This window comes from Pseudomonas moorei (genome assembly GCF_042846945.1).
GTDB lineage: Bacteria > Pseudomonadota > Gammaproteobacteria > Pseudomonadales > Pseudomonadaceae > Aquipseudomonas > Aquipseudomonas moorei.
This window is the reverse complement of record NZ_AP035776.1, coordinates 4955027-5068108: the sequence shown is the minus strand read 5'-3', so window position 1 is coordinate 5068108 and position 113082 is coordinate 4955027. Positions and strand designations below refer to the sequence as shown.

The window sequence follows — 113082 nt, the reverse complement described above, 5'->3', positions numbered from 1 at the left end:
ACGTCGCCTTCGACAACTTCCAGGCCCAGGCGGGTTTTCGCCAGTTCGATCAGCGACAGACGGGTGATGCCCGGCAGCACGGAGGGCGAGTTCGGGGTCACGAACTTGTTGTCGTGGGTGATCCCGAAGAAGTTGGCCGAACCGACTTCCTCGATCTTCTTGTGGGTCATTGGGTCCAGATAGATCGCGTCGGCGAAATGCGCCTTCTTGGCCTGGGAGCCCGGCATCAGGCTGGCCGCGTAGTTGCCACCGACCTTGGCCGCACCGGTACCTTGCGGGGCGGCGCGGTCGTAGCTGGAGATCAGGAAGTTATGCGGGGTCAGGCCACCCTTGAAGTAGGCGCCTACCGGGATGCAGAAGATCGAGAAGATGAACTCGGGTGCGGTACGCACGCCGATGTTGTCGCCGACGCCGATCACGAACGGACGCAGGTACAGCGCGCCGCCGGTGCCGTAAGGCGGAATGAAACGCTCGTTGGCGCGAACCACTTCCTTGCACGCTTCGATGAACTGCTCGGTGGACACGTGCGGCATCAGCAGGCGGGCGCAACTGCGTTGCATGCGCGCGGCGTTCTGGTCCGGACGGAACAGGTTGATCGAGCCGTCCTTGCAACGATAGGCCTTCAGGCCTTCGAAGCATTGCTGGCCATAGTGAAGGGCCGTGGAGCCTTCGCTGATGTGCAGCACGTTGTCTTCGGTCAGGGTGCCTTTGTCCCACTCGCCATTACGCCAGTGCGACAGATAGCGCTTGTCGGTCTTGATGTAGTCAAAACCCAGCTTGTCCCAATTGATGCTCTCGTTACCCATGACACCCTCTATCACTTAACAACCGCCGAAACGGTTCAAGGCTTCTGACGTTTTTCCGGATGGGCACAACAATACTTCATTCCGGGCCGGTTTCGCAGCCCGGACGATGGGGGGATAGGCAAAAATCGTAGCTTGCTTATTAAACTCCCATTGTTCTCGCATGTTTCACCCCCTTTTTGTGGCGAGGGAGCTTGCTCCCGCTTCAGTGCGCAGCACTGGTAAAACTTGCCACTGTGGTGCATCGGATGTTCCGCAGTGGCAGGTTTGGGGCCGCTTCGCAGCCCAGCGGGAGCAAGCTCCCTCGCCAGGGGGCGCATTTACAGATGCAACGCGTGCCCCAGCGCCCGCAATGCCGCTTCCTGCACTGCCTCGCCCAACGTCGGGTGCGCATGAATCGTGCCGCCGATGTCCTCCAGTTGCGCGCCCATCTCCAGGCTTTGCGCAAAGGCCGTGGACAACTCGGACACCCCGACGCCTACCGCCTGCCAACCGACAATCACATGATTGTCGCGACGGGCGACCACGCGCACGAAGCCGCTTTTCGACTCCAGGGTCATTGCCCGGCCATTGGCAGCGAACGGGAAGCTGGAAACGATGCAGTCCAGTCCGGCAGCCTTGGCTTCATCCGGCGTCTGGCCGACCACCACCAATTCCGGGTCGGTGAAGCACACCGCAGCGATGGCCGTCGGGTTGAACTCACGGGATTTGCCGCTGATCAGTTCGGCGACCATCTCGCCCTGGGCCATGGCCCGGTGCGCGAGCATCGGTTCGCCGCTGAGGTCGCCGATGGCGTAGACGTTACGCATGCTGGTCTGGCAGCGGTTGTCGATCTTGATCGACGAGCCGTTCATCGCCAGGTCCAGCGCTTCAAGGTTCCAGCCCTGGGTGTTCGGCTTGCGGCCGACGGCCACCAGTACCTGATCGGTTTCCAGGTTCAGGGTGTCGCCGTTGGGGGCCAGAACTTGCAGGGTATTTGCTTTTGAATCAAAGCCTTGAACGCTGTGCTTCAAGTAAAGCTTCACGCCGAGCTTTTTCAGTTCTTCGTGCACCGGCTGGGTCAGTTCGGCGTCGTAGGCCGGCAGAATCCGCTCCTGCGCCTCGACCACGCTGACCTCGGCACCGAGCTTGCGATAAGCGATGCCCAGTTCCAGGCCGATGTAACCGCCACCGACCACAATCAGCCGTTTCGGTATCGATTTCGGTGCCAGGGCTTCGGTGGACGAAATGATCGGCCCGCCAATCGGCAGCATCGGCAGGTTAACGCTCTTCGAACCCGTGGCCAGCACCAGGTGCTCACATTGAATGCGGGTGTCGCCGACTTCGACGGTCTTGCCGTCGATGACCTTGGCCCAGCCTTGAATGACCTGGACCTTGTTCTTTTTCAGCAGCGCGGCGACGCCGGTGGTCAGGCGATCAACGATGCCGTCTTTCCACTCGACGCTCTTGCCGATGTCCAGGGTCGGCGCCGACACGCTGATGCCCAGGGCCGAATGCTGGCTGTGCTGTTGCGTCTGGTGAAACTGCTCGGCGACGTGGATCAGTGCCTTGGATGGAATGCAGCCGATGTTCAGGCAGGTGCCGCCCAGGGACTGGCCTTCTACCAGAATGGTGGCAATGCCCAACTGGCCGGCACGGATCGCCGTCACGTAACCGCCGGGACCGCCGCCGATGATCAGCAGCGTGGTGTTCAGAGTTTGCATGACTTACTCCACAAACAGGGTGGCGGGTTGTTCGAGCAGGCCACGCACGGCCTGGATGAATTGCGCCGCGTCCATGCCGTCGACCACGCGGTGATCGAAGGAGCTGGAGAGGTTCATCATCTTGCGAATCACGATCTGGCCTTTGATCACCATTGGCCGTTCGACGATTTTGTTCACGCCGACAATCGCCACTTCCGGCAGGTTCAGCACCGGCGTACTGACGATGCCGCCCAACGCGCCGAGGCTGGTCAGGGTGATGCTCGAACCGGACAGTTCATCGCGGCTGGCCTTGCCATTGCGTGCGGCCGTGGCCAGACGGGCGATTTCTGCCGCGCTGTCCCACAGACTGCGGGCTTCGGCGTGGCGCACCACCGGCACCATCAAGCCGATGTCGGCCTGGGTGGCGATCCCCACATGCACCGCGCCGAGGCGGGTGATGACCTGGGCTTCGTCGTCGTAACGGGCGTTGATCTGCGGGAAGTCGCGCAGGGCGACGACCAGGGCGCGGACCAGGAAGGGCAGCAAGGTCAGCTTGCCGCGAGTGGCGCCGTGTTTTTCGTTGAGGTGCGCGCGCAGCTCTTCCACGGCGGTGACGTCGATTTCTTCGACGTAGCTGAAATGCGCGGCGCGCTGCGTGGCGTCCTGCATGCGCTGGGCGATCTTGCGGCGCATGCCGATCACCGGGATCTGCTCTTCATCGTTGCGCTGGGCGTAAGCGCTGCTGACGCTCGACGCATTCGACTGGCCCTGGGCCAGGTAGGTCTCGAGGTCTTCGTGCAACACCCGACCGGCCGGGCCGGTGCCGCGTACCAGACGCAACTGGATGCCCAGGTCCAGCGCATGCTTGCGCACGGCCGGGGACGCCAACGGACGCTCATTCGCTTCACGGGCCACCATCGGGCCCTGGCACACGGCCGGGCGTGGCGCAGCGGCTGCGACTGGTTTGCTTTCGACCACGGCTTCCACTTTCGGGGCTGCAACCGCTGCTTCTTTGACAGGGGCCGCTGGCTGAGCCGACTCTTTAACGTTGCCCGCACCTTCGACTTCAATGCTGATCAGCACACTGCCGACCGCCATGACTTCGCCTGGCTGACCGCCAAGGGCGATGACTTTGCCATGCACCGGCGACGGGATATCGACCATCGCCTTGTCGGTCATGACATCGGCCAGCACCTGATCTTCGACGACCATGTCGCCGACCTTGACGTGCCATACCGACAATTCAACTTCTGCAATGCCTTCGCCAATGTCCGGCATTTTAATGACGTGCGTGCCCATTCAGACCTCCATGACCCGTTTCAAAGCCGCGCCCACTCGGGACGGACCAGGGAAATACGCCCACTCCTGCGCGTGCGGGTAGGGGGTGTCCCAACCGGTGACGCGTTCGATCGGCGCTTCCAGGTGGTGGAAGCAGTGCTCTTGCACCAGCGCTGTCAGTTCGGCACCGAAACCGCAAGTACGGGTGGCTTCGTGAACGATCACGCAGCGCCCGGTTTTCTTCACCGACTTGACGATGGTTTCCAGGTCCAGCGGCCACAGGCTGCGCAGGTCGATGACTTCGGCATCGACGCCGCTTTCTTCGGCGGCGACCAGCGACACGTACACCGTGGTGCCGTAGGTCAGAACGGTGACATCCTTGCCCGGACGGGCGATGGCGGCCACGTCGAGTGGCACGGTGTAGTAGCCGTCCGGAACCTGAGCGGCGGGGTGTTTTGACCAAGGGGTCACCGGACGGTCGTGGTGGCCGTCGAACGGGCCGTTGTACAGGCGCTTGGGCTCAAGGAAGATCACCGGGTCATCGTTTTCGATGGAGGCGATCAACAGGCCCTTGGCATCGTAGGGGTTGGATGGCATGACGGTGCGCAGGCCGCACACTTGAGTGAACAGTGCTTCGATGCTCTGGCTGTGGGTCTGGCCGCCGTAGATGCCGCCGCCGCAGGGCATGCGCAGGGTCAGCGGCGCGGTGAACTCGCCGGCCGAGCGATAACGCAGGCGGGCGGCTTCGGAAATGATCTGGTCGTAGGCCGGGTAGACGTAGTCGGCGAACTGGATCTCCACCACCGGACGCAGTCCGTAGGCGCCCATGCCCACGGCAGTACCGACGATGCCGCTCTCGGAGATCGGCGCATCGAACACCCGCGAGGTGCCGTACTTGGCCTGCAGGCCTTCGGTGCAACGGAACACGCCACCGAAGTAGCCGACGTCCTGGCCGAACACCACAACATTGTCGTCACGCTCAAGCATCACATCCATGGCCGAGCGCAGGGCCTGGATCATGGTCATGGTGGTCGTGGTCATGGCGGTGTCCAACTGAATATTGTTGTTGTGATCGTTCATGTCAGATCCCCAGTTGCTGACGCTGGCGCTTCAAGTGCTCCGGCATCTCTTTGTAGACGTCTTCGAACATGGTCGCGGCGCTCGGAATCTGGCCACCGGCGAGGGTGCCGTACTGTTCGGCTTCCTTCTGCGCGGCGATCACTTCGGCTTCCAGTTCGGCGCTGACCGCGGCGTGTTCCTCTTCGGACCAGTGGCCGACCTTGATCAGGTGCTGCTTGAGGCGCGCGATCGGGTCGCCCAACGGGAAGTGGCTCCAGTCGTCGGCAGGGCGGTATTTGGACGGATCGTCGGAGGTCGAGTGCGGGCCGGCACGGTAGGTGACCCATTCGATCATGGTCGGGCCGAGGTTGCGGCGGGCGCGTTCGGCAGCCCAGGCAGAGGCAGCGTAGACCGCATAGAAATCGTTGCCATCGACCCGCAGCGAGGCGATGCCGCAACCGACGCCACGACCGGCGAAGGTGGTCGCTTCGCCACCGGCGATGGCCTGGAAGGTGGAGATCGCCCACTGGTTGTTGACCACGTTGAGGATCACCGGCGCGCGGTACACATGGGCGAAGGTCAGGGCAGTGTGGAAGTCCGATTCGGCGGTGGCGCCGTCGCCGATCCACGCCGAGGCGATTTTGGTGTCGCCCTTGATCGCCGAGGCCATGCCCCAGCCCACCGCTTGCACGAACTGGGTGGCGAGGTTGCCGGAGATGGTGAAGAAACCCGCGTCCTTGACCGAGTACATGATCGGCAACTGACGGCCCTTGAGCGGATCGCGTTCGTTGGACAGCAGTTGGCAGATCAGGCCCACCAGCGGCACTTCGCGGGCCATCAGGATGCTTTGCTGACGGTAGGTCGGGAAGCACATGTCGTCGATGTTCAACGCCAGGGCCTGGCCGCTGCCGATGGCTTCTTCGCCGAGGCTCTGCATGTAGAACGACATTTTCTTCTGGCGCTGGGCGACCACCATGCGGTTGTCATAGATCCGCGTCTTGAGCATGGCGCGCATGCCTTTGCGCAGGATCTCGACCGGCACGCCTTCAGCCCATGGGCCGAGGGCATTGCCCTGGTCGTCGAGCACGCGAATCAGGCCCTTGGCCAGATCGGCGGTATCGGCGGGTTCAACGTCAATGGAGGGTTTGCGCACCGTGCCGGCGTCGGTCAGACGCAGGTAGGAGAAGTCGGTTTTGCAGCCGGGACGGCCCGAAGGTTCGGGAACGTGCAGACGCAGCGGTTCGTACGCTTGGTTCATGGCTTCTACGCTCGATCTTGTGAATTTCTTGTAGTGAGCTGACAGATTTCGGTCTTGTAGAAGAAATCTTGTCCTACAAACATCATAGGCCCGGCCAAGAAGAATATTTCTCTCTGTTTCGTTGCGCTCAAGATCATTTACAGATAAAAAATCTGCATAAACATAAAAAACAGGTGGTTTTGTCTCATGCGCAAACTGGACCGTACCGATATCGGCATTCTCAACAGCCTTCAGGAGAACGCGCGGATCACCAATGCCGACCTCGCACGCTCGGTGAACCTCTCGCCGACCCCCTGTTTCAACCGGGTCAAGGCGATGGAGGAACTGGGTCTGATTCGCGAGCAAGTGACCCTGCTCGATGCCGACCTGCTGGGGCTGCACGTGAACGTGTTCATCCATGTCAGCCTGGAAAAGCAGGTGGAGGAGGCGTTGCAGCATTTCGAAGAGGCGATTTCCGATCGCCCGGAAGTCATGGAGTGCTACCTGATGGCGGGCGACCCGGATTATCTGATCCGCGTTCTGGTACCGACGATCCAGTCCCTGGAGCGCTTCATGATGGACTTTCTGACCAAAGTGCCGGGGGTGGCGAATATCCGTTCGAGCTTTGCGCTCAAGCAGGTGCGCTACAAGACCGCGCTGCCGTTGCCGGCCAACGGGTTGACCCTGGGCACCTGAACAACCGAAAGCCCCGCAGGAGCGAGCCTGCTCGCGATGGGCGTGAACGATAACACTGGTACCTGGATGAACGCGGTGCTCTTACGTCCATCGCGAGCAGGCTCGCTCCTACAGTGTTTTTGGTCGCCCTAAGATTCCGCAGACACCCACAACCCCTGTGGGAGCGTGGCTTGCCGGCGATGGCGTCTGCACAGTCAACATCAACGTCGCCTGACACACCGCCATCGCCGGAAAGCCATGCACCCGCAATCAGAGTTTATTCAGCGGGATTTTCAGATAGACCACGCCATTGTCTTCTGCCGGCGGCATGTTCCCCGCCCGCACATTCACCTGGATCGCCGGCAGCAACAGCGTCGGCATGCCCAACCCGGCGTCGCGGTGGGTGCGCATGGTGACGAAGGTGCCTTCGTCGATGCCGTCATGCACATGGATATTGCTTTTTCGTTGTTCGCCGACGGTGGTCTGGCATTGCGCTTGCCGACCTTCGGGCGGGTAGTCGTGGCAGACGTAAAGTTTCACATCGGCCGGGAAGGCCAGCAGTCTCTGGATCGAAGCGTAAAGATGATGAGCATTGCCGCCGGGGAAGTCGCAACGTGCGGTGCCCACGTCCGGCATGAACAGGGTGTCGCCCACCAGGATCTGCTCGCCGTCGATGAGATAGGCCATGTCCGCCGGGGTGTGGCCAGGGACATGCAGCGCGGTGGCCTTGAGGTTGCCGATGCTGAAGGACTCGTCCGGGGCGAACAGATGGTCGAACTGCGAACCGTCCACGCAGAACTCCGGCTCAAGATTGAACAGTGCCTTGAACACGTTCTGGACCTTGCTGATTGACGCGCCGATGGCAATCTTGCCGCCCAGTTCCCGACGCAAATAGGGCGCGGCCGACAGGTGGTCGGCATGGGCGTGGGTTTCCAGCAGCCATTGCACCTGCAACTGATGTTGGCGAACGAAAGCGATGATCCGGTCGGCCTGGGTGGTGGCGGTGCGCCCGGCGGCCGGGTCGTAGTCGAGCACCGGGTCGACGATTGCGCACTGGCTGCCATCGGCTTCGTAGATCACGTAACTGTAGGTCGACGAGGCAGGGTCGAGGAAGGCTTCAATCAAGGCGGGCATGGGGGCGGTTTCTGTTTGGTAGAGCATTGAGGGTAGTTTCATTCTCACCGGGTTGACCAGCCCCGAGTCGAATCCATGCGGTAAAAAAGCCGTGCGGGCTCTATCCTGTCACTCAATCGATACCGGGCGTTCCCGGCTTTTTCCGTGGATCATGAGCGTTTTATGGGGCTGGCGAGTTTTTTTGGGGTGGTGATGGGATTGGTGCTCGGCTTGACCGGTGCCGGCGGCGGGATTCTTGCGGTTCCCGCGCTGGTACTGGGGCTGGGCTGGAGCATGACCCAGGCCGCGCCCGTCGCGCTGTTTGCGGTGGGCAGCGCGGCAGCGGTCGGGGCGCTTGATGGTTTGCGCCATGGCCTGGTGCGTTACCGCGCGGCCCTGCTGATTGCCCTGCTGGGGGCGGTCTTTTCGCCGGTCGGGATCTACTTCGCCCATCAGATGCCGGAAAAAATCCTGATGATCCTGTTCAGCCTGCTGATGGTCATGGTGGCCGGGCGGATGTTGCGTCGTGAGCGCCAGGAAGAGGGCCCGAGCGATCACGGTCACGCCAACTGGGGCCAGAAAAACTGCATGCTCGACCAGCACACCGGGCGGTTTTCCTGGACCGCCAAGTGCACCGCGACCCTCGCGGCCCTCGGCGCAGTGACCGGTGTGGTCTCGGGTCTGTTGGGTGTGGGGGGCGGATTCCTGATTGTCCCGGCCTTCAAGCAACTGACCGATGTGCAGATGCGCGGAATCATCGCCACCTCTTTGATGGTGATCAGCCTGATCTCGGCCATTGGCGTGATCGGCGCCTTGCATGCCGGGGTTCGCATCGATGGTCTGGGCTACGCGTTCATTGCCTCGAGCATCGTCGGCATGATCATCGGCCGAAAACTCAGCGCACGGGTGCCCGCCCGGGCATTGCAGGTGGGCTTTGCCAGCATCTGCCTGGTGGTCGCGGCCTACATGCTTTTGAAGGCGGCCATGTAGCCGGGGCCTGTGGCGTGCAGCGAAGAAGCGCTCCCGAGCCTGATGACTGTGCTCGTCACGGCCCGCTCCGTCTCCCTCTCATCCCATTGAAGCGACTACCCGCTACCCAAGTAGCATAGGTCGCTTCCCGCTGGCTTCGTACACTCGTACCTCATACACACGCACCTGCGGGGGGGCGACGATGCAGGAGGTCCAGAACGAAGGTATCGTCAGCGCGATGTCCCAGGCCACCGATGCCCTGCAAGTGGCGCAGGAGCTGGCGCGGCAGTTGTTGCACCCGCACCTGGGCTTCGTGCTGTTCTTCTGTTCCGCCGAGTACGATTTGCAGGCGCTGGGGCAGGCCCTGGAACAAAGCTTCGGCGGCATTCGTTTGGCGGGCTGCACCAGCGCCGGTGAAATCACTCCCCTGGGGTATGGGCGCAATTGCGTGACGGCGGTCGGTTTCGATCACCGGCACTTCTCCATCGCCCTCGAACTGATCGACGAGATGGAACGCTTCAGCCTGATCGACGCCCAGCAAATGGTCGAGCGCCTGGTCGGCGGCTGTCGCAGCAACACCCTGGCACCGATCAAGGGCAACAGCTTTGCCCTGACCTTGCTCGACGGCCTGTCCAGCCGCGAAGAAATGGTCCTGGCGGCCTTGAGCGCCGCGCTGGGCGACATTCCGCATTTCGGCGGTTCGGCCGGCGACGACAACTACCTGACCCACACCCATGTCTACTTCGACGGTGAGTTTCACAGCGGCGCGGCGGTGGTGGTGCTGGTCAATACCTGGCTGGACTTCGAAGTGTTCACCACCCATCACATCCTGCCCCGGGCGGAAAAACTTGTGGTCACCGGGGCCGACAGCGCTTCGCGGCGGGTCTTCGAACTCAATGCCGAGCCGGCCGCCGCCGAGTACGCCCGACACATCGGGGTGCCAGTGGCCGAACTCGATCACCGGATCTTCGCCGCGCATCCCTTGGCGGTGCGGATCAACGAGCAGTATTACGTGCGCGCCATTCAGCAGGTTCATGCCGATTTGAGCCTGAGTTTCTATTGCGCCGTGGAGAACGGCATCGTCCTCACCGCCATGACCCCCGGCCCAATGCTGCCGAACCTGCAGAGCCTGTTCGACGGCTTGCAGGAACGCCTCGGCGATTTGCTGCTGACCATTGGCTGCGACTGTTTTCTGCGGCGTCTGGAACTGGAAGACGACGGTAGCCTGGAACGGATCGGCGCCTTTTTGCGCGAGCAGCGGGTGATGGGGTTCAACACCTACGGAGAACAGTTCAATGGCATGCACATCAACCAAACGTTCACCGGGGTCGCCATTGCCCGAGGGCGTTCCCTCGGACTGCGCTGAGCTACGGGCGCAAATTGCCGGCCTGCAACACGACAACCAGAAACTGCAACGCATCAACGCCGCGTTGATTGAACGCATCGAGTCCGGCATCACCCGGGGCAATGATCCCTACGCCGCGTTCCAGCATTCGGTGGTGCTGGCCGAGCAGGTGCGGGAACGCACCGACGCGTTGAACCAGGCCATGGCCGAGCTCAAGGCGGGCAACCATTTGCTCAGCGAAGCACGCTTGCGCGCGGAAACGGCTCATCGACACCTAATCGACGCGATCGAGAGTATCTCCGACGCCTTTGTGCTGTTCGATGCCCAGCAATGCATCGTCCTGTTCAACAGTCGCTTCAAGGCCTTTTGGAGCAACAGCCGGGTACGGATCAACGCCGGTATGCGCCTGACCGAGGTCAAGCGCCTGATGATGAACAACGGCCTGTTCAGCGAAGAGCCGCGCGGGCATGCCGACGAAAACCTGTTGTATCGCCTGCAGGATGGTCGCTGGTTGCAAGTCAGCGAGCGGCCGACCCAGGAAGGCGGGCGGGTGATCCTGTTCACCGACATCACCGACGTCAAACTCAGCGAAACCGTGCGCCGCGAGCAAGCAGTGGCGCAGAAGTCGCATCTGTTGCAACGGGCGGTGGACAACCTTTCCCAAGGGGTGGCGATGGTCAACGCCGACGGCATCCTGGAACTGTGGAATCGCCGGTTTCTCGAACTCAGTGGCCTGGCACCGGTAGCGGCGCATAGATCTTTTGCCGAAGTGATCGCCGACAGCGAATTGACCCTGCTGACCCCGGCCAGCCGCGACGCCAACGGGCGGCCCATGCAGGAATGCGAGCAACGCCTTTACGATGGCCGGGTCCTGGAGATTCGCACCCATCCGCTGCCCATGGGCGGATTCGTCAACACCTTCACCGACATCACCGAACGCTACCAGCACGCCGAAGCCCTGAGCGAAAGCGAGCGCTGGATTCGCCTGATCACCGACCATGTGCCGGCATTGATCGCCTATCTGAATGCCGATCTGGTCTACGAATTCACCAACAAGGTCTACGAGGAGTGGTACTGCTGGCCACGGGGCGTGATGCTCGGCCAACGCTTGCGCGAAGTGCACAGCGAACAACATTACCAGCGCCTGGAGTCCTACGTGGCCAGGGCGTTGGCGGGCGAGAGCGTGACCTTCGAGGTCGCCGAAACCAACGTCAATAACCAGGAACGCTACATGTTGCGTTCCTACGTGCCCAATCGGCTGGCCAGCGGTGAGGTGGTGGGGATTTTCGTATTGATCCGCGACATCACCGAACGCCGCCGTACCGCCGAGGCCTTGCACCAGGCCTATCAGAATCTGGAGCTGCGGGTGCGCGAACGCACCGCTGAACTGACCACCCTCAACGACCAGTTGCTGCGTGAGATCGAGGAGCGTCGCCGGGTCGAATCACGCTTGCGCGAGGCCAAGCAGGAGGCCGAGCAAGCCAATCTGTCGAAGACCAAGTTTCTCGCGGCCGTCAGTCATGACCTGCTGCAACCCTTGAACGCGGCGCGGTTGTTCACCAGCGCCTTGCTGGAACGCCGGGAAGCGGTCAGCAACGAGGTGCTGGTGCGCAATGTCAGCAACTCCCTGGAGGACGTGGAAAACCTGTTGGGCACCCTGGTGGATATTTCCAAGCTCGATGCCGGGGTGATCAAGGCTGACATCGCGCCGTTCGCCCTGAGCGAGCTGTTGGACACCCTGGCGGCGGAATACACCCAGGTCGCCCGCAGTGAAGGTCTGGAGCTGCATTTCATCGCCTGTTCGGCACTGGTGCGCAGCGATATCCAGTTGTTGGCGCGCATCCTGCGCAACCTGCTGAGCAATGCCATTCGCTACACCTACAGCGGTCGCGTGGTACTGGGTTGCAGGCGCCATCACCAGCGCCTGTCGATTCAGGTCTGGGACAGCGGCATGGGCATTGCCGAAAACCGTCTGGAGGAGATTTTCCAGGAGTTCAAGCGTGGCGATGTGCAACGCCCGGATCAGGATCGCGGACTCGGGCTGGGCCTGGCGATCGTCGAAAAAATCGCCGGCATTCTCGGGCATAGGGTCCAGGTGCGCTCATGGCCGGGCAAGGGCTCGATGTTCTGCGTCGAAGTGCCATTGAGCGCCACCGCCCCGCAAGCAGCCCCCGGTTTACCGATGAGCGAGCCGATGCTCGAGCGGCTGCGCGGGGCACGGGTCTGGGTGCTGGACAACGATGCGACCATCTGCGCCGGCATGCGCACGCTGCTGGAAGGCTGGGGCTGCCGGGTGGTCACGGCGCTGTCGGAAGAGGACCTGGCACGGCAAGTGGACAACTACCACGCCGACGCGGACCTGCTGATCGCCGACTATCACCTGGACAACGAACAGAACGGTGTGGACGCCGTGGCGCGGATCAATGCCCGGCGCGGCAAACCGATCCCGGCGATGATGATCACCGCCAACTACAGCAACGAGCTCAAGCAGCAGATCCGCGAACTGGGGCACACCCTGATGCACAAGCCGGTACGGCCGATGAAGCTCAAGACAGCCATGAGCCATTTGCTCGCACGGCCCTGACTTCCCCGGTGTGGGCGCCCCCCCTGTAGGAGCGAGCGTGCTCGCGATGGTCGTCAACGATGACGCGGGCTGTCTGAATGCCCGCGTTGCCCGGACGTTCATCGTCGGAACGCCGCCCGGAGCAGGCTCGCTCCTACAGTGGATGGGGGGCACCTGCGGGTGATTGGTTGCTCCGGGCGGCGTTCCGACGATAGCCGCGATGCGGTCTTCAGGCAGACTCACCGCCGCAAATACGACCCGAAATCAATGTCCCCGGCACTCAGGATTGCCTGCACCCGGTTGTGCACGTTGAGCTTGCGCAGGATCGCCGAGACGTGGGCCTTGACCGTGGTTTCGGCGATTTCCAGGGTGTAGGCGATCTGTTTGTTGGACTCGCCCTTGGTCATGCGTTCCAGCACCTGCAATTGCTTGCGGGTCAGGGCCTGGAGCAGCTCCGGCGGGAAGCTCGGGGTGTCGTTCATCCGCCGGTGGGTGCCGGCTCTGGCCGAGCGGATAATGTCCGGGGGCAAGTAGACATTGCCGTTGAGAATCTGTTGGATCGCGTCGGTCATCTGGCTGCGGGGCGAGGATTTGGTGATGAAGCCCACCGCGCCGTAAGTGATGGCCTGCAGGACGATTTGCTTGTCTTGCTCGGCAGACACGATCACCACCGGAATGGTCGGCGCTTCGTTGCGCAGGTTGATCAAGCCATTGAGCCCATGCATGCCGGGCATGTTCAGGTCGAGCAGGATCAGGTCCAGGTCATCGTGCTCCCGGGTCAGGGCCAGGGCGCTGTCCAGGTCGGCGGTTTCCATCACTTCGCTGCCGGCAAAGCCGTCGCTGATGACGTTGTGGATGGCTTCGCGAAACAGCGGGTGATCATCGGCAATCAGAATTTTGTACATAGCCTTTCACCTCATTATTTTGATTATGGTGTGGCAACAACACGCACGCGTAAAGCTCAGGGAAAGGGTTCGGGCCGGGCCGGCGTCACCGGCAGGTTGGCCGCCTGCCAGGCGTCCACTCCGTCACGGTACCAATACAGTGTCTTATAGCCCAGGGTGGCCGCGCGTTTGACCGCGTTCCAGCTCAACCAACAGTCGGAGCGGCAGTAAAAGACCAGCGGTTGCATCGGATCTCCGGCGGTCAGCTTTTTCAGGTTGTCAGCGAAATAGTCCTGCCACTGTGGCGTCAGCTCACCGTCACCGGTGTTGGCCAGCCAATGGCTGCCGGGCAGGTTTTCGTGGGGCGTGTCTTCGATGAAGCGGCCTTGCAGCCATTGCCGGCGGTAGACGTCGATCAGCAGCGGGCGCGGGGTCTGTTCAAGCAGGCTTTGCAGGGCCGGGGTGTCGACGAGTGTCGCGCCCTGCAGCTGGCCTGGCGTCGGGCTGCGGTACAGGTCGATGCGATAGCCCTCTGCGGAAAACAGCGGGGCTTGAGCGTGGGCGTTGCCCAGCCACAGGCTCAGCGACAACGCAGCAAGAGAGAGACGCAGCAGGCGATGTCGGGCATGCGGCATGGGTTCAGTCCTTATCGTTATGAGCCCATTACATGCCAGTCGCGCTGCGTTTGGAATGCGACCATAGACAGGAAAACCAGTACTAAAGTAGTAAATTTGGTCCGGCAGAAGGTCTGTCAGCCGGATTTGCGCAGGGCGGCGTGTTGCGGGTTGAACGTCAGCACAGCCAGCAGCGAAAACAGCAGGGTCAGCCCCACGCACACCGCCAGCGCCAGGGCATTGAAGCGTTCATACAAGGCAAACCGCACCAGTTCCACGGCATGGGTGAACGGGTTCAGGGCACACAACCAGTACAACCACTCACTGGACTCGCGCATCTTCCACAGCGGGTACAGGGCCGACGACAGGAAAAACAGCGGGAAGATCACGAAATTCATCACCCCGGCAAAGTTCTCCAGCTGGCGGATCGCGTTCGACAGCAAAAGGCCCAGGGCACTGAGCATCAACGCCACCAGCAACAACGCCGGCAGGGCCAACAGCAGGCCCATGGCCGGCGGTTGCACGCCGTAGACCCAGGCAATGGCCAGAAACGCGTACACCTGCAACAACGAAATCAGCGCCGTGGCCAACAGCTTGCTGCACAGCAGAAAGGTCCGGGGCAGGGGGCTGGTCAACAGCACGCGCATGCTGCCCATCTCGCGGTCGTAAACCATCGACAGCGAACCCTGCATGCCGTTGAACAGCAGGATCATGCAGGCCAGGCCCGGAATGATGTACACCTCATAGGGAATGTAGGTGTCGTAGGGCTCGATGATCGCGATGCCAAGGGCGGCGCGAAAACCCGCGGCGAACACCAACAGCCATAACAGGGGCCGCACCAGCGCGCTGAGAAACCGCGTGCGTTGCAGGACGAAACGCAGCCATTCGCGCAGCACGATGCCGCTGAAACATTGCCAGTACGCATTCATCGGGCAGCTCCGGATGTGGTCAGACGGGTGAAGACCGAACCCAGATCGCCGCCGTGTGCCAGGCTCAGCGCATCGGCCTGCCCGCTGGCGACCAGCCGGCCTTGATGGAGGATCAGCAAGTCATCGCTGGGCTGCACTTCGTCGAGCAAGTGGGTGGTCCAGAGCACACTGATGCCCTGCTCGCGGCACAGGTTGCGAATGTGCTGGTTGAGCGCCAGGCGGCTGGCGGGATCGAGTCCGACACTGGCTTCGTCGAGCAGCAGAAGACGCGGTTCATGCAGCAGGGCGCGGGCAATTTCCACCCGCCGGCGATGGCCGCCATTGAGCTCGCGTACCCGATCGCGCCGGCGTTCGGTCAGGGCCTGCCGGGCCAGTTCCGCCTCGACCCGGAGGGCGCTCTGGCGCCTGGACAGGCCATGCAGCGCCGCGTGATAACGCAGGTTCTGCTCGACGCTGAGGTCCAGGTCGAGGGTGCTTTGTTGAAACACCACGCCCAACTGCCTGAGCGCTGGCCGTGGTGTCTTCGACAACGAACAGCCACCGACGCGGATGTCACCGCGCTGCACGTCATAGAGCCGGGTCAGCAAGGCGATCAGGGTCGATTTGCCGGCACCGTTTGGCCCCAGCAGCGCCGCGAAGCGCCCCGGCGCCAGACTGAAACTCACTTGGCGCAAGGCCTCTCGGGCTCCGTAGGCGAAGCTCAGGTCGACGACCTCCAGGGCGTTCATGGGGTCACCACCACGCCCCAGGGATAGCGTCCGACCTTCACGGATTTGGTGACCTTGAGGCTATCGACATCAATCACCGAAACGTCACCGCTGACGCCATTGGTGGCCAGCAACTGCTTTTGATCCGGGGTAAACGCCATCTGCCAGACCCGTCGCCCCACCAGTAGGTAGTCGAGAATCTCGAAGGTCCTGGCATCGATCACCGCCACATGGTTGGCCGGGCCCAGCGCAACGAAGCCGTACTTGCCATCGGCGCTGAGCTTGACACCCACCGGCTGGACCTTGTCCGGGTGCACGCCCTTGATCTGGAAGTTCAGGGTCTTGAGGATCTTGCGGCTGGCCACATCGAGAATGGTCACGGTGCCGCCGATTTCCGCCGACGCCCACAGCTGCGAACCATCCGCCGAAAACTCGACAAAACGCGGGCGTTGATCCACCAGGGTGCTGTCAGTCAGGGTCTGGGTGCCGGTATCGATCCAGTGCAGCATGTTGGTGGTTTCGCTGGTGTTCACCGCCCACTTGCCATCGGGGCTGACGGCCATGCCTTCGGGTTCGACGCCGACGTTGATCTGGCTGAGGACCTTGGACGTTTCGGTGTCGATCACCGTGACCAGCGCATCGTCCTCGTTGGACACATACAACCAGCGATTGTTGGGGTGCAGGGCGAACTGCTCGGGATCCTTGCCCGAAGGCAACTCCTTGATGATCTTGCGCGTGGCCACGTCCATCACCTGCACCCGGTCCGAGTCGCTGGCGCAGATGTACAGCAGCTTGTTGTCATGGGACAGCAGCAGACCGCGCGGGCGCTGGCCGACGGGCAGGGTGTCGGTGACTTGCAGGGTCTGCATGTCGATCAGGCTCAGGCTGTTGTCCTTTTCGTTGGAGACCCAGGCGGTGCTGGCCGTGGCGTGCCCGGCGGCGAGCAGCAGGGCGCATGAAAGCAGGGTGCGGCGCATGGCGGATTCCTTGTTGTTGTTGTCGTTGTTGTGCTCAGGGAAAGCGGCAGCTGACCTCGGGCTTGTCGTAACCCAGGCTGTCCATCTCGTTGAAGGGGTGCAGAAAGCCGTCCTGGGGCGAGGTGCTGACCAGTGCCCGGGGCTGGACGATGGGAATCGGTTGCCGCAACTGGCCGTTCCACGGCCGATAACTGAGCTTGCGGCCCTTGAAGCCGTCCAGCGGCAGTTGATCGCTGATTTCCAGGTCACGGATCGCCATGGGCTCGGTCTGGCGCAGTTTGCTCACGGCACTGGCGATGCTGCGCACGGCCATCCACGCGGCGAAGTCACGGTCGTTCATCCAGCGTCCGGCCAGGGCTTCGAAGCGTTTTTGCAACTGCGCGGCGCCGTAGGTTTCCACGGTTTTGTGCCAGCCCACCGGGGTCAAGCCTTGGGTGCCCGCCACCGGGCGCGGGTACCAGGTCTGGTACGGCACGTATTCGCCAAAATCGCCGCGTTCATCGGCCACCAACACCACGTCATATTCAGCGGTCTGGGTGAACAGTGGCATGTCGGCCTGGGCGCTGCGTCGTTGATCGTTGTCGAAACTCCAGGCCTTTTCCGCCACCAGTTGCAGGCCGAAGCGTTTCGCCGCGCGGCGCAGGGCGGCGGCGTAGGCTTGATCGTCCGCGGTCGGGCCGACGATCAGCAGCGCCCGCTGCCATTTGCGCACCACCAGAAATTGCCCCAGGGCATCGGCGAGCATCGCCCGGCTGGGCAGGCTGTGCAGCACGTTCGGCAGGCAATCGGTGGTGCGCAGGCTGTCGTCCGGGCTGCCGGCGTTGAACAACAGACTGTCGGGAAGCACCGCGCTGAGCCGGCGCAGGGTCTCTGCCGGCGCGTTCACCACAAACAGCCGCAGGCCTTCTGCGTGCTGGGCCTTGGCGGCTTCGATCAACGCATCCGCATTGTCGGCGCTGGCACTCACCAGGCTGTAGCTGTGGTTGAGAAAGCGCCCGGTGCTGTTGCTGTCGGTGATCGCCAGTTCGGCGCCACGCAACCCGGAATCGCTCGGTTCGGGAATGACGTTCGACAGCAGTGGTCCGGGGGCGGGGCGATAACCCAGGTAGCCAACCCGTACCTGCAATGAAGCGTCCGCTGCCTGGCTCTGAGTCGCCAGGCCGGCAGCGCAGGCAATCGCCAGCAGATAGAACAAGGCGTAAGGGGCAAGCTGGCGCATAGGGCACTCCTTAACAGGTAGCGCCAGCATAGGAAGGCCGTGGAACCGTGGAAATATGCAGAAAGTACCGATGAGGCAGTACCAAGGTCGTAACCCGCGGCAAACGGCGCGGTTCTAGCATGGGCAGCAACGACCGTCATTCTGGATGGGACTGACCATGCGTATTCTCAAGGCACTGCTCTTGCCGTTTCTGCTGATTCTTACCCTGATCGGCGTTGACAGGCTTCACGCCCCGCGTCCCGTGCCGCCCCAGGTCCTGCCCCTGACACCGGGTCGCTAGCACCGCCGAGGTGCGAGTGCGCCACAAGCTCTACGACCAAGGGAGGAGGTCGCGACCACCAAAGCAGCATGGGGCCGGCGCGGCGGGGTTCCTAAGATGATCGCCATAGCCTCTGCCAAGAGGTTTTGCGTGCAATCTTGAGGGCATAACAATGACAACAAAACGCAACGCCTTGCTCGCTGCCGGACTGCTGGCCGGCTTTATCAGTGCAGGTTCCGTATGGGCCCACGGCAACGTGGTGCCTCAGGCCGTCGAAACCAAAGGCCTGACGCCGATCAAGGATGCCGGCGTGAAGGTGGATGGCGATGGCTGGGCCGCCGAGAACCCGTACCGCAACTCCCCGGAGCACGACAAGGCCCTGGAAATCGGCTCGTCGGCCTACACCCAGAACTGCGCGGCCTGCCACGGTCTGGAGGCCATATCAGGCGGAATCGCACCGGATTTGCGCAAGCTTGATGTCGGCGATGCCGGCGACGAGTGGTTCGTCGAACGGGTGCGCAACGGGGCGGTGCGAGACGGTCGGGTCTACATGCCGAAGATGGCCGACTACCTGAGCCAGGAAGCCCTGTGGGCGGTCCGCACTTATCTGGATAGCGTCCACATCGAGGAGTAACCCATGCGCCTGCTCGCGGTGTTGATCAGCGCTGTGTGGCTGTGCTGCCAGTCGGTGCAGGCGCAGGTCCGCAACTATGACGAAATGATCGCCGCCGGGGAACTGAAGGTAGCGGTCTACAAGGACTTCGCGCCCTACAGTTTCGAAGACGCCGGTCAGCCTCGCGGCGTCGACGTCGAACTCGCCCAGGCGCTGGCCAAGGCACTGGGCGTGCGCCTGACGCTGATCTGGGCACCGGCCGGAGAAAAGCTCGACGACGACCTGCGTGACTACATCTGGCGTGCCAGCCCGCTGCACAAGCAGCAACTGGCCGACCTGATGATGCGCGTGCCTTACGACCGCGACTACGCGCAGAAACGCAACGAATTCGGCGAGATGGAAAACGGTCATGTGGTGATGTTCGGTCCTTACCAGAACGAGCAATGGCAAGTGGCGTACGACCGTCGGCGACTGGACAAGGTCGGCAGTGTCGCGGTGTTCGAGCAGCACCCGATCGGAGTCGAGGTCGACAGCGTGCCGTCGTTCTACCTGACCTCGGTGTTCAACGGCATGCTCGCCGGCAAGACCCACCATTACCCGGGCGTACCTCAGGCGTTTGCAGCGATGAAGGCCGGTGAGGTCGACGCGGTGATGGCCATGCGCGGCGAGATCGACTGGCAGGTGCACGAGGCCGCCGACCCGCAAGTGGCGCTGGCGGAAAACGCTTATCCGAACATGGGCAAACAGCTTTGGGAAATCGGCATGGCTGTGCACGAAAGCAACCGGCAACTGGCCTATGCCGTGGAAGAGGCACTGGAAGGCCTGATCCGTGAGGGCTCGGTGAAAACCATCTATGGCCATTACGGCCTGCGGTATGACGTACCCGAGATGTATCAATAGGAGCGGGCGATGAACTGGCAAGCGAGTTGTCTGTTGGCCTGCTGGTTGAGCCTGGGCCAGGCCGCACAGGCCGCCGACATCGATCCGGGCAAGGACCCGGTGCCGTCGGTCATGTGGTCGTTCTATCACAAGCAAATGCTCGGCGATGCGCCGTTCGTGTTCGATGAGCGCGTCAAGCTGCTGGCCCCGCCGTTTGCCGAGGACGCCCGACAAGTGCCGGTGGAAATCGACGCCCGGGCGTTCAAGGGTGAGGTGGTGAGAATACTGGCCTGGGCCGAGCTGAACCCGTTGCCGAAAATCGTCGACTTCGAACCCTTGAGTGGTGTGCTGCCGTGGCTGTCGGTGCGTATTCGCGTCGAACAGGCAACGCCGTTGCGCGCGGCGGTACTGACCCGCGATGGCTTGTGGCATGTCGGTTCGGTCCTGATCGATGCGGCGGGCGGCGGCTGTACCGCGCCCAGTGTGGTGCGTACCCAGCCGGGCTGGGAGGAACACATCGGCGAAGTGCTGGGCGGGCGCTATCCACGCGGTGAGTTCAGCCGTTTGCGCCTGCAGGTGGCGCACCCGATGGACAACGGCATGGTCAGCGGCATTCCGGAGTTTTTCATCAATCACGCCGAGCTACGGGACTCGAACAATCACGTATTGGCGCGCCTGGAACTGTTTCCCGCGGTCAGTGAAAACCCCAACCTGGCCTTTGACATTGAAGGGGCAGCGCAGACGCGCCTGGTGTTGCGCGACAACAGCGGCAATCAATTCGATGCGTCGATCCCCTGACCCCAAGGAGTGTGTCATGCGCTGGATGCTGTTGTTGTTCATGGGCCTGAGCCTGGCGGCCATGGCCGATCTTGACTACGTACTCAAACCCCGGCAGATCGCCGAAGACACCTGGCTGCTCGAAGGCAGCACCGATAATTTCGCCACGGCCAACGGCGGCAACATCGTCAATACCGCGTTCATCGTCACCGAGCGCGGCGTGGTGGTGATCGATACCGGGCCATCGAAGCGCTACGGTGAAGCCATGCGCCGGGCGATTGCCGCCACCACGGATAAACCAGTGATCGAAGTGCTGTTGACGCACCATCACCCGGACCATGTGCTGGGTAACCAGGCCTTCACCGATGTGCCGATCGGTGCGCTGGCCGGCACCACCGAGCTGTTGCATCAACAGGGTGATGCGATGGCGCAAAACATGTATCGGCTGGTGGGCGACTGGATGCGGGGCACCGAAGTGGTGTTGCCGACCCGGACCCTGACCGCCGGCATGCAACGTTTTGGGAACCACGATCTGCAGCTGCTGAGCCTGGGTGGGCATACGGGTGCGGATCTGGCTATTCTCGACCAGAAAACCGGCGTGCTGTTCGCCGGGGATCTGGTGTTTTATCAACGGGCGCTGACCACGCCCAACAGTCCGGGGTTATCGGTGTGGCTGGCGGACATCGCCACCTTGCAAGCGTTGCCCTGGACGCTGGTCGTGCCCGGCCACGGGCCGGTGGCCAGCGATGCAAAGCCGTTCGAGCAAATGCGCGACCACCTGAGCTGGCTCGACCAGCTGATGCGCGACGGCGCCGCCCAGGGCAGTGAAATGGCCGAGATGATCCGCAGCCCCATTCCCGAACGCTTCGCCGGCATCAACCTGAGCCGCTATGAGCTGATCCGCAGCGTCAGCCACCTGTACCCGCGCTACGAACGCACGCAAATGAAACGAGTGGACTCCGCTGCGCAGCAATGATCAACACCCCTTTGTAGGAGCGAGCCTGCTCGCGATGAACCTGAGAGCGCCGCGGGGTGTCAGGTTTCCCAACGTTATCGTTCACCACCATCGCGAGCGGGCTCGCTCCTAAAGGGGAGCGCGCCCTATCCACACCCAACCCCCTACCAAGGAACTAGAAAACTCCACACAGCGGGTCATTGTTGCAAGGGCGGCGGCGCCCAAGAATCTGCATCACACCGGGAAGATTTCCCGCGAATAACAAAAACCGCAGAGGTAGCCGTCATGACTCAACCCGCACGTCGCCAGCCCTTCGTCTTGAGCCTGTTGCTCAGTGCCATGCTGTTGTCCGGCCAGGCACTGGCCGGGGTCACCGACCAGGACATTCTCCAGGACCCCAAGAACCCGGAGCAGATCGTCACCAACGGCCTGGGCGTCCAGGGTCAGCGCTACAGCCCGCTGGACATTCTCAATGTCGGCAACGTCAAGGAGTTGCGGCCGGTCTGGGCCTTCTCCTTCGGCGGTGAAAAGCAGCGCGGTCAGCAAGCCCAGCCGATGATCAAGGACGGCGTGATGTACATGACCGGCTCCTACTCGCGGGTGTTCGCCGTGGATGCGCGCACCGGCAAGAAACTCTGGCAATACGATGCGCGCCTGCCGGATGACATCCGTCCCTGCTGCGACGTGATCAACCGTGGGGTGGCGTTGTATGGCGACCTGGTGATCTTCGGCACCCTCGACGCCAAGCTCGTGGCGTTGAACAAGGACACCGGCAAGGTGGTCTGGAGCAAAAAGGTCGCCGACCACAAGGAAGGCTACTCAATCAGTGCCGCGCCGCTGGTGATCAACGGCAAGCTGATTACCGGCGTGGCCGGTGGCGAGTTCGGCGTGGTGGGCAAGATCGAAGCCTATGACCCGAAAAACGGTGACCTGCTGTGGACCCGGCCGACCGTGGAAGGCCACATGGGCTACGTCTACAAGGACGGCAAAGCGGTGGAGAACGGTATCTCCGGCGGCGAGGCTGGCAAGACCTGGCCCGGCGACCTCTGGAAAACCGGTGGCGCGGCGCCCTGGCTGGGCGGCTACTACGACCCTGAAACCAATCTGCTGCTGTTCGGCACCGGCAACCCGGCGCCGTGGAACTCGCATTTGCGCCCTGGCGACAACCTCTACTCGTCCTCGCGCCTGGCGCTCAACCCGGACGACGGCACCATCAAATGGCACTTCCAGAGCACCCCTCACGACGGTTGGGACTTTGACGGCGTGAACGAACTGATCTCGTTCAACTACAACGAGGGTGGCAAGGAAATCAAGGCGGCGGCGACCGCCGACCGTAACGGTTTCTTCTACGTGCTGGATCGCACCAACGGTAAATTCATTCGCGGTTTTCCGTTCGTGGACAAGATCACCTGGGCCACCGGGCTCGATAAGGACGGCCGGCCGATCTACAACGAAGCCAGTCGTCCTGGCGCACCGGGCACCGAAGCCAAGGGCAGTTCAGTGTTCGTAGCTCCGGCATTCCTCGGCGCGAAAAACTGGATGCCGATGGCGTACAACCGCGACACCGGGCTGTTCTATGTGCCGTCCAACGAATGGGGCATGGACATCTGGAACGAGGGCATCGCCTACAAGAAAGGCGCGGCCTTCCTCGGCGCCGGTTTCACCATCAAGCCATTGAATGAAGACTACATCGGCGTGCTGCGGGCGATCGACCCGAAAACCGGCAAGGAAGTCTGGCGCCACAAGAACTACGCGCCGCTGTGGGGCGGGGTACTGACCACCAAGGGCAACCTGGTGTTCACCGGGACGCCGGAAGGATTCCTGCAAGCGTTCAATGCCAAGACCGGCGAGAAAGTCTGGGAGTTCCAGACCGGTTCCGGCGTGCTGGGCTCGCCCGTGACCTGGGAAATGGACGGCGAACAGTACGTCTCGGTTCTTTCGGGTTGGGGCGGCGCCGTACCACTGTGGGGCGGTGAGGTGGCCAAGCGCGTCAAGGACTTCAACCAGGGCGGCATGCTCTGGACCTTCAAACTGCCGAAGGATCTGGTGGCCAAGCACTGACGCCAGGACCACCGCATAACCCCTGTAGGAGCGAGCCTGCTCGCGATGAACCCGAGAACACCGAGGCGTGTCAGGTGCCCAGCGTTATCGTTCACGACCATCGCGAGCAGGCTCGCTCCTACGACCAAATAACGAGAGTCCCCCTGCCAACGGCGCATTCGTCTGGCGCGCGGGGCTCTCTAGTATCGGTTCATCGCCTGTTGGTTCGACAGGCACCGACCCAGACAGAGGCCCACCATGATCTACGCACAACCCGGAACACCAGGCTCAGTCGTATCCTTCAAGCCACGCTACGGCAACTTCATCGGCGGCGAGTTCGTCGCGCCGGTCAATGGCGAGTACTTCACCAATACCTCGCCGGTCAACGGTGAAGTGATCGCCGAGTTCCCGCGCTCCAGCGCCGCCGACATCGACAAGGCCCTCGACGCGGCCCATGCCGCCGCCGATGCCTGGGGCAAGACCTCGGCCCAGGATCGCTCCCTGGTGCTGTTGAAAATCGCCGATCGCATCGAGCAAAACCTGGAAATTCTCGCCGTCACCGAAACCTGGGACAACGGCAAGGCCGTGCGTGAAACCCTCAATGCCGACGTGCCGCTGGCCGCCGACCACTTCCGTTATTTCGCCGGCTGCATCCGCGCCCAGGAAGGCGGCGCCGCCGAGATCAACGAGCTGACCACCGCCTATCACTTCCACGAGCCTCTGGGCGTGGTCGGGCAAATCATTCCGTGGAACTTCCCGCTGCTGATGGCGGCCTGGAAACTCGCCCCGGCCCTGGCTGCCGGCAACTGCATCGTGCTCAAACCGGCTGAACAGACACCGCTGTCAATCATGGTGTTTGCCGAACTGATCGCCGACCTGCTGCCGGCGGGCGTGCTGAACATCGTCCAGGGTTTCGGCCGTGAAGCCGGCGAGGCCCTGGCCACCAGCAAGCGCATCGCCAAGATTGCGTTTACCGGTTCAACCCCGGTCGGCGCGCACATCATGCATTGCGCTGCGGAAAACATCATTCCAAGCACCGTGGAACTGGGCGGCAAGTCGCCGAACATTTTCTTTGAAGACATCATGAACGCCGAGCCCGCGTTCATCGAAAAAGCCGCCGAAGGGCTGGTGCTGGCGTTCTTCAACCAGGGCGAAGTGTGCACCTGTCCGTCGCGGGCGCTGGTGCAGGAGTCGATCTACGAACCGTTCATGGCCGAAGTCATGAAGAAAATCGTCAAGATCAAGCGCGGCAATCCGCTGGACACCGACACCATGGTCGGCGCCCAGGCGTCGGAGCAGCAATACGACAAGATCCTCTCGTACCTGACCATCGCCCAGGAGGAGGGCGCCGAGCTGCTCACCGGTGGCGCGGCCGAGCGTCTTGAGGGTGACTTGTCCAGCGGCTATTACATCCAGCCGACGCTGCTCAAGGGCACCAACAACATGCGCGTGTTCCAGGAAGAAATCTTCGGTCCGGTGGTGGGCGTCACCACCTTCAAGGACGAAGCCGAAGCCCTGGCCATCGCCAACGACACCGAGTTCGGCCTCGGTGCCGGGCTCTGGACCCGCGACATCAACCGCGCTTACCGCATGGGCCGGGCGATCAAGGCCGGACGTGTCTGGACCAACTGCTACCACCTGTACCCGGCGCATGCCGCGTTCGGTGGCTACAAAAAATCCGGTGTCGGCCGCGAGAACCACAAGATGATGCTCGACCATTATCAGCAGACCAAAAACCTGCTGGTGAGCTACGACATCAACCCGCTGGGGTTCTTCTAACCTCGCACTAACGACACCTAACCTGTAGGAGCGAGCCTGCTCGCGATGGACGTCAACGATGACGCGTTCAGTCTGTATGTACGCGGTGTCTTTACGTCCATCGCGAGCGGGCTCGCTCCTACAACGTTTGTGCGTGCATGACGATCATGCACCCCCTACCAACGCACCCTGCCACCTCCTTCGAAAGTAGCATTCGACCCCCCGGCGCCCCGTGCATTAATAGTTCTACCGGAATCGCCCGGCACAACAAGAGGATTGACCCATGTGGACTAAACCCGCGTTTACCGACCTGCGCATTGGCTTCGAAGTGACGATGTATTTCGCCAACCGTTGATGGTTCACCCGGCCAGCCAGGGTGTTGGCCGGGCCTGCCTTTTGGGAGCATTGCCCATGCACATCCGCGTTCTCGGTTCCGCCGCCGGCGGTGGTTTTCCGCAATGGAACTGCAACTGTCGGCAATGCGCCGGCCTGCGCAATGGCAGCCTGCGCGCGCAACGGCGCACCCAGTCGTCGATTGCCCTGAGCGACGACGGCGTGGCGTGGGTGCTGTGCAATGCTTCACCGGACATCCGTGCGCAACTCGAGAGTTTTGCACCGCTGCAACCGGCCCGCCGTCTGCGGGATACCGCCATCGCGGGCGTGGTGCTGATGGACAGCCAGATCGACCACTGCACCGGCCTGCTGAGCCTGCGTGAAGGCTGCCCGCATGACGTCTGGTGCACCGAACGGGTCCATCAGGACCTGAGCACGGGCTTCCCGTTGTTCAACATGCTCGCCCACTGGAACGGCGGGTTGCGCTGGCAACCACTGGGTCTGGATCGCCAGCCCTTCAGCATCAAGGCCTGCGGGCATTTGCAGTTTCGGGCGATTCCTTTGGTAAGCAACGCACCGCCGTATTCGCCCAATCGCGGCAACCCGCAGCCAGGCGACACCATTGGCCTGTTCATTGAAGACCTGCGCAGTGGCGCGTCGTTGTTCTACGCGCCAGGCCTGGGGCAAATCGATGACGAAGTATTGGGCTGGATGCAACGCGCCGATTGCCTGCTGCTCGACGGCACCCTGTGGCGCGACGATGAAATGCGCGTGTGTGAAGTCGGCCAGAGCCTGGGCAGCGAGATGGGGCATCTGCCGCAAAGCGGGCCCGGCGGCATGCTCGAAGTGCTGGAAGGTTTCCCCCGTCAGCGCAAGGTGCTGATCCACATTAACAACACCAATCCGATCCTCGATGAAGACTCGGCCGAACGGGCGCTGCTGGAACGGCGGGGCATCGAAGTGGCGTATGACGGCATGAGTATCGAGCTGTAGCCGACGGCCCCTTCGTCGGAACGCCGCCCGGAGCAAGCTCGCTCTCACATTTGGAATGCGAACTCCTGTGGGAGCGAGCCTGCTCGCGATGAGGGCGGTCCGGGCACCGCAGAACGCCAAGGATAATAAAATGACAGACAGACCGCTGACCCCCACCGAATTCGAAACCGCCCTGCGTGCCAAGGGCGCCTACTACCACATCCACCACCCATTCCACCAAGCCATGTACGCCGGGCGTGCCAGTCGCGAGCAGATCCAGGGTTGGGTCGCCAATCGCTTTTACTACCAGGTGAACATCCCGCTCAAGGACGCGGCAATTCTGGCCAACTGCCCGGACCGCGAGGTGCGTCGGGAATGGCTGCAACGGATTCTCGATCATGACGGCGCACCCGGCAGCGAGGGCGGCATCGAAGCCTGGTTGCGCCTGGGTGAGGCCGTGGGGCTTGAGCGTGAGCGGATTCTGTCCCAGGAGCTGGTGTTGCCCGGGGTGCGATTTGCCGTGGACGCCTACGTCAATTTCGCCCGCCGTGCCTGCTGGCAGGAGGCGGCGAGCAGCTCGCTGACCGAACTGTTCGCACCACAGATCCATCAATCGCGGCTCGACGCCTGGCCCACGCATTACCCGTGGATCGACGTCGCCGGCTACGACTATTTCCGCACCCGCCTGAGTCAGGCCCGACGCGATGTCGAGCACGGGTTGCGCATCACCCTGGCGTATTACACCACCGCCGAGGCGCAGCGGCGCATGCTGGACATCCTGCAGTTCAAGCTCGATGTGCTGTGGAGCATGCTCGATGCCATGAGCATGGCTTACGAGCTGGAACGCCCGCCGTACCACACGGTGACCCGCGACAACGTCTGGCACCGGGGGATTGCCCTGTGAGCCCGATCGGTCGCGACCAGGCACTGACCCTGCGCCGGGGTTTCCGCCTGCAATGGGAGCCCCGCCAAGGCTGTCACGTGCTGCTGTACCCCGAAGGCATGATCAAGCTCAACGCCAGTGCCGGGCTCATCCTTGAACGGGTGGACGGCCAGCGCAGCGTGGCGGCGATCATTGATCACTTGACCGAGAGTTTCCCCGGTGTGCCGGGGATCGATGAGGATGTGTTGGCGTTTCTGGAGGTGGCCCATGCGCAATTCTGGATCGAGTGACGCGCTGCCGGGGCCGCCGCTGTGGCTGCTGGCGGAGCTGACGTATCGCTGTCCCTTGCAATGCCCCTATTGCTCCAATCCACTGGATTTTGCCGGGCAGGGCGAAGAGTTGAGCACCGACGAATGGATTCGGGTGTTCCGCGAGGCGCGCGAGATGGGCGCTGCGCAATTGGGTTTTTCCGGTGGCGAGCCCCTGGTTCGCCAGGACCTGGCCGAGCTGATCAAGGCCGCCCGGGACATGGGGTACTACACCAACCTGATCACCTCGGGCATTGGCCTGACCGAGCAGAAAGTGCGCGACTTCAAGGTCGCCGGGCTCGATCACATCCAGATCAGCTTCCAGGCCGCCGACGAAGCGGTGAACAACCTGCTCGCCGGTTCACGCAAGGCCTTCGCGCAGAAACTGGCCATGGCCCGTGCGGTGAAAGCCCAGGGCTATCCGATGGTGCTGAACTTCGTCACCCATCGGCACAACATCGACCGCATCGAGCAAATCATCGACCTGTGCCTGGAACTGGAAGCAGATTTCGTCGAATTGGCCACGTGCCAGTTCTATGGCTGGGCCGAGCTCAACCGCGTCGGGCTGTTGCCGACGCGCGCGCAATTGCAGCGAGCCGAGCGTATTACCATCGAGTATCGCGAACGTCTTGAGGCCCAGGGGCACCCGTGCAAACTGATCTTCGTCACCCCGGACTATTACGAAGAACGGCCCAAGACCTGCATGAACGGCTGGGCCAACCTGTTTCTCGACATCACCCCGGACGGCACGGCCTTGCCTTGTCACAGCGCCCGGCAATTGCCGGTGCCGTTTCCCAACGTGCGCGAACACAGCATCGAGCACATCTGGAACCACTCGTTCGGCTTCAACCGTTTTCGCGGCGATGACTGGATGAAGGAGCCATGCCGCTCCTGCGATGAAAAGCACAAGGACATGGGCGGCTGTCGTTGTCAGGCCTTCATGCTCACCGGCGACGCCGCCAATGCCGACCCGGTGTGCAGCAAGTCGCCCCACCATGGTGTCATCCTCAAGGCTCGTGAAGAAGCAGAAGCGCCGGGGCTGGGCATGGAACACCTGACGTTGCGCAACGAAAAAGCGTCGAGGCTGATCTACCGCGGCTGATTGAACACACACACACATCCCCTGTAGGAGCGAGCCTGCTCGCGATGGTGCATCAGCAAAAGGCGCGGCGACTGACACTCCATCGCGAGCAGGCTCGCTCCTACAGGGGGCATTGGTTGACGCGACAATCCAGGTACACACCGACCCCCCTTCAGGATCTGTAGTGAACCCAGCCATTGGTCTGATTGCATTCGCAGCCGGATGCTTTAGTGTGATCGCTACCTTCCAAAACAATAAAAACAGGCTTTCCAATGAGCCAGAGTCTCAGCCAGCTGCGTAAATTCGTTTCGCCTGAAATCATCTTCGGTGCCGGTTGCCGGCACAACGTCGGCAACTACGCCAAGACCTTTGGCGCGCGCAAGGTCCTGGTGGTCAGCGATCCCGGGGTGATTGCCGCCGGTTGGGTGGCCGATGTCGAGGCCAGCCTGCAAGCCCTGGGCATCGAATACTGCCTGTACAGCGCCGTATCGCCCAACCCGCGCGTCGAAGAAGTGATGCTCGGTGCCGAGCTGTACCGGGAAAACCATTGCGATGTGATCGTTGCCGTCGGCGGTGGCAGCCCGATGGACTGTGGCAAGGGCATCGGCATTGTCGTCGCCCACGGTCGCAGCATTCTCGAGTTCGAGGGCGTGGACATGATCCGCGTGCCCAGCCCGCCGCTGATCCTGATTCCGACCACCGCCGGCACCTCGGCGGACGTTTCGCAATTCGTGATCATTTCCAATCAACAGGAGCGCATGAAGTTCTCCATCGTCAGCAAGGCCGTGGTGCCGGACGTTTCGCTGATCGACCCGGAAACCACCCTGAGCATGGACCCGTTCCTGTCGGCCTGTACCGGCATCGACGCGCTGGTGCATGCCATCGAAGCCTTCGTGTCCACCGGGCACGGGCCCTTGACCGATCCCCATGCGCTGGAGGCCATGCGCCTGATCAATGGCAACCTGGTGCAAATGATCGCCAATCCGACGGACATCGCGCTGCGCGAGAAAATCATGCTGGGCAGCATGCAGGCCGGGCTGGCGTTTTCCAATGCGATCCTGGGCGCGGTGCATGCCATGTCCCACAGCCTGGGCGGTTTTCTCGATCTGCCTCACGGCTTGTGCAACGCGGTGCTGGTGGAGCACGTGGTCGCCTTCAACTACAGCTCGGCGCCGGACCGTTTCAAGGTGATTGCCGAGACCTTTGGCATCGACTGCCGTGGCCTCAACCACCGGCAGATCTGTGGGCGGCTGGTGGAGCACCTGATCGCGCTGAAACACGCCATCGGTTTCCACGAAACCCTCGGTTTGCATGGGGTCAGCACCGCGGACATTCCGTTCCTGTCGCAACACGCGATGGACGACCCGTGCATCCTGACCAACCCGCGCGAATCCAGTCAGCGTGATGTCGAGGTCGTGTATGGCGAAGCCCTCTGACGAGCAACAACGGGCGCTGGCCGGGCTGCTGGGGTTAGGCAACCATTCGGCGCGCAAGAGCCATTACCCGGAGCTGGCCGCGCGTCTGGACGAGCTGGAGGCCGAGCGCAACCGCTACAAATGGTTGTTCGAAAACGCGGTCCACGGGATTTTCCAGGCCAGCCTGCAAGACGGCATGCGCGCGGCCAACCCGGCACTGGCGCACATGCTCGGTTATGAGGACCCCCAGGAGGTGCTGTTTTCCCTGACCGATCTGGCCAGCCACCTGTTTGCCGGCGGCGTGTCGGAGCTGGAAACCATCGGTGAAATCCTCAGGCAACAACGCAGCCTGCACGGTTACGAAACACGCTTGCGGCGCAAGGACGGCAGCCATCTCGATGTGCTCATGAACCTGCTGCTCAAGCCCGATCAGGAAGGGCTGGTGGAAGGTTTTGTCGCCGACATCACCGAGCGCAAACTGGCCCAGCAGCGCCTGCAACAACTCAATGACGAACTGGAACAACGGGTTACCACGCGCACCGATGAACTGCTGGAAGCCAACCGCAACCTGCAGCAGCAGATCACCCAGCGTCAGCAGATCGCCCAGGCCTTGCGCGATGCCCGTGATGCCGCCGAGGCGGCCAATCGCAGCAAGGACAAATACCTCGCCGCCGCCAGTCACGACTTGCTGCAACCGTTGAACGCCGCGCGCTTGCTGATCTCGACCCTGCGCGAGCGCAAGCTGCCGGCCGTCGAGCAGGTGCTGGTCGAACGCACGCACCAGGCACTGGAAGGCGCCGAAGACCTGCTGACGGATTTGCTCGACATTTCCCGGCTCGATCAGGCGGCGGTCAAGCCCGACGTCGCCGTCTACCGCCTCGACGAATTGCTCGGGCCGCTGGTGTCGGAGTTTCAGTCGGTCGCCGAGGCGGCGGGATTGAATCTGCGCGTGCACATGGGCCAGTACGCCGTCAGTACCGACTTGCGCCTGATGACGCGGATCCTGCGCAACTTCCTCAGCAACGCCTGCCGCTATACCGATGAAGGCAGCATCCTGCTGGGGGCCAGGCGCCGGGGTGAGATGTTGCGCCTGGAGGTCTGGGACACCGGGCGCGGTATCGCCGCGGATCGGCTCGATTCGATTTTCCTCGAGTTCAACCAGTTGGACGTCGGACGCGCCGCCGACCGCAAGGGGGTGGGTCTGGGGCTGGCCATCGTCGAGCGCATCGCCAAGATCCTCGGCTACAAAATCGGCGTGCATTCGCTGCCGGGGCGCGGCTCGATGTTCAGCATCGATGTGCCGATCTGCGCCGAGATGCCGTTGCCCGTCAGCCTGGCCGCGCCACAGCCCGGGACAGGCAATCCGCTGCCGGGACGGCGTTTGCTGGTGCTGGACAATGAAGTGAGCATTCTGCAAAGCATGAGCGCGTTGCTCGGGCAGTGGGGCTGCGATGTGGTCACCGCCACCGACGAAGCCTCGGCCCTCTCGGCCTTGCGCGGGCAGGCACCGGAACTGATCCTGGCGGACTATCACCTCGATCACGCGGTGGTCGGTTGTGATGTGGTCCGGCATCTGCGCGAACATTTTCATCAAACCATCCCCGCGGTGATCATCACGGCCGACCGCACCGATCAGTGTCGGCGTGCGTTGCAACGCCTGGACGCGCCGCTGCTCAACAAACCGGTGAAACCCGGCAAGCTGCGTGCGGTGTTGAGTCAACTGCTGGGTCAGAGCGCTCGATAGTGCAGGGTGAAACCGAGTTCGGTGGATTGTCCCTGTTCGAGTAAACGCAGGCCCGGTCGACCGGGCAAATGGTGGGCGTTGACCGGGTGGCTGACCGGTTCGATACAGAAAAAATCCAGGCCCACGGGGCAGTAGAGCAGGTAGTAATCGCTGCCGCTGGCCTGGCATCGCAATTCATAGCCCAGGTCCGGTTGCTGAATCAGGCAATGGCCGTCCCATTCGCAGAAGCCGTTGTCGACCAGGGTTTCCGGCAACGCCCTGGGGTGCTGGAAATCCCATTCGACCGGCAGTTCGCCAAGCTGCGTCGGCAGTTTTGTCGCGTCGCAAAACCACACCTGGCGAGCTGGCGCCTGCAATTGGGTCTTCACGGTTCGCGGCAAGTACGGGTGTAACCCCAGGCCATGCCAGGCCGCGCGTTCGGCCAGGTGGGTGACGCTCAGTTCGATGCTCAGCTTGCCTTCGCTCAAATGGAAACGCTGGCGCGCGCGATAGGCGAAGGGTGTGCTGCTGTCGAGTTGCAGGACCGCTTCATTGGGCGTGTGAACGATGACTTGCCACGGCTGCTGCCAGGCGCTGCCATGAATCGGCAGGGGATCGGTGAGGCTGTTGGGTGACAGCGACTGCCAGCCATCCGGGCAATCGAAACCGCCCTCGGCGATGCGGTTTGACCATGGCACCAATGGAAAGCAGCCGAGTTTGCCGGGCAGACCGGTGTTCAGAGCGTGGGCGTCGGCATGGCGCAGCAAGGACTGGCCAGTATCGCGCACGGTCCAGTTGACGATGCTCCCGCCCAGTTCAGGGGCGAGGGTGAGGCGGGTGAACTCGTCTTCGAGTTCGAGGGTTGCTAACGTCATGGCCTTCTCTGCAGGTTGATGAGCTGATGTGGCGAAGGAGCAAGCTCCCTCGCCACAACGCGTTTGCGAGTCCTGGTTACAACACCAGATGCGGCAACCACAGTGACAGCGCGGGAATGTACGTCACGGCGATCAGCACCAGGAACAGCACGCCGTAGAACGGCAACAGGGCTTTGACGGTTGATTCGATACTGACCTTGCCCACGGCCGACCCCACAAAGAGTACCGCGCCCACGGGCGGCGTGATCAAGCCGATGCCCAGGTTGACCAGCATGATCATGCCGAACTGCACCGGGTCCACGCCAATGCCCACAATCACCGGCATCAGGATCGGCGTGAGGATCAGGATCAGCGGCGCCATGTCCATCACGGTGCCCAGCAACAGCAGCATGACGTTGATGCACATCAGGATCACGTAACGGTTGTCCGAAAGCGTGAGGAACATCGTGGTGATCTTCGCCGGGATTTGCATCAGCGTCATGATGTAGCCGAAGCTGGCGGCGAAGCCGATCAGGATCATCACGATCGAAATCGTCCGCACCGTGCGGTGCATCAGTTTCGGCAGTTCGCTCCACTTGTAGTCGCGGTAGATGAACATGGTCACGAAGAATGACCACAGCACCGCAATCGCCGCCGACTCGGTGGCGGTGAAAATCCCCGAAAGAATCCCGCCGAGAATGATCACCATGGCCATCAGGCCCCACAGCGCTTCACCGCAGATCTTCAGCGCTTCGCGCATCGGAATGACTTCACCCTTGGGGTAGTCGCGCTTCTTGGCGAAAATCAGGCACAGCACCATCAGGCACGCGCTCATCAGCAGGCCGGGCACCACGCCGGCCATGAACAGCGAGGCAATCGATACGGTGCCGCCCGCGGCCAGCGAATAGAGCACCGAGTTGTGGCTCGGCGGGGTCAACAGTGCTTGCACCGAACCGCTGACGGTCACTGCCGTGGCGAACTCCCGTGGATAGCCGCGACGCTCCATCTCCGGGATCAACACCGAGCCGACCGAGGCGGTGTCCGCGACCGAAGAACCGGAGATCGCGCCGAAGAAGGTCGAGGCCATGATGTTGACCAGCGACAGGCCGCCACGGACAAACCCCACCAGCACCCCGGCAAACGCCACCAGCCGCCGGGACATGCCACCCTCGGCCATGATCGCGCCCGCCAGGACGAAGAACGGAATCGCCAGTAGGGAAAATTTGTTCACGCCGCCGGCGACCTGAATCATCAATGCCTGGAACGGAATGTCGATCCACCATGCGCCGATCAGGGCCGAAAGCCCCAGGGCGTAGGCGACCGGCATGCCGATCAGGATCAAGGCGATAAAACTGCCCAGCAGAATCAATGCGTCCATTCAGGCAGCCCCTTCGTTTTCTTCAACCAGGTCGAAGCGCACGACCCGCCGGTTGCTCTGGTCACCGAGCAGGAGTTTTTCCAGCACAAAGATCAACGTCAGCAAACCGCCAATCGGGATCGGCATGTAAGTGATGCCGACGCGCAGGGTCGGCAAGGCGCTCATGAACTGGTTCCAGGTCGACAGGCACAGCCTGGTCCCCCAGATCGCCATGAACAGGCTGATGGTCGCCATCAGCAATTGGGCGAACACGCTCATGGCTTTGCGCAGGTTCGGTGGTATGCGATCAGTGAGCATCGCCACCGCCATGTGTGAGCCGGAACGATAGCTGGCGGCGGCGCCAATGAAGGTGAACACCATCATCAGCAAAATGGCGCTGGGCTCCGGCCAGCTGGAACCGGTGCCAAGGACGTAGCGGGCGAACACGCCCCAGGGAATGATCAGGGCGATGGCCAGCACGGACAGGCCTGCGACCCAGATACAGGTCATGTAGATCCTGTCGTTGATGCGCAGCAGTAGATTCTTCATCGGGTTTCACCGTAACCGGGCGCGCACTGACAGACAGCCACTGTCAGTGGCGCCGGGCCTTTCTTGAATGCAGGGAGGGATTACTGAACGGCTTCGATGCGCTTGATCAGGTCGGCATAGGGCGCGCCGTATTTCTCGCGGATCGAGGCGGTGGCCTCATAGAAAGGTTTCTTGTCGACGGTGATGAACTCGACGCCCGCAGCCTTGAGCTTCTCTTCGCTGCTGGCCGATTTGGCGTCCCACAGGATGCGTTCCTGTGCCTGCGCGGCCTTGGCGGTTTTCTTCACCAGTGCCTGTTGCTCGGGCGTCAGTTTTTCCCAGGTGATCTTCGACATCACGATCGGTTCTGGCAGGATCAGGTGCCCGGTCAGGCTGTAGAACCTGGCGTTCTGGTAGTGGTTGTGTTCAAGCAGGGTCGGCGGGTTGTTTTCCGCGCCGTCGATCACCCCGGTCTGCAATGCACTGAAGATTTCACCGGTGTCCATGGCAATGCCGTTTCCGCCCATGGCATTGATGGTGTCGATGAACATCGGGTTGCCTTGCACGCGGATCTTCATGCCCTTGAGGTCTGCCAGGCTGCGCACCGGTTTCTTGGTGTAGAGGTTGCGCGTGCCGCCGTCCATCCAGGCCAGGGCGACCAGTCCGAATTCGGAGTCGGTGATTTTGGCGAGGATCTCGTCGCCGACTTCGCCGTCGATCACCTTGCGCATGTGCGCCTGGTCGCGGAACACGAACGGCATGTTGAACACGTTCACGTCCGGCACCACCGGACCGACAATACCGAGGCTGACCCGGGCCATCTGGATGGCACCGACCTGGGCTTGTTCGATCACTTCCTTTTCCGAGCCGAGCACACCGCCGGAAAACATCTTGAAGGTCAGTTTGCCGTCGCTGTCGGCCACCAGGGTTTTACCCAGTTGCTCCTCGGCCACTACGGTCGGGTAGCCGGCGGGGTGAATGTCGGCGAATTTGATTTCCAGCGCATGGGCGGCGCTGCTGAGGGAGAAGGTGAGGGCTGCGGTGAAGGGGAGTGCAGCGGCGAGCAAGGTGCGTTTGAAGTCCATTGGGGGTGTCTCCTGTTTTATTGTTTTTGTGTTCAAGGCACAGCGTTGCAGCACGAGCAGTTGCGGTCAGACGTTGAAAAGTGGCTCCGGCAAACCCTTTACGCCGGGGTTGAGGGCGAACACGCCACCGGCCAGTGACCGTTCGTCGTGGTCGTCTGCGGGGCGGATCGAAGTGACGAACAAGGTGTCCAGGCGGCTGCCACCGAAGGCACACATGCTCGGTTTTTTCACCGGTACGGCGAGGGAACGGTCCAGGCGCCCATCCGGGGTAAAGCGGTGAATCAGCCCGGCATCGTTGGCACAGATCCAGTAGCCACCCTCGGCATCGACCGCGGCGCCATCGGGGCGGCCGGCGTGGTGATTCATGTCGACAAACAGCCGGCGATTGCTCGGCGTGCCGCTGTCGATGTCGTAGTCGAAGGCCCAGATCTGCTGGACGGCGGGATGGGAGTCGGACAGGTACATCGTGCGCCCGTCCGGGCTGAAGCCCAGGCCGTTGGGCACGATGAAGCCGCTGAGTTGGGCGTCGAGCGGTCCGCGTTGTCCGGCGCTGTAGCGGTACAGCCGGCCCTCGGCGGCGTTGGCACCCATGTCGAGCACCATGCTGCCGGCCCAGAACCGCCCCTGACGGTCACAGCGACCATCGTTGAGGCGCATGTCGGGGCGGCTGTGATCGATGCCCGCCAGGGGGTCGCTGTCGAGGCTGCCGTCGTTGTGCGGGCGCAACTGGAAGAAGCCGCTCTCCATGCCGGCGACCCAGCCGCCGTCAGGGTGACGGGCAATGCACGCGAGCATTTCCGGGGTTTTCCACGCCGACACATGGCCGGTGTCGGCGCTCCAGCGTTGCAGGCCACCGGCCGGGATATCGACCCAGTACAGGGCGTTTTCGGCGCCGACCCACACCGGGCATTCGCCCACGGCGTTGCGCGCATCGACAATCAATTCAGCTGGCATGGCCACTCATTCCCTTGGTTTTTGTTGTGGGGATCACGCAGTAAGCACTGGCGGTTCAGTCGCCGAACGGGCCGGCCACGCAGAACGCGCCGCCCTGGTAGATCCGCGTCGGGTCATCGGCCGCTGGCATCGGCAGGGCTTCGACCTTTTCGCGGAACACTTCGGAGCTGTCGTTCGGCGCATAGCCCAGGACCGTGGCGTAACGGTTGTCCCACCAGACGTCCTTGTTGTCGGACGCGCCATAGACCACGGTGTGGCCGACATTCGGCGTGTACAACGCCCGTTCGAGCAGTTGGGTCAGGTCGCCGAAGCTCAGCCAGGTGCTCATCATCCGGCGGTTTTGCGGTTCCGGGAACGAGGAGCCAATGCGCACGCTGACGGTCTCGATGCCATAGCGATCGAAGTAGAAAGTGGCCATGTCTTCGCCGTAGGACTTGGACAAGCCGTAGTAACTGTCCGGGCGGCGAGGGGAGTGGGCGTCGATGACTTCGTCTTGCTTGTAGAAGCCGATCACGTGGTTGGAACTGGCGAAGATCACGCGCTTCACGCCGTGACGGCGCGCAGCTTCGTAGATGTGGAACACGCCGCAGATATTGGCGCCGAGGATCTCTTCGAACGAGCGCTCGGTGGACACGCCGCCAAAGTGCAGGATCGCGTCCACGCCTTCGACCAGTTGATGCACGGCTTGCTTGTCGGCCAGATCGCATGGCACGACTTCTTCACGGTCATCGATGGCCGGCGCAATGTCGGCGATGTCCGACAGGCGAATGACATTGGCGTAGGGGCGCAGGCTTTCGCGCAGGACCTTGCCCAGGCCACCGGCGGCACCGGTCAGCAGCAGGCGATTGAAAGGGGCGCGGGCAGGGGGTGTGGTGGTCATGGAGAGTCCTGGACAAGCAGTGGTGGTTATTGAATTTGTTGTAAGTTGTCGTACGACTAATGGCAGTATCGTAAGGCTTTCCGTTTCTTGTCAACGCGTCTTGTGTCGAATTTGACGAAGGGTTGGGTTCTCCGGGCGGCCTGTGGCGAGTGAGCAAGCTCCCCCGCCACAAGAGCGATGTCAGCCGAACCGGCTTACAACAACGAAATCGGATAGCTGATGAAGAGGCGGTTTTCGTCGAACTCGTTGGTGCTGAAGTTTTTGCGGATGCTCGCGTTACGCCATTTGACGTTGAGGTTTTTCAGCGGACCGCTTTGCACCGTGTAGGCCAGTTCCGATTCACGGCCCCACTCCTTGCCGTCGGTGATGGCCCCGGTATGTACGTTATCGCCACTGATGTAGCGGTTCATCATCGTCAGGCCCGGCACGCCCAGGGCCACGAAGTTGTAGTCATGACGCACTTGCCAGGATTTTTCCCTGGCATTGTCATAACTGGAGTTGTAACTGTCGTTGGCCAGGGTGCCGCCGCTGGTGCCGTTGACGCGCATCCAGACATCGTCGCCCGTGAGCTTCTGCAGGCCGACATAGAAGGTGTTGCCACCGTACTTGGCCGAGAGCAGGGCGAACGCGGTTTTGTTATCGAGGTCGCCGGCCAGGGCGCTGCTGTCTTCCTTGCCGATGAAGTAGCCGAGGTTGGCACCGAGGGTCCAGTCGCCAATGGGCTGGCTGTGGCTCAGGTTGAAGTACTGTTGTTGATAGATGTCGGTGAGTTCCGCGTACCACGCGCCGACCTGGGTGCGTTTGTCGTTGAAGGTGTATTCGCCGCCACCGAAGTTGAAACGGTCCGAGGTGAACGCCGCTTTGCCGTTCATGAACATGTTTTCCATGCTCGAATCATTACGCGGGCTGTTCTGGCGGAACTGCCCGCCGTAGAGCGTCAGGCCGCTGATTTCAGTGGAGGTGACCTGACCACCACGGAAGGTTTGCGGCAGCGAACGGCCGTCGTCCGAGCGCAGGATCGGCAGCACCGGCATCCATTCACCGACCTTGACTTCGGTCTTCGAGATCTTGCCTTTGAGCGCCACGCCCAGGCGACCGAAGTTGTCGGCCGGGCGACCGTCGTGGTCCAGTGGCAGCAACTGTGTACCGCCGGTGCCCTTGCCGCCATCGAGCTTCTGCGAAAACGTTCCCAGCACGTCCGCACCGAAGCCGACCGTGCCTTGGGTGAAGCCGGATTTGGCGTCGAGGATGAAGTTCTGGGTCCATTCCTCGGCCTTGCCCTGGGGGTAGGCCGGGTTGGTGTAGTTGCGGTTGAAGTAGGCGTTGCGCAGGTTCAGCGTGGCTTTGGCGTCATCGGTGAAACCTTCGGCGTGACTGGTCATGGGCAGGGCGATGGCCAGGCTGCTGTAACCGATCAGGCTCAGGGCATGACGGCGGGCGAAGTGTGGACGTGGGGCACGGGGGGACGAATTGCGGGCGGGCTTGCTCACTGTAACGCTCCAGTTCTTTTTTGTTTTTATAATTGTTATACGTTGTCGTACAACATTGGAGGCGATTATTTACGCGGCGTTTCAGTGTTGTCAATCGGAAGTTGTACGATGACGTGGGGTGCGGAAATTTTATGTGGGAGCGAGCCTGCTCGCGAAAGCGGAGTGTCTGTTACATCAATGCTGACTGTGCCGACGCCTTCGCGAGCAGGATCCCACAGGGCGGCGGGTCTTAACGCGAAATCATCGGCGGCAGGGTACCCAGCAGCGAAACCGCCGCCACCGCGCCAATGCCCAGCAACCATTCGGCAATCACGCTTTTACGCAAAGCCGACAGGCGCTGTTCGCAGTCCTTGATCCGCAGACGGTTGAACAACGCCAGACCGATCATCGCGGTGATCAGGGTGACCTTGATCAACAGGATCAGGGCAAACCCGGACAGCAACGGCGTCGGCCAGAAGGCGCCGGTCAGGACCCGTACGTTGATCAGCCCGGTGATCAGCAATCCCGCCACCACGACGTATCCCACACCACTGAATCGCTGCAACAGCGTCCGGATGTCATGCCCGGCAGGGCGGCGCAGGATCATGACCAAGAGCATCAGGCCGCCGAGCCAGATGCCGACGCAGGCCAGGTGCACCAGTTGATTGAGCATCAGCCATCGGCCTTCGGCGCCATCAAGCATGGCGCCGTGGCCGACCGGCGCGAGGGTCGCCAGCAGCGAAGCGCCGAGGGCCAGGCGCGAGGGAAGGTGGCTGCGTAGCGGGCTCAGCAGCAACGCCAGCAACACGCCGTTGAGCAGCAAGTGCCAGCTCCAGACCTGGCCAAAGAACGTGCTGCCCAGTACCAGGCGCAAGGTCGAGGGCTCGAACGCGGCGTCCCAGGCACCGGCCATGCTGGCGGTGATCAGCAGCAGCCAACAGACGCCGCTGACCAGCGCCAATCCCGCCAGCCAACGGCTGATGTGCGTCAGCGCTCGATCCAGTGTGGTCTCACGGCCCAGCAACAAAGGCTTGTAAACCCAGGCTCCGAACAGCATCAGTACCACGGTGAAATGCAGGAAGCGGCACAGCACCAGCGCGCTCGCCATGTATTACTGGCCAACCTTGAAGCTGTAGGTGCCTTCGCTTTTATGGGTATCGACCGACACGGCATGCCATTCGACTGTATAGGCACCAGCGCTCAACGGCGCAGCGGGTGTGACCACCAGGGTCTTCTTGTCGCTGCCCTCGGTGGCCAGGCTTTTCACCGCAACAGAGGCCCCGTCCTTGCTGATCGTGACTTTGGTGAAGGCCGCTTCAACGCCTTCGGAAAACATCAGGCGCAGTTCCGTCGGTGCGCTCACGGTGCTGTTGGCGGCCGGTGTCTCACTTTTCAGATGGGCGTGGGCAAATACCGAGGAGGCGGCCAGCAGCGAGCCGAGCAGGGCGGCGGTGGTGAGGGCTTTTTTGAGCAGCATTGTCGGGTTCCTGTCAGTCAGTTGCGAAATGGGCGTCAGTTTAGCCGCCAGAGGCCTGATGTACGAAGTTTGGTTTTACCCTGTCGCCGCGAGGTAGAGCGGATGCTAGTCTTGTTTAACGCTGTTGTCAGGGAGCCCTCATGGGCAATCACAAGATCGAGATTCGTCGCAGTAACGTCGAGAAAATTCTGCTGGGGGCCGAGAAGGTCTTCGCCGAGAAAGGCTTCGGCAGCACCGCCATGGCCGACATCGCCGCCGAGGTGCAACTGCCGCGCTCCAACCTGCATTACTACTTCAGCACCAAGACCGAGTTGTACAGCGCCGTGCTGTTCGACTTGCTGGAAGTCTGGAAGCAGGATGCGCTGTGCTTCGAGATGTTCGATGACCCGCGCGTGGTGCTCAGCAGCTACATCCGCGCCAAGATGAACCACTCCCGCAGCCGTCCGTACGGTTCGAAAGTCTGGGCCAACGAGATCATCCACGGCGCCCCGACCCTGGGCGTGGCACTGGATGCGAGCCTGTACGACTGGGCCAAGATGAAAGAAGCGAAAATCCGCCAGTGGGTGGACGACAAGCGCATCCTGCCGGTGGAGCCTTCGAGCCTGCTGTACATGATCTGGGCCTCGACCCAGCATTACGCCGACTTCGACCACCAGGTGAACATTCTCAACGACCATCAGCCGCTGTCGGACATGCAGTTCGAACGAGCGATACAGACCGTGACCAGTGTGATTTTGCGCGGGATCGGGTTGGAGCCGTAAGTTTTGTGGCGAAGCTGGTGGCCTCATCGTCGGAACGCCGCCCGGAGCAAGTTCGCTCCCACAGTAGATCTTCAGTCGACACAAAATTTGTGAACACCAGAGACCCTGTGGGAGCGGGCTTGCCCGCGAAGGCGTCTTTTCAGGCGCGGCCCATCTCAAGGACTGACGTGATACGGATTCCTCGGATCATGGTTCCAGTCCAGAAACGGCTTGCCGTTTTCCACCGGCACCATCTCGATGCAGTCCTGCACCGGGCAGGTGATCTGGCACAGGTTGCAGCCCACGCATTCATCCTCGATCACTTGATACTTGTGCGTGCCGTCGGCCTGCTTGAGGCTGGCCACCGCCTGGTGCGAGGTGTCTTCGCACGCGATGTGGCAGCGACCGCAACCGATGCAGGCGTCCTGGTCGATTTTGGCGATCACCTGATAGTTGATGTCCAGGTACTTCCAGTCCGTGGTATTGCCCACCGCGCGCCCGGAGAATTCTGAAATGCTCGCGTAACCCTGATTGTCCATCCAGCGCGACAAGCCGTCCTTCATCTCCTCGACGATCCGGAAGCCATGCAGCATGGCCGCCGTGCACACCTGCACCGAACCGCTGCCCAGGGCCATGAATTCCGCCGCATCGCGCCAGTTGCCAATGCCGCCGATGCCGCTGATGGGCAGGTCGCGGGTCTGTGGATCGCGGGCGATTTCGGCGACCATGTTCAAGGCAATCGGCTTGACCGCCGAGCCGCAATAGCCGCCGTGGGTGCTCTGGTTGCCGACCATGGGGTTGGCGACCATGCGCTCCAGGTTGACGCTGGTGATTGAGTTGATGGTGTTGATCAGCGACACCGCATCCGCGCCGCCACGGTGCGCCGCGCGGGCCGCGACGCGGATGTCGGTGATGTTTGGCGTCAGCTTGACGATCACTGGCAGCGAGCAATAGGTCTTGCACCAGCGGGTGACCTGTTCGACGTATTCCGGCACCTGGCCGACCGCCGCGCCCATGCCGCGTTCCGGCATGCCATGGGGGCAACCGAAGTTCAGTTCGATGCCGTCGGCGCCGGTGGCTTCCACCAGGGGCAGGATGTGTTTCCACGACTCTTCGACGCAGGGCACCATCAACGACACGATGAGCGCGCGGTCCGGCCAGTCCTTTTTGACCTGGGTGATTTCCCGCAGGTTGATCTCCAGGGAGCGATCGGTGATCAGTTCGATGTTGTTGAAGCCCAGCACTTCGCGGTTCGCTCCGAAGTGCGCCGAGTAGCGCGACGATACGTTGACCGCCGCCGGGTCTTCACCCAGGGTTTTCCAGACCACGCCACCCCAGCCGGCCTCGAAGGCGCGGACCACGTTGTAGGCCTTGTCGGTGGGCGGCGCGGAGGCCAGCCAGAACGGGTTGGGGCTTTTGATGCCGGCGAAGACAATCGAGAGATCGGCCATTTACGCAGCCTCCACGTTGAGCATCAGTTGAGCGTTGATGGCCTCGGCGGCCCGTTTGCCGTGCTGCACCGCCTGCACGGTGAGGTCCTGGTCGAGGCTGGTGCAATCGCCGCCGGCATATATGCCGGGGACGCTGGTACGCAGCTGTTCATCGACCTCGATGCGATCCCCCTGGCGCTTGAGTTCACGGGCCAGCGGGTCGACGAGGGCGCTGCTGTCGAAGGCCTGGCCGATGGCTTTGAAGATGGCGTCGGCGGCCAGTTCAAAGGTTTCGCCGGTGGTTTGCAGACGATCTTCGACCAGATGCGTGCGCGCGAATCGCATGCCGCGCACACGGCCCTGAGCATCGAGCAGGACCTCTTCGGGTTGTGCCCAGGTCATCAGGCGCACCTGATTGGCCTTGGCGATGTCCTGTTCGTGGTGGGTGGCGCCCATGTCCTCGGCACCACGGCGGTACACCAGATTGACGTCATGGGCGCCCAGGCGTGCCATCTGCACGGCCATGTCGATGGCGGTATTGCCGGCGCCGAGCACGATGCAGCGGTCGGCCAGTGGCAGTTGGCTCAGGTCATCGCTCTGACGCAGTTCGCGGATGTAGTCGGTGGCGGCCAGCAGGCCTGGCGCGTCCTCATGGGCCAACCCCAATTGCTTGCTCACCGCCAGGCCCAGGCCGAGGAACACCGCATCGAATTGCTGATGCAGTTCAGTCAGGCTCAGGTTCTCGCCGAGTTTTTGCCCGTGGCGGATCTCGATGCCGCCGATCTGCAGCAGGAACTCCAGTTCCTTCTGCGCGTAGTCGTCCACCAGTTTGTACTTGGCGATCCCGTATTCATTGAGACCGCCGGCCTTTTCCCGGGCTTCGAAAATCACCACGTCATGGCCGTGCATGGCGCTGCGATGGGCGCAGGACAAACCGGCCGGCCCGGCACCGACCACGGCGATGCGTTTGCCGGTGGCGGCGGCGCGGGGAAAGGGGTGTTCGCTGAAGTGCGCGTTGTCCACGGCGTAGCGCTGCAGCAGGCCGATCAGCACCGGTGCGCACTCCTGAGCGTTGTTGCGCACGCAGGCTTGCTGGCACAGGATCTCGGTGGGGCAGACCCGGGCGCAACTGCCGCCGAGGATGTTGGCCGAGAGGATTTTCTGCGCCGCGCCCTGCACGTTGTCCTGATGGATATTGCGGATGAACGACGGAATATCGATTTCGCTCGGGCAGGCATTCACGCACGGCGCGTCGTAGCAATACAGACAGCGCGAGGCTTCGAGGTGAGCCTGGCGGGCGTTGAGCGGGGGCGCCAGATCGGTGAAGTGGCTGGCGAGGACGGCCGCATGCTCAACGGGATGCGGGAGGTGGGTCAGGGTCTTGATCACGGTATTGGCCTCACGGTGATGGAGGTGCTGCCTCTAAATGGGCATTGTTTTTGTGCATTGCCCTGTGGCGAGGGAGCTTGCTCCCGCTGGCCTGCGCAGCAGGCCTGAAACCCAGTCGAACCGGAGTGTCAGGAGTTCCGGGGCGGCAGGGTTGGGGCGGCTTCGCCACCCAGCGGGAGCAAGCTCCCTCGCCACGGGGGTGGTCAGCGTTTCACGGCAACCGGTTGATTCAACTCAGCCCGCTTGCTCAGCAAGTCAAACACCGCTGGATACGCCGGCCGTTCGATATACCGCCCGGCGCCGCGCTCGGCCCGCAGATCGCCGTCGGCCCAGACCACCCGGCCCTGGCTGATGGTGTGGCTGGGCACGCCGCGAACGGTCTTGCCTTCGAAGATGTTGAAGTCGACTTGCTGATGGTGGGTCTTCGCCGAAATCGTGCGCGTGCCTTGCGGGTCCCACAGCACCAGGTCGGCATCGGCGCCGACGCGGATCGCACCTTTGCGTGGGTAGAGGTTGAAGATTTTCGCGGTGTTGGTGGAGGTCAGCGCGACGAAGTGCTGCATCGACAAACGCCCAGTGTTAACGCCTTCGTCCCAGAGCACGGCCATGCGGTCTTCGATGCCGGCGGTGCCATTGGGGATCTTGCTGAAATCGTCCTTGCCGGCGGCTTTCTGCTCGGCGCAGAAACAGCAGTGATCAGTGGCGGTGGTGTGCAGGTTGCCGGCTTGCAGGCCATGCCAGAGCGCTTCTTGATGGCCGACAGGGCGGAACGGCGGGCTCATCACGTAACCGGCGGCGGTCTGCCAGTCCGGGTGTCGATAGACGCTGTCGTCCAGCAACAGGTGCCCGGCCAGAACCTCGCCGTAAACCGGTTGGCCCTTGGCCCGGGCGTAGGTGATTTCGTCGAGGGCTTCCTTGGTCGAAACGTGCACCAGGTACAACGGTGTGCCGAGGGTTTCGGCGATCCGGATCGCCCGACTCGCCGCTTCGCCTTCCACTTGCGACGGGCGCGACAGGGGGTGCGCCTCCGGCCCGGTCATGCCCTGGGCCATCAGCTTGCGTTGCAGGTGATAGACCAGCTCACCGTTTTCCGCGTGCACGGTGGGCACCGCGCCGAGCTCCAGGCAGCGTTCGAAACTCGCCACCAGGGTGTCGTCGGCGGCCATGATCGCATTCTTGTAGGCCATGAAGTGCTTGAAGCTGTTGACCCCGTGATGCATCACCAGCTCGGCCATTTCTTCGCGCACCTGCTCGCTCCACCAGGTGATGGCGACGTGGAAGCCGTAATCGGAAGCTGATTTCTCGGCCCAGCCACGCCACTGATGGAACGCTTCCATCAGCGACTGCTGGGGATTGGGAATCACGAAGTCGATGATCGACGTGGTGCCGCCGGCCAGACCGGCCGCGGTGCCGCTGTAAAAATCTTCGCTGGCCACGGTGCCCATGAACGGCAGTTGCATGTGGGTGTGCGGATCGATGCCGCCCGGCATCAGGTACTGGCCGCTGCCGTCGAGTATTTCGGCACCTGTGGGCGCCTCGAGGTCTTCGCCGATGGCCTTGATCACGCCGTCTGCGCAATACACATCGGCGCGATAACTTTCATCATGGGTAATAACAGTGGCGCCACGGATCAACAGAGACATTCCGAGTTCCTCGCAGGCATGACCGGCTGGTGCCGGCTCTAAATGTTTTTATATGAAGCGAGTTGCAACAGGTGTATTCCTGTCATCGCTGTCAGGAATAAACGCTAGCTGGTGTTATGGGAATCGGCAAGAATATTTTTTATAAGCTTATAACTGTTTTAAGTTTTTGATATATAACGATAAAAAATGAAAATCACCAAAATGGTGAGGCCTCTCACCATTTTGACGCACTTGACAGGATAGAAATATGGTCAAGATTTCCTATGTGAAATCAGCTGTTTGACGATGGTCTATGGTTGACGCTCAACGTTTAAAAAAAGATTCGCGCACCAGATTGAGTCCTGACTGTTTGGACAACTTGCTTGGCATTTGCCTTGAATGGTCCGGCACGTCAGCGAAGACCGAAGGGTTGGATAAATAAAACTGATAAACATCAGTTGCTTACAAAATGTTTATGGAACTGCCCGATGCGCAAGCGGGGTACGCGGCACGTTTATTGAAGCCGCCAGCCCCGATGAGCAAAACAAAACAACAATGGAGCGGCCATGCAACAGATCAGATCGCAAGTGACCGAGCGCGACGGCTTGTTTGAGTTGGAGGCCGGCAGCGATGTCCTCGACAGTCCCCGATACAACCACGACATGGCACCGACCAAGGTGCGCGAACGAACCTGGAACCAATGGCACATCACGGCCTTGTGGGTCGGCATGTCGATTTGCGTGCCGACCTACACCCTGGGCGGCGTGCTGACGGCGTACTTCGGCCTGACCGTCGGCGAAGCGCTGCTGGCGATCCTGTTCGCCAACATCATCGTGTTGATCCCGCTGACCCTGAACGCCTTTCCCGGCACCAAGTACGGCATCCCGTTTCCGGTGTTGCTGCGCTCGTCTTTCGGCGTCCTCGGTTCCAACATTCCGTGTCTGATCCGCGCCCTGGTGGCCTGCGGCTGGTTTGGCATCCAGACCATGTTCGGTGGCCTGGCGATTCACCTGTTCCTGGGCTCGGTGTTCGACGGCTGGAAATCCCTGGGTGGCACCGGCGAAGTCATTGGCTTCATGATGTTCTGGGCGCTGAACCTGTGGGTGGTGATTCGTGGCGCCGAGTCGATCAAATGGCTGGAAACCCTGTCTGCGCCTTTGCTGGTGGCGGTAGGCGCAGGGCTGCTGGTGTGGGCGATGCCCAATGTGTCGATGACGGAACTGTTGGCAATTCCGGCCAAGCGACCAGAGGGCGCCAGCGTGGTCAGTTATTTCGCCGCCGGGTTGACCGCGATGGTCGGTTTCTGGGCCACGCTGTCGCTGAACATCCCGGACTTCAGCCGCTACGCGAAAAGCCAGAAGGACCAGATCGTCGGGCAGATCATCGGTTTGCCGCTGACCATGTTCCTGTTCGCCTCGCTGGGCGTGGTGATGACCGCCGCGTCGGTCAAACTGGTGGGCGTGACCGTCTCCGATCCGGTGACGCTGATCGGCCATATCCAGAGCCCGGTCTGGGTCGCGGTGGCCATGGCGCTGATCATCATCGCTACCTTGTCCACCAACACCGCGGCCAACATCGTTTCGCCGACCAACGACTTCCAGAACATCGCGCCCAAGGTCATCAACCGCACCAAGGCCGTGCTGCTGACCGGGTTTGTCGGCCTGGCGCTGATGGCCCATGAACTGCTGAAAAAGCTCGGCCTGATCGTTTCTGACGTGAGCCTGGAAACCGTCTATTCCAACTGGTTGCTGGGTTACTCCAGCCTGCTGGGGCCGATTGCCGGGATCATGGTGGTGGACTATTTCCTGATCAAGAAACAGCAACTGGATCTCGCCGGCCTGTACCGCGACGACGTGTATCCGGCCTGGAACTGGAGCGGGTTCCTGGCGTTCGGGGTGCCGGTGGTGCTGACGCTGCTGTCGTTGGGCAGCGATGCCTTCAGCTGGTTCTACAGCTACGGCTGGTTCACCGGCTCGGCCCTGGGCGGGTTGATTTACTACGGGTTGTGCTCGATGCGGGCTCAGCCGTCTGCCGTGAAATCGGCGGTGTAGCGGCTGGCCCTATCGCGAGCAGGCTCGCTACCACATTGGGTACGCGTTACCCCTGTGGGAGCGAGCCTGCTCGCGATGACGGCCTCAAATACACCGACGAAATGCCTGACAGAAACCATAAGAATTGCCTGAGGAGATCACCATGAACGCTGCTGTAGACGTTCTGCAGTCCACCCATCAGCACATCAACCGCGACCGTCTGTGGCAGTCGCTCATGGAGCTGGCCAGGCTCGGCGCCACGGTCAAGGGCGGTGTCTGTCGCCTGGCCCTGACCGACCTCGATCGCCAGGCCCGGGATATGTTCGTCAAGTGGTGTGAAGAGGCGGGCTGCACCGTCAGCATCGACGCCGTCGGCAACATCTTCGCCCGCCGTCCCGGGCGCAACCCGAACCTGCCGCCGGTGATGACCGGCAGCCACATCGACACCCAGCCCACTGGCGGCAAATTCGACGGCTGCTTCGGCGTGCTGGCCGGGGTCGAAGTACTGCGCACCCTCAATGACCTGGGCGTGGAAACCGAAGCGCCGCTGGAAGTGGTGGTCTGGACCAACGAAGAAGGCTCGCGTTTCGCCCCCTGCATGATGGGCTCCGGGGTGTTCGCGGAAAAATTCACCCTTGAGGAAACCCTGGCCAAGGTCGATGCCGAGGGCGTCACCGTGGGCGAGGCGTTGAACGCCATTGGTTACGCCGGGCCGCGCGCGGTCAGCGGTCACGCGGTGGGCGCCTATTTCGAAGCACACATCGAGCAAGGCCCGATACTCGAGGACGAGCGCAAGACCATTGGCGTGGTCATGGGCGCCCTCGGGCAGAAATGGTTCGACCTGAAACTGCGCGGTGTCGAAGCCCATGCCGGCCCGACGCCAATGCACCTGCGCAAGGACGCGCTGGTCGGCGCCTCGGTGATCGTCGGCGCGGTGAATCGCGCCGCCCTCGGCCATCAACCCCATGCCTGCGGCACGGTCGGTTGCCTGCAAGCCTATCCCGGTTCACGCAACGTCATTCCCGGCGAAGTGCGCATGACCCTGGACTTCCGCCATCTGGAACCGGCGCGGCTGGATTCGATGATCGCCGAAGTCCGTGAAGTCATCGAAACCACGTGCGAAGAACACGGCCTGACCTACGAACTCACCCCGACCGCCGACTTCCCACCGCTGTACTTCGACAAGGGGTGTGTAGAAGCGGTACGCGGTGCGGCGCAAGGATTGGGCCTGTCGCACATGGACATCGTCAGTGGAGCAGGGCACGACGCGATCTTCCTCGCCGAACTCGGACCTGCCGGCATGATCTTCGTACCTTGCGAAGGGGGTATCAGCCACAACGAAATCGAAAACGCCGCGCCGGATGACCTGGCGGCCGGTTGTGCGGTGTTGTTGCGTGCCATGCTGGCGGCGTCGGCGGCGATCGCCAATGGGCAATTGGCGGCTTGAGGTGCAGGAGATCGCAGCCATCGACCAGGCACCGCTGATGGCTGCGATCTCGATTCACGGGGGATTCAAAGGCGTGCTTGTCGCGCTCTGAAAATCAGCATCCCGGTCAACATGGCGATCATGAAGACCCACGCCTGCCAATGCCCCGTCGGCAGTAACACCAATGCCGGGCCCGGACAGATACCCGCAATGCCCCAGCCGACGCCGAACAACAGGCTGCCGCCGATCAGGCGTCGGTCCAGTTCGCGGTTGACCGGCAACTGCATGGGGGCTCCGAGCCAGGACGTCGATTGCTTCATGGCCCAATGAAAGGGTGCCCAGGCAACGGCAATCGCGCCGAACATGACCAGCGCCAGGGAAGGGTCCCAGGTCCCGGCAATGTCCAGAAAGCCCAGCACTTTGGCTGGATTGGCCATGCCGGCCAGTAACAGGCCGATGCCGAACAAGAGCCCGGCGAGAAAAGCGCTCAGTTTGCGCATCATCAAAACCCCAGCACGTGACGCAGGATGTACACCGTCACAAAACCACTGAACATGAAGCTCAATGTGGCGACGATCGAGCGCGGTGACAGGCGCGAGATGCCGCACACGCCGTGGCCGCTGGTGCAGCCGGAGCCGTACCGAGTGCCGATGCCGACGCACAGTCCGGCGATGATCAGCCCCAGCGGCCCGGTTTTGAATTCAATGGCCGGCCACTCGTGAAACAACGCCCACAACACAGGCGCAGCCAGGAGTCCGAGTATGAACAGGGCCTTTTCGCCCCACGCCGAGTCATTGCGCTCCAGCAGGCTGCCCAGCAACCCGCTGATTCCGGCAATCCGTCCGTTGGTCACGACCAGTACGCTGGCGGCCAGGCCGATCAGCGCGCCTCCGGCCAGGGCGGAAAACGGCGTGAAGTGAAGCGAGTCAAACATCATGGCGACGCTCCTGAAGGGTGAAAAGCGCATTACACCGCTCATTCTGTTCTGTTAAGGACGAACACGCTATCTGTGGCGAGCTCGCTCGCCACAGTTTCCTTGCCGCTGGCCTGGAGGAACTTCGCACGATTGCAGGCCCCGGCGGTCGTACTTTTCACAGGAGCGCAATCGCTCCGTCGTACGTAGGGAGATGCAATGAGCCAAGACGTCCTGACCACAGAAACCAGCCGCCGCCAGTTGCAGCAGATCATCACCGGCCTGTCCGACGGGGTGATTCTGCTCGATCTCGACCAGGCCATTGTCTGGGCCAATGACGCCGCGTTGGCCATGCACGGCATCGAACGGATCGGTGATCTGGGGGCGAACGCCAAGGAGTACGCCCGACGCTTTGCCCTGCGTTATCGCAACAATCACCCGGTGCCGGTGGCCAGTTACCCGATCAGCCGTGTCGCCCGTGGCGAGACCTTCAGCGATGTGTTGGTGGAACTGACCCCGATTGATGACGAAGAACGCACCTGGGTGCACAAGGTGCGCAGCCTGGTGGTCACCGACAGCCATGGTGAGCCGGAGTCGTTGGTGCTGATCATGGACGATGTCACCGAGTGGGCCAGTGCCGAGCAACGCTTCGAGAAAACCTTCGCCGCCAACCCGGCCCCGGCGGTGATCTGCCGGCTCAGTGATCTGCGCTACATCAAGGTCAACCCCGGCTTCCTCGAAATGACCGGTTATACCCGTGATCAGGTGATCGGCAGCTCCACCTATGAACTGGACGTGCTGGATCAGGCGCAGAACAAGGATCTGGCGAAGCAGCGTTTGCGCGAAGGCGCGACCATTCCGCAAATGCAGGCCGAACTGCGCGTGGCCGATGGGGCAAGCAAGCAGGTGATCGTCGCCGGCCAGCCGCTCGAGCTCAACGACGAGCCCTGCATGCTGTTTTCCTTCGTCGACGTGGAGCCGCGGCGCAAGGCTGAAGTTGCCCTGCGCCAGAGTGAGGAACGCTTCGCCAAGGCCTTTGGCCTGACGCCGGTGCCGATCCTGGTGTGCAGCGCCAGCGATCAGGTGGTGATGGATGTGAACGAGGCGTTCCTCGAGACCCTCGCGTATCCCCGCGAGGAAGTGCAGGGCCGGACCATTGCCGAAATCGACTTCATCCACGACAAAGGCGCGAGGACAAAGCTGTTCAGCGCCCTGGAGAAAACCGGGCGCCTGGATCGCATTGATGTTCGCGTGCGAAAAAAAGACACCCAACTGATGGATTGCGCGGTTTCCGCCGACACCGTGAACATTCAGGACAGCGCTTGCTACCTGCTGGTGTTGATGGATATCACCGAGCGCAAGCGCACCGAGCTGGAGCTGGTGACGGCCATTGAAGAGGTGATGAAAGATGCCTCCTGGTTCAGTCGCACGCTGATCGAAAAGCTCGCCAACGTGAAACACGTCAACTCGCCGCAGTTGCCCAGCGTGTCTTTCACTGACCTGACGGCCAGGGAGCGCGATGTGCTGGAACTGATCTGCGAAGGCCTGGCCGACAAGGAAATCGCCGCGCGCCTGAAGCTGGCACCGAACACGGTACGCAATCATGTGGCTACGGTCTATTCCAAGCTCGATGTGCACAGTCGCAGCGAGGCGATTGTCTGGGCGCGCGAGCGTGGGTTGTTTTCCAGTGCATGGAGGCAAAAGGGTCAGCGGTAGGTGCAAATGCACTAGTCGGCAAGGTGCAAATTCACGTTCTGGCGTACAAGTGGCAAGCCTTAGGCTGAGCACGTGCGAATGACTGTTTCGGACCATTCGCACGCCCCGAAGTCGCTAAAGGATCAGCCATGCACCCCGAACGTTTTACCTGCACAGTCGCTTGCCGCCGAGGGCCATCGCAATGATTTACCTGGCGCAATTGCGCACGCAGCTTGAGTGGGCCTTTTCACCCTTGGCCTGTGAGTGCGCAGTCACAGGCGATCATTCGTTGACCATTAAGCTCTATCACCCGGTGACCGGACAAGTTGATCTGGTGGTCAGCGGTTTGAACATGACGAGGCTGCAAACGCCCGAATCGATCGCGGCGCTCATTGAAGAGTTGCGTTATGAACTGGAGAGCAACAGCCTGCAGCGCCCCGACCCGGTGGTGTAGGAATTGCCAGGTTTCCCCTGTCTGAACGACTGATTACGCGATGAAAATCTATAAAAGTGATATTTCTGCACCTGCCCCGTGAACTTTAGGGCGGTGTTTTGTTGTCACACCCATGTGTACATCCTTTCTCGCGGGTCATCCTATGAACAGTCTTGGGAAACGCGTTTTTGCTCCAATGTCGCTCGTACTTTGCGCCATCATTCTCGGCGGCTGTGCCAGTCCGCCACCTCCAACTCCCGCCGCACCGCCTCCACCCCCTGAACGCACCTGCCAGACCCTGGATAAAACCGATGTCATGGGCGATGCGAGGGCTGAAGGCGAGGTGACTCGGGTCACGACGACCACCCGTTGCGTGACGCAGTAACGCGGGCATAAAAAAGGCAGTCCTGAGGACTGCCGAAAAGTTATGCGGGACACTGAAACTGTGGCGAGGGAGCTTGCTCCCGCTGGGGCGCGAAGCGGCCCCCAAAACGGGACTGCTGCGCAGTCCAGCGGGAGCAAGCACCCTCGCCACAGAGACGGAGTTCGTCCTTAACTGACGGGTATTGCTCCCAAAGACTGCCCTTTGCGCCTCCGCCAAAACCGGAATCAGGACAGGAAACCACCGTCCACATTCAGCGAAACACCGGTGGTGTAGCTCGACGCATCGCTCGCCAGATAAAGCACGGCGCCGGCCATTTCGCTCGGGTCGGCCACGCGCTTGAGCGGAATCTGTGCCAGGGCGGTATTGAGGATGGCCTCGTTCTTCACCAGCGCCGAAGCGAACTTGGTGTCGGTCAGGCCCGGCAGCAGGGCGTTGCAGCGGATACCGAACTGCGCACATTCCTTGGCGAACACCTTGGTCATGTTGATCACGGCAGCCTTGGTCACCGAGTAGATGCCCTGGAAGATCCCCGGCGAGACGCCGTTGATCGAGGCAACGTTGATGATGCTGCCGCCGCCGTTTTCACGCATCAGCTTGCCGGCTTCCACCGACATGAAGAAGTAGCCGCGAATGTTCACGTCGACGGTTTTCTGGAAGGCGCTGAGGTCGGTGTCCAGCACGTTGCAGAACTGCGGGTTGGTCGCCGCGTTGTTGACCAGAATGTCCAGGCGCCCGAATTGCTCCTTGATGGCGGCGAAGACCTGGCTGATCTGCTCCATTTCACCGATGTGGCAGGCGATGGCGGTGGCCTTGCCGCCCGCGGCGATGATCGCGTCGGCCACGTGCTGGCAGCCCTCGAGTTTGCGGCTCGAAACGATCACATGGGCGCCTTGCTGCGCCAGCAGCTTGGCGATGGCCTCACCGATGCCACGGCTGGCGCCGGAAACGAAAGCAATCTTGCCATCGAGGTCGAACAACTGGGTCTTGGACATGGGATTCCCCTATAAAAAATCTTGTTATCGAGTCAAATGCCGGGTTGCAGCCAATGCTGTTCAGTTGAGGCCAGTCACTGCGCGTTATCGTTCACGATCTTCGCGAGCAGGCTCGCTCCTACAGGGATCGCGTAGGTCACAGGCTGGATTTCTGGATGACCTGCAGGCTCATCTGCTCCAGCAGTTTGTTCATATGAATGAACTGCGCGAAGCGTTTGTCCTGGGTCTGGCCATGGTAGAAGCGGTAGTAGATCTGCTGCACGATGCCGGCCAGGCGGAACAGGCCGTAGGTGTAGTAGAAATCGAAGTTGTCGATCCGGATGCCGGAGCGCTCGGCGTAGTAATCGACGAACGCCCGGCGGGTCAGCATGCCGGGCGCGTGGCTCGGCTGGCGACGCATCAGTTGTACTGGCGCCGGGTCACCGGCTTCGATCCAGTAGGCGAGGGTGTTGCCCAGATCCATCAGCGGGTCGCCGAGGGTGGTCAGTTCCCAGTCGAGCACACCGATGATCTGCATCGGGTTGTTCGGGTCGAGGATCACGTTGTCGAAGCGGTAGTCGTTGTGGACGATGCTGGACGTCGGGTGATCGGCCGGCATCTTGTCGTTGAGCCAGGCTTTGACTGCATCCCACTGGGGCGCGTCGGGCGTCAGGGCTTTCTCGTAGCGGTCGCTCCAGCCTTTGATCTGGCGCGCCACGTAACCTTCGGGCTTGCCAAGATCGCCCAGGCCGAAAGCGTTGTAGTCGACCCGGTGCAGTTCGACGAACTTGTCGATGAAGCTCTTGCACAAGGCTTCGGTTTTCGCCGAATCCAGGCCCAGCTCCGGCGGCAGCTCGGAGCGCAGGATGATCCCCTTGACCCGTTCCATCACATAGAACTCGGCACCGATCACCGATTCATCGGTGCAGAGCACGTAAGCCTTGGGGCAGTAGGGAAAACCCTCGCGAAGCTGGTTGAGAATGCGAAACTCGCGACCCATGTCATGGGCGGACTTGGCTTTGTGGCCGAAGGGCGGGCGACGCAGGACGAACTCCTGTTCGGGGTATTCCAGCAGGTAGGTGAGGTTCGAGGCACCGCCAGGGAACTGGCTGATCTGCGGCAAGCCGCTGAGGCCCGGAATGTGCGCCTTGAGGTATGGATCGATCAGGCTGGCATCGAGTTCTTCGCCGGTGCGGATACGAGTGGACTGGTCAGTAAGCGCCATGCTTATCCCTTCTGCTTATTCTGGAGGCCTGAAACTATTGGCTAATCTAATGCGCTCACCCGGCCCCCACAACCACGAACCGCCCTTATTGGTGAGCGTGTTGCCGGGCAATCATTGAGTTTGATACACCTGTTTGAATTGTCCTACAGGACCGCATTGCTGAGGCGGCTCGGCAGTTCAACCGGGGTGAGCACCGGTTGCCCGGAAAAGAACGCCACGAGGTTGCGGCCCACCAGTTCGACGGTGCCCTGGGTCGCTTCCGGGGACAATCCGGCGACGTGCGGGGTCAGCACCACATTGGTCAGCGACTTGAGTGCATCCGGTACTTGAGGCTCGGCATCGAAGACATCCAGTGCGGCACCGGCGATGCGGCGTTGTTCCAGGGCACTGATCAGGTCGGCGGTGACCACCACGCTGGCCCGGGCAATGTTGACGACGAAACCCTTGGGGCCAAGGGCGTCGAGCACCTGGCGGTTGATCAGGTGTTTGGTGGCCAGGCCTCCAGGGGTGGCGATGATCAAAAAGTCCGAGGCGCGCGCCAGTTCGGTGGGGGTGGAGCAGAAGCTGTAGGGCACGTCGCTGCGATGTTGCCGATTGTGGTAGCTCACGCTCATGTCGAAGCCGTTGGCGGCGCGTTTGGCGATGGCCATGCCGACGGCGCCGAGGCCGAGGATGCCCAGGCGCTTGCCGGCCAGGGAAGGGCGCATGATTTTCGGCCACTCGCCCCGACGCACAGCGGCGTCGCAGCGCGGGATGTCGCGCACCAGTGACAGCAGCAAGGCCATGGCATGGTCCGCCACTGAAGAGGCGTTGACCCCGGCGCCATTGGTGACGGTGATGCCGCGGTCGGCCGCCGCTTGCAGGTCGACGTGCTCATAACCGGCGCCGATCACGCAAATGATCTTCAGATTGGGCAGGGCGGCGATTTCATCGGCATACAGGCCTAAGGGGCCGCGGGTCAGGACCGCGTTGATCTGGCCGCTGTGCCGGGTGATGGCCTCGGCGCGTTCGGCAGGCGTAGGCGCCAATATTAGGTGAAAGCCCTGATGTTCGAGGATGGGCAGATAATCATTGATGGTTTCGACCAGTACCAGAACGGTTGCAGGCATGCTTGGCTCCCTGTGGGCATCGGAATATCGGGCTCGAACATCGGTTGAGATGGCTGGTTGCCGGACGTCCTGGCAACAAGCAACATCGGTGCCGCGTCACTCAGTGTAGGAGCTGGCGCGGCAAGCGAGGGTTTTCTGTGGGGTAGCAGCATTCAGCGTGGGGCAGGGGATACAGGCGCCGCGCCGAGAAAGCCCTTGGCCGCCTCCAGTATTTCATCCGACAGGGCGTCGCCACGGGTGGCGCGGGCCAGCGTCAAGGCACCGACCATCAGCGAATACTGCACCAGCGCCTGTTGGCGGTTGCTCGCCGCGTCGCTTGAGTCCATCAGGTTGGCCAGGGTATCGAACAACCGGTTCAAACCGCCGATGAAGGTCTCGCGCAAGGCGCTGTCGGCGGACTCGTGGCACATGTCACCGGCAAACGCCACCACCGGGCAGCTGTCCCCCGGGTTGTCGCGGCTGGCGGTCGACAGGTAGGGCTCGATCAAGGCGCGGCGTGCGGCGGCGTGGTCCTCGGCCGCCACAATCCACTCCCGCCAGCGGCCGGCGGCTTGTTCGAAAGCCCGGCCACTGGCTTCAACGGCCAGCGCCTCTTTCGATTCAAAGTGACCATAGAACCCGCCATGGGTCAGCCCCGCCGCGCCCATCACATCGACGACGCTGATCCCGTGCAGGCCGCGCTCGCGAAACAGCCGCGTGGCCGCCTCGACGATGATTTCGCGGTTCAGGTCGGCTTGCTTGCGGGAGACTCGGGGCATGGGATGCTCACAGAAATTGAATTGCAAAAATCAGAGGGCGTACTGGGCAACGCCGTTGCCAAACGACCAGTTCTCTTTCTTCACTTCCACCAGATTAATGAAAACATCTTCCAGACGCACCGCCAGTTCCGCGTTCAGGCTCTCGGCGATGGTTTTGTAGAGCAGTTTTTTCTGCTCGACGGTGCGGCCTTCGCTCAGGGTGATCTGAATGATGACCAGATTGTCGCTGCGCGGGATGCCCAGGTATCCGGGATCAAAGATGAAGTGCTGTTCGTCGTGTTCGGCGAGGATCTGGAAGTTATCGTCCTCCGGCACGCCAATGCTGCTGCGCATGGCGGCGTAGATCAGTTGGCCGATACGTTTGGCGTAGCTGGGGTCCTGCTGCTTTTTGATGTCGACGCGAACCAGTGGCATGGGAAGGCTCCGGGAGAGGAACAGGTTTGATCATAAATACATGATGACGGACCTTTATCAAGCGGGGATTGTGCTTTGGCGATGAAACGCCGATGTACAAACCCTGTGGGAGCGAGCCTGCTCGCGATAGTGATCGAACATACAGAAAGGGTGGTGTCTGAGGCACCGCCATCGCGAGCAGGCTGGCTCCCACACGGGGGAATATATTGTGCAATCTCACCCAGTTGGTACCACCGTTCCTCACCTAAGTCTTTGCTTCTGTTCACTAATCCCGGACAATCGCGCCCCTGTTTCGGCCAGGGCGCTGCCTGTCGGGTACTCCGACGCGTTCTGACCGGGTGGCAAGTGACCGGAATGTGGAGATCCCACCGGATGAATGATCAGGCCAATAGCGTTAACGAACGCTATGTAGACGCGACACCAGCGACCCTTTCGAGCTGGAATCGCCAAGACACCACCTGGATGCTTGGCCTGTTTGGCACGGCGATTGGTGCAGGTACCCTGTTTTTACCGATCAACGCTGGCCTGGGCGGCTTCTGGCCGTTGCTGGTGCTGGCACTGCTGGCATTCCCGATGACTTTCTATGCGCACCGTGGCCTGACCCGTTTCGTGCTGTCCGGTCGTGAAGGCGCGGACATCACCGAAGTGGTAGAGCAGCATTTCGGCATCAAGGCCGGCGCGTTGATCACCCTGCTGTACTTCTTCGCGATTTTCCCGATCCTGCTGATCTACAGCGTGGCGCTGACCAACACCGTAGGCAGCTTCCTGGAGCATCAACTGCACATCATGCCGCCACCGCGGGCGGTGCTGTCGCTGGTGCTGATCCTCGGCCTGCTGGCGGTTGTGCGCTGTGGCGAGCAGATGATCGTCAAGGCCATGAGCCTGATGGTGTATCCGTTCATCGTCGCCTTGCTGTTTTTGGCGGTGTTCCTGATTCCACACTGGAACGGCGGCATCCTGACCACGGCCAGCACCCTGCCTGCGCCGTCGGCGTTGCTGCACACCCTGTGGCTGGCGATTCCGGTGATGGTGTTTTCGTTCAACCACTCGCCGATCATCTCGGCGTTCGCGGTCGATCAGAAGCGTCGTTACGGTGAACACGCCGAAGAGCGCAGCTCGCAGATCCTGTCCCGCGCCCACGCCTTGATGGTGGTGATGGTGCTGTTCTTCGTCTTCAGCTGCGTGCTGACCCTGTCCCCGGCGCAACTGGCCGAGGCCAAGGCGCAGAACCTGTCGATCCTGTCGTACCTGGCCAACCACTTCAGCAACCCGACCATCGCCTTCGCGGCACCGTTGATTGCCTTCGTGGCCATTTCCAAGTCGTTTCTGGGCCACTACATCGGCGCCAGCGAAGGCTTGAAAGGCCTGATCGTCAAGAGCGGCAAACGCCCGGGCGCCAAGGCGCTGGACCGCATCGTCGCGGCGTTCATGCTGGTGGTGTGCTGGATCGTCGCCACCCTCAACCCGAGCATCCTCGGCATGATCGAAACCCTCGGCGGCCCGGTCATCGCGGCAATCCTGTTCCTGATGCCGATGTACGCAATCCGCAAGGTACCGGCCATGGCGCGCTATCGCGGCCAGGCGTCCAACGTATTCGTGGTGGCGGTGGGGCTGGTGGCGATTACGGCTCTCATCTACTCGCTGATGGCGTGATTTAAAGATCAAGAGATCGCAGCCTTGGGCAGCTTCCGGAGAAACGGTGTTTTCTCCCAGGCACTGTCAGAGGCTGCGATTTCTTGCTTCTGATTAAAGCAGGGCAGTGAAAATCCGCTGTCACCTGACCCACCGAAACCCCTCGCCAAAACCGCTTCATCCTTCTACTTACAGTCCTCGTTGCACTTGAGCAAAAATCTCGGTGATGGGCCGTCCTGGCTGGCGCTTTTGCAGCTGCCGCACTTGTTCACTCAGCCGCAACAATTCCTCACTCGGCTTGGCCCATTGATTTTCCGGCAGTGGTTCTGACCATTCGCGCATGGCGTCGGGCAGGGCTTGTTTGCCGATTTCCTCGAGACGGCGCACTTCCCATTCGACGAGACGGTTGGGAATCGTCCACAAGGTCATGACGTGGTACAGGTACCAGAAGAAGCCCGACGTTCGACTGCGCGAGCCGTCGCGGATCTGCTGATGCATGCGTGCGCGGGCGTTGCGGAAGGTGTGCAGGCCTTCGTGGGGCGGGTCGTCGGGGCCTTGCAGGTCTTGCAGGTCCTGAATGGATTTGAGGTCGTTGACTTCGTACTCCATGTAGCCGCGAATGGCTTCCCAATGGCTGATGGCCAGCGGCAGGCCGGCGCACTGGAATTCGAGGCTGGTGAGGGTTTCGCCGTGGTAGTAGCCGATGCCCATGCCGTACTGGCGGTGGATGCCGTACTGGGTGGCGCCTTGGGCTTCGATGACCCAGGCGGAGAGGGATTCCCAAGGGATGAAGACGGGCTCGGTCGCGCCTTCGGGCATGAAGCAGACTTCGCGGCGTTGGCGATTGAAGCGGGTGGGGATGAGGGTGGAGCGTTTTTTGTGGTTGTGGTGCCAGACTCCCAGGCCGATGAGGAGCATCAAACATCCCACCAAAAATGAAATTCCTTTAGCTTCATTGAAAACCCCTTCAATGGCGTGAGAAATGTCATCCCAACCCATCCCGAACAAAAAGAACATGAAACCGCCGATTAGGGGGAACAGAAATGCAGTGGAGAATGCAACGCTTAACGGCCCGCCTAAAGTCATCTGCCACATAAAGACTTGCGGCGATCCCAACCCGAAGTCCATGTACACATCATTCAGCTCGCCGATATGCGGGCCGTAGGGTGGCATGGGTGTCGGTAAGGGTAGAGGTGCCAGATAGGTCATTTTCCCGCTGGGAAACGGTTCGATGTCTCCCGCTTTTTTGGGCTGTTGAAGCTGCGGCACGCCGACTGGCTTGTCGTGATTATTCGGCATGGTCGGCTTGCTCCAGAAACTCGGTTTCGACCCGCAGAACTGGCGGAGTTTCTTGTTCTTTTTGGTGGGCAGCAAACCCGCTGAGCACCTCTGGAAAACCACTCATGCGCGACGTTTTCCGGTGGAGGGCGAGCGCTGTACTTCGGCAAAAATCTCGGTGATGGGCCGTCGCGGCTGGCGCTTTTGCAACTGCCGCACCTGTTCACTCAGCCGCAGCAACTCTTCACTCGGCTTGGCCCATTGCTCTTGCGGCAGCGGCTCCGACCATTCACGCATGACGTCGGGCAGGGCCTGTTTGCCGATTTGTTCGAGGCGGCGCACTTCCCATTCGACGAGACGGTTGGGAATCGTCCACAAGGTCATCACGTGGTACAGGTACCAAAAGAAGCCGGATGTTCGACTGCGCGAGCCGTCGCGGATCTGCTGGTGCATCCGCGCGCGGGCGTTGCGGAAGGTGTGCAGGCCTTCGTGGGGCGGGTCGTCGGGGCCTTGCAGGTCTTGCAGGTCCTGGATCGATTTGAGGTCGTTGACTTGGTATTCCATGTAGCCGCGAATGGCTTCCCAATGGCTGATGGCGAGCGGCAGGCCGGCGCACTGGAATTCGAGGCTGGTGAGGGTTTCGCCGTGGTGGTAACCGATACCCATGCCGTACTGGCGGTGGATGCCGTATTGGGTGGCGCCCTGGGCTTCGATGATCCAGGCGGAGAGGGATTCCCAGGGGACGAAGACGGGCTCGGTCGCGCCTTCGGGCATGAAGCAGACTTCACGGCGTTGGCGGTTGAAGCGGGTGGGGATGAGGGTGGAGCGTTTTTTGTGGTTGTGGTGCCAGACGCCCAGGCCGATAAAGAGGCCGACAAAGAACGTGATGAGGGCGTCTCCATATGAAGCCAGGAAGATCCCTACCATGGCGCTACTGATGTCGTTCCATCCATCTCCAAACGTGAGTCCGAGTAACCCGCCAGTCAGTGGGAAAAAAATAATAATAATCATCAAAAGAACATTTAAAGGCCCGCCTAATGTCATTTGCCACATGAACACTTGCGGAGAACCAATCCCAAACTCCATGTAGACGTCATTCAACTCGCCAATATGTGGGCCGTAGGGAGGCATTGGTGTGGGTAATGGTAGCGGTGCCAGATAGGTCATTTTTCCGCTGGGAAACGGTTCGATGTCTCCCGCTTTTTTGGGCTGTTGAAGCTGAGGCACGCCGACTGGCTTGTCGTGATTATTCGGCATGGTCGGCTTGCTCCAGAAACTCGGTTTCGACGTGCAAAACCGGAGGCTTCTCCTTGACCAACTGGGAAGCTACCACCGAGAAATGCCCTTCTCCACGAGGGTCTATGTGTATGACCGGGGTTCGCGACGTCCACTCGCCTTTGGCATTCAACGTCTGAATACAGACGGCCAGTTCCAGTGTTTCTTTCGCTGGCGTGTACTCGGCGCCAGGATTCACCGGATAGCGAAGACAGAGCACCAGGCCTTCGGGGGTTGATTTGACGATGCGCAGGCTGCTTACGACCTCGTCGCTGATTACCTCTTTGCGTTCCCGTGGCGCTCCCTGGCTATGCAGGGGCAGGGAAATACGGTGGGCACCGATACCCAGTCGATGGGTCGGCTTGCCGCCAAAGGGAGGCAGAAGGGTTTCCAGCGTCACTCTTGGCAGCACCAGATGGATATCGCTGGGTCTGGCTTTGAACAGCAGGTTTTTCAGCCAGGAGTCGTAGGGGGTCGGGCCCAGTTGCGCGTAAGGCGCGTGGATCAGGAAAGCCAGATAACTTTGATATTCATCCAGTGAGTGGTCGCCGCGCATTTCGGCATCCCGGCTCCAGGGGGTGGTTTTCAGCCATTTGTCGTGGGCGCTGAGGTTGTAGCGGTTGAACAGCCACGCGCCGCTCAGCTCAAGCACGGTGAACAGTGCGCCTGCCAGATTGAGGCGGAAGAACACTGAGGAAAGGCGGGTGCCAGCCGCTGCCCAAGCCGCAGTGCGTGCAGCACCTTTTTCAGCTGCAATTACGGTATAACCAGCGTGTAACGTCTGCCTTAAACCATATGCATTGATGGTCGTCATTCCACCGGCACCCAATGTGGCCAGTGCGGCTGCAGCCTGTGTCGAGCGAGTTCCGCTGCGTACTGCCTGTTGCCAGTTCTTTTGATTGGAATTGAAGCTGTTTATTGAAGAGTAGAAACCTAAAAGATAGGTCGGGATGCCCAGCCCAATATGCAACTTCCCCATCTGAACATGCACGTTCTGCAAGGCATGTTGCTGAAGACTTGCAACCAGAGCCTTACTTCGAACCTTCAATGCCGTATCCGCGAGACTTTGCGCAGCAGTAAACCCTGCAGCCCCTGTCGCGGCCACTGCTTCGGCGAATGGCTTCCATACCCGCTCATTGCGAGCCTGTCTGCGGACTTCCCGATAAGCCCCCACCAAATTCACCACCTGCACCAACACCACCACCAACCCCATCCCTTCAGTCTTCACCAGACTGCCCGTCGACACCGCACCCAGCCCTGACCGAATATTCCCCAACAACCCCCGCAATTCCTGCTGCTGCGCCGACGGAAACATCACCGTCACGCCAGCCCGTGCCTGTGTTGCGCCGTACAGCCGTGCCGACTCATCCGGCACTTCCGGAATCGGGCTCAATGCCTTGGCCAGCCGTACTTCGATCTGCGCCAGTTGCGCCCGCACCCGCACGATTTCGTGCTGCAACTCCACGGCCCGTGGGGTTTTGTGGCCCTGGCGGTTTTTGTTGCGGGTCAGTTGGTTGCGTTCGCGGTCCAGGGTTTTCAGGTAGTCCCGCTCATGGAGCAGGTCCTTGATTTCCCGTTGCAAGGCGGCCTGTTCGGCGGGGCTGGCGACGGTAAAGGTCACGCCGCTGGTTCTGGCGGCATCGAAGAGCCGCAGCTTCAGGCCCTTGGGCAGGCGCTGGAACAGTTCGTCCAGGTCGGGGATTTTCTCCGCTGAGAGGTCGAAGCCTTCCAGTACGCGGGCCAGGCCCAGGTTCAGCGCCGGGCTGTAGGTGTGCTGCACGGCTTCGGCGACGGCGCGGGTGGGGTCGGGCAGGTCGTCGAGGGCCGGCAGTTGCGGTTGCTCGATGTTCCGCAGTGTGGCCAGCCACTCCGCCAGGTTGTTGAACATCGCCATGCCGGCGTTGAACAGCGTTGAATACTGCCCGGCCTGTTCGGACTGCAAACGCAGCGGCAAGGTGTAGAACAGCGCTCGGGTCAGCTCCGGGTGTTCTTCCAGGTAGCCGAGCCATTGTTCGGCGGCCGCGTCGCTGCGGCACAGGTCCTTGAGGCAGGCGTATTCGGCGGTGAACGCCTGGCCGAGTTGCGCCGGCACTTGTGCGTCGTAGTACCAGGCCGAGCGATGGTAACGGCCGGCGCACAGCAGTTGCGTGCGGTCGGCGGTGATGCGGTCGAGCAGGCGGTTCCAGCGGCCGAGGTCGTCGCGATGACGGTTCAACGCCTCGTCCATCGCCGGGCGATCGATCAGGTCGTTGACCCCGCGCTTGCCGCTGAGCGCCGGGCCGTCGAGCACGTTGCGCATGCGCAGGTCCTGATCCTTGCCCAGCTCGACCAGCACCGAAAGGTGCCGCTCGACGAAGTCCCCGGGGGCAACCGCTTCGAAGTACTGACGGGTGTAATAGCGTCGATCCGCGTCGGCCATGGCCCGATCGTGGGCGGTGAAGTCCGGGGCGACACCGTCAAAGCGGTTCAGCTCCAGCGCGCGGTCGAGGGTCTTGTCCCGCAGTTGCTCCAGCTCCGGGGAAGCGGCGGTGTCGCTCGGCTCGACCTTGCCGCCCTTGTTCAGGTAGTCGAGCAAGGCCTGGCGGGTGTTCTCGCGATCCGGCTCGGGCAACTGCTCCAGTTCGGCAAACAGGGTTTTGGCCTGCGGCTGGCCGCTGGCCTTGGCCAGACTGTCGATGTCCTGGTCGCTGAGTTGGCTCAGGGACTCGATGTAACAGGCCAGCAGGTAATCGCGCTGGTTGTTGTCGACCTTGCTCCAGTCATCGACCCAGCCGACCACGGTGTCCTGATAGTCGGCCAGATCGCGCATCACGCCCAGGTCATCGTCGACCAGCAGAAACAGTGTGTCGTCCTGATAAGGCGCGCGCACCCGCCCCAGAAATTCGCCGATGTGTGCCGCGCGAAAACGCCGGGGCTGCTCCCACAGATAAGGCTCGCGTTCGTGCTCGGGGGCATCGCTGACCTGCACGGCGGGCAGTTCGACCTCGCCCGTTTCCGTGGCGCTGGCCGGTTCTGCGCCGCTCGCCACTTCCGCCAGCCACTGCTGGGCCTGGGCGACGGTGAGCAAGTGTTCGCCGCCCAGCTGGCAATGCACCGGCCCGAGGTCGACCGCCTGCATGAAATGCTTGCGCTCCTCGGCGCTGTCCAGCACCTGACGGCATTTGGCGGCACTCCACTGCACCTCGGCGAAGGTCACGTACAGGGTGCTCTGGCGGGAAAAGATCAGCGCCGGACGCTCTTCAATGGCCGCGCGCTGATCCTCGGAAACCGTTTTGCCTTTGTGCAGCAACGCGCTGACGACGCCGTCGAGTACCCGGTACTCGTACAACTCGCCGCTGGCGCTGTCGATCAGGTACAGCCAGCCATCGCGCAGCAGGCGGATGCCCAGGGGGCGGGCGGTGAGGGCGTAGGGCATCTCCAGTTCGGCGCCGGGGTCGAGGTTTTTTTCCACCAGGCCGTAACGTAATGGCAGCAGTTGCACATGGGTTTGCCGCAACGGGCAGGCAGCAGGGGCGCCGATGGGCGATTTCGAAGCGGCGGCGGCCGCGAGGTTGGCGGGGTGCTGGTTCATGACAGGCCTCGTTCAGACGCCCACTGATGGGCCAGGGCTGCAGCCAGCGCGACGCGCTCGCCGGGTGATTGCAGGGAGGGCGTGTGGAGCAAGTGGCGGATGTGCGGGTGCCGGTCGAGGTCGTCGCCCTCCAGCCAGGCCACGACATTGGCGTAATAAAACAACTCGGATTGCCCCTGGAGCCCGAGGGCAGAGGCCTGGACCTCCAGCTGTTCGAGCCTGGCCCAGCGCTGAGCCAAGCTGTCGCCGGGGTGGCGCTGGGGAAAATGGCTGAGCAAATGTGCGTCGAGTTCAAGCAGCGTGCGTCGATGATCAACCTGATCCAGCGCCGCGATCTGTTCCGGGGTGAGTCGATAGGGGACGGACAACTGGGGGCATTCGGGTCGTCGAGGGCGATGGCTGTGCCAGACCGTGTTGACGCAGTCGGCCGTCACCACCCATGACATCGGGCCGAACAGACTTTGATCGGCACTGGCCAACAAGGCCCGCATCACGGCGGCATCGGCCAGCCTGAGCAGCACCGACAAGCCTTCGGACAGCTCCACGGTCAGCAGTTTTCTTAAATGTTCGGCGACGACATGGGGTTGAGCCGGGCTGAACAGCAGCACACCACACTCCATGGGGGCGTGTTGCACGAAAAACTGCATCACGGCGTCGTCAGGCTGTTCGATGGCCACCAGCAATGGCGAGACATCGCGCAGCGCGTTAAAAGGTGGCTGGTCGTACAGGGGCAGGGTGAGTGCAGCGCGATTGAGCTGTTTTATCCGCGATGGCAAGTCGCTCAGCGTCGCGCCATCGAGCAGCACAAGGGCCTGCTGCTCGCCCCATGGCAGATGTTCAGGCAAGGAAGTCGAAAGGCTCATGCTTGGGCGGCCTCGCAGATCAGGCAGCGCGAGGCGCGGGTCGACAACAAGGCGTGGCGCTGCTGAACCGCATCGAACGCCACCTTCAGCAATGGCAACGCGCCCGGTACCAGGGGTTCCGCCAACAGGCCCACCGCCGGAGCGCCGCCTTCGACAATCGCCACGCTGCTGAAAATGCCCTCGGGCCCGAGCGTCAACCAATGCCCGCCGGCCTTGATCGTGACATGGGCGCCACCATCGATGACCACTTGCTGGCCGGCACCGAGGTGCACGTGCTGGCTGGCGCTGAGTCGCTGACTGGCGACACGTATATGGCGGTCGCCTTGCACCCAAAGATGATCGTCCTGCTTGAGCTCGGTCAGGCGATTGCCGTGGGTCAGGTGGTGTTCATCGCTGCGCAGGTCATGGCTGGCAATGCCGCCGACCACCACAGTGAGCTGGTTGTCGACCTGGACCCGTTGGTCGTTGAGCACATGCTGGACATAGTCGCGTTGGGCGCGAATGGCGATTTCTTCGGCGCCTTTCCTGTCTTCGATCCGCAGCTCGTTGTAACCGCCACCGCCGGGGCTGCTTTGGCTGCGCAGGATGCTGCGCGTCTGTTCGGCCGGAAGGTCCAGCGGCACCGGGGTGACGGCATTGGGCAGGCAACCGAGGACGAACGGTTTATCGGGGTCGCCTTCAGTGAATCCCACCAGCACTTCCATGCCAACCCGTGGAATCTGCACGCTGCCATAGCGGTCGTGGGCCCAGCCCGTCGCCACCCGCAGCCAGCAACTGGCTCGTTCATTGAGTTGACCATTACGATCCCACATCATCCGGACCTTTACCCGGCCGTAGGCATCGCAGTAGATTTCTTCGCCGGGCGGGCCCGTCACCACCGCGTGCTGGTTGCCGGGGATGCGGGGTTTGGCGTGTTTCAGTGCGGGGCGGAAAATCACATCCCAGGGCGTGGCGACAAAGTGGTTGCGGTAGCCCTGAATCAAGCCATCACCGTCGACGGAGGTCGCCGCCTCCTCCAGCACTTGTGGCTGTCGACCATCGTGTACTACGCGGGTCAGTAACCATAAACCGTTACAGTCGGGGCGCGGGTGTTCGCTGATTTCGACGTAGCTGCCACTGCGCATCAGGCTCTGGTCGCTGCGGCCGTTGCCCTGACGGTAATCGGCGCGATGCCGCTCCAGGGTGCGCTGGCTCGGGTGCTCGCCGCGATCGCGATGGGTGAACTGCCCGGGAAAGCCGTAATCCTCCAGCACAGGTACGCGCGCCTCGGCGGCTTCGGCCTGCAGTTGCACGTTGGGTTTTTCGAAGTGGTAGTCGCGGCGGCTGACCTGGGTGGTGCGGGTTTCCAGGCGCACATTGAAGCGGTCGATCACCGATGCGTCGGCGACCATGCCGCTATCTTGTGCGTAGGCTGTCGCTGCCTCAGGCAGGGGGAAGACGGTCTGGTCGTCACCGAAGACCAGAATGTGAGTATCGGCGTTGTGCTGGAAATGAAAGTGCAGGCCTTCCTCCTCGCATAACCGGTGGATGAAGTCCAGATCTGACTCGTTGTATTGCACGCAGTACGGGCGGGGCGGGTACTCGGCACTCACCTGGAAGCGCCAGGCGTTGGGTTGCATTCCGTGATCGCTCAGAATGCTTTCGATGATTTGCGGCACGTTCCGGTGCTGAAAGATTCGCTGGTTGTGACGATGCGCCAGATAGGCGAGATGCGGCACCAGCGTCATTTGGTAGCGGGTCAGCCGGGCGCCGGAATCGCCTTGGGCGACGCGATAAACCTGCCCATGAACACCGCTGCCGTAGGGGCCGAAAGAGAGATGGGCCGACAGGTGCAAAAGCGATTCGAGATCAAGGTCTCGGCGTTCGCTGACCAGTTCAAGTTGCACCTCATACGTCTCGTTGAGCGCCTCTGTGAACTTGAACTCAAGCACTTGAAAGTCGTGGGAGAAGTCCTGGATATCGAGCCTGTAAACGACGGGTTCGCCGGCAATGAGCATTCACATTTCCCTTTGTTTTTTCAGGCACGGGACTTTGCGCGGGCCCACGATTTGGCGCAGTCAGGCGAATCGCTTTTATGTGTAGGACGATTCCGGGATTGAGGGGCGGCGCATGGGCAGTGCCTTGGGAGTCTGCGGCGGGTCCAGCGAGAACAAATCCTTTCGCCACGGGCGGTGATCGTTTGCTTTTGCGCTACAGTGGCGTTTGTGCGTATCACACGTGCAGCGGTTTTCTTGTCTGGAGACAGTGGCTTGTCGAGTACCCCCAACCCTGTTGAACCCACCCATCGCTGGCAGGATGTGCTCGCCGGGCTGTCGATTGCCGGGCTGTTGTTGCCCGAAGCGGTCGCCTATTCGAGCATCGCCGCATTGGCGCCGCAGGCCGGGGTCATTGCGCTGTTTGCCGGTTTGCTCTGTTACGGGCTGTTCGGCACCAGCCGGTTTGCCATTGTCTCGGCCACGTCATCGGCGGCGGCGGTGCTGGCGGCGGCGACCGCGACCATGGCCAACGGCGACCCGCAGCTGCGTTCGACCCTGGCGGTCGGGCTGGTGCTGGTTACCGGCGGGCTGTTTCTGCTGGCCGGGATCTTTCGTTTTGGCAGCGTCACTTCCTTTATTGCCAAACCGGTGTTGCGCGGGTTTGCCTTTGGCCTGGCGCTGACCATCATTCTCAAACAGGTCGCCAGTGTGGTCGGTGTGCAATTGATCGACGCCAACCTGGTGCGTTTCGCGCCGCAATTGTTCGAACAGTTGCCGCAATGGAACTGGCCGGCGGCCGGTGTGGCGGCGGTGGCGCTGGTGTTGTTGTTATTGTTTTCGCGGTTTCCACGGGTACCCGGCGGCTTGCTCGTGGTGGTGATCGGCATCGCGGCCGGCCAGTGGCTGAACCTGTCGGCGTATGGCGTGAAGATGATCGGACTCATCGACCTGAGCCTGGAAGTGCCGAACCTGCCGGTGTTGCCGTTTGCCGATTGGCTGCGTTTGGGCGAAGTGGCGTTTGCCATGGTGATGATCCTGTACGCGGAATCCTACGGCTCGATCAGCGCCTACGCGCTCAAGCACGGTGACCGGGTGAAATCGAACCGCGACCTGCTGGCCCTCGGGGCCTCCAACCTGCTGTCCGGTCTGTTCCATGGCATGCCGGCGGGGGCGGGGTACTCGGCGACATCGGCCAACGAGGCGGCGGGCGCCACTTCACGGCTGGCCGGTGGCGTGGCGGCGCTGGTGGTGTTGCTGATTGTCATGACGGTACTGCCGTATATCGCGTTGACCCCGGAACCGATCCTCGCCGCCATCGTCATCCATGCCTTGGCGCGCGGGTTGAGTCTGCAGCCGCTGGGGCGATATTTCATCTGGCGGCGTGACCGCGTGCTGGTGATGTGCGCGGTGGGTGCGGTGCTGGTGCTGGGGGTGCTGGACGGCTTGCTGGTGTCCGTGGCGATCAGCGTGCTACTGATGCTCAAGCAAATGTCGGCGGCCGATATCCAGATTCTTGGCCGGATCGACGACGGGCACGACTTTGTCGATGTGCAACGTCATCCGGCGGCGAAAATAGAGCCGGGCGTCCTGATCCTGCGACCGGGCGAAGCGTTGTTCTTTGCCAATGTCGAACGGATTCTCGGTGCCGCCTTGCACTTGATCCGGCATTCACCTGCTCCGCTCCATACCGCGATCCTCAGCCTGGAGGAGTCGCCGAATCTGGATGGCACCAGCATCGAGGCGCTGCAGGAGTTTTTTGTGCGGGTGCATAACGAAGGCAAGAAGCTGGTCCTCGCTCGTCTTAAGGACGAGGCGCAAGGTGCGTTGGCGGTATTGCCCGAAGTCCAGGCTAACGGCGTGACGCTGAGTGGGTTGAGTGTGGATGGTGCGGTGCAACAGGCCCTCAAGTACTCCGCGGGACCTGAATGATGGAGGGTGGCGAGGTTGAACCGACAGGCATAAAAAAACGCCGCTCATCTCACGATGGGCGGCGTTTTTCATTGCCTTGCAGCGTTAGGCTTGAACGACCGGGATGTTGGCGTTCGCAGCCGCTTCGCGGAACTCGGCGATCTGGTCGAAGGACAGGTAGCGGTAGACATCAGCCGCCATGCTGTCGATCTTGCCAGCGTATTCCATGTACTCCTCGACGGTCGGCAGGCGACCGAGGATGGAAGCTACCGACGCCAACTCGGCCGAAGCCAGGTAGACGTTCGCGCCGTCACCCAGACGGTTCGGGAAGTTACGGGTCGAAGTCGACACGACAGTCGAGTTCGGCTCTACACGTGCCTGGTTACCCATGCACAGCGAGCAGCCCGGCATTTCCATGCGCGCGCCAGCCTTGCCGTAGATGCCGTAGTAGCCTTCTTCGGTCAGTTGGTGAGCGTCCATCTTGGTCGGCGGCGACAGCCACAGACGGGTAGGCAGCTGACCCTTGACCTGTTCCAGCAACTTGCCGGCCGCGCGGAAGTGACCGATGTTGGTCATGCACGAACCGATGAACACTTCGTCGATCTTCTCGCCAGCAACGCTGGAGAGCAGGCGAGCGTCGTCCGGGTCGTTCGGCGCGCAGAGCACAGGCTCCTTGACGTCGGCCAGGTCGATCTCGATGACTTCGGCGTATTCAGCGTCTTTATCCGCTTCCAGCAGCTCAGGGTTGGCCAGCCAGGCTTCCATCGCTTGAGCACGACGCTCCAGGGTACGCGCATCGCCGTAGCCTTCGCCGATCATCCAGCGCAGCAGGGTGATGTTCGACTGCAGGTATTCAGCGATCGACTCTTTGGACAGCTTGATGGTGCAACCGGCAGCCGAACGTTCGGCCGAGGCGTCAGACAGTTCGAACGCTTGCTCGACGGTCAGTTTTTCCAGACCTTCGATCTCCAGGATGCGACCGGAGAAGGCGTTTTTCTTGCCTTTCTTCTCTACGGTCAGCAGGCCTTTCTGGATCGCGTAGTAAGGAATGGCGTGAACCAGGTCACGCAGGGTGACGCCTGGCTGCAGTTCGCCCTTGAAGCGAACCAGGATCGACTCAGGCATGTCCAGCGGCATGACGCCGGTGGCGGCGGCGAATGCCACCAGGCCGGAACCGGCCGGGAACGAGATGCCGATCGGGAAACGGGTGTGCGAGTCACCACCGGTACCGACGGTGTCTGGCAGCAGCATGCGGTTCAGCCACGAGTGGATGATGCCGTCGCCCGGACGCAGGGACACGCCGCCACGGGTCATGATGAAGTCAGGCAGGGTGTGGTGGGTGGTCACGTCGATCGGCTTGGGGTAAGCCGCGGTGTGGCAGAAGGACTGCATCACCAGATCGGTCGAGAAGCCCAGGCACGCCAGGTCTTTCAGCTCGTCACGGGTCATTGGACCGGTGGTGTCCTGGGAACCCACGGTGGTCATCTTCGGTTCGCAGTAGGTGCCTGGACGAATGCCAGTCACGCCGCACGCCTTGCCGACCATTTTCTGCGCCAGGGTGAAACCCTTGGTGCTTTCAGCCGGTGCTTCAGGCTTCTTGAACAGGGTCGAAGGTGGCAGACCCAGCTCGGCGCGAGCCTTCTCGGTCAGGCCACGGCCGATGATCAGCGGGATACGGCCGCCGGCGCGAACTTCGTCCAGCAGGACCGGAGTCTTCATTTCGAAGGTGGTCAGGACTTCGTCGGTGCCGTGCTTGCAGACTTTGCCAGCATGCGGGTACAGGTCGATCACGTCGCCCATGTGCATGTTGGAAACGTCGAATTCGATTGGCAGTGCGCCAGCATCTTCCATGGTGTTGTAGAAGATCGGAGCGATCTTGCTGCCGAAGCAGAAACCGCCGGCACGCTTGTTCGGCACGTAAGGAACGTCGTCGCCGAAGAACCACAGTACGGAGTTGGTTGCCGATTTACGCGAAGAACCGGTACCGACCACGTCGCCGACGTAGGCGATCGGGAAGCCGGCATTGCGCATTTCTTCGATCTGCTTCATCGGGCCGGTGACGCCTTGTGCGTCAGGCACGATGCCGTCGCGAGCCATTTTCAGCATGGCCAGGGCGTGCAGCGGGATGTCTGGACGGGACCAGGCATCAGGAGCAGGGGACAGGTCGTCGGTGTTGGTCTCGCCGGTGACCTTGAACACGCGCAGGCTGATCTTGTCGGCCAGCACCGGACGCTTCACGAACCATTCGGCGTCAGCCCAGGACTGCAGCACGCCCTTGGCGTGAACGTTACCGTTCTTGGCTTTTTCAGCGACGTCGTGGAAGGCATCGAACATCAGCAGGGTGTGCTTGAGTTCTTCGGCCGCTACTGGAGCCAGTTCGGCGTCGTCCAGCAGGTTGACCAGGGTCACGATGTTGTAGCCGCCCTGCATGGTGCCGAGCAGTTCAACAGCGCGTTTTTTGTCGATCAGAGGGGATTTGGCTTCGCCTTTAGCGATTGCGGACAGGAAGCCGGCCTTGACATAGGCTGCTTCGTCCACTCCAGGTGGAACGCGATTGGTGATCAGGTCAACGAGGAAAGCTTCTTCGCCAGCCGGGGGATTTTTCAGCAGCTCGACCAGGCCTGCAGTTTGTTCGGCGTTTAGCGGCTGGGGAACGATACCCAGTGCTGCGCGCTCTTCGATATGTTTGCGGTAGGCTTCAAGCACAGTATTACCCTCATCAGTGGTCCCAAATGGGTGTCCGGGACGCTCATCCAGGAATCGCCGTACTCATGCGCTGCATGGCGTTGTGGGCCACTTAGCCAGAATTACCGACAATTCCTTACAGAAGCTGCTTTCAAAGTTTTACGCCTGCAGAACGGGAGCTGATGAGGGTTGGCGCCGGATTTTTCCCCGCTGGAAAAACCCTTCGCCAACACCGCTCTGAAGGAACGACTGTGCTCGTGACGCTTTGAAAACAGCTTCTAACGGACATTGGCGCCTAAAAAGGCTGGCTGATTCTACGGCAAAAAAAAATTAAAGGTAAGTCGGGTGCTATTGGACTTTGGTGGTGCAGGGTTCCCGGCCTGTCGACACACCGGTGGCGCTGAATGTTGAGGGGTGATCAATGGCGGACAAAGGGCTAACATGCCGGCCTGTTTTGCTTTTTCGCGTTTTCCCCTATGCCCAATCAGACCATCAAGACCCCTTGCGTCGGCCTCTGCTCCACTGTTTACGGTGATCTGGTGTGCCGTGGCTGCAAGCGTTTCCATCACGAAGTGATTCACTGGAACGGCTACAACGAAGAAGAAAAGCGCGCGGTATGGCTGCGTCTTGAGCAGTTGTTGTCCCAGGTGATGGCGGCCAAGGTGGAAATTTTCGATCCGGCGCTGCTCAGGATGCAGCTGGAGCAACGCAAGATCCGCTTTGTGCCGCATCAGTCGGAATATTGCTGGGCGTATCAACTGATTGCGCGGGGCGCGCGGGTGATCAACAACCTGGAAGCCTACGGCATGGTGCTGCTGCCGGAGTTTCGCGACTGGAACCTGCCGGAGTTGCGGGACGCCATTGATCGGGAATTCTTTTTGCTGTCAGAAGCGCATTACCAGCGCTACATCGCGCCGGGGTTTCTGAATGATGCGTTTGGCGGCTAGGAGCATCGCGGGCAAGTCCGCTCCCACAAGGTCGACGAAGAACCTGTGGGAGCGGGCTTGCCCGCGATGGCCATCTACCAGGCAGAGCAGGGCTTAATGCTTGCTCGCGATTTCATCCAGGTGATCCTCGACTTCCTGCGGCTTGAGCACCAGCACGTCGCTCTCCACCGCATCGAGCACCACTTCCGCCGTATTGCCGATCAGCGTCCCTGAAATCCCGCTGCGCGCCACAGTGCCGATCACCGTTACCGCCGCCTCCAGCTTGTGCACCATGAACGGAATCAGCACGTCCGCCGGGCCTTCGGCGATGTGCAGGTGCTCATCGTCGACGTCGAATTCGGCCTGGAACGCCTTGCACTGTTCGCGATAGCGCGCCTCGATGGTTTCGCTGAGCTGGAAGGTCGGGTCGGCCGCCGACAGCATGGGCGACGGATGGGCGCTGATAACATGCAAGTGCGCTTTGGCCAGGCTGGCGATGTCATAGCCGTAATCGATGATGGTGTTGTGCAGATGGCGGTGTTCACTGTCGATGTTACCGACATCGACGGCCGCCAGAATCACTTTGTCCTTCCAGGAACCTGAGGTTTTCACCAGCAGTACCGGGGTCGGGCAGGTGCGCAACACTTTCCAGTCTTCCGGGGTCAGCAGGGCCTTTTTCAGCGCGCCGTCGGGGTAGTGTTGCTTGATCACCAGCCCGCAGCCTTCGGCTTGCTGCACCATGACGATGGTTTCATGCAGGCTGCCTTCCCAGGCCTGTTCGGTGGTGACGCTATAGCCATCCGCCACCAGGGCAGCCTTGAGTACGCCGAGCATGGCGCTGTGGTCGTGCTTGCGGTCGCAGACCAACAGGTGCAAATGGGCCTGGGTCACGCCGGCAATCAGCTTGGCTCGCTTGAGCGCCAGGCTTTCCGAGTGCTCGGGTTCGAGAACCACCAGAATGCTGCGAATGGCTTGCATGATCGGGATCTCCGGAACGTAAAGTTGATGGCGTGGAACAACTATAGTTGCTGGCCGCCCACTCGGGACTTGATGCATATCAACGGTAGCGACTGGTGGTCTTCGGGCAGGCCGGTATAATCGGCGCCCTTCGTTTTGAACCTTTTGTCCGTGGGCCCCATGATCCTTCCCGAAATTCACGAATTCCTTGGCTGCCGCACCCCCGATGGCTGGGTTCAAGCCGCACTGGCCGATCAGGAAACCCTGCTGATCGACCATAAAAACTGCGAATTCAAGGCCGCCAGCACGGCGCTCAGCCTGATAGCCAAGTATCACTCCCATGTCGATCTGATCAACATGATGTCGCGCCTGGCCCGGGAAGAACTGGTGCACCACGAACAGGTCATGCGCCTGATGAAAAGACGCAAGATCGAGCTGCGCCAGCTGTCCGCCGGGCGTTACGCCTCTGGGTTGCGCAAAGTGGTGCGCAGTCATGAACCGGTGAAACTGGTGGATACCCTGGTGGTCGGCGCGTTTATCGAAGCCCGCAGTTGCGAGCGTTTCGAAGCGCTGGTGCCCCATCTGGACGAGGAGCTGGGCAAGTTCTATTTCGGCCTGCTCAAAAGTGAGGCCCGGCATTTCCAGGGGTACCTGAAGCTGGCCTATCAGTACGGAGATGCCAAGGATATCGCCCAGGTCATCGACAAGGTCCGCGCCGCCGAGCAGGAACTGATCGAATCGCCGGATGTGGAGTTCCGCTTCCACAGTGGTGTGCCGGCCGCGGCCTGAACAGCATTCCCCTCCGGGGGAATTTTTTATGCCTGGCATTTGCCCTTCAAAACACCGCCCCCTGTAGGAGCGAGCCTGCTCGCGATGGTCGCCAACGATTACGCGGACGTTCAGGTTTAATGCGGCGTCTTTGAGTGCTTCGCGAGCAGGCTCGCTCCTACAGGGGCATTGCGGTGGTGCAGGATTGTCAGCCTAGCGGCTCAGGCCCAGACGCTCATGCCACTGGGCGATGGACTCTTCGGGATAGACATCGAATTGCTGATCCTTTCCATGCACCTCGACCTCCACCCACGATGCTTTCGAGCCGAGCATCAGGTGCGTGTGCTCCGGCGGCACCGGTAGCGGGGTGTCGATGGCCGAGGCGAACGGGTGAATCAGCTCCGGCCATTCCGGGCTGAACAACCACAGGCCCGAGCCGCACAGCGAACAGAAATGCCGCTCGGCGGTGCTGCTGTGGGCGCGTTTGTCGCCCTCGTCCTTGAGCCGTGCATGGTAGATCGCGATGTGCTTGCGTCCGCGTACTTTCAGGCTGGCGGCATCGCCGCCCAGGTTGATCGCGTAGCCGCCACCGCCCTGGGTCTTGCGGCAGATCGAGCAATAGCAGCGTTGATACGGGTAGGGGTGGGCGCTGGTCAGGCTGAATGACACCGCGCCGCAATGGCAGGAGCCTTCGAGTTGCATGGCGCTCTCCAGAGGACTGAAATCGTTCGTTCAGCCTAGAAGGTCCGGGGTGAACTTGCTGGTGTCTTCGCTGGCAAGCCAGCCCACAGGGGGCTTGATCGCGCGCAATATGGGAATCCTTTCACGATCCCTGTGGGAGCCTGCTCGCGAAGAACGATAACGCGGTCTACCGGCCAGGCACTCGCCACAAATACCAGGAAGCCACCGTCCGGTAAGGGCTCCACGCCAGGCCGATTTCGATCATCTGTCTGCGCGTCGGCTGTGCTTGCAGGCTTTTGAGTCGTCGATACCCCTCACGCACCCCGAAATCGTCGGCCGGCAGGATGTCCGGCCGTTCGAGGCTGTAGATCAGCAACATTTCCACGGTCCAGCGGCCCACTCCGCGCAGGGTGATCAGGCGTTCGATCAGCGCTTCATCGTCCATGGCCAGCGCCGTGGCGTAATCCGGCACGACGCCATCGAGGGTGGCCTGGGCGATGCCTTGAAGGGTCGCGATCTTGCTGGCGGAGAATCCGCAACCGCGCAGTTGATCGAAGTCGCTGGCCACGATCTGCTCGGGTCTGGGGAATCCGCCTGACGGGAACAGGGCCAGCAAGCGGCCGATGATCGCATCGCCGGCCCGGGTATGCAGTTGCTGATAGGCAATCGCCCGCATCAGCGATTCATAGGGATCGCGGGCGGCGTGGGGTTGGTGCAGGCAAGGGCCGACCGCCGCAATGTGCCGGCGCCAATCCTCATCGATTGACGACAGGAAATCGGTGGCGGGTTGATAGCGCTCGGGCATGGGCTCAGGCATTGGCGCAGGGCTTCAACGGCGCGTTTATTTCGTTATGGGTCTTTTCGTGCAATTGCGTGTCGAGCCTGTCCATTGAGGGTCCTTATGAACAACAGTGGGTGGTCAGAAGGCGAGTGGCTGGGTGATCTGCACGGCGGCTTTTTCCAGCCTGAGCAGGAACGCCTTGCGCGGCTGTCCTCCACCATAGCCCGTCAGCGAGCCATCGGCACCGATCACCCGGTGGCACGGCACGACGATCGAAAGGCGGTTGTGCCCATTGGCCAGGCCGACCGCGCGGCTGGCGCCAGGCTTGCCCAGCCTGGCCGCGATGGCCCCGTAGGTGGTGGTCTGGCCGTAAGGGATGGTCGCCAGCACCGCCCAGACCTGGCGGGAAAATTCGCTGCCGGGCAGGTGCAGCGCCACGTTGAACTCGGTCAAGTGGCCGGCGAAATACTGCGCCAGTTCCTGCTCGATGTGTTGCAGGTGGCGGTTGTGGCCTGGCGCCACGGCATAGCCGTAACGGTTCTGCAGGGCTTCTATCTCCCGGGTCAACGCCGGCCGGTCGAGGAATTCCAGCAACACCAGTCCGCGTCGTTCGGCCATGGCGATCATCGGCCCCAGCGGCGTGGTCAGGCGCGTGAACAGCAGCGGCTCACTGTTGGCCGCGCGACCGGGAGTGATGTGGAAGGATTTGCGGAAGGCATCGCGAAAACCGCTCAGGGACTCGTAGCCGGAGTCGAATGCCGCACTGTCGATGGAATCGCCCTGTTTGATACCGCCCAGCGCCATGCCCAGGCGGCGCGTGCGCAACCAGGCATGAAAGGTCATGCCGAAATGCTGCTTGAACCAGCGCCGCAGTTTCAGCGGCTCGATACCAGCGGCGAGCAACCGGGCATCGGTCCAGCGCTGCTCGGGATCGGCGTCCACCGACTTGAGCAGCGTCTGTACCCAGTCCGGGGCGATGGCCGCGGCGTCCAGGGGTTTACAGCGCAGGCAGGCGCGATAACCCGCCGACAGGCACTCATCGGCATGGGCGAAGAATTCGACATTCTCCGGCTTTGGTTTGCGTGCCGTGCAGCTGGGGCGGCAGAAAATACCGGTGGTTTTGACCGCGGTAAAAAACACCCCCTCGTAGGCAGTGTCGCGTTCGAGCATGGCGCGAACCATCTCGGCGTGGGGCGGAAGTAGCGTGCTGTGCAAGTTCATGGGGCCAGCATAGAGCGCGAATCCGGCAGCCTCCACCGGAAAATCGACAGGGAATTCCGGACCGTTTCAAGCAACGATCCGTCAGGCCCTGCCGGTGCTCGACTAGTGCTTGTGACGATGATGGATGTCTGGAAAGTGCGCGTGACTGTGCCGCATGGGCGTGTGTTGGTGTTCATGGCTGTGGGGTTCGGTGCCGTCCCACTCAAATTCATGGTCGTGTTGGTGGTGTTCATCGTGGACGTGTCGATGTCGGTGAAGCAGTGCCTGGTGTTCATGCTCATGGGCATGGCTTTCCTTGAGATGAATCCAGACCCCCAGGCCCATCAACAATGAGGCCGCCCAAAAACTCGCCGTCACCGATTCGCCCAGCAGCAGGATGGCTATGGCGGCGCCGAGGAACGGCGCGGTGGAAAAGTAGGCGCCCGTGCGTGCCGAGCCCAGCCCGCGCAAGGCCAGCACAAACAACACCAGGCTGATACCGTAACCGAGGAAACCGACGATCAGGGTTGGGCCCAGTACCGTCATCTGTGGCAACGATGCGCCGAGTGACAGCGCCAGGGAGCAGTTCACCAACCCGGCGCACAAACCCTTTACACCCGCAATGAACAGCGCGTCGGAGGCTGAGACTTTGCGCGTCAGGTTGTTATCGATAGCCCAACAGGCACAGGCCAGGGCGACCAACAGCGGTCCGGTCCAGCCCTGGGCGTGAACCGCTCCCTGTGGCCAGGCCAGCAGCACGCCCCCTGCAACGATCGCCAGCATGCCGAGGACGATGCGTCGGTCGGCGTTCTCTTTAAAGACCACCCACGCCAGCACGGCGGTCAGCACGGATTCGAGGTTCAGCATCAAGGAGGCTGTGGCGCCAGAGGTTGAGGTCAAGCCGAACATCAAGGCCACGGGGCCGAGAATCCCGCCAAAGGCAATTGCGCCGATCAGCCAGGGCCATTCCGCAGCGGTCAGCCCGCTGGGGCGCCAGCCACGGTCGCGGATCAATCGGGCGACGCTCAGTCCCAGGCCGCTGCCCATGTACAGCAGCCCGGCCAGGAGGATGGGCGAAAGGTTCAGCCCCAGCAGCTTGGCCAACGGTGTACTTGCACCAAAGAGCGCAGCGGCGGCAAGGGCATACAGAATGCTTATGTTCATTTGGGGACTGGCTTTCACGGCAATGGCGGGATGACCTATTTAGTCACAGGCGCGGTTGCCGATCCATGCTGGCGCAGAAGGCCATGAATAAAAACGGCTCAGGCCCGACGCGCCATCAACAACACCGAAGCCGCCGCCGACAGCAGCCCCGCGCAGCAGCGGTTGAAGATGCGCTTGCCCGACGGCTTGGCGAACCAGCGGCGCATGTGCAGGCCCATGTAGGCGTAGGCAGCGATGGCGATCCATTCCAGTATCAGGAACAGGGCGCCCAACACCGCGAATTGCGGGGTGATGGCGCGGGTCGAGTCAACGAACTGCGGCAAGAACGCGGTAAAGATCAGGATCGCCTTCGGGTTGCCCGCTGCCACCAGGAACTCTTGCCGGGCCAGCGCCAGCATACCCACGGGCGCGCCGGTCACCACGCTCGTAACGCCGGGGTCGGCGCGCCACAACTGCCAGGCCAGGTAGAACAGGTACGCCGCACCGAGAATCTTGATCCCGTAGAACAACAGTTCCGAGGTTTGCAGCACCACCGCCAGACCGGCCGAGGCCAGGGCGATCATCCCGGCGAACGCCAGCAGGCGGCCGACGCCGGCCAGGCACGCAGTGCGATAGCCGTAGCGGGTCGAGTTGCTCACCGACAGCAGGTTGTTCGGGCCGGGCGCCATGTTCAGGGCGAAGCAGGCCGGGAGAAAGAGGGAGAGGGTGGCGAGGTCCATGATCGGCTCCAGTGACGAGAGCGTATTTTTATCACAGCCCTCGAAGGGGCCGCCCCGTACAGTCACTGACCTAAAGTGCCGTATCAGTGGTTAACGGGCGCATCTTTTCGCCCCGGCGACGCAGAGAATCACCGCGACAGTCACCCCGAGCATGCCCAGGCTGACGTGTTCGTGCAGCAAGGTTGCCGCCAGCGTCAGGCCGAAGAATGGCTGCAACAATTGCAGTTGGCCAACGGCGGCAATTCCGCCCTGGGCGAGGCCGCGGTACCAGAACACAAACCCGATCAACATGCTGAACAGCGACACATACGCCAGGCTGAACCAGGCGGGCGCGCTGATGTTGGCGAAGGTTGCCGGCGCCCGCCACCACGTCACCAGCGCCATGACCGGCAGCGCCAGGACCAGAGCCCAGCAAATCACCTGCCAGCCACCCAGCGTTCTGGACAGCTTCGCGCCTTCGGCATACCCCAGGCCGCAGGCCAGGATCGCCAGCAGCATCAGCAAATCACCCTGGGGCGAAGCGGTCAGGCCTTGGGAGACCGCGAAGCCAACGACCAACAGGCTGCCGAGCACCGAGAACACCCAGAACACCGGTCGGGGCCGCTCGCCACCGCGCAAGACGCCGAACACAGCTGTCGCCAGCGGCAACAGGCCGACGAATACGATGGAATGGGCCGAGGTCACGTACTGCAGCGCCAGTGCCGTCAGCAAGGGAAAGCCGACCACCACACCTGACGCCACGATGGCCAAGGGCAGCAGTTGCTGGCGCGCGGGGCGTTTTTCCTTGAACAGCAGCAACAGGCACAGTGCCAGGATCGCCGCGAGGGTGGCGCGGGCGACGGTGAGGAATACCGGATCGAATTCCAGTACCGCCACCCGCGTTGCTGGCAGCGATCCGCTGAAGATCAGCACGCCGATCAGGCCATTGATCCAGCCGCTGGCATGGCTGTGCAGCGTCTGGTGTTGCAGGTTCGAAGTCCGTTCCATCGCGCTCTCGCTCAAAGTCTGGTTGCACGAAAGCCATCCTATGATCGACTATCGGTACAATCAAAAAATTGTCATGGATACAACTCGACATGCCTCGTTCCCGCTACAAATCCCTGGTAGACGCCTTTGCCGCCAACATCCGCTCCGGTCGCCTGTCGCCCGGCACGCGCTTGCCGACTCACCGGCAGCTCGCCACCGAGCAAGGACTGGCGCTGGTCACGGCGAGCCGGGTGTACGCCGAGCTTGAGCGCATGGGTCTGGTCAGCGGCGAAACCGGACGCGGTACCTTTGTCCGGGAGACGTCGTTGCCGCCCGGGCAAGGCATCGCCCAGTCGGTGGTCGCGGCGGGGATGATCGACCTCAACTTCAACTACCCGTCGTTGCCCGGGCAGGCCGATCTGTTGCGCAATGCCCTGCGGCAGCTGGCGTTGTCCGGTGACCTGGAAGCGCTGCTGCGTTACCAGCCCCACGCGGGGCGTCTGCATGAACGGGCCTCGGTGGCGCGGCACCTGATTGAACGCGGGCTCAACGTGCCGGCCGAACAGGTCATGATCGTCAGTGGCGCCCAGCACGGTCTGGCGGTCACCTTGATGACCTTGCTCAAGCCCGGCGATGTGATCGCTGCTGATGCGTTGACATACCCCGGTTTCAAGACGCTGGCCGAAACCCTGCATCTGGAGCTGTTGCCCATTCCGGTCACGGACAAGGGCCCTGATCTGGCCGCCCTCGAAGCCTTGTGCCGGACCCGTTCGGTTCGGGCTCTGTACACGATGCCAACGCTGCACAACCCCTTGGGCTGGGTGATGGCCGCCGACCAGCGGGAGCAGTTGGTGTCGATCGCGCGCAAGCATGATCTGAAGATCATCGAAGACGCGGCCTACGCCTTTCTGGCCGAAGACGTTCCGCCACCCCTGGCGTCGATGGCGCCGGAAAGGACGGTGTACGTTTCAGGCCTGTCGAAGAATATCGCCACCGGCTTGCGCGTCGGATTCATTGCCGCGCCCGCGCCCTGGGTCGCGGCCTTCGAGCGCACGATCATGGCGACCACCTGGAACACGCCCGGCGTGATGACCGCCATCGCCTGCGCCTGGCTCGACGACGGCACCGTCCTCAAGCTCGAAGCACAGAAGCGTGCGGACGCCCAGGCCAGGCAGGCCCTGGCGCGCAGGGAGCTGGCGGGACTGAGGACCGTCACTCATCCGTCTTCGTATTTCATCTGGCTGCCATTGACCGACGATGCCCGCGCCGACCAGATCGCCATGGCCTTGATGCGCGAGCAGGTCTCGGTCTCGCCGGCCGACCCCTTTGCGATCTCGGCCCATGTACCCCACGCGATCCGCCTGGCGCTGGGCTCGGTGGACATGGACTCGCTGCGCCAGGCGCTGGTGAAAGTGAAAAGGGTGGTCGGCTTTTACGCCTAGGGCAGTTTTCTTCAATACGCACGCCAGCAGGCGCTTTACCTTGGGGCCTGGTTCAACTGACAGGAACAGGTGTGCGATGAGTCTGATGATGTCCATGGCGGCGTTTGCGTTGGCCGCTTCGATTACGCCGGGGCCGGTGAATATCGTGGCGTTGAGTTCCGGGGCGCGCTTCGGCTTTCGTGCCAGTCAGCGGCATGTGGCCGGGGCGACCCTGGGCTTTGTGTTGCTGCTGGTGTTGATGGGGCTGGGGTTGCATGAGGTGTTGCGACTGTGGCCGGCGATGACCCGGGTGGTGCAGTGGGCGGGCGTGGCGTTCCTGTTGTACATGGCGTACAAGCTCGCCGCCGACAATGGGCAGCTTGAGGCGAAGGACGCAAGCCGTGCGCCGTCGATGCTGTATGGCGCCGTGATGCAATGGCTCAACCCGAAAGCCTGGCTGGCCTGCGTGGCCGGCATGGGCGCGTTTGTCGCCGATGGCGAGGCACGGCTGGTCTGGCAATTTGCGGCGGTGTACCTGGTGATTTGCTACCTGTCCGTCGGTTGCTGGGCCTACGCCGGGACGTTTTTGCGCGGCTACCTCGACAACCCGGCGGGCATGCGCTGGTTTAACCGGGTGATGGCGTTGATGCTGGCGGTCAGTGCGGTTTACCTGATTGCCGAATGACGGGCAGGTCTGGTGTGGTGATGTGTCTCTGTGGCGAGCGCCCTCGCCACAGGAAGCTCATTGCCATAGCCATAGGGCTCACCCCCGATACTGCCCCGGCGTCGCCGCCAGATGCTGTTTAAACGCCCGTTGAAAGTGCGCCTGGTCGGCGAATCCTGCTTCCAGTGCGACATCGGCGATCAGCTTGCCATGGCGCAGTTGGTCCCGGGCGAACTGGATGCGCCGGTTGACCAGGAAGGCGTGGGGCGTCATGCCGTAATGCTGCTTGAACGCGCGGATCAGGTAGGACGGTGACAGCTGTGCCGCTTCGCAGATGTCTTCGAGCTTGAGCATTTGCGTGCAGTGATCGCGGATGAAATCGGCGGCGCGTTCCAGTTTGAAGTTCGGTTCGCGCAGCGGTGGATCGGTCGGGTTGAGGCGCAATTGCACGTCGCTGAAAAACTCCACGGCCGTGCTCTGCTTGCGCAGCACGTCCTGCTGCGGATCGACCAGCACCTCATACAAGGCCTTCAGCCCATCAAACAGGCTGGCGTCGGCAGTGTGGGTGAGGGCAAAGCGGCGAAACGCCAGATCGTCACTGAACCCGAGCTGGTGCTGCAAATCGGTGAGCCACGCAGTTTCGACGTACAGCATCAGGTACGACCAGGGCTGGTCGTCGATTGGATTGCAGGCATGGACATCGCCGGGGTTCATCAGCACCACGGTGCCGGTGCTGACTTCGAACTGCGATTGCTCGTGGATGTAGGTGCTGCGCCCGGCGGTGATGGCGCCGATGGAGAAGTGTTCGTGGGCATGCCGGCTGTAACAGACCTCGCGCCCGTCGGCGATGGAGCGCGCTTCGATGAAGGGCAGGGCATCGTCGCGCCAGAAGCGCGGGGCCTTGTCGCAGGCCTTGGGCGTGGTGAGCTTCATGGTCAGTCCTTGGCAGTTCAGCGTCGGAGTGTATTAGCTCTCGCCGTCAAAGGCTCGTTGCAGCGCGGCAATATCGAGTTTTTTCATGTGCATCATCGCCTGCATGGCGCGCTGGGATTTTGCCGTGTCGGGGTCTTTGATCATTTCCATCATTGCCACGGGCACGATTTGCCAGGACACGCCGAACTTGTCCTTGAGCCAGCCGCATTGCTGCGCTTCGACCGGCCCGCCCGCCGACAGGCGTCCCCAGAAATGGTCGACTTCTTCCTGGGTCTGGCAATTGACCTGGAACGAGACCGCTTCGTTGAATTTGAAATTCGGGCCCCCGTTGAGGCCGGTAAAGGTCTGCCCGTCGAGTTCAAAGCTGACAGTCATTACCGAACCGACTTCCCGGCCGTGGAATTCCTGGCCGGCCTTGCCGTAATGGGTGATGGCGGTGATTTTTGCATGATCGAAGATCGCACAGTAGAACTTGGCGGCTTCTTCGGCCTGGCCGTCGAACCACAGGCACGGGGTGATTTTGGGTACGTGTAGCATGGCGGGTCTCCCTGGCAGGTTTTTGTGGGCTGGACTATCAGCGTAGCCAGCCTCTGGTCGTCTGGCGGTGCCGTAGATCGACAAGTTCTTCCTGTTTTTTTTGGCTGGATATAGTCAATATGACCTCGAAGTGAGTCATTAGGACTATTTGGTGTGGTAGTCGGAAAGACTCTATGCCTCGCAGGTGGCTGATTTTCAGGGCTTAAAGATCTGGCACGGGACTTGATACGCCTCATGTACAACTGAATACCTTCAGGAGTACGGAAAATGTTCGACTTTTTCAGCCATCCTCAGAATGTTCTGCACCTCTCGAGCCGTGTGCTCGGCACGGGCCTGGTCATGCTGCTCGCCGGGATCTACGGCGCTTACCTCTATAACGGTCATCTGCCGATCGTTGCGCTGGTCGCCATGCACGCCATGACCATCATCGGGCCAACCCTGCTGAAAGTCGGCTACGTCATGCGCCTGTTGGCCCAGCATCGGTTGAGCAAGGCTGTGGCCAGGGCGCTGGCCTGATGGGCAATTTCGCAGCCAGGCCCGTTTTCAGTCTCGGTTTTCGCCCGTTCTTTCTGGCGGGAGCGGCGTTTGCCGCGCTGGCGGTGGCCATTTGGGGGCTGTGGCTGTATGGCCGATGGCCGGGCATTGAACCGGTCGGTGGCATGCTCGCCTGGCATCGACACGAGATGCCGTTCGGGTTTGCCGTGGCAATCATTGCCGGCTTTCTGCTGACAGCGGTGCCGAACTGGACGGGACGCCGGGGGCTAAACGGGTGGCCGCTGATCGGGCTGGTGCTGGTCTGGCTGCTGGCGCGACTGGCGTGGCTGATGCCGATTCCTCCTGCGTTGTTGCTGTTGTTGCAACTACCATTTCTACCGCTGCTGGCCTGGGTGCTGGGGCGCGATTTGTTGGCGGCAGGCAAACGCGATAACTACCCGATTTTGCTGATGATCAGCTTGCTCGCCGGGTGTCAGCTGATGACGCTGTGGGGGCTACAGACCCATGACGATGGCTTGCAACGGCGAGGTGTGCTGGCGGCACTGTGGCTGGTGGCGGCGTTGATGAGTGTGATCGGTGGGCGAGTGATCCCGTTCTTCATTCAGCGTGGGCTGAATCGTCCGCCCGCGCCTGCGTCCAGCCCGTTGCCGAACCGGGTGCTGCTGGTCAGTGGCTTGCTGGCCGCCGTGAGCGTTGCCGTCGGCCTGAATGACGCGCCAAGGCCATGGTTGTCGTTGTTGTTTGTGCTGATCGGGGCGTTGCACCTGTGGCGGCTGTGGCGCTGGCATGACCGCGCAATGTGGCGGGTGCCTCTGCTGTGGTCGCTGTATGTGGCCTATGCCTGGCTGGTCGTGGCGGTCGTGGCAATGGCGTTGTGGCACGCCGGGCTGATGTTGCAACAGAGTCTGGCCACCCATGCGCTGGCGGTTGGCGCAATCGGCGGGCTGATTCTGGCGATGATAGCCCGGGTCAGCCTCGGCCATACCGGACGGCCGCTGCTGCCTTCGAAGGCGATGGTCGCGGGGTTTGCCCTGGTGCTGCTGGCGGGTGTGTCGCGGGTACTGCTGGTGCCGTTTTCCGGGGTCGGGCTGGGGGTGGCGGCGTTGCTTTGGTGTTCGGCGTTCGGGCTGTTCCTGTTGGGTTATACCGGGGTTTTGCTCAAGCCACGGGTTTAGATATCGGTTGGCGCCGGCCAGCCGGCTCCTGCAGGTCTGCGTTCTGGACGACCGATGGTCGATACGATTCAGCCTGCTGGTCAAATTGCGCTTAGCTGTAGGGATAACCCGGCGCGCGTAGATTCGCTTCACTCCCTTAAAAATCACCTTTCCCAAGACGCGCGCTCTTCAGAACACCTTGAGTCTGAGGACCATCGCAATGCTGACCCTGAACATCAATGGCAAGGACCAGGAACTGGATGTCCCCGCGGACATGCCGCTGCTCTGGGTTCTACGCGACGTTGCGCACCTGACCGGGACCAAATTCGGTTGTGGCATGGCCCAGTGCGGCGCCTGCACCGTGCACATCGACGGCGCGCCGCTGCGCTCGTGCATCACGCCCGCGACGGCCGTGGCCCACGGGCAGAAAATCCTCACCATCGAAGGCCTGTCCACCGACGGCTCGCACCCGGTGCAACAAGCCTGGGCCGAACTCGATGTGGTGCAGTGCGGTTACTGTCAGTCCGGGCAGATCATGTCGGCGGCGGCGCTGCTGGCGAAGATCCCGAAACCGACTGACAGCGACATCGATCAGGCGCTGTCCGGCAACATCTGTCGCTGCGGCACCTATCCACGCATCCGCGCCGCGATCAAACGCGCCGCCGAGTTGGGTTGAGGTGGCCATGGACAGCATCACTGCGTTATCCCGTCGTGGTTTCCTCAAGGGCGCCACGGCGCTGGGCGGCGGCCTGGTGGTGGCGTTTGTCATCCCCGGCGCCCATCGGTTTGCCCGGGGCGCGGACAACCAGGGCAAGGTGTTCGTACCGAATGCGTTCCTGCGCATTGGCAATGACAACAGCGTCACCGTGCTGCTCGGCCATTCGGAAATGGGCCAGGGCATCTGGACCGGCCTGACCATGCTGATCGCCGAAGAGCTGGACGCCGACTGGTCGAAAATCCGCGTCGAACATTCCCCGGCCTCGGCCAAGGACTATGGCCTGGCCGGGTTTGGCGGGATGCAGATCACCGGCGGCTCGACCTCGACCTGGATGGAGTTCGACCGCTACCGCCAGGCCGGTGCCGCCGCGCGATTGATGTTGATCGAGGCCGCAGCCAAGCGTTTCAACGTGGCGCCGTCCGGGATCCGCACCGAATCGGGGATGGTCATTGCTGGTGACCAGCGCGTCAGCTACGGCGAACTGGCCGATGATGCCGGCAAACTGCCGGTGCCGGATCCGGCATCGATCAAGCTCAAGGACGCCAAGGACTGGAAATTCATCGGCAAACCCACCAAACGCCTGGACACCCCGGAAAAAATCACCGGGCGCGCGAAGTTCGGCATGGACGTGCAATTCGACGGCTTGATGACCGCGATGGTCGCCCGGTCGCCGGTATTCGGCGGCAGCGTCAAATCCTTCGAAGGCGCCGGCGCGCTGGCGATCCCGGGGGTGCTCAAAGTGGTGCAGGTGCCGACCGGCGTGGCGGTGATTGCCGAGCATTATTGGGCGGCCAAGCTGGGGCGCGATGCGCTGACGGTCGAGTGGGACCTGGGGCCGAACACCGGTCTGGACAGTCAAAAACTGCTGGAGAGTTTCCGCAAGCTCGCCGCCACGTCGGGCCTTCCCGCCAGCCAGGCCGGCGACACCCAGGCGGCACTGGCAAAGGCGAGCAAAACCATCGATGTCGAGTACAGCGTGCCGTACCTGGCCCATGCGCCCATGGAGCCGCTGAACTGCACGGTGAAGATCACCCTCGACAAGTGCGAGATCTGGACCGGTACCCAGTTCCAGACCCTCGATCAGATGATCGCCGGGAAAATCACCGGGCTCAAACCTGAGCAGGTGCAAATCCATACCGAATTCCTGGGCGGCGGTTTTGGCCGGCGTGCCAACCCGACTTCGGACTTCGTCGCTGAAGCGGTGCAGGTGGCCAAGGCAGCGGGCGGGCCGGTGAAAACCGTGTGGGCGCGGGAGGACGACATTCGCGGCGGCTATTACCGCTCGGCGTTCCTGCATCAGGCGCGGATTGGCCTGGGGGCCGACGGCCTGCCGCTGGCGTGGAAGCATGTGATGGTCGGGCAGTCGATCATGGCCGGCACCTCCCTCGAAGCGGCGATGGTCAAGAACGGCATCGACAAGACCTCGGTCGAGGGCGTGGCGGACAGTCCCTACCTCGAAGGGCTGGCCAATCATCAAGTCGAACTGCATTCGCCGAAAACCGGTATCAGTGTGCTGTGGTTGCGTTCGGTGGGGCACAGTCACACGGCGTTTGTCATGGAGTCGTTGATCGACGAACTGGCGACAGCGGCGGGCAAGGACCCGGTGGAGTATCGCCGTACCTTGCTCAAGGACCATCCGCGACACCTCGGCGTGTTGAACCTGGCGGTGGAGAAAGCCAACTGGAAGGCGCCACTGCCCCAGGGCCACGCCTTGGGTGTGGCGGTGCATGAGTCTTTCGGCAGTTACGTGGCGCAGGTTGCCGAGGTGTCCCAGGACAACCTGGCGATCCGCGTGCATCGGGTGGTGTGCGCGGTGGACTGCGGGATTGCGGTCAACCCGCAGAGCATCGCGGCGCAGATGGAATCGTGCATCACCTTTGGCCTCGGCTTTACCTTGCACAGCAAACTCACCTTCAAGGACGGGCAGGTAGTGCAGTCCAATTACCACGACTATCAGGTGCTGCGGCTCAACGAGATGCCGGTGGTGGAGGTGCATATCCTGCCCAGCAGCGATAAACCCGGTGGCATCGGCGAGGCGGGCGTGCCGCCCACGGCGCCGGCCGTGGCCAACGCGGTGTTTGCCTTGACCGGCCAGCGCCTGCGCGAATTGCCGCTGCAGTTGTCGGGGGTGTGAGATGAAACGACATCACTGGTTGCTGGGCTCGTTATTGCTGATTTGCCTTTTTATCTATGCCACCGAGCTGTTTGCCGATGATCGCGAAGCCTTGAAAGCCTTCGAAACCGTGCAGAAGGTTTTCCAGAGCCCGCGTTGCCAGAACTGCCACATTCCCGGCGATTCGCCGTTGCAGTTCGACGCCGGAAAACCCCATGGGATGAATGTGGTGCGTGGCCTGGATGGCAAGGGCGCGGCCGGATTGCCCTGCGCGACCTGCCACGCCGAGGCCAATCCACCGCCCAGTTATGGCCCCAAGGCACCTCCGGGGGCGCCCCATTGGAGCCTGCCACCGGCGGCGCACAAAATGGCCTGGATTGGCCTGCCGCCCGACAAGTTGTGCGCCATGATCAAGGACCGTTCCAGCAACGGCGATCGTGATTTCGCGGCGCTGATCAAGCACGTCAGCGAGGACAAACTGGTGTTGTGGGGCTGGAATCCCGGGGGCAATCGCGAGCCCGTGCCGGTGCCCCACGATATTTTCGTCGAGCAATTCAAGGTGTGGGCGGACGCGGGAGGGCCATGTCCGCTGGGTAGCTGACCAACGGTGCCTCAACCGGGAGTCAAACCGGTTCTGTGCGACTCTAAAGTACATAGTCGCCACAGGAGCAACTTATGCTGATCCCAGGCAAGACTTACCCATCAAGCGTCTGCGCAGACCCTTTGCGCACGCCATTGCAGGAGCGCGAACTGCTGCGCGACCTGGCCCGCCAGGCTGAGCAGGAAGTGATCGGCGTGCAGATGGCGAGCATGGATGAGTTGACGCTGCTGTCCAATCGGCACGGGTTCATTGCATTGGCCCAACTGGGGCTGAACGTCTGCCAGCAACTGGGCCGGCCGGCGACCCTGCTGTTTTTCAACCTCGATGAGTTCAAGCGCATCAACTACCTGTTCGGTCGCGCCGAGGGCGACGATGCGCTGAAAACCTTTGCCGACGTGCTGCGCATTGGCTTCAGGGAAAGTGATGTGATCGGTCGACTGGAAGGCGCCACCTTCGTCGCCTTGCTGACCGGTTCCAGCGCGGTGGACATCAAGGCGATCAAGGCACGACTCGAAGAAATGCTCGACGAGCGCAACGCCACGGTGCATCGCGGTTATGACATCCGCTTCAGCATGGGGCAGATCGAGTACGACACTGTGCAGCATGGCTCGATTGAAGAGCTTTTGGTTGAGGCGGAATCGGTGTTGGGTCGCTAATGCGGTGTTGGGGCGGCAGGCCCCATCGCGAGCAGGCTCGCTCCCACATTGATTTTTTGAGCTGCATAAGTCCATTGTGGGAGCGGGCCTGCCCGCGATGGGGCCCTGACAGGCGATCTACATCGTCACTTGGCAAACAACTGCCCGATATCCTTGAACGCCTTGAATTCCAGCGCATTGCCGCAGGGATCAAACAGAAACATGGTCGCCTGCTCACCCACCAGTCCCTGAAAACGAATCCCCGGTTCGATCACAAAGCGCGTCCCCAGTGACTTCAGGCGTTCGGCCAGCGCCTCCCACTCCGTCATGCCCAGCACCACGCCAAAATGCGGCACCGGCACGTCATGGCCGTCCACGGCGTTGGTGTGGGCGGCTTCCTGGGTCGCGTTTTTCGGTGCCAGGTGAATCACTAACTGGTGTCCGAAAAAATTGAAATCGACCCAGTGCTCGCTGGAGCGACCTTCTTCCAGACCGAACACGCTGCCATAGAAGTGCCGCGCGGCCGGCAGGTCATAGACGGGAATGGCGAGGTGAAACGGGGAGAGTTGCATCGGGTGGGCCTCCATCTGCTGAATTCAGGCTGAGTGTAGTCCTGTGCTTTTCGATTAAAAGACGATAGTTTTTGCGCCGAGCTCAAATTATTTCGATCAATCGGGGGCCCTATGCTGCGGGAACTGAAAACCTTTATCGCGGTGACGCGTTACGGCACGTTTGCGGCAGCAGGCCTGCACATCGGCCTGACACAGTCGGCCGTCAGTGCGCAGATGCGCAATCTGGAACAGGCCCTCGGCATTCGCTTGTTCGATCGCACCGGACGTCAGGCGCTGCTCAATGCGGCAGGGCAACGTGCGTTGCCCATGGCCCGCGAGATCCTGGACACCTTCAGCCGCATGGCGGTCAGCGACGATGTCAGCGAATACCGTGGCGAGCTGAAAATCGGCGCGGTGGCCACGGCCCAGACCGGATTGTTGCCCCAGGCGCTGCTGCGTTTGCGTCAGCAAGCGCCGTTGCTGGAGCCGAAACTGGTGCCGGGGGTGTCGCTCAATCTGCTGAGCCAGGTGGACACCGGCGAAGTCGATCTGGCGATCCTGATCAAGCCGCCGTTCGACCTGCCCAAGGAACTGTCGGCACAAGTCATTCGCCGCGAGCCCTTTGTTTTGATCGTCCCGGCGGAACTTGAAGGCGACGAGCCGCTGCAGTTGCTCGCCGAGCATCCTCACGTACGCTACGACCGCAACTCGTTCGGTGGACGCCTGGTGACCCGGTTTCTGCGTGAACAGCAGATCGATGTGCAGGTGGCGCTGGAGCTGGATGAACTGGAAGCCATCGTCAAAATGGTCGAATGCGGTTTGGGAATTTCGCTCCTGCCCGAGGCCGGATTGTGGCTAGAGCATGGGGCGAAGGTCAGGGTGGTCCGCTTGGGTGAGTTGACGTTTTATCGCGAGATTGTGCTGTTGCAACGCTATGGCCAGCGGACTCAGCCGATTCAGCGGTTGTTTGCCAATTGTCTGACACAACCGTAATCCCTGTAGGAGCGAGCCTGCTTGCGAAGGTCGTCAACGAAAACGCGTCAAATCCGGAGGAATGCGGCGCCTTTGGGTTCATCGCGAGCAGGCTCGCTCCTACAGGGGGAATGCGGCGATCGCGGAATCACAGGCACAAAAAAACCGCCTGAAGAGGCGGGTTTTTTATTGGCTAACCGAAGATCACTCTTCGATGTTGCCCATTGGCTGTGGTGTTGAAGCCACCGTCCACGTACATGATTTCACCGCTGATGCCGGTGCGTACCGTCGCAACCTATCATTTCTGTTAGTACCCAACAGTCGAAACAAAGCAGATAGTTGAAAGAACAATTCTCACTGCGTGGATCGATCCTATGTTGGCCCAACAGCTGTCTCAGGTTTGCAAATATCGCTACGATCCTCTGGATCGCCTGATCAGTGATGTTCAACCTGATGCTTCCGTGAATCAGCGGTTTTACTGCAAAAGTCGGCTTGCCACTGAAATACAGGGGGCAATATGTCAGACCATTTTTCAATATGGAGACCAGATTCTGGCGCAACAACAGCGTCAGGACAATGTAATCGGCACTGTGCTTCTGAGCACCGATCAACAACGTTCGGTGATGCAAGCTCTCAAGAAAAACCATCTACCGCGACCTTTAGCTTATTCACCTTACGGCCACCATCGAGCCGAAAGTGGCTTGAGCAGTTTATTGAGCTTCAACGGTGAAAGGGCAGATCGGATCACCGGACATTATTTGTTGGGTAATGGGTATAGGGCGTTTAATCCGGTGTTGATGCGGTTTAACAGTCCGGATAGTTGGAGTCCGTTTGGTAGAGGGGGATTGAATGCTTATGGGTATTGTGCGGGGAATCCGGTGAATCGGGTTGATCCAACGGGGCATATGGTGCTGGGTGTTAAAGGATTGCTGAGTATTCTGCCTTCGAATAATAAAGGCAGTTTTCTCGGGTATTACGTCGGAGCAAAAGCACCTCTCCTGAGTCTCAAGAATGGCGATACGCTTGCGGGGGCTGCCATGCATGGAAATGGAGCACGCCTGGGGCCAGGTCTTTATTCGACAACAGATAAAAAAATTGCAGATGCTTTCTTGAGGCGGGCAGACCCTAAGAGTGGCGCGAAAATGTTCGGTGTCCACCATACTGGCGAGCTTAACGTCCGTCCGTACGGACCTGGCCTTCATCCGGATGCAGATTTGCAAACGATTGCGCAATCCGGGACGACTTATCGCATTCCGAGTACGCAGTACGATAACCTCATTTTTACAGAAGCATTAGGTCCTGGACCCGCAAGTGGTATTGCAGCCGTACCAAGTCCATCTAAAGGTCCTGGTATTGGTCCTGGACCTAGTGGTGGTTCGGCCGCAGCCGCTTCAGTGACGTCTGGAAGCGGTGCCGTTCCATCTGCTCGTATACCGCCACCACCAGCCCTTTCTGTAGAGCAACTCCTACGCCAAGCCCTACAAATGCAATTCGAGGTCGCAGCCTTCGGGCGGGGGCGGGCCCCTTTACAACGTCAAATTGTGTTTGTTCGAGGTGGTGCTCGTGCCCCTGGGGCTTGAGCCAAACGTTGGAGGTGTGAAGAGGATTTTAGCCAACGCAGTTTATTCAGTAGAGGCTTAATGACTGTTTAACCTGGTGTGCGCAAGCCTGTTTTTGACAAGGCAATCACATCAGATCTTTGCTAACTGATGGACCGTTACTTTGAGCATTTTCCACAAAGTATTGTGTTTGCCTGGAGAATACAGGCACAAAAAACCCGCCTGAAGAGGCGGGTTTTTATTGGCTAACCGAATATCACTCTTCGATGTTGCCCATGGCCGTGGTGTTGAAGCCACCGTCCACGTACATGATTTCACCGCTGATGCCGGAGGCCAGGTCCGAGCACAGGAAGGCGCCGGCGTTGCCGACTTCTTCGATGGTGACGTTGCGACGCAGTGGGGTTTGCGCTTCGTTGGCGGCCAGCATCTTGCGGAAGTTCTTGATGCCGGAAGCGGCGAGGGTACGGATCGGGCCAGCCGATACGCAGTTGACGCGGGTGCCGTCCGGGCCCAGGGAGCCGGCCAGGTAACGTACGCCGGCTTCCAGGGAGGCCTTGGCCATGCCCATGACGTTGTAGTTCGGCATGGTGCGCTCGGCGCCCAGGTAGGACAGGGTCAGCAGGCTGCCGTTGCGGCCTTTCATCATTTCGCGACCGGCCTTGGCCAGGGCCACGAAGCTGTAGGCGCTGATGTCGTGAGCGATGCGGAAACCTTCACGGGTGGTGGCTTCGGTGAAGTCGCCGTCCAGTTGGTCGCCCGGGGCGAAGCCTACGGAGTGCACGATGCAATCCAGGCCGTCCCACTTCTTGCTCAGCTCTTCGAAAACCTTGGCGATTTCCGCATCGCTGGCCACATCGCACGGGAAGCACAGCTCAGGGCTCGAACCCCAGCCTTGTGCGAACTCTTCGACACGACCTTTCAGTTTGTCGTTCTGATAAGTGAAGGCAAGCTCAGCGCCCTCGCGATGCATGGCGGCAGCGATGCCGGATGCGATGGACAGCTTGCTGGCGACACCGACGATCAGTACGCGCTTACCGGCGAGAAAACCCATGTGTTGCTCCTCTCTTTCAGGTTATTGCGCAGTGGCTGGAGCCAGAAAAGCGGCTTCCAGCAACTGCTGTGTATACGGATGTTGGGGGGCGGCAAAAATGCTTTGCGCGTCTCCCTGTTCGACCACTTGGCCATGCTTGACCACCATCAGCTGGTGGCTCAGCGCTTTGACGACAGCCAGGTCATGGCTGATAAACAGATACGTCAGGTTGTACTTGCTTTGCAGTGAACGCAAAAGCTCCACCACTTGGCGTTGCACGGTGCGGTCGAGGGCCGAAGTCGGCTCGTCCAGCAGAATCAACGCCGGTTTTAGCACTAATGCCCGGGCAATGGCGATTCTCTGCCGCTGCCCACCGGAAAATTCGTGGGGGTAGCGGTGCCGGGTTTCCGGGTCCAGACCTACCTCCTTGAGTGCCGCAATGATCGCTTGTTCCTGTTCCGCTTCGGTGCCCATCTTGTGGATCCGCAGGCCCTCGCCGACGATCTGGCTCACGCACATGCGCGGGCTCAGGCTGCCGAAGGGGTCCTGAAACACCACCTGCATCTCCCTGCGCAACGGCCGCACCTGTTGTTGCGTCAGGCAGTCTAGCTGTTTGCCTTCAAAACGGATGGCGCCTTTGCTGCCGATCAACCGCAGGATCGCCAGACCCAATGTCGATTTGCCGGAACCGCTTTCTCCCACAATCCCCAGGGTCTGCCCCTGAGGCAGGCTGAAATTGATGCCATCCACCGCCTTGACGTAATCCACCGTCTTTTTCAGCAGGCCTTTCTTGATCTGGAACCAGACTTTCAGGTCCTCGACCGTCAGCAACGGCGGGCCAACCACGTTGGTTGCCGGCGTGCCGCTGGGCTCTGCAGCCAGCAGGATGCGAGTGTACGGATGCTGCGGTGCACGGAACAACTCTTCGCACGATGCCTGTTCGACGATGCAACCGCGCTGCATGACACATACGCGATGCGCAATTCTTTTCACCAGGTTCAAATCGTGGCTGATCAGCAGCAATGCCATGCCCAGGCGGGCCTGTAATTCCTTGAGCAATTCGAGGATTTTCAGCTGAACGGTCACGTCCAGGGCGGTGGTCGGCTCGTCGGCGATCAGCAGTTCCGGCTCGTTGGCCAGGGCCATGGCGATCATCACGCGCTGACGTTGACCGCCGGACAGTTCATGGGGCAGGGCCTTGAGGCGCTTGTGCGGCTCGGGGATGCCGACCATCTCCAGCAGCTCCAGGGTACGCTTGGTCGCGACTTTACCAATCAGCCCCTTGTGGATGCCCAGTACCTCGTTGATCTGTTTCTCGATCGAGTGCAGCGGGTTGAGCGAGGTCATCGGCTCCTGGAAGATCATCGCGATCCGGTTGCCGCGGATGTGCCGGATGGTTTTTTCTTTCAGGCTCAGCAGATCCTGCCCGGAATAGGCGATGGTGCCCGATGGATGCCGCGCGAGCGGGTAGGGCAACAGGCGCAGGATCGAGTGGGCGGTCACCGATTTGCCGGAGCCGCTTTCACCCACCAGGGCCAGGGTTTCACCGCGTTTGATGTCGAAGCTGACCCCTTCGACCACGCGCTGGCAGTGGTCGCCGACGACGAATTCGACGGCGAGGTCGCGCACTTCGATCAGATTGTCCTGATTCATTTCACTTCCTCGGGTCGAAGGCATCGCGAGCGGACTCGCCGATAAACACCAGCAAACTCAACATCAAGGCCAGTACCGCAAACGCACTCATGCCGAGCCAGGGCGCTTGCAGGTTGGATTTGCCCTGGGCCACCAGTTCACCCAGGGACGGGCTGCCCGCCGGCAGGCCGAAGCCGAGGAAATCCAGGGCGGTCAGGGTGCCGATGGCGCCGGTCAGGATGAACGGCATGAAGGTCATGGTCGAGACCATGGCGTTGGGCAGGATGTGGCGGAACATGATTGCGCCATTCTGCATGCCCAGCGCCCGGGCCGCGCGCACGTATTCCAGATTACGCCCACGCAGGAACTCGGCGCGCACCACGTCCACCAGACTCATCCAGGAAAACAGCAGCATGATGCCCAGCAGCCACCAGAAATTCGGCTGGACGAAACTGGCCAGGATGATCAGCAGATAGAGCACCGGCAACCCGGACCAGATTTCCAGGAAGCGCTGGCCGGCCAGATCGACCCAGCCACCGTAGAACCCCTGCAAGGCACCGGCGATGACGCCGATCAGCGAGCTGAACAGGGTCAGCGTCAGGGCAAACAACACCGAAATGCGGAAGCCGTAGATCACCCGGGCCAGCACGTCACGACCCTGGTCGTCGGTGCCGAGGAGGTTATCGGTCGACGGGGGGGCCGGTGCCGGGACCTTCAGGTCGTAATTGATGCTCTGGTAGCTGTAGGGAATCGGCGCCCACAACACCCAGGCGTCCTTGGCCTTGAGCAGTTCGCGGATGTACGGGCTCTTGTAGTTGGCCTCCAGCGGGAATTCGCCACCAAAGGTGGTTTCCGGGTAGCGCTTGAGCGCCGGGAAGTACCAGTGGTTGTCGTAATGCACCACCAGGGGTTTGTCATTGGCGATCAATTCGGCGCCAAGGCTGGCACCGAACAGGATCAGAAACAGCCAAAGCGACCACCAGCCACGCTTGTTGGCCTTGAACAGCTCGAAACGGCGGCGATTGAGCGGGGACAGGTTCATCTCAATGCTCCCGGCTTTCGAAGTCGATGCGCGGATCGACAAAGGTGTAGGTGAGGTCGCCGATCAGTTTCACCACCAGCCCCAGCAGGGTGAAGATGAACAGGGTGCCAAAAACCACCGGGTAATCGCGGTTGATCGCCGCTTCAAAACTCATCAGGCCGAGGCCGTCGAGGGAGAAGATCACTTCGACCAGCAGCGAACCGGTGAAGAAGATGCCGATGAACGCCGACGGGAACCCGGCGATCACCAGCAGCATGGCGTTGCGGAACACATGGCCGTAGAGCACGCGATGGTGGGTCAGGCCCTTGGCCTTGGCGGTGACCACGTATTGCTTGTTGATTTCGTCGAGGAAGCTGTTCTTGGTCAGCAGGGTCATGGTCGCGAAGTTGCCGATCACCAGTGCGGTCACCGGCAGCGCCAGGTGCCAGAAGTAATCGAGCACCTTGCCGCCCATGCTCAGTTCATCGAAGTTGTTCGACGTGAGCCCGCGCAAGGGGAACCAGTCGAGGTAGCTGCCGCCGGCAAACACCACGATCAGCAGGATGGCGAACAGGAACGCCGGGATGGCGTAGCCGACGATGATCGCCGAACTGGTCCAGACGTCGAAGTGACTGCCGTGCCTTGTCGCCTTGGCGATCCCCAGGGGAATCGACACCAGGTACATGATCAGGGTGCTCCACAGCCCCAGGGAGATCGATACCGGCATCTTTTCCTTGATCAGGTCGATGACCTTGGCGTCGCGGAAGAAGCTGTCGCCGAAATCCAGGGACGCATAGTTCTTGACCATGATCCACAAGCGTTCCGGGGCCGACTTGTCAAAGCCGTACATGTGCTCGATTTCCTTGATCAGGGCCGGGTCCAGCCCTTGGGCGCCGCGATAGGCCGAGCCGGCCACCGAGACTTCGGCGCCACCACCGGCGATGCGGCTGGTGGCGCCTTCGAAACCTTCGAGCTTGGCGATCATTTGCTCCACCGGCCCGCCAGGGGCGGCCTGGATGATCACGAAGTTGATCAGCAAAATGCCGAACAAGGTCGGAATGATCAGCAGCAGTCGCCGAAAAATATACGCCAGCATCTGATTACTCCGTGCCCGCAGGGTCGGCTTGCAATTTGGTTTCGATCTCTATTGCAGGTTTGGCATCGGGCTTGACCCACCAGGTGGCGGTGCCGATGTCGTATTTAGGCGAGACCTTGGGGTGACCGATGTGGTTCCAGTAGGCCACGCGCCAGGTCTTGATGTGCCAGTTGGGAATCACGTAATAGCCCCATTGCAACACCCGGTCCAGTGCCCGGGCATGGGCCACCAGGCTTTTGCGCGAATCGGCGTTGATCAGTTGTTCGACCAGTTGGTCCACCACCGGGTCCTTGAGGCCCATGGTGTTGCGGCTGCCGGGTTTGTCGGCGGCAGCGGTCATCCAGAACTCGCGCTGTTCGTTGCCCGGCGAGTTGGACTGCGGGAAGCTGCCGACGATCATGTCGAAGTCCCGCGAGCGCACGCGGTTGATGTACTGCGAGACGTCGACCCGGCGGATCACCAGGTCGATGCCCAAGTCGCTCAGGTTGCGCTTGAACGGCAGCAGCACCCGCTCGAACTCGGTCTGGGCCAGCAGGAACTCGATCGTCACGGGTTTGCCGGTGGTATCGACCATTTTGTCATCGACGATGCGCCAGCCAGCCTCTTGCAGCAGTTGATAGGCCTTGCGCTGCTGGTTGCGGATCATGCCGCTGCCATCGGTAACCGGGTTCTGGAAGGCTTCGCTGAACACCTGTTCGGGGATCTTGCCGCGGAACGGATCGAGGATCGCCAGTTGATCGGCATCGGGCAGCCCGGTGGCGGCCATTTCCGAGTTCTCGAAATAGCTGCGGGTTCGCGCGTAGGCGCCGTTGAACAATTGCTTGTTGGTCCACTCGAAGTCCAGCAACAGCGTCAGGGCCTGGCGCACTCGCACGTCCTGGAACAGCGGGCGACGCAGGTTGAACACGAAGCCTTGCATGCCGGTGGGGTTGCCGTTGGGGATCTGCTCCTTGATCAGGCGGCCCTCGGTGACCGCCGGGATGTTGTAGGCGTTGGCCCAGTTCTTGGCGGTCATTTCCAGCCAGTAGTCGAACTGCCCGGCCTTGAGCGCCTCCAGCGCGACGGTGTTGTCGCGGTAGTAGTCGGTGGTCATCACGTCGAAATTGTAGAAACCACGGTTGGCCGGCAGGTCCTTGCCCCAGTAGTCCTTGACCCGCTCATAGCGCACCGAACGCCCGGCCTTCACTTCGCTGACCCGATAGGGGCCACTGCCCAGGGGGATTTCGAGGTTGCCCTTGTTGAAATCGCGGGTCGCCCACCAATGCTTGGGCAGGACCGGCAACTGACCGAGGATCAGCGGCAGTTCGCGGTTGTTGTTGTGCTTGAACTTGAACAACACCGTGAGCGGATCTTCGGCGACCACTTCGTCGACGTCGCTGTAGTAGCCGCGGTACATCGGGGCGCCATCCTTGATCAGGGTCTGGAAGCTGAACACCACATCTTCGGCGCGTATCGGATGACCATCATGGAATCGCGCTTCCGGGCGCAGGTAGAAACGCACCCAGGTATTGTCCGGTGCCTTCTCGATCTTGCCGGCGACCAGGCCGTATTCGGTGAAGGGTTCGTCCAGGCCATGTTTGGTCAGGGTGTCGTAGATCAGATTGATGTCGTCGGCGGCCACCCCCTTGCTGATGAACGGGTTGAGGCTGTCGAAGCCGCCGAACCCGGCCTGGCGGAATTTTCCGCCCTTTGGGGCGTCCGGGTTGACGTAATCGAAGTGTTTGAAATCGGCCGGGTACTTTGGCGGCTCGTTGTACAGGGTCAGGGCATGCTGCGGGGCGGCACAGGCCAGCCCGGCGAACAACAGGGCGCTGGCCTGCAGGAGCAGGGCGCTTGCAGGTTTCATTGATCTTTCTCCGAAGATTTCAGCCACCACGCGCTCAGGCCCAGGGTGTAGGGCGGTGTGGTGACGAAGGCCAGCCGGTTGCGGTAGGCCAGGCGATGATAGTTGAGGTACCAGTTGGGAATGCTGTAGTGCTGCCACAGCAGTACCCGATCCAGAGCCCGGCCGGCGGCGACTTGTTCGTCGCGACTCTTGGCGGCGAGCAGTTGTTCGAGCAGATGGTCGACCACTGGATTGGCGATGCCTGCGTAATTCTTGCTGCCCTTGACCCCGGCCTGGCTGGAGTGGAAGTACTGCCACTGTTCAAGGCCCGGGCTGAGGGTCTGGTTGAGCGTCATCAGAATCATGTCGAAGTCGAACTGGTCGAGGCGCTGCTTGTACTGCGCACGATCGACCGTTCGCAGCCGCGCGTCGATGCCGATGCTGGTCAGGTTCTCGACATAGGGCTGAAGAATGCGTTCCAGGTTCGGGTTGACCAGCAGGATCTCCAGGCGCAGCGGTTGTCCGGCGGCGTTTTGCAGGCGTTGGCCGTTGAGCTTCCAACCGGCCTCGGCGAGCAGCCCCAGGGCTCTGCGCAGGGTTTCCCGGGGAATGCCGGCACCTTGGGTCTGCGGCAGGCTGAAGGGCTCGGTGAACAGCCTGGCGGGCAACTGCTCGCGCCAGGGTTTGAGCATCAGCCATTCATGCCCGACCGGCAGCCCGGTGGCGGAGAACTCGCTGTTGGGGTAATAGCTCATGGCGCGCTGGTAGGCGCCGCTGAACAGCGTGCGGTTGGTCCATTCGAAGTCGAACATCAAGCCCAATGCTTCACGCACCTTTACGTCAGAGAAGGTCGGGCGGCGGCTGTTCATGAACAGGCCCTGGCTCTGGGTCGGAATCTGGTGCGGGATCTGCGCCTTGATCACTTCACCGCGGCGGATCGCCGGGAAGTTGTAGCCGGTGTCCCAGTTCTTCGCCTGGTGCTCGATATAGATGTCGAACTCGCCGGCCTTGAACGCTTCGAATGCCACATCGCTGTCGCGGTAGAACTCGACTTCCATGCGGTCGAAATTGTACTTGCCTCGATTGACGGCCAGATCCTTGCCCCAATAGTCCTTGACCCGCTCGAAAACGATCTGCCGTCCCGGTGTCACCGACGTGATGCGATACGGTCCGCTGCCCAGCGGGGGCTCGAAGGTGGTGGCCTTGAAGTCGCGACCCTTCCAGTAGTGTTGCGGCAGGACCGGCAACTCGCCCAGGCGCAGGATCAGCAGCGGATTGCCGGCGCGCTTGAAGACGAACCGTATGCGCTGCGGGTTGAGGATATCGACCCGCGACACTTCCTGCAGGTTGGTGCGGTACTGCGGATGACCTTCCTTGAGCAGCAGACGGTAGGAGAACGCCACGTCGTAGGCGGTGATCGGCGTGCCATCGTGGAAGCGCGCTTCGGGGCGCAGGTTGAACACCACCCAGCTGCGGTCCTCGTTGTACTCCACCGACTGGGCTATCAGGCCATAACTGGATGTCGGCTCGTCACCGGAGGGGGCGTACTGGCCTGTGCCGACCATCAGCGGTTCGTTGAGTTCGTTGATGCCGTATTGCAGGAAGTTCGGCGTGGTCACCGGGCTGGTGCCCTTGAAGGTGTAGGGGTTGAGCGTATCGAAGGTGCCAAATGCCATCACCCGCAACGTACCGCCCTTGGGCGCTTGCGGGTTGACCCAGTCGAAGTGGGTAAATCTGGCCGGGTACTTGAGCGTGCCGAACTGCGCATAACCATGGCTTTCGCTGATCGTCGCGCTTGCGGTGGAGCTCAAGGCCAGGCTGATCAGGAGCAGGAGGAGGGGACGCTTCAAGTCAGAGATCCGATCCAGGCGGCTTGGGCTTTGTGGGCCGTACAGTAACAGCTTGTCTGGACAGGAAAAAGACAGGGGTTTAAAGCAGATCTGATCCGTTGCAGGAGTCGGCTTGCTCGCGGTGGTTTGGGAGATTACGCGTAAAACTGGAAGCGTGGCGGCGCTCTCTGGTTTTTCGCGAGCAGGCTCGCTCCTACAGAAGGGGTGAAAAAATCCGCGGACAAAAAAAGCCCCTGAATGCAGGGGCTTGTTTTTAATGCGGGTTGGCGACGATGAGCATTTGACCGGGTTTCAGCGCCTGGCCAACGCGCGGGTTCCAGCGCTTGAGGTGTTGCATTTCAACGTTGAAGCGCTTGGCCACGATGTACAACGAGTCGCCTTGCTGAACCTTGTATTGGGTTTGTGGCTTCCTGGTCTCGCTCTTGGTCCTGGCGTTGGCCGCGACCACGGTGTTGATGCGTCCGGAGCCGCGCTTGCCGGTGTCCTGAATGACCAGGGTCTGGCCAGGCTTGAGGTTCTTGCCACTGAGCTTGTTCCAGCGCTGCAGGTCCTTGATGTCGACGTTGTTGGCCTTGGCGATGGAGCCCAGGTTGTCGCCCCGCTTGACCCGGTAGTTGCGTTTGACACTCGCCACCCGGATGTCATCAGCGCCCTCGAAGACCGGTTTGCGCGGTTTCTTGCTGATCAGCTCTTCTGGACGCATGGTCTGCAGGCTGGTGGTCAGCAACTGCGCCTTGGAGGTCGGCACCAACAGATGCTGGGGGCCGTCGAGGGTGGTGCGCTGTTTGAACGCGGGGTTGAGCTGGAACAGTTCGTCTTCATCGATGTTGGCGACTTCTGCGACCTTGGACAGGTCCATGCGCTGGTTGATTTCGACGACCTTGAAGTAGGGTTCGTTGGCGATCGGGTTGAGGTTCACGCCATAGGCTTCTGGCGCCAGCACCACTTGCGAGAGGGCCAGCAGCTTCGGCACATACGCCTGGGTCTCGGCAGGCAGCGGCAGGTTCCAGTAGTCGGTGGGCAGGCCGAGCCTTTCATTGCGCTCGATGGCCCGGCTGACGGTGCCTTCGCCCGCGTTGTACGCGGCCAGGGCCAGCAGCCAGTCGCCGTTGAACATGTCGTGCAGGCGGGTCAGGTAATCCATTGCCGCAGTGGTCGAGGCAGTGATATCGCGACGACCATCATAGGAGCGGGTTTGACGCAGGTTGTAGTAACGCCCGGTGGACGGGATGAACTGCCAAAGACCCACCGCGTCGGCCCGGGAGTAGGCCATCGGGTTGTAGGCGCTTTCAATCACCGGCAACAGCGCCAGTTCCAGCGGCATGTTGCGCTCTTCGAGGCGTTCGATGATGTAGTGAATGTAAAGGCTGCCACGAGAGCCGGCGTTTTCGAGGAAGGATGGATTGCTGGCGAACCACAGACGCTGTTGCTCAATGCGCGGATTGACGCCCAGGCCGTCCTGCAGCTGGAAACCCTGGCGCATGCGTTCCCAGACGTCCTGCGCCGCCTGCGGGCTCGGCTTTTCACTGAGCCAGACAGGTTTTTGCTTGGCACGAGCGGCAATATTCGGAGTGTGTGCCGCATCGGTTTGCGGCACATGGCTTGAGCAGCCCGCCAATGTCGCGGACACAGCCACCGCTATGGCTTGAGCCAGGCGGGTCAATGCATCCGAATTGATGGCTTTGCGAATAGGTGACGACATTGGCTGGAAGTAAGTTCCGGGCAAAAATGTCGGGGGATTCTAGAAAGCGCACCCCCTGCGGTCAACCATTCAGAATTTGCGGAACCTCGGGGACTCTGTTCAGAACGTGTCTTTCCAGGCTCGCAAAACCGCAAAAACCATATCGGGCGCCGGGTTATGCGTGCCGGTCCGTTCGTCAGCTTTTTCTTTAACGGATGTTTCAGCGGTGCGCAAGAACGGGTTTGTGCGTTTTTCCAGGCCCACCGTGGACGGCAACGTAATGACGCCGGCTTCCCGTTGGCGGGTCACGGTGGCCAGGCGCTCGAGGGTGTCGGGATTGCCGGGCTCGACCGCCGCGGCGAAGCGCAGGTTGCTCAGCGTATATTCGTGGGTGCAGTACACCCGGGTGTCCTCGGGAAGGGCCGCGAGGCGTGACAGCGAGGTGTACATTTGCAGGGGCGTGCCCTCGAACAGGCGACCGCAACCGGCCGCGAACAGGGTGTCTCCGCAAAACAGCAGGCCGCGATGATAATAGGCAATATGCCCCAGGGTATGGCCAGGCACGGCGATGACATCGAAGTCATGGCCCAGCACGCTGATACGGTCGTTATCCTTGAGGGCAATGTCCCGCGCCGGAATGTTTTCGCTGGCCGGACCGTAGACGGTGGCGTCGGTGGCTTTTTTCAGCTGCTCGACGCCGCCGACATGGTCATGATGGTGGTGAGTGATCAGAATATCGCTCAACACCCATCGCGGATTGGCTGCAAGCCAGGCCTGCACGGGGGCGGCATCGCCAGGGTCGACCACTGCACAGCGCTGGGTATCGTGGTCCTGTAACAGCCAAATGTAGTTGTCGGTAAAGGCGGGCAGGGCAGTGATCTGTATCATCGTCGGATTCGCCAATTGGAAAGCAATGGCGCATCTTAGAGCTTCCTGGCGCGTTGGAGAATGCAATGACCGATAAAGCGTTCGCTCAGGCTGATCCTGACTGGCTGGCGTTGATCAGCGCGGCCCGTGAATGGCTGTCCGGCCCCATCGGGCAGTTTTTGCTGGATGAAGAACGACGCATGCTCGAAGAAGAGCTGGGTCGTTTTTTTGGTGGCTATCTGGTCCATTACGGCCCGTCGGCGCAGACGCCGCCGTCAGCACCGCAGGTACAGCGCAATGTACGCCTGGGTGCACCATTGCCGGGGGTCGAGATTGTCTGCGAAGAGCAGGCCTGGCCGTTGAGCGAGCATGCCGCCGATGTGGTGGTCATGCAGCATGGGCTGGATTTCTGCCTGTCGCCCCATGGCTTGCTGCGCGAAGCGGCGAGCAGCGTACGCCCTGGCGGCCACCTGTTGATCATCGGGATCAATCCCTGGAGCACTTGGGGGCTGCGCCATTTGTTCGCTCACGATGCATTGCGCAAGGCTCGCTGCATTTCCCCCTCGCGTGTGACCGACTGGCTGAACCTGCTGGGCTTCGCGCTGGAGAAACGTCGTTTCGGGTGCTATCGTCCGCCGCTCGCGTCACCGGCCTGGCAGACCCGTCTGGCCGGTTGGGAGCGCATGGCCGGTCAATGGCAGTTGTCTGGCGGCGGCTTCTATTTATTGGTGGCGCGCAAGATAGTGGTGGGCCTGCGCCCATTGCGTCAGGAGCGTCGCGAACCGATGGGCAAGTTGATTCCTTTGCCCATGGCCAAGGTCAACCGTCGTCGTATCGAACCGTAATTCACCTTGTATTTCCTGGCCGGGGTTGCCCCGGTCTCGGGCGTTGTCGATCACCGATCGGCGAGCCACCGCATTTTCTGGATAGATTGGCATGAGCGATAGCGTAGAACTCTTCACCGACGGCGCCTGCAAAGGCAATCCTGGCCCTGGCGGCTGGGGTGCATTACTGGTGTGCAAGGGGGTTGAAAAGGAACTTTGGGGTGGCGAAACCAACACCACCAACAACCGCATGGAGCTGATGGGCGCGATCCGTGGCCTGGAAGAACTCAAGCGTCCCTGTGACGTGCTGCTGGTGACCGACTCCCAGTACGTGATGAAAGGCATCAACGAGTGGATGGCCAACTGGAAGAAACGCGGCTGGAAAACCGCTTCGAAAGAACCGGTCAAGAATGCCGACCTGTGGAAACTGCTCGACGAACAGGTCAATCGTCACAACGTCACCTGGAAATGGGTGCGCGGACACATTGGCCATCACGGCAACGAGCGGGCCGACCAACTGGCCAACCGCGGCGTGGACGAAGTGCGCGGGTTCAAGCAGGCCTGATGACCGGGTCGTCGCCATCGCGAGCAGGCTCGCTCCCACAGGAAACTTACGAACCATGAAGATCCAGCGTGGAGCCTGCTCGCGATGGGGGCAACACGGCGTACCTGAAAGACCTTGGCGAGCGTGTTAACATCGCTGCTTTTGCACGATTGACCGATTGAGAGCTGAGCATCAGATGGCCACCAGATCCGTTGTACTCGACACCGAAACCACCGGCATGCCGGTGACCGACGGCCACCGGATTATCGAAATCGGTTGCGTCGAGTTGATCGGTCGGCGCCTGACCGGGCGGCATTTCCACGTCTACCTGCAACCGGATCGCGAAAGTGATGAAGGCGCCATCGGCGTCCACGGCATCACCAACGAATTTCTGGTGGGCAAGCCGCGTTTTGCCGAAGTGGCCGAAGAATTCTTCGAATTCATCAAGGGCGCGCAGCTGATCATCCATAACGCGGCGTTCGACGTTGGCTTCATCAACAACGAATTCGCCCTGATGGGCCAGCACGACCGTGCGGACATCACGCAGCACTGCTCGATCCTCGACACCCTGCTCATGGCCCGGGAACGTCACCCTGGCCAGCGCAACAGCCTCGATGCCCTGTGCAAACGCTACGGCGTCGACAACTCCGGCCGTGAACTGCACGGCGCCTTGCTCGACTCCGAGATTCTTGCCGACGTTTACCTGACCATGACCGGCGGCCAGACCAGCCTGTCGCTGGCCGGCAATGCGTCCGATGGCAATGGTTCCGGCGAAGGCGCGGACAACTCCGCCACGGAAATCCGCCGTCTGCCCGCCGACCGTCAGCCGACCCGTATCATTCGCGCCAGCGAAGACGATCTGGCCCGGCATGTGGCACGCATGGAAGCCATCGCCAAGTCGGCCGGTGCGCCGGCGCTGTGGGTGCAGTTGGCCGAGGCGGAGGCACAGGCCTAGGTCTTTTCCCACTGTGGATGACCCGTTTTGGGGCGTCGCACTCGCTACATCCGCTGCAACCCTCTACCCTGAGGGTATTGGCAGGCTCTGGCCTGCCGCCTCAGGACACTGAGCCCCATGTATAAAGATTTGAAATTCCCGGTCTTGATCGTCCATCGCGACATCAAGGCCGACACCGTTGCCGGTGAGCGCGTGCGGGGCATAGCCCGGGAGCTGGAGCAGGAAGGTTTCAGTATTGTTTCGGCCGTGGATTACACCGAAGGGCGTTTGGTGGCTTCGACGCATCACGGTCTGTCGTGCATGTTGATCGCGGCGGAAGACGCCAGCGCCCATACGCATTTGTTACAGAATATGGCCGAGCTGATCGGGCTGGCGCGGGTGCGTGCGCCGGACCTGCCGATCTTCGCCCTGGGCGAGCAAGTCACTCTGGAAAACGCCCCGGCCGACGCCATGGCCGAGCTCAATCAGCTGCGCGGGATACTTTATCTGTTCGAAGACACCGTGCCTTTTCTCGCTCGCCAGGTGGCGCGGGCGGCGCGCAAATACCTCGATGGCTTGCTGCCGCCGTTTTTCAAAGCCCTGGTGCAGCACACCGCAGACTCCAATTATTCCTGGCACACCCCTGGGCATGGCGGTGGCGTGGCGTATCACAAAAGTCCGGTGGGGCAGGCATTTCACCAGTTCTTCGGGGAAAACACCCTGCGTTCGGATTTGTCAGTGTCGGTGCCGGAGCTCGGTTCGCTGCTGGATCACACCGGACCGCTGGCCGAAGCAGAGGCCCGCGCGGCCCGTAACTTCGGTGCGGATCACACCTTCTTTGTGATCAACGGGACGTCGACCGCGAACAAGATCGTCTGGCACTCCATGGTCGCGCGCGATGACCTGGTGCTGGTCGATCGCAACTGTCACAAGTCGGTACTGCATTCGATCATCATGACGGGCGCGATCCCGCTGTACCTGTGCCCGGAGCGCAATGAGCTGGGAATCATCGGTCCGATTCCGCTGAGCGAATTCAGCCGCGAAGCGATCCAGGCGAAGATCGATGCCAGTCCATTGACCAAGGGGCGCGCGCCCAGGGTCAAGCTCGCGGTGGTCACCAATTCAACCTATGACGGCCTGTGCTACAACGCCGAGCTGATCAAGCAGCAATTGGGTACCAGCGTCGAGGTGCTGCATTTCGACGAGGCCTGGTACGCCTATGCGGCGTTTCACGAGTTTTTCGCCGGGCGCTACGGCATGGGCACCTCACGCAGTGAGGACGGACCGCTGGTGTTCACCACCCATTCCACTCACAAGTTGCTGGCAGCGTTCAGCCAGGCCTCGATGATTCATGTGCAGGACGGTGGTGCGCGTCAACTCGATCGTGACCGTTTCAACGAAGCCTTCATGATGCACATCTCCACCTCGCCGCAGTACGGCATCATCGCTTCGCTGGACGTTGCTTCGGCCATGATGGAGGGCCCGGCCGGGCGTTCGCTGCTGCAGGAAATGTTCGATGAGGCCCTGAGTTTTCGCCGGGCGCTGGCCAACCTGCGCCAGCACATCGCCGCCGATGACTGGTGGTTTTCCATCTGGCAGCCGCCTTCGGTGGAAGGCATCGACCGGGTTGTCACACAAGACTGGCTGCTGCAACCGGAGGACGACTGGCACGGCTTTGGCGGCGTGACCGACGATTACGTGCTGCTCGATCCGATCAAGGTGACCCTGGTGATGCCGGGCCTGACCGCGGGCGGCGCCCTGAGCGAGCGCGGGATTCCGGCGGCCGTCGTCAGCAAGTTCCTGTGGGAGCGCGGGCTGGTGGTGGAGAAGACCGGGCTGTATTCGTTCCTGGTGCTGTTCTCCATGGGCATCACCAAGGGCAAGTGGAGCACGCTGCTCACCGAATTGCTGGAATTCAAGCGCAGCTACGACGCCAATGTCAGTCTGGCCCATTGCCTGCCGTGCGTGGCGCAGGAGAATGTCGCGCGTTATCAGGGCATGGGCCTGCGCGATCTGTGCGATCAATTGCACGCCTGTTATCGCAGCAATGCCACGGCCAGGCACCTCAAGCGCATGTACACCGTCCTGCCGGAAATCGCCATGAAGCCGGCAGACGCCTATGATCAATTGGTGCGCGGCGAAGTTGAAGCGGTGTCGATCGATGCTCTGGAAGGGCGTATCGCTGCCGTGATGTTGGTGCCATACCCGCCGGGGATTCCGTTGATCATGCCCGGCGAGCGTTTTACCGAGTCGACCCGCTCGATCATCGACTACCTGAAGTTTGCTCGCACGTTCGACAGCAGCTTTCCCGGGTTTGTCGCCGATGTGCACGGCTTGCAACACGAAGATGAGGGCAATGGACGGCACTACACCGTCGATTGCATCAAGGAGTGAGGACCTTTCCCAGTATGCAACCGGTCATAAATCCGATTTACCCAGGGCTGTCGGTGCGCGTCGCCGATGAAGGTTTTGCCGCCTATATCTGGGGTAGCGATTTCAGTTTTGAAGTTGCCGCCTACGGCGCACCTGAAATAGGCAAGCCCGTGGAGCAATGGCACGTCACGCCGATCACCCCCTACCGCAAGTGCTATGGCATCGACCCCGAGGAGTTCAGCAGTTATCGCGACGCCGCCGACAGCGCGATTTTCATGGCCTATCTGGATGACGAGCCAGTGGGGCATCTGGTGGTCAGCACCAACTGGAACGGCTTTGCCCATATCGACGAATTGGCGGTACATGCGCCTGCCCGGCGTCATGGCGTGGCCAAGGCGCTGCTGGATGTGGCACAGTTCTGGAGTCGCAAGAAGAAGCTGCCAGGCATCATGCTGGAAACCCAGAACAACAATCTGGGCGCTTGCCGTCTCTATGAGCGCTGCGGCTATGTGGTAGGCGGCATCGATCATCTGCGTTATCGGGGTATCGATCCCAACACTGCCGAGGTGGCGTTGTTCTGGTACCGCTTTTTCGATAATCCGCTGGAAAAACCGATCAGTTCGCCAACATCGCCGCGGCTTGTTCCGTGATGATCGCCAGCAAGGCCTGAACGGCGGGGGAAGGCTCGCCGTTTTTAAGGCTCAAGGCGTAGAGACTGACCGGCACCGCGGGCGCCAGCGGGCAGACATCGAGCCCGGCCGATTTGGCACCGAGGGCGGTGAAGGGGTCGACGATGGCCAGGCCTTCACCGGCCTCGACCATGCTGCGCATCATCTGGTGAGTCTGCACCCGTGTGTGGATCACCGGTGCCGGGCGCAGCCCATGCAGTTTGTTTTCCAGCGCCGGGCTGAGCGGGTCGTGACCTTCGAGGCCGACCATCGCCTGGCCCGCCAGGTCCTGCAAGGAAATGTACTTCTGCCGGGGTTGCAACCAGCCGTGGGGCGCGAGCAGCTGCAGTTTGCCCTGGGCAATCACCTGGCATTCAATTTCGGGCCGATCCGGGTCATGCAAGCTCAATCCCAGATCGCTTTCGCGCAGCAGCAAGCTTTTGACGATCTCGCGGGTGGGTTGGCTGAGCAGGGTGCAGGGCGCATCTGGCAGGCGTCGACGCAGCGCCGCAATGCTTTGCGGCAGCAATTGCTGGGCCAGGGGCGGCGTGCAGATGATGCGTAAGGGAGGGGCCTGGTATTGCCTGAGGCTGTTGGCCAGGCGCTGCACCGGTTCGAGCGCATCGTAGACGTGGGCCATTTCGACTTGAAGCTCCCGTGCCTCGCGGGTGGCTTGCAGGCGCCCGCGTACGCTGGAGAACAACATGAAGCCCAACTGACCCTCGGCGTCGCGCAGAATGCGTTCGACTTCGGCCACCGGCAGCTGCAGCCATTCGGCGGCAGTGCCCAGGTGACCGGTCTGCAGGAGCGCCTGGATCACTTCGATATGGCGTAAGCGCATGCGTGAAGTCCATGTTCAGCAGGTGAGGGAGTCAGTGGCTGAATCCTAACCCATGTCTGCGCTTAAGACTTCTGCTCATGCCATCGAGTTATGAAACGCTGCTCGATACGGGCTCGCGGGTAATGGTGACGCCCGATTGCACCAGCAGGAATTCGTTTTCATCCAGCTTGTTCACGCGATCGCCAATTGCCAGCTTGTACGTGGTGACAGGCGCCGCGCTTGCCAGGCCGTCTGCCGGCGGGGTGGATTCCTGGAACTCATGTACGGAATAAATGCGGCCTTCCGCGTCTCTTGCATGGAACTGACCGACGAGTACTGCTGCCATCTGCTTAGAACCTCTGGAGATAAATCACTCAATTTGCGGCTCAGTAGACCGTCGCTGGGTGAAGTAAGTTTTCCTACAGGAAAAAAATAGTCAGGGACGGCGTTTCCGTTCGCCCACTGTTTGAATCGTCATCTATAACTACAAGCTCCTCCCATCGGACAGTCGAGAATCTTCCATGAGCAACGTCTTTAAGGTCGCAGTCCTGGTCGGCAGCTTGAGAAAGGATTCGATCAATCGCAAGATCGCACTGGCCCTGGCCGATCTGGCACCGGCCAATCTCAAGCTGACTATTGTCGAAATCGGCGATCTGCCGCTGTACAACGAAGACATCGATGGCGCTTCACCGCCGGCAGCCTACAGCACTTTCCGACAACAGGTGAGCTCATCCGACGCAGTGCTCTTCGTCACTGCGGAATACAACCGCTCGGTGCCTGCCCCGATGAAAAACGCCATCGACGTGGGTTCGCGTCCATATGGCAAAAGTGTCTGGAGCGGCAAGCCCGGCGCGGTGATCAGTGCATCGCCTGGCGCGATCGGCGGATTTGGCGCCAACCATCACCTGCGGCAGTCCATGGTGTTCCTCAACGTGCCGATGATGCAGCAACCGGAAGCCTACCTGGGCGGCGCCGGTTCGGCGTTCGACGAGGCGGGCAAGCTGTCCGAATCGGTCAAGCCGTTCCTGCAAAGCTTCATCAATGCCTATGGGCAGTGGGTGGAGCAGCACAAGAAGGCCTGAGGTTGTTTGCAGGCTGAGGGAGCCTGCCTGTGACACAGGGCGGGCCCCCTCAATTCAGGTCACACACGCAACACAGCATTGATCCCGTGGGCGCCATTGCCACGGACGGCGGCTCTACTTCAGAATCCCCGCCGGTCCGCCCCTTGCTCAAGGCTGTTTCGCATGCTCGCCGCTTCATTGATTTTTCTTCTGACGATTACCCTGGTTATCTGGCAGCCCAAAGGCCTCGGCGTCGGTTGGAGCGCGGTGCTGGGCGCCGTACTCGCGCTGATTTTCGGCGTGGTGCATCTGAGCGACATCCCGCTGGTGTGGCAGATCATCTGGAACGCCACCGGTACCTTTGTCGCGCTGATTATCATCAGCCTGTTGCTCGACGAAGCCGGGCTGTTTGCCTGGGCGGCGCTGCATGTGGCGCGATGGGGGCGGGGTAATGGACGAAAGTTGTTTGCCTATATGGTGCTGCTCGGCGCGCTGGTTTCGGCGTTGTTCGCCAATGACGGTGCGGCCCTGATACTGACGCCCATCGTGATTTCCATGTTGCTGGCGTTGCGCTTTTCGCCGACGGCCACCCTGGCATTTGTCATGGGCGCCGGTTTCATTGCCGACACCGCCAGCCTGCCATTGGTGGTGTCGAACCTGGTGAACATCGTTTCGGCGGACTTCTTCAAGATCGGTTTCAACCGCTACGCTGCGGTGATGATTCCGGTCAACCTGGTCAGCGTGGCCGCGACCCTGGCGGTGCTGATGTGGTTCTTCCGGCGCGACATTCCCCGGGATTACGACCCCGAACAACTGGAGCACCCGGCTTCTGCGATCCATGACAAGGCGACGTTCTATGCCGGTTGGGCAGTGCTGGTGATTCTGTTGCTTGGTTGTTTTGCGCTGGAGCCGCTGGGCATTCCGATCAGTGCCATTTCGGCGGTGTGTGCGGCCTTGCTGCTGGCCATCGCGGCCCGCGGTCACAGGATTTCCACGCGCAAAGTCATGAAAGAAGCGCCGTGGCATATCGTTATTTTCTCGCTGGGCATGTACCTGGTGGTCTATGGCCTGCGCAACGCCGGGCTGACCGGTTATCTGGCGGTCTGGCTGGACGCCTTTGCCGGATATGGCGTCTGGGGCGCGGCCCTGGGCACGGGTGTACTGACCGCGTTGTTGTCGTCGATCATGAATAACCTGCCGACGGTGCTGATCGGCCTGTTGTCCATTGATGCGAGTCAGGCAACGGGAGTGGTGAAGGAGGCGATGATCTACGCCAACGTCATCGGCAGCGACCTGGGCCCGAAAATCACCCCGATTGGCAGCCTGGCGACCCTATTGTGGTTGCATGTGCTGGAGCGCAAGAACATCCAGATTGGCTGGGGGTACTACTTCAAGGTCGGGATTGTGTTGACGGTGCCGGTGTTGCTGGCAACCCTGGCGGCGCTGGCGGTACGGTTGTCCGTTTAAATCGCGTCGCCGCCATCGCGAGCAGAGGGCTCAGGTGCAACGAGATCCTGTGGGAGCGGGCTTGCCCGCGATGGGGCCACTACAATCGCCATAAAATCCGGATCAACCCTGGCCCGGCACATTCGGCCAAAGATCCGCCACCAGAAACAATCGTTCAGCTTCCTCCCACTCGCCCTGGGCATTTTCCGTCAGCCGGACCAGCAGTTGCGCCGGCGCCAGCGGCTCCAGATCGCTTAACCACGCATCCAGTTGCTCGGCGCTCCACGTCTGCTCGGCAGGGTAGTGCGCTGGCGCCAGCCAGGCATGGCGGGGCAGGGGTTGCCAGCGGCCAGACGGACTCTGGGCCGCGAACTCGGCCCAATCCTTTTGGTGCAGCCAGCGACCACGCAGGTGCTGTGGATGCGCACCTCGCGGTGGCGCCGCTTGCCCCGGCCAGGGATAAAGCAAGTAACCACCCAGCCACAAATGAGCGCTGAACTCGCGGATGCCCAG

General features: G+C 61.5%; 102 protein-coding genes (2 of these 102 only partly in view). 44 read left to right on the top strand and 58 right to left on the bottom strand.

The features are described 5' to 3' along the window. The 5 genes from ACGJAX_RS23755 to ACGJAX_RS23735 form a co-directional block, all read right to left on the bottom strand. Positions 1-806, bottom strand: partial view of a branched-chain amino acid aminotransferase gene (locus ACGJAX_RS23755; protein WP_090320577.1) — the 5' portion only. Its footprint begins 214 nt before the window's first position; 806 of the gene's 1020 nt are visible here — the first part of the coding sequence; the start codon lies at positions 804-806; its stop codon lies beyond the left edge, outside the window. Positions 807-1123: 317 nt separating this feature from the next. Continuing rightward, the gene (gene lpdA, locus ACGJAX_RS23750; protein ID WP_390956386.1) at positions 1124-2506 is read right to left on the bottom strand and encodes a dihydrolipoyl dehydrogenase; all 1383 of its coding nucleotides are present in this window, start codon (positions 2504-2506) and stop codon (positions 1124-1126) included. Positions 2507-2509: 3 nt separating this feature from the next. After that, positions 2510-3784 (bottom strand): 2-oxo acid dehydrogenase subunit E2, encoded by a 1275-nt coding sequence (locus tag ACGJAX_RS23745; RefSeq protein ID WP_390956385.1) that lies wholly within the window; start codon positions 3782-3784, stop codon positions 2510-2512. Next, complete coding sequence (locus ACGJAX_RS23740; RefSeq protein WP_090320586.1) at positions 3785-4843, bottom strand: alpha-ketoacid dehydrogenase subunit beta; 1059 nt, start codon at positions 4841-4843, stop codon at positions 3785-3787. 1 nt (position 4844) lies between these two features. Beyond that, positions 4845-6080: a 3-methyl-2-oxobutanoate dehydrogenase (2-methylpropanoyl-transferring) subunit alpha gene (locus tag ACGJAX_RS23735; RefSeq protein ID WP_090320589.1), complete on the bottom strand. Its 1236-nt coding sequence runs from the start codon at positions 6078-6080 to the stop codon at positions 4845-4847. Between the two features lie 186 nt (positions 6081-6266). Here ACGJAX_RS23735 and bkdR point away from each other — a divergent pair, with 186 nt between their 5' ends. After that, a complete protein-coding gene (bkdR, locus tag ACGJAX_RS23730; protein WP_008059350.1) occupies positions 6267-6755 on the top strand; it encodes a Bkd operon transcriptional regulator BkdR in 489 nt (162 codons plus the stop codon). Between the two features lie 249 nt (positions 6756-7004). Here bkdR and ACGJAX_RS23725 read toward each other — a convergent pair whose 3' ends face one another. After that, positions 7005-7868 carry an MBL fold metallo-hydrolase gene (locus ACGJAX_RS23725; RefSeq protein WP_390956384.1) on the bottom strand — a complete coding sequence of 288 codons (864 nt, stop codon included), beginning with the start codon at positions 7866-7868 and terminating at the stop codon, positions 7005-7007. A 162-nt stretch (positions 7869-8030) separates the two neighbouring features. Here ACGJAX_RS23725 and ACGJAX_RS23720 point away from each other — a divergent pair, with 162 nt between their 5' ends. The 3 genes from ACGJAX_RS23720 to nahK all read left to right on the top strand — a co-directional run bounded on the left by ACGJAX_RS23720 (position 8031) and on the right by nahK (position 12745). After that, entirely contained in the window at positions 8031-8837 is an 807-nt protein-coding gene (locus tag ACGJAX_RS23720) for a sulfite exporter TauE/SafE family protein (protein WP_090320594.1), read from the top strand. A 181-nt stretch (positions 8838-9018) separates the two neighbouring features. Then, positions 9019-10182: a nitric oxide-sensing protein NosP gene (gene nosP / locus ACGJAX_RS23715; protein ID WP_390956383.1), complete on the top strand. Its 1164-nt coding sequence runs from the start codon at positions 9019-9021 to the stop codon at positions 10180-10182. Continuing rightward, positions 10112-12745, top strand: a complete 2634-nt coding sequence (gene nahK, locus ACGJAX_RS23710) for a hybrid sensor histidine kinase/response regulator NahK/ErcS' (protein ID WP_390956382.1) — start codon at positions 10112-10114, stop codon at positions 12743-12745. The genes nosP and nahK overlap by 71 nt, the downstream gene beginning before the upstream one ends. A 218-nt stretch (positions 12746-12963) precedes the next feature. On the opposite strand, the gene ACGJAX_RS23705 is transcribed toward nahK, so the two are convergent. The 6 genes from ACGJAX_RS23705 to ACGJAX_RS23680 all read right to left on the bottom strand — a co-directional run bounded on the left by ACGJAX_RS23705 (position 12964) and on the right by ACGJAX_RS23680 (position 18054). Continuing rightward, positions 12964-13629: a response regulator transcription factor gene (locus ACGJAX_RS23705; protein WP_090320603.1), complete on the bottom strand. Its 666-nt coding sequence runs from the start codon at positions 13627-13629 to the stop codon at positions 12964-12966. Between the two features lie 56 nt (positions 13630-13685). Continuing rightward, positions 13686-14243, bottom strand: a complete 558-nt coding sequence (locus tag ACGJAX_RS23700; RefSeq protein WP_390956381.1) for a rhodanese-like domain-containing protein — start codon at positions 14241-14243, stop codon at positions 13686-13688. Between the two features lie 116 nt (positions 14244-14359). Then, positions 14360-15151: an ABC transporter permease gene (locus tag ACGJAX_RS23695; protein ID WP_090320609.1), complete on the bottom strand. Its 792-nt coding sequence runs from the start codon at positions 15149-15151 to the stop codon at positions 14360-14362. After that, on the bottom strand, positions 15148-15879 hold the full coding sequence (locus ACGJAX_RS23690; RefSeq protein ID WP_390956380.1) for an ATP-binding cassette domain-containing protein: 732 nt from the start codon (positions 15877-15879) through the stop codon (positions 15148-15150). Before ACGJAX_RS23690 ends, ACGJAX_RS23695 begins: the two co-directional genes overlap by 4 nt. Continuing rightward, complete coding sequence (locus ACGJAX_RS23685) at positions 15876-16835, bottom strand: YVTN family beta-propeller repeat protein (protein WP_247258019.1); 960 nt, start codon at positions 16833-16835, stop codon at positions 15876-15878. Before ACGJAX_RS23685 ends, ACGJAX_RS23690 begins: the two co-directional genes overlap by 4 nt. Positions 16836-16869: 34 nt before the next feature. Continuing rightward, complete coding sequence (locus ACGJAX_RS23680) at positions 16870-18054, bottom strand: ABC transporter substrate-binding protein (RefSeq protein WP_390956379.1); 1185 nt, start codon at positions 18052-18054, stop codon at positions 16870-16872. 157 nt (positions 18055-18211) lie between these two features. Between ACGJAX_RS23680 and ACGJAX_RS23675 the strand changes: the two genes are divergently transcribed. The 14 genes from ACGJAX_RS23675 (at position 18212) to ACGJAX_RS23610 (ending at position 32071) form a co-directional block, all read left to right on the top strand. Next, positions 18212-18334, top strand: a complete 123-nt coding sequence (locus ACGJAX_RS23675) for a hypothetical protein (RefSeq protein WP_281198139.1) — start codon at positions 18212-18214, stop codon at positions 18332-18334. A gap of 151 nt (positions 18335-18485) precedes the next feature. Then, complete coding sequence (gene pedF / locus ACGJAX_RS23670) at positions 18486-18947, top strand: cytochrome c-550 PedF (RefSeq protein WP_090320621.1); 462 nt, start codon at positions 18486-18488, stop codon at positions 18945-18947. Positions 18948-18950: 3 nt separating this feature from the next. Continuing rightward, positions 18951-19826, top strand: coding sequence for an ABC transporter substrate-binding protein (locus tag ACGJAX_RS23665; protein ID WP_130208674.1), 876 nt, complete (start codon positions 18951-18953; stop codon positions 19824-19826). Between the two features lie 9 nt (positions 19827-19835). Further along, positions 19836-20603, top strand: a complete 768-nt coding sequence (locus ACGJAX_RS23660) for a quinoprotein dehydrogenase-associated SoxYZ-like carrier (protein WP_390956378.1) — start codon at positions 19836-19838, stop codon at positions 20601-20603. 16 nt (positions 20604-20619) lie between these two features. Beyond that, positions 20620-21558, top strand: coding sequence for a quinoprotein relay system zinc metallohydrolase 1 (locus tag ACGJAX_RS23655; protein ID WP_390956377.1), 939 nt, complete (start codon positions 20620-20622; stop codon positions 21556-21558). A 264-nt stretch (positions 21559-21822) separates the two neighbouring features. Beyond that, positions 21823-23598 carry a PQQ-dependent methanol/ethanol family dehydrogenase gene (locus tag ACGJAX_RS23650; protein WP_090320633.1) on the top strand — a complete coding sequence of 592 codons (1776 nt, stop codon included), beginning with the start codon at positions 21823-21825 and terminating at the stop codon, positions 23596-23598. 237 nt (positions 23599-23835) lie between these two features. After that, positions 23836-25356: an aldehyde dehydrogenase family protein gene (locus ACGJAX_RS23645; RefSeq protein WP_247258014.1), complete on the top strand. Its 1521-nt coding sequence runs from the start codon at positions 23836-23838 to the stop codon at positions 25354-25356. Between the two features lie 262 nt (positions 25357-25618). Further along, entirely contained in the window at positions 25619-25690 is a 72-nt protein-coding gene (gene pqqA / locus ACGJAX_RS23640) for a pyrroloquinoline quinone precursor peptide PqqA (RefSeq protein WP_003253598.1), read from the top strand. 56 nt (positions 25691-25746) lie between these two features. Further along, a complete protein-coding gene (gene pqqB, locus ACGJAX_RS23635; protein ID WP_390956376.1) occupies positions 25747-26661 on the top strand; it encodes a pyrroloquinoline quinone biosynthesis protein PqqB in 915 nt (304 codons plus the stop codon). A 130-nt stretch (positions 26662-26791) separates the two neighbouring features. Further along, positions 26792-27544, top strand: coding sequence for a pyrroloquinoline-quinone synthase PqqC (pqqC, locus tag ACGJAX_RS23630; protein ID WP_090320642.1), 753 nt, complete (start codon positions 26792-26794; stop codon positions 27542-27544). Then, positions 27541-27813, top strand: a complete 273-nt coding sequence (gene pqqD, locus ACGJAX_RS23625) for a pyrroloquinoline quinone biosynthesis peptide chaperone PqqD (RefSeq protein ID WP_247258011.1) — start codon at positions 27541-27543, stop codon at positions 27811-27813. Before pqqC ends, pqqD begins: the two co-directional genes overlap by 4 nt. Continuing rightward, positions 27791-28933: a pyrroloquinoline quinone biosynthesis protein PqqE gene (gene pqqE / locus ACGJAX_RS23620; protein ID WP_390956375.1), complete on the top strand. Its 1143-nt coding sequence runs from the start codon at positions 27791-27793 to the stop codon at positions 28931-28933. Before pqqD ends, pqqE begins: the two co-directional genes overlap by 23 nt. Positions 28934-29184: 251 nt before the next feature. Continuing rightward, positions 29185-30348, top strand: a complete 1164-nt coding sequence (gene ercA, locus ACGJAX_RS23615) for an alcohol dehydrogenase-like regulatory protein ErcA (RefSeq protein ID WP_390956374.1) — start codon at positions 29185-29187, stop codon at positions 30346-30348. After that, a complete protein-coding gene (locus ACGJAX_RS23610; RefSeq protein WP_247258008.1) occupies positions 30332-32071 on the top strand; it encodes a NahK/ErcS family hybrid sensor histidine kinase/response regulator in 1740 nt (579 codons plus the stop codon). Before ercA ends, ACGJAX_RS23610 begins: the two co-directional genes overlap by 17 nt. Here ACGJAX_RS23610 and ACGJAX_RS23605 read toward each other — a convergent pair. The 9 genes from ACGJAX_RS23605 to copC form a co-directional block, all read right to left on the bottom strand. Further along, the gene (locus ACGJAX_RS23605; protein WP_390956373.1) at positions 32056-32925 is read right to left on the bottom strand and encodes an aldose 1-epimerase; all 870 of its coding nucleotides are present in this window, start codon (positions 32923-32925) and stop codon (positions 32056-32058) included. The genes ACGJAX_RS23610 and ACGJAX_RS23605 overlap by 16 nt on opposite strands. Before the next feature lie 76 nt (positions 32926-33001). Beyond that, entirely contained in the window at positions 33002-34282 is a 1281-nt protein-coding gene (locus tag ACGJAX_RS23600; protein ID WP_090320660.1) for a TRAP transporter large permease, read from the bottom strand. Continuing rightward, a complete protein-coding gene (locus tag ACGJAX_RS23595) occupies positions 34283-34810 on the bottom strand; it encodes a TRAP transporter small permease subunit (RefSeq protein ID WP_390956372.1) in 528 nt (175 codons plus the stop codon). Between the two features lie 80 nt (positions 34811-34890). Next, a complete protein-coding gene (locus ACGJAX_RS23590; RefSeq protein ID WP_390956371.1) occupies positions 34891-35874 on the bottom strand; it encodes a TRAP transporter substrate-binding protein DctP in 984 nt (327 codons plus the stop codon). A 66-nt stretch (positions 35875-35940) separates the two neighbouring features. After that, the gene (locus ACGJAX_RS23585) at positions 35941-36828 is read right to left on the bottom strand and encodes an SMP-30/gluconolactonase/LRE family protein (RefSeq protein ID WP_090320669.1); all 888 of its coding nucleotides are present in this window, start codon (positions 36826-36828) and stop codon (positions 35941-35943) included. Between the two features lie 55 nt (positions 36829-36883). Beyond that, positions 36884-37708, bottom strand: a complete 825-nt coding sequence (locus tag ACGJAX_RS23580; protein WP_248916567.1) for an NAD(P)-dependent oxidoreductase — start codon at positions 37706-37708, stop codon at positions 36884-36886. 194 nt (positions 37709-37902) lie between these two features. Continuing rightward, positions 37903-39198: an OprD family outer membrane porin gene (locus tag ACGJAX_RS23575; protein ID WP_390956370.1), complete on the bottom strand. Its 1296-nt coding sequence runs from the start codon at positions 39196-39198 to the stop codon at positions 37903-37905. 229 nt (positions 39199-39427) lie between these two features. Continuing rightward, entirely contained in the window at positions 39428-40285 is an 858-nt protein-coding gene (copD, locus tag ACGJAX_RS23570; RefSeq protein WP_390956369.1) for a copper homeostasis membrane protein CopD, read from the bottom strand. Positions 40286-40288: 3 nt separating this feature from the next. Next, positions 40289-40654, bottom strand: a complete 366-nt coding sequence (gene copC, locus ACGJAX_RS23565) for a copper homeostasis periplasmic binding protein CopC (protein ID WP_090320679.1) — start codon at positions 40652-40654, stop codon at positions 40289-40291. 140 nt (positions 40655-40794) lie between these two features. On the opposite strand from copC, the gene ACGJAX_RS23560 reads away from it, so the two are divergent. Further along, positions 40795-41415 carry a TetR/AcrR family transcriptional regulator gene (locus ACGJAX_RS23560; protein WP_090320682.1) on the top strand — a complete coding sequence of 207 codons (621 nt, stop codon included), beginning with the start codon at positions 40795-40797 and terminating at the stop codon, positions 41413-41415. A gap of 155 nt (positions 41416-41570) precedes the next feature. Here the strand turns inward: ACGJAX_RS23560 and preA are convergent, their stop codons facing one another. From preA to hydA, 3 genes are all read right to left on the bottom strand, one after another. Further along, complete coding sequence (preA, locus tag ACGJAX_RS23555; protein WP_390956368.1) at positions 41571-42845, bottom strand: NAD-dependent dihydropyrimidine dehydrogenase subunit PreA; 1275 nt, start codon at positions 42843-42845, stop codon at positions 41571-41573. Further along, complete coding sequence (locus ACGJAX_RS23550; protein WP_390956367.1) at positions 42846-44213, bottom strand: FAD-dependent oxidoreductase; 1368 nt, start codon at positions 44211-44213, stop codon at positions 42846-42848. It abuts the gene before it with no gap. A gap of 203 nt (positions 44214-44416) precedes the next feature. Beyond that, positions 44417-45856: a dihydropyrimidinase gene (gene hydA / locus ACGJAX_RS23545; RefSeq protein ID WP_247257996.1), complete on the bottom strand. Its 1440-nt coding sequence runs from the start codon at positions 45854-45856 to the stop codon at positions 44417-44419. A gap of 545 nt (positions 45857-46401) precedes the next feature. On the opposite strand from hydA, the gene ACGJAX_RS23540 reads away from it, so the two are divergent. Both ACGJAX_RS23540 and ACGJAX_RS23535 read left to right on the top strand, forming a co-directional pair. Then, positions 46402-47886 carry a cytosine permease gene (locus ACGJAX_RS23540; RefSeq protein ID WP_390956366.1) on the top strand — a complete coding sequence of 495 codons (1485 nt, stop codon included), beginning with the start codon at positions 46402-46404 and terminating at the stop codon, positions 47884-47886. Between the two features lie 142 nt (positions 47887-48028). After that, entirely contained in the window at positions 48029-49312 is a 1284-nt protein-coding gene (locus ACGJAX_RS23535; protein WP_390956365.1) for an allantoate amidohydrolase, read from the top strand. A 65-nt stretch (positions 49313-49377) separates the two neighbouring features. On the opposite strand, the gene ACGJAX_RS23530 is transcribed toward ACGJAX_RS23535, so the two are convergent. Next, positions 49378-49791: a DUF6691 family protein gene (locus tag ACGJAX_RS23530; protein WP_390959980.1), complete on the bottom strand. Its 414-nt coding sequence runs from the start codon at positions 49789-49791 to the stop codon at positions 49378-49380. A gap of 2 nt (positions 49792-49793) precedes the next feature. After that, positions 49794-50228 carry a YeeE/YedE thiosulfate transporter family protein gene (locus tag ACGJAX_RS23525; protein ID WP_390956364.1) on the bottom strand — a complete coding sequence of 145 codons (435 nt, stop codon included), beginning with the start codon at positions 50226-50228 and terminating at the stop codon, positions 49794-49796. A gap of 195 nt (positions 50229-50423) precedes the next feature. Between ACGJAX_RS23525 and ACGJAX_RS23520 the strand changes: the two genes are divergently transcribed. After that, positions 50424-51920 carry a PAS domain S-box protein gene (locus ACGJAX_RS23520; RefSeq protein ID WP_390956363.1) on the top strand — a complete coding sequence of 499 codons (1497 nt, stop codon included), beginning with the start codon at positions 50424-50426 and terminating at the stop codon, positions 51918-51920. A 181-nt stretch (positions 51921-52101) separates the two neighbouring features. Continuing rightward, positions 52102-52353, top strand: a complete 252-nt coding sequence (locus ACGJAX_RS23515; protein WP_090320707.1) for a DUF1652 domain-containing protein — start codon at positions 52102-52104, stop codon at positions 52351-52353. Between the two features lie 588 nt (positions 52354-52941). Here the strand turns inward: ACGJAX_RS23515 and ACGJAX_RS23510 are convergent. The 5 genes from ACGJAX_RS23510 to ACGJAX_RS23490 form a co-directional block, all read right to left on the bottom strand. Beyond that, complete coding sequence (locus ACGJAX_RS23510) at positions 52942-53709, bottom strand: SDR family oxidoreductase (protein ID WP_390956362.1); 768 nt, start codon at positions 53707-53709, stop codon at positions 52942-52944. A 136-nt stretch (positions 53710-53845) separates the two neighbouring features. Then, the gene (locus tag ACGJAX_RS23505) at positions 53846-54913 is read right to left on the bottom strand and encodes a phosphotransferase (RefSeq protein WP_390956361.1); all 1068 of its coding nucleotides are present in this window, start codon (positions 54911-54913) and stop codon (positions 53846-53848) included. A gap of 143 nt (positions 54914-55056) precedes the next feature. Then, positions 55057-56022 (bottom strand): NAD(P)-dependent oxidoreductase, encoded by a 966-nt coding sequence (locus ACGJAX_RS23500; RefSeq protein ID WP_390956359.1) that lies wholly within the window; start codon positions 56020-56022, stop codon positions 55057-55059. Between the two features lie 152 nt (positions 56023-56174). Continuing rightward, positions 56175-56780: a TetR family transcriptional regulator gene (locus tag ACGJAX_RS23495; protein ID WP_390956357.1), complete on the bottom strand. Its 606-nt coding sequence runs from the start codon at positions 56778-56780 to the stop codon at positions 56175-56177. A 30-nt stretch (positions 56781-56810) separates the two neighbouring features. Next, positions 56811-57194 (bottom strand): tautomerase family protein, encoded by a 384-nt coding sequence (locus ACGJAX_RS23490; protein WP_390956356.1) that lies wholly within the window; start codon positions 57192-57194, stop codon positions 56811-56813. 372 nt (positions 57195-57566) lie between these two features. On the opposite strand from ACGJAX_RS23490, the gene ACGJAX_RS23485 reads away from it, so the two are divergent. After that, positions 57567-58847 carry a serine/threonine transporter gene (locus tag ACGJAX_RS23485; protein WP_247257987.1) on the top strand — a complete coding sequence of 427 codons (1281 nt, stop codon included), beginning with the start codon at positions 57567-57569 and terminating at the stop codon, positions 58845-58847. Between the two features lie 168 nt (positions 58848-59015). Here the strand turns inward: ACGJAX_RS23485 and ACGJAX_RS23480 are convergent, their stop codons facing one another. From ACGJAX_RS23480 to ACGJAX_RS23460, 5 genes are read right to left on the bottom strand one after another with little or no spacing between them, the layout of a single operon-like run. Beyond that, positions 59016-60200 carry a hypothetical protein gene (locus tag ACGJAX_RS23480; RefSeq protein WP_390956354.1) on the bottom strand — a complete coding sequence of 395 codons (1185 nt, stop codon included), beginning with the start codon at positions 60198-60200 and terminating at the stop codon, positions 59016-59018. 27 nt (positions 60201-60227) lie between these two features. Beyond that, the gene (locus ACGJAX_RS23475; RefSeq protein ID WP_390956353.1) at positions 60228-61361 is read right to left on the bottom strand and encodes a hypothetical protein; all 1134 of its coding nucleotides are present in this window, start codon (positions 61359-61361) and stop codon (positions 60228-60230) included. Continuing rightward, positions 61351-64950, bottom strand: coding sequence for a toxin VasX (locus ACGJAX_RS23470; RefSeq protein WP_390956351.1), 3600 nt, complete (start codon positions 64948-64950; stop codon positions 61351-61353). The genes ACGJAX_RS23475 and ACGJAX_RS23470 overlap by 11 nt, the downstream gene beginning before the upstream one ends. After that, positions 64947-65813, bottom strand: a complete 867-nt coding sequence (locus ACGJAX_RS23465) for a DUF4123 domain-containing protein (protein WP_247258210.1) — start codon at positions 65811-65813, stop codon at positions 64947-64949. Before ACGJAX_RS23465 ends, ACGJAX_RS23470 begins: the two co-directional genes overlap by 4 nt. Then, positions 65810-67810, bottom strand: a complete 2001-nt coding sequence (locus ACGJAX_RS23460) for a type VI secretion system tip protein TssI/VgrG (RefSeq protein WP_390956349.1) — start codon at positions 67808-67810, stop codon at positions 65810-65812. Before ACGJAX_RS23460 ends, ACGJAX_RS23465 begins: the two co-directional genes overlap by 4 nt. A gap of 252 nt (positions 67811-68062) precedes the next feature. On the opposite strand from ACGJAX_RS23460, the gene ACGJAX_RS23455 reads away from it, so the two are divergent. Beyond that, positions 68063-69718 (top strand): SulP family inorganic anion transporter, encoded by a 1656-nt coding sequence (locus tag ACGJAX_RS23455; protein WP_390956348.1) that lies wholly within the window; start codon positions 68063-68065, stop codon positions 69716-69718. 84 nt (positions 69719-69802) lie between these two features. Here the strand turns inward: ACGJAX_RS23455 and acnB are convergent, their stop codons facing one another. Continuing rightward, complete coding sequence (acnB, locus tag ACGJAX_RS23450) at positions 69803-72403, bottom strand: bifunctional aconitate hydratase 2/2-methylisocitrate dehydratase (RefSeq protein WP_090320730.1); 2601 nt, start codon at positions 72401-72403, stop codon at positions 69803-69805. 455 nt (positions 72404-72858) lie between these two features. On the opposite strand from acnB, the gene ACGJAX_RS23445 reads away from it, so the two are divergent. Next, positions 72859-73329 (top strand): DUF1289 domain-containing protein, encoded by a 471-nt coding sequence (locus ACGJAX_RS23445; protein WP_047528256.1) that lies wholly within the window; start codon positions 72859-72861, stop codon positions 73327-73329. Between the two features lie 93 nt (positions 73330-73422). Here the strand turns inward: ACGJAX_RS23445 and ACGJAX_RS23440 are convergent, their stop codons facing one another. Further along, entirely contained in the window at positions 73423-74286 is an 864-nt protein-coding gene (locus ACGJAX_RS23440) for a universal stress protein (protein WP_090320733.1), read from the bottom strand. Between the two features lie 159 nt (positions 74287-74445). Here ACGJAX_RS23440 and ACGJAX_RS23435 point away from each other — a divergent pair, with 159 nt between their 5' ends. Beyond that, the gene (locus tag ACGJAX_RS23435; RefSeq protein WP_150702088.1) at positions 74446-75054 is read left to right on the top strand and encodes a tRNA-(ms[2]io[6]A)-hydroxylase; all 609 of its coding nucleotides are present in this window, start codon (positions 74446-74448) and stop codon (positions 75052-75054) included. A 192-nt stretch (positions 75055-75246) separates the two neighbouring features. Here the strand turns inward: ACGJAX_RS23435 and ACGJAX_RS23430 are convergent, their stop codons facing one another. The 6 genes from ACGJAX_RS23430 to ACGJAX_RS23405 form a co-directional block, all read right to left on the bottom strand. Then, positions 75247-75735: a GFA family protein gene (locus ACGJAX_RS23430; protein WP_390956345.1), complete on the bottom strand. Its 489-nt coding sequence runs from the start codon at positions 75733-75735 to the stop codon at positions 75247-75249. Between the two features lie 166 nt (positions 75736-75901). Beyond that, entirely contained in the window at positions 75902-76519 is a 618-nt protein-coding gene (locus tag ACGJAX_RS23425) for a DNA-3-methyladenine glycosylase family protein (protein ID WP_390959979.1), read from the bottom strand. Positions 76520-76633: 114 nt separating this feature from the next. Next, the gene (locus tag ACGJAX_RS23420; protein ID WP_390956344.1) at positions 76634-77716 is read right to left on the bottom strand and encodes a methylated-DNA--[protein]-cysteine S-methyltransferase; all 1083 of its coding nucleotides are present in this window, start codon (positions 77714-77716) and stop codon (positions 76634-76636) included. 102 nt (positions 77717-77818) lie between these two features. After that, entirely contained in the window at positions 77819-78859 is a 1041-nt protein-coding gene (locus tag ACGJAX_RS23415; RefSeq protein WP_090320757.1) for a DMT family transporter, read from the bottom strand. Positions 78860-78957: 98 nt separating this feature from the next. Beyond that, a complete protein-coding gene (locus ACGJAX_RS23410; RefSeq protein ID WP_390956342.1) occupies positions 78958-79578 on the bottom strand; it encodes a LysE family transporter in 621 nt (206 codons plus the stop codon). 90 nt (positions 79579-79668) lie between these two features. Next, the gene (locus tag ACGJAX_RS23405) at positions 79669-80565 is read right to left on the bottom strand and encodes an EamA family transporter (RefSeq protein WP_390956340.1); all 897 of its coding nucleotides are present in this window, start codon (positions 80563-80565) and stop codon (positions 79669-79671) included. A gap of 89 nt (positions 80566-80654) precedes the next feature. Here ACGJAX_RS23405 and ACGJAX_RS23400 point away from each other — a divergent pair, with 89 nt between their 5' ends. Continuing rightward, complete coding sequence (locus ACGJAX_RS23400; protein ID WP_390956338.1) at positions 80655-81986, top strand: aminotransferase class I/II-fold pyridoxal phosphate-dependent enzyme; 1332 nt, start codon at positions 80655-80657, stop codon at positions 81984-81986. A gap of 76 nt (positions 81987-82062) precedes the next feature. Next, positions 82063-82650: a LysE family translocator gene (locus tag ACGJAX_RS23395; RefSeq protein WP_248916739.1), complete on the top strand. Its 588-nt coding sequence runs from the start codon at positions 82063-82065 to the stop codon at positions 82648-82650. 78 nt (positions 82651-82728) lie between these two features. On the opposite strand, the gene ACGJAX_RS23390 is transcribed toward ACGJAX_RS23395, so the two are convergent. Next, positions 82729-83562 (bottom strand): helix-turn-helix domain-containing protein, encoded by an 834-nt coding sequence (locus tag ACGJAX_RS23390; RefSeq protein WP_390956337.1) that lies wholly within the window; start codon positions 83560-83562, stop codon positions 82729-82731. 33 nt (positions 83563-83595) lie between these two features. After that, entirely contained in the window at positions 83596-84099 is a 504-nt protein-coding gene (locus tag ACGJAX_RS23385; RefSeq protein ID WP_247258221.1) for a VOC family protein, read from the bottom strand. 267 nt (positions 84100-84366) lie between these two features. Between ACGJAX_RS23385 and ACGJAX_RS23380 the strand changes: the two genes are divergently transcribed. The 6 genes from ACGJAX_RS23380 (at position 84367) to ACGJAX_RS23355 (ending at position 89836) form a co-directional block, all read left to right on the top strand. Further along, a complete protein-coding gene (locus tag ACGJAX_RS23380) occupies positions 84367-84615 on the top strand; it encodes a transmembrane sensor/regulator PpyR (protein ID WP_390956336.1) in 249 nt (82 codons plus the stop codon). Beyond that, entirely contained in the window at positions 84615-85769 is a 1155-nt protein-coding gene (locus ACGJAX_RS23375) for an NnrS family protein (protein WP_390956335.1), read from the top strand. The genes ACGJAX_RS23380 and ACGJAX_RS23375 overlap by 1 nt, the downstream gene beginning before the upstream one ends. A 199-nt stretch (positions 85770-85968) precedes the next feature. Further along, complete coding sequence (locus ACGJAX_RS23370; RefSeq protein ID WP_090320788.1) at positions 85969-86424, top strand: (2Fe-2S)-binding protein; 456 nt, start codon at positions 85969-85971, stop codon at positions 86422-86424. Between the two features lie 7 nt (positions 86425-86431). Beyond that, entirely contained in the window at positions 86432-88600 is a 2169-nt protein-coding gene (locus ACGJAX_RS23365; RefSeq protein ID WP_390956333.1) for a molybdopterin cofactor-binding domain-containing protein, read from the top strand. A gap of 1 nt (position 88601) precedes the next feature. Beyond that, positions 88602-89180 carry a hypothetical protein gene (locus ACGJAX_RS23360; RefSeq protein WP_247258224.1) on the top strand — a complete coding sequence of 193 codons (579 nt, stop codon included), beginning with the start codon at positions 88602-88604 and terminating at the stop codon, positions 89178-89180. Positions 89181-89254: 74 nt separating this feature from the next. Then, positions 89255-89836: a GGDEF domain-containing protein gene (locus ACGJAX_RS23355; protein WP_247258225.1), complete on the top strand. Its 582-nt coding sequence runs from the start codon at positions 89255-89257 to the stop codon at positions 89834-89836. A 125-nt stretch (positions 89837-89961) separates the two neighbouring features. On the opposite strand, the gene ACGJAX_RS23350 is transcribed toward ACGJAX_RS23355, so the two are convergent. Further along, positions 89962-90387 (bottom strand): VOC family protein, encoded by a 426-nt coding sequence (locus ACGJAX_RS23350; protein WP_130210701.1) that lies wholly within the window; start codon positions 90385-90387, stop codon positions 89962-89964. A 111-nt stretch (positions 90388-90498) separates the two neighbouring features. Between ACGJAX_RS23350 and ACGJAX_RS23345 the strand changes: the two genes are divergently transcribed. Further along, positions 90499-91359, top strand: a complete 861-nt coding sequence (locus tag ACGJAX_RS23345) for a LysR substrate-binding domain-containing protein (protein ID WP_390956332.1) — start codon at positions 90499-90501, stop codon at positions 91357-91359. 353 nt (positions 91360-91712) lie between these two features. Beyond that, a complete protein-coding gene (locus ACGJAX_RS23340) occupies positions 91713-92918 on the top strand; it encodes an RHS repeat-associated core domain-containing protein (RefSeq protein ID WP_390956330.1) in 1206 nt (401 codons plus the stop codon). A gap of 235 nt (positions 92919-93153) precedes the next feature. On the opposite strand, the gene fabI is transcribed toward ACGJAX_RS23340, so the two are convergent. The 8 genes from fabI to gloB all read right to left on the bottom strand — a co-directional run bounded on the left by fabI (position 93154) and on the right by gloB (position 103920). Continuing rightward, positions 93154-93948, bottom strand: coding sequence for an enoyl-ACP reductase FabI (gene fabI / locus ACGJAX_RS23335; RefSeq protein ID WP_007937760.1), 795 nt, complete (start codon positions 93946-93948; stop codon positions 93154-93156). A gap of 21 nt (positions 93949-93969) precedes the next feature. After that, positions 93970-95580, bottom strand: a complete 1611-nt coding sequence (locus ACGJAX_RS23330; RefSeq protein WP_390956329.1) for a dipeptide ABC transporter ATP-binding protein — start codon at positions 95578-95580, stop codon at positions 93970-93972. 1 nt (position 95581) lies between these two features. Continuing rightward, the gene (locus tag ACGJAX_RS23325) at positions 95582-96601 is read right to left on the bottom strand and encodes an ABC transporter permease (RefSeq protein WP_247255739.1); all 1020 of its coding nucleotides are present in this window, start codon (positions 96599-96601) and stop codon (positions 95582-95584) included. A gap of 1 nt (position 96602) precedes the next feature. Next, positions 96603-97676 (bottom strand): microcin C ABC transporter permease YejB, encoded by a 1074-nt coding sequence (locus tag ACGJAX_RS23320; protein WP_090320812.1) that lies wholly within the window; start codon positions 97674-97676, stop codon positions 96603-96605. Positions 97677-97680: 4 nt separating this feature from the next. Further along, positions 97681-99522, bottom strand: coding sequence for an ABC transporter substrate-binding protein (locus ACGJAX_RS23315; protein ID WP_390956327.1), 1842 nt, complete (start codon positions 99520-99522; stop codon positions 97681-97683). Continuing rightward, on the bottom strand, positions 99519-101333 hold the full coding sequence (locus ACGJAX_RS23310) for an ABC transporter substrate-binding protein (RefSeq protein WP_390959977.1): 1815 nt from the start codon (positions 101331-101333) through the stop codon (positions 99519-99521). Before ACGJAX_RS23310 ends, ACGJAX_RS23315 begins: the two co-directional genes overlap by 4 nt. Before the next feature lie 271 nt (positions 101334-101604). After that, on the bottom strand, positions 101605-103053 hold the full coding sequence (locus tag ACGJAX_RS23305) for a transglycosylase SLT domain-containing protein (RefSeq protein WP_248916729.1): 1449 nt from the start codon (positions 103051-103053) through the stop codon (positions 101605-101607). A 99-nt stretch (positions 103054-103152) separates the two neighbouring features. Then, on the bottom strand, positions 103153-103920 hold the full coding sequence (gene gloB / locus ACGJAX_RS23300) for a hydroxyacylglutathione hydrolase (RefSeq protein ID WP_390956326.1): 768 nt from the start codon (positions 103918-103920) through the stop codon (positions 103153-103155). 65 nt (positions 103921-103985) lie between these two features. Here gloB and ACGJAX_RS23295 point away from each other — a divergent pair, with 65 nt between their 5' ends. From ACGJAX_RS23295 to ACGJAX_RS23275, 5 genes are all read left to right on the top strand, one after another. After that, entirely contained in the window at positions 103986-104744 is a 759-nt protein-coding gene (locus ACGJAX_RS23295) for a class I SAM-dependent methyltransferase (protein WP_090320827.1), read from the top strand. A 91-nt stretch (positions 104745-104835) separates the two neighbouring features. Then, entirely contained in the window at positions 104836-105288 is a 453-nt protein-coding gene (gene rnhA, locus ACGJAX_RS23290; protein ID WP_090320830.1) for a ribonuclease HI, read from the top strand. 175 nt (positions 105289-105463) lie between these two features. Continuing rightward, positions 105464-106222, top strand: a complete 759-nt coding sequence (dnaQ, locus tag ACGJAX_RS23285) for a DNA polymerase III subunit epsilon (RefSeq protein WP_090320833.1) — start codon at positions 105464-105466, stop codon at positions 106220-106222. Between the two features lie 117 nt (positions 106223-106339). Next, complete coding sequence (locus tag ACGJAX_RS23280) at positions 106340-108595, top strand: Orn/Lys/Arg decarboxylase N-terminal domain-containing protein (protein WP_390956325.1); 2256 nt, start codon at positions 106340-106342, stop codon at positions 108593-108595. Between the two features lie 14 nt (positions 108596-108609). Beyond that, a complete protein-coding gene (locus tag ACGJAX_RS23275) occupies positions 108610-109224 on the top strand; it encodes a GNAT family N-acetyltransferase (protein WP_247255745.1) in 615 nt (204 codons plus the stop codon). On the opposite strand, the gene ACGJAX_RS23270 is transcribed toward ACGJAX_RS23275, so the two are convergent. Both ACGJAX_RS23270 and ACGJAX_RS23265 read right to left on the bottom strand, forming a co-directional pair. Continuing rightward, positions 109190-110083, bottom strand: coding sequence for a LysR substrate-binding domain-containing protein (locus tag ACGJAX_RS23270; protein WP_390956324.1), 894 nt, complete (start codon positions 110081-110083; stop codon positions 109190-109192). The genes ACGJAX_RS23275 and ACGJAX_RS23270 overlap by 35 nt on opposite strands. An 88-nt stretch (positions 110084-110171) precedes the next feature. Then, positions 110172-110408 (bottom strand): hypothetical protein, encoded by a 237-nt coding sequence (locus ACGJAX_RS23265; protein WP_090320845.1) that lies wholly within the window; start codon positions 110406-110408, stop codon positions 110172-110174. A 175-nt stretch (positions 110409-110583) separates the two neighbouring features. Between ACGJAX_RS23265 and ACGJAX_RS23260 the strand changes: the two genes are divergently transcribed. Continuing rightward, a complete protein-coding gene (locus ACGJAX_RS23260; RefSeq protein WP_090320848.1) occupies positions 110584-111144 on the top strand; it encodes an NADPH-dependent FMN reductase in 561 nt (186 codons plus the stop codon). Between the two features lie 162 nt (positions 111145-111306). Next, a complete protein-coding gene (locus tag ACGJAX_RS23255) occupies positions 111307-112590 on the top strand; it encodes an arsenical efflux pump membrane protein ArsB (protein ID WP_390956322.1) in 1284 nt (427 codons plus the stop codon). A 102-nt stretch (positions 112591-112692) separates the two neighbouring features. Here ACGJAX_RS23255 and ACGJAX_RS23250 read toward each other — a convergent pair whose 3' ends face one another. After that, positions 112693-113082, bottom strand: partial view of a DUF1853 family protein gene (locus ACGJAX_RS23250; RefSeq protein ID WP_390956321.1) — the final stretch only. It continues 561 nt past the right edge of the window; only the last 390 of its 951 coding nucleotides appear in the window; its start codon lies off the right edge, out of view — the gene reads right to left on this strand; its stop codon occupies positions 112693-112695.

Bases quoted from the DNA above. Each gene is read 5' to 3' on its own strand.
- ACGJAX_RS23340 (WP_390956330.1), top strand. From the start codon at position 91,713: ATGTTGGCCCAACAGCTGTCTCAGGTTTGCAAATATCGCTACGATCCT.
- ACGJAX_RS23660 (WP_390956378.1), top strand. From the start codon at position 19,836: ATGAACTGGCAAGCGAGTTGTCTGTTGGCCTGCTGGTTGAGCCTGGGC.
- ACGJAX_RS23645 (WP_247258014.1), top strand. From the start codon at position 23,836: ATGATCTACGCACAACCCGGAACACCAGGCTCAGTCGTATCCTTCAAG.
- ACGJAX_RS23585 (WP_090320669.1), bottom strand. From the start codon at position 36,828: ATGCCAGCTGAATTGATTGTCGATGCGCGCAACGCCGTGGGCGAATGC.
- ACGJAX_RS23470 (WP_390956351.1), bottom strand. From the start codon at position 64,950: ATGAACCAGCACCCCGCCAACCTCGCGGCCGCCGCCGCTTCGAAATCG.
- ACGJAX_RS23325 (WP_247255739.1), bottom strand. From the start codon at position 96,601: ATGAACCTGTCCCCGCTCAATCGCCGCCGTTTCGAGCTGTTCAAGGCC.
- ACGJAX_RS23420 (WP_390956344.1), bottom strand. From the start codon at position 77,716: ATGAACTTGCACAGCACGCTACTTCCGCCCCACGCCGAGATGGTTCGC.
- ACGJAX_RS23410 (WP_390956342.1), bottom strand. From the start codon at position 79,578: ATGGACCTCGCCACCCTCTCCCTCTTTCTCCCGGCCTGCTTCGCCCTG.
- ACGJAX_RS23430 (WP_390956345.1), bottom strand. From the start codon at position 75,735: ATGCAACTCGAAGGCTCCTGCCATTGCGGCGCGGTGTCATTCAGCCTG.
- ACGJAX_RS23315 (WP_390956327.1), bottom strand. From the start codon at position 99,522: ATGAAACCTGCAAGCGCCCTGCTCCTGCAGGCCAGCGCCCTGTTGTTC.
- ACGJAX_RS23255 (WP_390956322.1), top strand. From the start codon at position 111,307: ATGCTCGCCGCTTCATTGATTTTTCTTCTGACGATTACCCTGGTTATC.
- ACGJAX_RS23525 (WP_390956364.1), bottom strand. From the start codon at position 50,228: ATGATGTTTGACTCGCTTCACTTCACGCCGTTTTCCGCCCTGGCCGGA.
- ACGJAX_RS23485 (WP_247257987.1), top strand. From the start codon at position 57,567: ATGAATGATCAGGCCAATAGCGTTAACGAACGCTATGTAGACGCGACA.
- ACGJAX_RS23500 (WP_390956359.1), bottom strand. From the start codon at position 56,022: ATGCCTGCAACCGTTCTGGTACTGGTCGAAACCATCAATGATTATCTG.
- copD (WP_390956369.1), bottom strand. From the start codon at position 40,285: ATGGCGAGCGCGCTGGTGCTGTGCCGCTTCCTGCATTTCACCGTGGTA.
- ACGJAX_RS23270 (WP_390956324.1), bottom strand. From the start codon at position 110,083: ATGCGCTTACGCCATATCGAAGTGATCCAGGCGCTCCTGCAGACCGGT.
- pqqE (WP_390956375.1), top strand. From the start codon at position 27,791: ATGCGCAATTCTGGATCGAGTGACGCGCTGCCGGGGCCGCCGCTGTGG.
- ACGJAX_RS23425 (WP_390959979.1), bottom strand. From the start codon at position 76,519: ATGCCCGAGCGCTATCAACCCGCCACCGATTTCCTGTCGTCAATCGAT.
- ACGJAX_RS23460 (WP_390956349.1), bottom strand. From the start codon at position 67,810: ATGCTCATTGCCGGCGAACCCGTCGTTTACAGGCTCGATATCCAGGAC.
- ACGJAX_RS23505 (WP_390956361.1), bottom strand. From the start codon at position 54,913: ATGGCGCTTACTGACCAGTCCACTCGTATCCGCACCGGCGAAGAACTC.
- ACGJAX_RS23350 (WP_130210701.1), bottom strand. From the start codon at position 90,387: ATGCAACTCTCCCCGTTTCACCTCGCCATTCCCGTCTATGACCTGCCG.
- ACGJAX_RS23305 (WP_248916729.1), bottom strand. From the start codon at position 103,053: ATGTCGTCACCTATTCGCAAAGCCATCAATTCGGATGCATTGACCCGC.
- ACGJAX_RS23465 (WP_247258210.1), bottom strand. From the start codon at position 65,813: ATGAGCCTTTCGACTTCCTTGCCTGAACATCTGCCATGGGGCGAGCAG.
- ACGJAX_RS23560 (WP_090320682.1), top strand. From the start codon at position 40,795: ATGGGCAATCACAAGATCGAGATTCGTCGCAGTAACGTCGAGAAAATT.
- ACGJAX_RS23445 (WP_047528256.1), top strand. From the start codon at position 72,859: ATGCCCAATCAGACCATCAAGACCCCTTGCGTCGGCCTCTGCTCCACT.
- pqqB (WP_390956376.1), top strand. From the start codon at position 25,747: ATGCACATCCGCGTTCTCGGTTCCGCCGCCGGCGGTGGTTTTCCGCAA.
- fabI (WP_007937760.1), bottom strand. From the start codon at position 93,948: ATGGGTTTTCTCGCCGGTAAGCGCGTACTGATCGTCGGTGTCGCCAGC.
- lpdA (WP_390956386.1), bottom strand. From the start codon at position 2,506: ATGCAAACTCTGAACACCACGCTGCTGATCATCGGCGGCGGTCCCGGC.
- ACGJAX_RS23405 (WP_390956340.1), bottom strand. From the start codon at position 80,565: ATGGAACGGACTTCGAACCTGCAACACCAGACGCTGCACAGCCATGCC.
- ACGJAX_RS23475 (WP_390956353.1), bottom strand. From the start codon at position 61,361: ATGCCGAATAATCACGACAAGCCAGTCGGCGTGCCTCAGCTTCAACAG.
- ACGJAX_RS23650 (WP_090320633.1), top strand. From the start codon at position 21,823: ATGACTCAACCCGCACGTCGCCAGCCCTTCGTCTTGAGCCTGTTGCTC.
- ACGJAX_RS23370 (WP_090320788.1), top strand. From the start codon at position 85,969: ATGCTGACCCTGAACATCAATGGCAAGGACCAGGAACTGGATGTCCCC.
- ACGJAX_RS23435 (WP_150702088.1), top strand. From the start codon at position 74,446: ATGATCCTTCCCGAAATTCACGAATTCCTTGGCTGCCGCACCCCCGAT.
- copC (WP_090320679.1), bottom strand. From the start codon at position 40,654: ATGCTGCTCAAAAAAGCCCTCACCACCGCCGCCCTGCTCGGCTCGCTG.
- ACGJAX_RS23360 (WP_247258224.1), top strand. From the start codon at position 88,602: ATGAAACGACATCACTGGTTGCTGGGCTCGTTATTGCTGATTTGCCTT.
- pedF (WP_090320621.1), top strand. From the start codon at position 18,486: ATGACAACAAAACGCAACGCCTTGCTCGCTGCCGGACTGCTGGCCGGC.
- ACGJAX_RS23295 (WP_090320827.1), top strand. From the start codon at position 103,986: ATGACCGATAAAGCGTTCGCTCAGGCTGATCCTGACTGGCTGGCGTTG.
- ACGJAX_RS23725 (WP_390956384.1), bottom strand. From the start codon at position 7,868: ATGCCCGCCTTGATTGAAGCCTTCCTCGACCCTGCCTCGTCGACCTAC.
- ACGJAX_RS23655 (WP_390956377.1), top strand. From the start codon at position 20,620: ATGCGCTGGATGCTGTTGTTGTTCATGGGCCTGAGCCTGGCGGCCATG.
- ACGJAX_RS23510 (WP_390956362.1), bottom strand. From the start codon at position 53,709: ATGTCCAAGACCCAGTTGTTCGACCTCGATGGCAAGATTGCTTTCGTT.
- ACGJAX_RS23490 (WP_390956356.1), bottom strand. From the start codon at position 57,194: ATGCCACTGGTTCGCGTCGACATCAAAAAGCAGCAGGACCCCAGCTAC.
- preA (WP_390956368.1), bottom strand. From the start codon at position 42,845: ATGGCCGATCTCTCGATTGTCTTCGCCGGCATCAAAAGCCCCAACCCG.
- ACGJAX_RS23580 (WP_248916567.1), bottom strand. From the start codon at position 37,708: ATGACCACCACACCCCCTGCCCGCGCCCCTTTCAATCGCCTGCTGCTG.
- gloB (WP_390956326.1), bottom strand. From the start codon at position 103,920: ATGATACAGATCACTGCCCTGCCCGCCTTTACCGACAACTACATTTGG.
- ACGJAX_RS23540 (WP_390956366.1), top strand. From the start codon at position 46,402: ATGCAACAGATCAGATCGCAAGTGACCGAGCGCGACGGCTTGTTTGAG.
- ACGJAX_RS23440 (WP_090320733.1), bottom strand. From the start codon at position 74,286: ATGCAAGCCATTCGCAGCATTCTGGTGGTTCTCGAACCCGAGCACTCG.
- ACGJAX_RS23320 (WP_090320812.1), bottom strand. From the start codon at position 97,676: ATGCTGGCGTATATTTTTCGGCGACTGCTGCTGATCATTCCGACCTTG.
- ACGJAX_RS23745 (WP_390956385.1), bottom strand. From the start codon at position 3,784: ATGGGCACGCACGTCATTAAAATGCCGGACATTGGCGAAGGCATTGCA.
- ACGJAX_RS23330 (WP_390956329.1), bottom strand. From the start codon at position 95,580: ATGAATCAGGACAATCTGATCGAAGTGCGCGACCTCGCCGTCGAATTC.
- ACGJAX_RS23595 (WP_390956372.1), bottom strand. From the start codon at position 34,810: ATGAAGAATCTACTGCTGCGCATCAACGACAGGATCTACATGACCTGT.
- nahK (WP_390956382.1), top strand. From the start codon at position 10,112: ATGGCATGCACATCAACCAAACGTTCACCGGGGTCGCCATTGCCCGAG.
- ACGJAX_RS23275 (WP_247255745.1), top strand. From the start codon at position 108,610: ATGCAACCGGTCATAAATCCGATTTACCCAGGGCTGTCGGTGCGCGTC.
- bkdR (WP_008059350.1), top strand. From the start codon at position 6,267: ATGCGCAAACTGGACCGTACCGATATCGGCATTCTCAACAGCCTTCAG.
- ACGJAX_RS23735 (WP_090320589.1), bottom strand. From the start codon at position 6,080: ATGAACCAAGCGTACGAACCGCTGCGTCTGCACGTTCCCGAACCTTCG.
- pqqC (WP_090320642.1), top strand. From the start codon at position 26,792: ATGACAGACAGACCGCTGACCCCCACCGAATTCGAAACCGCCCTGCGT.
- ACGJAX_RS23355 (WP_247258225.1), top strand. From the start codon at position 89,255: ATGCTGATCCCAGGCAAGACTTACCCATCAAGCGTCTGCGCAGACCCT.
- ACGJAX_RS23265 (WP_090320845.1), bottom strand. From the start codon at position 110,408: ATGGCAGCAGTACTCGTCGGTCAGTTCCATGCAAGAGACGCGGAAGGC.
- ACGJAX_RS23675 (WP_281198139.1), top strand. From the start codon at position 18,212: ATGCGTATTCTCAAGGCACTGCTCTTGCCGTTTCTGCTGATTCTTACC.
- ACGJAX_RS23695 (WP_090320609.1), bottom strand. From the start codon at position 15,151: ATGAATGCGTACTGGCAATGTTTCAGCGGCATCGTGCTGCGCGAATGG.
- nosP (WP_390956383.1), top strand. From the start codon at position 9,019: ATGCAGGAGGTCCAGAACGAAGGTATCGTCAGCGCGATGTCCCAGGCC.
- ACGJAX_RS23375 (WP_390956335.1), top strand. From the start codon at position 84,615: ATGGGCAATTTCGCAGCCAGGCCCGTTTTCAGTCTCGGTTTTCGCCCG.
- ACGJAX_RS23365 (WP_390956333.1), top strand. From the start codon at position 86,432: ATGGACAGCATCACTGCGTTATCCCGTCGTGGTTTCCTCAAGGGCGCC.
- ACGJAX_RS23690 (WP_390956380.1), bottom strand. From the start codon at position 15,879: ATGAACGCCCTGGAGGTCGTCGACCTGAGCTTCGCCTACGGAGCCCGA.
- ACGJAX_RS23590 (WP_390956371.1), bottom strand. From the start codon at position 35,874: ATGGACTTCAAACGCACCTTGCTCGCCGCTGCACTCCCCTTCACCGCA.
- ACGJAX_RS23380 (WP_390956336.1), top strand. From the start codon at position 84,367: ATGTTCGACTTTTTCAGCCATCCTCAGAATGTTCTGCACCTCTCGAGC.
- ACGJAX_RS23530 (WP_390959980.1), bottom strand. From the start codon at position 49,791: ATGCGCAAACTGAGCGCTTTTCTCGCCGGGCTCTTGTTCGGCATCGGC.
- ACGJAX_RS23700 (WP_390956381.1), bottom strand. From the start codon at position 14,243: ATGCCGCATGCCCGACATCGCCTGCTGCGTCTCTCTCTTGCTGCGTTG.
- ACGJAX_RS23610 (WP_247258008.1), top strand. From the start codon at position 30,332: ATGGCGAAGCCCTCTGACGAGCAACAACGGGCGCTGGCCGGGCTGCTG.
- ACGJAX_RS23260 (WP_090320848.1), top strand. From the start codon at position 110,584: ATGAGCAACGTCTTTAAGGTCGCAGTCCTGGTCGGCAGCTTGAGAAAG.
- ACGJAX_RS23385 (WP_247258221.1), bottom strand. From the start codon at position 84,099: ATGCTACACGTACCCAAAATCACCCCGTGCCTGTGGTTCGACGGCCAG.
- ACGJAX_RS23345 (WP_390956332.1), top strand. From the start codon at position 90,499: ATGCTGCGGGAACTGAAAACCTTTATCGCGGTGACGCGTTACGGCACG.
- dnaQ (WP_090320833.1), top strand. From the start codon at position 105,464: ATGGCCACCAGATCCGTTGTACTCGACACCGAAACCACCGGCATGCCG.
- ACGJAX_RS23280 (WP_390956325.1), top strand. From the start codon at position 106,340: ATGTATAAAGATTTGAAATTCCCGGTCTTGATCGTCCATCGCGACATC.
- ACGJAX_RS23680 (WP_390956379.1), bottom strand. From the start codon at position 18,054: ATGCGCCAGCTTGCCCCTTACGCCTTGTTCTATCTGCTGGCGATTGCC.
- hydA (WP_247257996.1), bottom strand. From the start codon at position 45,856: ATGTCTCTGTTGATCCGTGGCGCCACTGTTATTACCCATGATGAAAGT.
- ACGJAX_RS23515 (WP_090320707.1), top strand. From the start codon at position 52,102: ATGATTTACCTGGCGCAATTGCGCACGCAGCTTGAGTGGGCCTTTTCA.
- ACGJAX_RS23665 (WP_130208674.1), top strand. From the start codon at position 18,951: ATGCGCCTGCTCGCGGTGTTGATCAGCGCTGTGTGGCTGTGCTGCCAG.
- ACGJAX_RS23605 (WP_390956373.1), bottom strand. From the start codon at position 32,925: ATGACGTTAGCAACCCTCGAACTCGAAGACGAGTTCACCCGCCTCACC.
- rnhA (WP_090320830.1), top strand. From the start codon at position 104,836: ATGAGCGATAGCGTAGAACTCTTCACCGACGGCGCCTGCAAAGGCAAT.
- ercA (WP_390956374.1), top strand. From the start codon at position 29,185: ATGAGCCAGAGTCTCAGCCAGCTGCGTAAATTCGTTTCGCCTGAAATC.
- ACGJAX_RS23390 (WP_390956337.1), bottom strand. From the start codon at position 83,562: ATGAAGCTCACCACGCCCAAGGCCTGCGACAAGGCCCCGCGCTTCTGG.
- ACGJAX_RS23705 (WP_090320603.1), bottom strand. From the start codon at position 13,629: ATGTACAAAATTCTGATTGCCGATGATCACCCGCTGTTTCGCGAAGCC.
- ACGJAX_RS23720 (WP_090320594.1), top strand. From the start codon at position 8,031: ATGGGGCTGGCGAGTTTTTTTGGGGTGGTGATGGGATTGGTGCTCGGC.
- ACGJAX_RS23685 (WP_247258019.1), bottom strand. From the start codon at position 16,835: ATGCGCCGCACCCTGCTTTCATGCGCCCTGCTGCTCGCCGCCGGGCAC.
- ACGJAX_RS23740 (WP_090320586.1), bottom strand. From the start codon at position 4,843: ATGAACGATCACAACAACAATATTCAGTTGGACACCGCCATGACCACG.
- ACGJAX_RS23520 (WP_390956363.1), top strand. From the start codon at position 50,424: ATGAGCCAAGACGTCCTGACCACAGAAACCAGCCGCCGCCAGTTGCAG.
- ACGJAX_RS23400 (WP_390956338.1), top strand. From the start codon at position 80,655: ATGCCTCGTTCCCGCTACAAATCCCTGGTAGACGCCTTTGCCGCCAAC.
- ACGJAX_RS23415 (WP_090320757.1), bottom strand. From the start codon at position 78,859: ATGAACATAAGCATTCTGTATGCCCTTGCCGCCGCTGCGCTCTTTGGT.
- ACGJAX_RS23535 (WP_390956365.1), top strand. From the start codon at position 48,029: ATGAACGCTGCTGTAGACGTTCTGCAGTCCACCCATCAGCACATCAAC.
- ACGJAX_RS23495 (WP_390956357.1), bottom strand. From the start codon at position 56,780: ATGCCCCGAGTCTCCCGCAAGCAAGCCGACCTGAACCGCGAAATCATC.
- ACGJAX_RS23395 (WP_248916739.1), top strand. From the start codon at position 82,063: ATGAGTCTGATGATGTCCATGGCGGCGTTTGCGTTGGCCGCTTCGATT.
- ACGJAX_RS23600 (WP_090320660.1), bottom strand. From the start codon at position 34,282: ATGGACGCATTGATTCTGCTGGGCAGTTTTATCGCCTTGATCCTGATC.